This is a genomic window from Haloferax prahovense DSM 18310 (assembly GCF_000336815.1).
Classification (GTDB): Archaea; Halobacteriota; Halobacteria; order Halobacteriales; family Haloferacaceae; genus Haloferax; species Haloferax prahovense.
In genome coordinates this window covers 1-115,343 of record NZ_AOLG01000029.1, presented here as the reverse complement: position 1 = coordinate 115,343, position 115,343 = coordinate 1, and the positions used below count along the sequence as shown (strand labels likewise).

Annotated in this window: 101 protein-coding genes and 4 pseudogenes (1 of these 105 running past the window's edge); 63 read left to right on the top strand and 42 right to left on the bottom strand. The window is 65.6% G+C overall.

Translation table 11 applies throughout. The features are described 5' to 3' along the window. Positions 1–1,300: the 5' portion of an APC family permease gene (locus C457_RS09940; protein WP_008094215.1), read on the bottom strand. The gene continues 170 nt to the left of window position 1, outside the view; 1,300 of the gene's 1,470 nt are visible here — the first part of the coding sequence; it begins with the start codon at positions 1,298–1,300; its stop codon lies beyond the left edge, outside the window. Between the two features lie 202 nt (positions 1,301–1,502). On the opposite strand from C457_RS09940, the gene C457_RS09935 reads away from it, so the two are divergent. The 5 genes from C457_RS09935 to C457_RS09920 all read left to right on the top strand — a co-directional run bounded on the left by C457_RS09935 (position 1,503) and on the right by C457_RS09920 (position 6,737). Continuing rightward, positions 1,503–2,753 (top strand): tyrosine-type recombinase/integrase, encoded by a 1,251-nt coding sequence (locus C457_RS09935; RefSeq protein WP_008094213.1) that lies wholly within the window; start codon positions 1,503–1,505, stop codon positions 2,751–2,753. A gap of 1,127 nt (positions 2,754–3,880) precedes the next feature. Further along, on the top strand, positions 3,881–4,189 hold the full coding sequence (locus C457_RS20890; protein ID WP_239640740.1) for a hypothetical protein: 309 nt from the start codon (positions 3,881–3,883) through the stop codon (positions 4,187–4,189). A gap of 68 nt (positions 4,190–4,257) precedes the next feature. Further along, entirely contained in the window at positions 4,258–4,548 is a 291-nt protein-coding gene (locus C457_RS09930) for an ArsR/SmtB family transcription factor (protein ID WP_049913482.1), read from the top strand. Between the two features lie 184 nt (positions 4,549–4,732). Then, positions 4,733–4,963: a hypothetical protein gene (locus C457_RS09925; RefSeq protein ID WP_229722635.1), complete on the top strand. Its 231-nt coding sequence runs from the start codon at positions 4,733–4,735 to the stop codon at positions 4,961–4,963. Positions 4,964–5,060: 97 nt separating this feature from the next. Then, on the top strand, positions 5,061–6,737 hold the full coding sequence (locus C457_RS09920; protein ID WP_049913481.1) for a transposase: 1,677 nt from the start codon (positions 5,061–5,063) through the stop codon (positions 6,735–6,737). A gap of 286 nt (positions 6,738–7,023) precedes the next feature. Here the strand turns inward: C457_RS09920 and C457_RS19500 are convergent, their stop codons facing one another. Further along, positions 7,024–7,296, bottom strand: a complete 273-nt coding sequence (locus C457_RS19500) for a DUF1269 domain-containing protein (protein ID WP_008094201.1) — start codon at positions 7,294–7,296, stop codon at positions 7,024–7,026. Positions 7,297–7,674: 378 nt separating this feature from the next. Between C457_RS19500 and C457_RS09910 the strand changes: the two genes are divergently transcribed. Beyond that, positions 7,675–11,823 carry a PKD domain-containing protein gene (locus tag C457_RS09910; RefSeq protein WP_008094199.1) on the top strand — a complete coding sequence of 1,383 codons (4,149 nt, stop codon included), beginning with the start codon at positions 7,675–7,677 and terminating at the stop codon, positions 11,821–11,823. Between the two features lie 69 nt (positions 11,824–11,892). Then, entirely contained in the window at positions 11,893–12,336 is a 444-nt protein-coding gene (locus C457_RS09905; RefSeq protein ID WP_008094197.1) for a DUF5518 domain-containing protein, read from the top strand. A 72-nt stretch (positions 12,337–12,408) separates the two neighbouring features. On the opposite strand, the gene C457_RS09900 is transcribed toward C457_RS09905, so the two are convergent. The 7 genes and pseudogenes from C457_RS09900 to acs form a co-directional block, all read right to left on the bottom strand. Continuing rightward, positions 12,409–12,624 (bottom strand): hypothetical protein, encoded by a 216-nt coding sequence (locus tag C457_RS09900; RefSeq protein WP_008094195.1) that lies wholly within the window; start codon positions 12,622–12,624, stop codon positions 12,409–12,411. A gap of 68 nt (positions 12,625–12,692) precedes the next feature. Further along, entirely contained in the window at positions 12,693–13,169 is a 477-nt protein-coding gene (locus C457_RS09895; RefSeq protein WP_008094193.1) for a universal stress protein, read from the bottom strand. 3 nt (positions 13,170–13,172) lie between these two features. After that, the gene (locus tag C457_RS09890; protein ID WP_008094190.1) at positions 13,173–14,822 is read right to left on the bottom strand and encodes a VC_2705 family sodium/solute symporter; all 1,650 of its coding nucleotides are present in this window, start codon (positions 14,820–14,822) and stop codon (positions 13,173–13,175) included. Next, the gene (locus C457_RS09885; RefSeq protein WP_008094189.1) at positions 14,819–15,256 is read right to left on the bottom strand and encodes a DUF4212 domain-containing protein; all 438 of its coding nucleotides are present in this window, start codon (positions 15,254–15,256) and stop codon (positions 14,819–14,821) included. Before C457_RS09885 ends, C457_RS09890 begins: the two co-directional genes overlap by 4 nt. 55 nt (positions 15,257–15,311) lie before the next feature. Then, positions 15,312–17,498 (bottom strand): annotated as a pseudogene (locus C457_RS09880) (AMP-binding protein). 198 nt (positions 17,499–17,696) lie between these two features. Next, on the bottom strand, positions 17,697–19,463 hold the full coding sequence (locus C457_RS09875) for a bacterio-opsin activator domain-containing protein (RefSeq protein WP_008094185.1): 1,767 nt from the start codon (positions 19,461–19,463) through the stop codon (positions 17,697–17,699). A 143-nt stretch (positions 19,464–19,606) separates the two neighbouring features. Beyond that, entirely contained in the window at positions 19,607–21,523 is a 1,917-nt protein-coding gene (acs, locus tag C457_RS09870) for an acetate--CoA ligase (protein ID WP_008094184.1), read from the bottom strand. Between the two features lie 144 nt (positions 21,524–21,667). On the opposite strand from acs, the gene C457_RS09865 reads away from it, so the two are divergent. Beyond that, positions 21,668–22,831: a pyridoxal phosphate-dependent aminotransferase gene (locus tag C457_RS09865; protein WP_008094182.1), complete on the top strand. Its 1,164-nt coding sequence runs from the start codon at positions 21,668–21,670 to the stop codon at positions 22,829–22,831. A 36-nt stretch (positions 22,832–22,867) separates the two neighbouring features. Here the strand turns inward: C457_RS09865 and C457_RS09860 are convergent, their stop codons facing one another. After that, positions 22,868–24,880: a sensor histidine kinase gene (locus C457_RS09860; protein WP_008094180.1), complete on the bottom strand. Its 2,013-nt coding sequence runs from the start codon at positions 24,878–24,880 to the stop codon at positions 22,868–22,870. Between the two features lie 148 nt (positions 24,881–25,028). Here C457_RS09860 and C457_RS09855 point away from each other — a divergent pair, with 148 nt between their 5' ends. Both C457_RS09855 and C457_RS09850 read left to right on the top strand, forming a co-directional pair. Next, entirely contained in the window at positions 25,029–25,619 is a 591-nt protein-coding gene (locus C457_RS09855) for a TetR/AcrR family transcriptional regulator (RefSeq protein ID WP_008094178.1), read from the top strand. Then, a complete protein-coding gene (locus tag C457_RS09850; RefSeq protein ID WP_008094176.1) occupies positions 25,616–27,082 on the top strand; it encodes an MATE family efflux transporter in 1,467 nt (488 codons plus the stop codon). Before C457_RS09855 ends, C457_RS09850 begins: the two co-directional genes overlap by 4 nt. A gap of 27 nt (positions 27,083–27,109) precedes the next feature. On the opposite strand, the gene C457_RS09845 is transcribed toward C457_RS09850, so the two are convergent. The 3 genes from C457_RS09845 to C457_RS09835 are packed head-to-tail and all read right to left on the bottom strand — an operon-like array spanning position 27,110 to position 29,956. Next, on the bottom strand, positions 27,110–28,168 hold the full coding sequence (locus C457_RS09845) for a proline racemase family protein (protein WP_008094174.1): 1,059 nt from the start codon (positions 28,166–28,168) through the stop codon (positions 27,110–27,112). Then, positions 28,165–28,488: a hypothetical protein gene (locus C457_RS09840; RefSeq protein ID WP_008094173.1), complete on the bottom strand. Its 324-nt coding sequence runs from the start codon at positions 28,486–28,488 to the stop codon at positions 28,165–28,167. The genes C457_RS09845 and C457_RS09840 overlap by 4 nt, the downstream gene beginning before the upstream one ends. 1 nt (position 28,489) lies before the next feature. Then, the gene (locus tag C457_RS09835) at positions 28,490–29,956 is read right to left on the bottom strand and encodes a sodium-dependent transporter (RefSeq protein WP_081909262.1); all 1,467 of its coding nucleotides are present in this window, start codon (positions 29,954–29,956) and stop codon (positions 28,490–28,492) included. A gap of 362 nt (positions 29,957–30,318) precedes the next feature. Here C457_RS09835 and C457_RS09830 point away from each other — a divergent pair, with 362 nt between their 5' ends. After that, entirely contained in the window at positions 30,319–30,552 is a 234-nt protein-coding gene (locus C457_RS09830; protein ID WP_008094169.1) for a hypothetical protein, read from the top strand. Between the two features lie 399 nt (positions 30,553–30,951). On the opposite strand, the gene C457_RS09825 is transcribed toward C457_RS09830, so the two are convergent. From C457_RS09825 to C457_RS09815, 3 genes are all read right to left on the bottom strand, one after another. Beyond that, positions 30,952–31,692 carry a helix-turn-helix domain-containing protein gene (locus C457_RS09825; protein ID WP_008094167.1) on the bottom strand — a complete coding sequence of 247 codons (741 nt, stop codon included), beginning with the start codon at positions 31,690–31,692 and terminating at the stop codon, positions 30,952–30,954. Between the two features lie 171 nt (positions 31,693–31,863). Continuing rightward, positions 31,864–32,556 carry a hypothetical protein gene (locus tag C457_RS09820; RefSeq protein ID WP_008094165.1) on the bottom strand — a complete coding sequence of 231 codons (693 nt, stop codon included), beginning with the start codon at positions 32,554–32,556 and terminating at the stop codon, positions 31,864–31,866. Positions 32,557–32,614: 58 nt separating this feature from the next. Continuing rightward, the gene (locus C457_RS09815) at positions 32,615–33,226 is read right to left on the bottom strand and encodes a hypothetical protein (RefSeq protein ID WP_008094163.1); all 612 of its coding nucleotides are present in this window, start codon (positions 33,224–33,226) and stop codon (positions 32,615–32,617) included. A 191-nt stretch (positions 33,227–33,417) separates the two neighbouring features. Here C457_RS09815 and C457_RS09810 point away from each other — a divergent pair, with 191 nt between their 5' ends. Then, positions 33,418–33,657, top strand: coding sequence for a DUF7120 family protein (locus C457_RS09810; protein ID WP_004978002.1), 240 nt, complete (start codon positions 33,418–33,420; stop codon positions 33,655–33,657). 373 nt (positions 33,658–34,030) lie between these two features. Then, positions 34,031–35,329 (top strand): carboxylate--amine ligase, encoded by a 1,299-nt coding sequence (locus tag C457_RS09805; RefSeq protein WP_049913492.1) that lies wholly within the window; start codon positions 34,031–34,033, stop codon positions 35,327–35,329. A 78-nt stretch (positions 35,330–35,407) separates the two neighbouring features. Here C457_RS09805 and C457_RS09800 read toward each other — a convergent pair whose 3' ends face one another. The 4 genes and pseudogenes from C457_RS09800 to C457_RS09785 form a co-directional block, all read right to left on the bottom strand. Continuing rightward, on the bottom strand, positions 35,408–35,851 hold the full coding sequence (locus C457_RS09800; protein WP_008094157.1) for a hypothetical protein: 444 nt from the start codon (positions 35,849–35,851) through the stop codon (positions 35,408–35,410). 242 nt (positions 35,852–36,093) lie between these two features. Further along, the gene (locus C457_RS09795) at positions 36,094–36,525 is read right to left on the bottom strand and encodes a type II toxin-antitoxin system VapC family toxin (protein WP_008094155.1); all 432 of its coding nucleotides are present in this window, start codon (positions 36,523–36,525) and stop codon (positions 36,094–36,096) included. Beyond that, on the bottom strand, positions 36,522–36,797 hold the full coding sequence (locus C457_RS09790) for a hypothetical protein (RefSeq protein WP_008094153.1): 276 nt from the start codon (positions 36,795–36,797) through the stop codon (positions 36,522–36,524). Before C457_RS09790 ends, C457_RS09795 begins: the two co-directional genes overlap by 4 nt. Positions 36,798–36,940: 143 nt before the next feature. Beyond that, a pseudogene (locus C457_RS09785) lies at positions 36,941–38,267 on the bottom strand (hypothetical protein). A 560-nt stretch (positions 38,268–38,827) separates the two neighbouring features. Here C457_RS09785 and C457_RS09780 point away from each other — a divergent pair. The 3 genes from C457_RS09780 to C457_RS09770 all read left to right on the top strand — a co-directional run bounded on the left by C457_RS09780 (position 38,828) and on the right by C457_RS09770 (position 42,642). Further along, entirely contained in the window at positions 38,828–40,084 is a 1,257-nt protein-coding gene (locus tag C457_RS09780) for a polysaccharide deacetylase family protein (RefSeq protein WP_049913491.1), read from the top strand. A 322-nt stretch (positions 40,085–40,406) separates the two neighbouring features. Further along, positions 40,407–41,522: a glycosyltransferase family 2 protein gene (locus C457_RS09775; RefSeq protein WP_008094147.1), complete on the top strand. Its 1,116-nt coding sequence runs from the start codon at positions 40,407–40,409 to the stop codon at positions 41,520–41,522. Positions 41,523–41,595: 73 nt separating this feature from the next. Next, a complete protein-coding gene (locus C457_RS09770) occupies positions 41,596–42,642 on the top strand; it encodes a DUF1616 domain-containing protein (protein WP_049913478.1) in 1,047 nt (348 codons plus the stop codon). Between the two features lie 189 nt (positions 42,643–42,831). Here the strand turns inward: C457_RS09770 and C457_RS09765 are convergent. Then, a pseudogene (locus C457_RS09765) lies at positions 42,832–45,635 on the bottom strand (hypothetical protein). A 456-nt stretch (positions 45,636–46,091) separates the two neighbouring features. Then, positions 46,092–47,612, bottom strand: a complete 1,521-nt coding sequence (locus C457_RS09760; protein WP_008094141.1) for a lipopolysaccharide biosynthesis protein — start codon at positions 47,610–47,612, stop codon at positions 46,092–46,094. 452 nt (positions 47,613–48,064) lie between these two features. Here C457_RS09760 and C457_RS09755 point away from each other — a divergent pair, with 452 nt between their 5' ends. After that, on the top strand, positions 48,065–48,391 hold the full coding sequence (locus C457_RS09755; RefSeq protein WP_008094140.1) for a NifU family protein: 327 nt from the start codon (positions 48,065–48,067) through the stop codon (positions 48,389–48,391). Between the two features lie 207 nt (positions 48,392–48,598). Here the strand turns inward: C457_RS09755 and C457_RS09750 are convergent, their stop codons facing one another. Beyond that, on the bottom strand, positions 48,599–50,401 hold the full coding sequence (locus tag C457_RS09750; RefSeq protein ID WP_008094138.1) for a hypothetical protein: 1,803 nt from the start codon (positions 50,399–50,401) through the stop codon (positions 48,599–48,601). 303 nt (positions 50,402–50,704) lie between these two features. On the opposite strand from C457_RS09750, the gene C457_RS09745 reads away from it, so the two are divergent. Then, positions 50,705–52,555 (top strand): asparagine synthase-related protein, encoded by a 1,851-nt coding sequence (locus tag C457_RS09745; RefSeq protein ID WP_008094136.1) that lies wholly within the window; start codon positions 50,705–50,707, stop codon positions 52,553–52,555. A gap of 196 nt (positions 52,556–52,751) precedes the next feature. Here the strand turns inward: C457_RS09745 and C457_RS09740 are convergent, their stop codons facing one another. From C457_RS09740 to C457_RS09730, 3 genes are all read right to left on the bottom strand, one after another. Beyond that, complete coding sequence (locus C457_RS09740; RefSeq protein ID WP_008094134.1) at positions 52,752–53,666, bottom strand: DUF106 domain-containing protein; 915 nt, start codon at positions 53,664–53,666, stop codon at positions 52,752–52,754. 119 nt (positions 53,667–53,785) lie between these two features. Continuing rightward, positions 53,786–54,844 carry a glycosyltransferase family 4 protein gene (locus C457_RS09735; RefSeq protein WP_008094131.1) on the bottom strand — a complete coding sequence of 353 codons (1,059 nt, stop codon included), beginning with the start codon at positions 54,842–54,844 and terminating at the stop codon, positions 53,786–53,788. A gap of 198 nt (positions 54,845–55,042) precedes the next feature. Beyond that, the gene (locus C457_RS09730) at positions 55,043–56,122 is read right to left on the bottom strand and encodes a DUF354 domain-containing protein (RefSeq protein WP_008094129.1); all 1,080 of its coding nucleotides are present in this window, start codon (positions 56,120–56,122) and stop codon (positions 55,043–55,045) included. A 366-nt stretch (positions 56,123–56,488) separates the two neighbouring features. Here C457_RS09730 and C457_RS09725 point away from each other — a divergent pair, with 366 nt between their 5' ends. From C457_RS09725 to C457_RS09680, 10 genes are all read left to right on the top strand, one after another. After that, positions 56,489–57,076, top strand: coding sequence for a metal-dependent hydrolase (locus C457_RS09725; RefSeq protein ID WP_008094128.1), 588 nt, complete (start codon positions 56,489–56,491; stop codon positions 57,074–57,076). Between the two features lie 182 nt (positions 57,077–57,258). Further along, on the top strand, positions 57,259–57,834 hold the full coding sequence (locus C457_RS09720; protein ID WP_008094127.1) for an N-acetyltransferase: 576 nt from the start codon (positions 57,259–57,261) through the stop codon (positions 57,832–57,834). Beyond that, entirely contained in the window at positions 57,831–58,934 is a 1,104-nt protein-coding gene (locus tag C457_RS09715; RefSeq protein ID WP_008094126.1) for a DegT/DnrJ/EryC1/StrS family aminotransferase, read from the top strand. The genes C457_RS09720 and C457_RS09715 overlap by 4 nt, the downstream gene beginning before the upstream one ends. Continuing rightward, positions 58,931–59,971 carry a Gfo/Idh/MocA family protein gene (locus tag C457_RS09710; protein ID WP_233517301.1) on the top strand — a complete coding sequence of 347 codons (1,041 nt, stop codon included), beginning with the start codon at positions 58,931–58,933 and terminating at the stop codon, positions 59,969–59,971. Before C457_RS09715 ends, C457_RS09710 begins: the two co-directional genes overlap by 4 nt. Continuing rightward, a complete protein-coding gene (locus C457_RS09705) occupies positions 59,968–61,401 on the top strand; it encodes a nucleotide sugar dehydrogenase (RefSeq protein WP_008094124.1) in 1,434 nt (477 codons plus the stop codon). The genes C457_RS09710 and C457_RS09705 overlap by 4 nt, the downstream gene beginning before the upstream one ends. Then, positions 61,398–62,483, top strand: coding sequence for a non-hydrolyzing UDP-N-acetylglucosamine 2-epimerase (gene wecB, locus C457_RS09700; RefSeq protein WP_008094123.1), 1,086 nt, complete (start codon positions 61,398–61,400; stop codon positions 62,481–62,483). The genes C457_RS09705 and wecB overlap by 4 nt, the downstream gene beginning before the upstream one ends. Then, on the top strand, positions 62,476–63,486 hold the full coding sequence (locus C457_RS09695) for a polysaccharide deacetylase family protein (RefSeq protein WP_049913477.1): 1,011 nt from the start codon (positions 62,476–62,478) through the stop codon (positions 63,484–63,486). The genes wecB and C457_RS09695 overlap by 8 nt, the downstream gene beginning before the upstream one ends. Before the next feature lie 96 nt (positions 63,487–63,582). Next, positions 63,583–64,905, top strand: a complete 1,323-nt coding sequence (locus C457_RS09690) for a hypothetical protein (protein WP_008094121.1) — start codon at positions 63,583–63,585, stop codon at positions 64,903–64,905. A gap of 267 nt (positions 64,906–65,172) precedes the next feature. Continuing rightward, on the top strand, positions 65,173–66,261 hold the full coding sequence (locus C457_RS09685; RefSeq protein ID WP_008094120.1) for a lipid II:glycine glycyltransferase FemX: 1,089 nt from the start codon (positions 65,173–65,175) through the stop codon (positions 66,259–66,261). A gap of 52 nt (positions 66,262–66,313) precedes the next feature. After that, positions 66,314–67,351: a lipid II:glycine glycyltransferase FemX gene (locus C457_RS09680; RefSeq protein ID WP_008094119.1), complete on the top strand. Its 1,038-nt coding sequence runs from the start codon at positions 66,314–66,316 to the stop codon at positions 67,349–67,351. Between the two features lie 58 nt (positions 67,352–67,409). On the opposite strand, the gene C457_RS09675 is transcribed toward C457_RS09680, so the two are convergent. After that, positions 67,410–67,706 (bottom strand): winged helix-turn-helix domain-containing protein, encoded by a 297-nt coding sequence (locus tag C457_RS09675; RefSeq protein WP_049905314.1) that lies wholly within the window; start codon positions 67,704–67,706, stop codon positions 67,410–67,412. 467 nt (positions 67,707–68,173) lie between these two features. Here C457_RS09675 and C457_RS09670 point away from each other — a divergent pair, with 467 nt between their 5' ends. After that, on the top strand, positions 68,174–69,106 hold the full coding sequence (locus C457_RS09670) for a DUF6544 family protein (RefSeq protein ID WP_008094114.1): 933 nt from the start codon (positions 68,174–68,176) through the stop codon (positions 69,104–69,106). Between the two features lie 30 nt (positions 69,107–69,136). Beyond that, positions 69,137–70,012: a 5'/3'-nucleotidase SurE gene (gene surE, locus C457_RS09665; RefSeq protein ID WP_008094112.1), complete on the top strand. Its 876-nt coding sequence runs from the start codon at positions 69,137–69,139 to the stop codon at positions 70,010–70,012. A gap of 30 nt (positions 70,013–70,042) precedes the next feature. Here surE and C457_RS09660 read toward each other — a convergent pair whose 3' ends face one another. After that, positions 70,043–70,447 carry a CBS domain-containing protein gene (locus tag C457_RS09660; protein WP_042665409.1) on the bottom strand — a complete coding sequence of 135 codons (405 nt, stop codon included), beginning with the start codon at positions 70,445–70,447 and terminating at the stop codon, positions 70,043–70,045. 189 nt (positions 70,448–70,636) lie between these two features. Between C457_RS09660 and msrA the strand changes: the two genes are divergently transcribed. The 3 genes from msrA to C457_RS09645 all read left to right on the top strand — a co-directional run bounded on the left by msrA (position 70,637) and on the right by C457_RS09645 (position 73,309). Further along, a complete protein-coding gene (msrA, locus tag C457_RS09655) occupies positions 70,637–71,170 on the top strand; it encodes a peptide-methionine (S)-S-oxide reductase MsrA (protein ID WP_008094107.1) in 534 nt (177 codons plus the stop codon). Between the two features lie 737 nt (positions 71,171–71,907). Beyond that, positions 71,908–72,732 carry a ParA family protein gene (locus C457_RS09650; RefSeq protein WP_008094106.1) on the top strand — a complete coding sequence of 275 codons (825 nt, stop codon included), beginning with the start codon at positions 71,908–71,910 and terminating at the stop codon, positions 72,730–72,732. After that, positions 72,725–73,309: a hypothetical protein gene (locus C457_RS09645; protein ID WP_008094105.1), complete on the top strand. Its 585-nt coding sequence runs from the start codon at positions 72,725–72,727 to the stop codon at positions 73,307–73,309. The genes C457_RS09650 and C457_RS09645 overlap by 8 nt, the downstream gene beginning before the upstream one ends. A 533-nt stretch (positions 73,310–73,842) precedes the next feature. Here the strand turns inward: C457_RS09645 and C457_RS09640 are convergent. After that, complete coding sequence (locus tag C457_RS09640; protein ID WP_004978076.1) at positions 73,843–75,093, bottom strand: orc1/cdc6 family replication initiation protein; 1,251 nt, start codon at positions 75,091–75,093, stop codon at positions 73,843–73,845. 1,119 nt (positions 75,094–76,212) lie between these two features. Between C457_RS09640 and eif1A the strand changes: the two genes are divergently transcribed. Further along, positions 76,213–76,497, top strand: a complete 285-nt coding sequence (gene eif1A, locus C457_RS09635; RefSeq protein WP_081909257.1) for a translation initiation factor eIF-1A — start codon at positions 76,213–76,215, stop codon at positions 76,495–76,497. Between the two features lie 208 nt (positions 76,498–76,705). On the opposite strand, the gene C457_RS09630 is transcribed toward eif1A, so the two are convergent. From C457_RS09630 to C457_RS09605, 6 genes are all read right to left on the bottom strand, one after another. Next, entirely contained in the window at positions 76,706–77,182 is a 477-nt protein-coding gene (locus C457_RS09630; RefSeq protein ID WP_049913476.1) for a YbaK/EbsC family protein, read from the bottom strand. A gap of 112 nt (positions 77,183–77,294) precedes the next feature. After that, positions 77,295–78,410: an aminotransferase class V-fold PLP-dependent enzyme gene (locus C457_RS09625; protein WP_008094101.1), complete on the bottom strand. Its 1,116-nt coding sequence runs from the start codon at positions 78,408–78,410 to the stop codon at positions 77,295–77,297. A gap of 16 nt (positions 78,411–78,426) precedes the next feature. Continuing rightward, complete coding sequence (locus C457_RS09620) at positions 78,427–79,764, bottom strand: M20 family metallopeptidase (RefSeq protein ID WP_008094099.1); 1,338 nt, start codon at positions 79,762–79,764, stop codon at positions 78,427–78,429. A 154-nt stretch (positions 79,765–79,918) separates the two neighbouring features. Beyond that, positions 79,919–80,359: a type IV pilin gene (locus C457_RS09615; protein ID WP_008094096.1), complete on the bottom strand. Its 441-nt coding sequence runs from the start codon at positions 80,357–80,359 to the stop codon at positions 79,919–79,921. Between the two features lie 237 nt (positions 80,360–80,596). Then, the gene (locus C457_RS09610) at positions 80,597–81,034 is read right to left on the bottom strand and encodes a type IV pilin (protein ID WP_008094095.1); all 438 of its coding nucleotides are present in this window, start codon (positions 81,032–81,034) and stop codon (positions 80,597–80,599) included. 418 nt (positions 81,035–81,452) lie between these two features. Next, positions 81,453–81,821, bottom strand: coding sequence for a hypothetical protein (locus tag C457_RS09605; RefSeq protein ID WP_049913490.1), 369 nt, complete (start codon positions 81,819–81,821; stop codon positions 81,453–81,455). 255 nt (positions 81,822–82,076) lie between these two features. Here C457_RS09605 and C457_RS09600 point away from each other — a divergent pair, with 255 nt between their 5' ends. Beyond that, entirely contained in the window at positions 82,077–82,493 is a 417-nt protein-coding gene (locus tag C457_RS09600) for a VOC family protein (protein WP_008094091.1), read from the top strand. Positions 82,494–82,570: 77 nt separating this feature from the next. On the opposite strand, the gene C457_RS09595 is transcribed toward C457_RS09600, so the two are convergent. Further along, on the bottom strand, positions 82,571–84,217 hold the full coding sequence (locus tag C457_RS09595) for a PAS domain-containing protein (protein WP_008094090.1): 1,647 nt from the start codon (positions 84,215–84,217) through the stop codon (positions 82,571–82,573). A 198-nt stretch (positions 84,218–84,415) separates the two neighbouring features. Between C457_RS09595 and C457_RS09590 the strand changes: the two genes are divergently transcribed. From C457_RS09590 to C457_RS09570, 5 genes are all read left to right on the top strand, one after another. Then, the gene (locus C457_RS09590) at positions 84,416–85,480 is read left to right on the top strand and encodes a DUF7350 domain-containing protein (RefSeq protein WP_008094088.1); all 1,065 of its coding nucleotides are present in this window, start codon (positions 84,416–84,418) and stop codon (positions 85,478–85,480) included. Positions 85,481–85,623: 143 nt separating this feature from the next. Beyond that, the gene (locus C457_RS09585; RefSeq protein WP_008094085.1) at positions 85,624–85,881 is read left to right on the top strand and encodes a hypothetical protein; all 258 of its coding nucleotides are present in this window, start codon (positions 85,624–85,626) and stop codon (positions 85,879–85,881) included. Then, positions 85,878–87,287: a hypothetical protein gene (locus C457_RS09580; RefSeq protein WP_008094084.1), complete on the top strand. Its 1,410-nt coding sequence runs from the start codon at positions 85,878–85,880 to the stop codon at positions 87,285–87,287. Before C457_RS09585 ends, C457_RS09580 begins: the two co-directional genes overlap by 4 nt. Positions 87,288–87,382: 95 nt before the next feature. Then, entirely contained in the window at positions 87,383–90,043 is a 2,661-nt protein-coding gene (locus C457_RS09575) for a heavy metal translocating P-type ATPase (RefSeq protein WP_008094082.1), read from the top strand. A gap of 165 nt (positions 90,044–90,208) precedes the next feature. Then, complete coding sequence (locus C457_RS09570; protein WP_008094081.1) at positions 90,209–90,664, top strand: high-potential iron-sulfur protein; 456 nt, start codon at positions 90,209–90,211, stop codon at positions 90,662–90,664. Between the two features lie 21 nt (positions 90,665–90,685). On the opposite strand, the gene C457_RS09565 is transcribed toward C457_RS09570, so the two are convergent. Both C457_RS09565 and C457_RS09560 read right to left on the bottom strand, forming a co-directional pair. Next, positions 90,686–91,144: a hypothetical protein gene (locus C457_RS09565; protein WP_008094080.1), complete on the bottom strand. Its 459-nt coding sequence runs from the start codon at positions 91,142–91,144 to the stop codon at positions 90,686–90,688. A 38-nt stretch (positions 91,145–91,182) separates the two neighbouring features. After that, positions 91,183–91,755 carry a hypothetical protein gene (locus C457_RS09560; RefSeq protein WP_008094079.1) on the bottom strand — a complete coding sequence of 191 codons (573 nt, stop codon included), beginning with the start codon at positions 91,753–91,755 and terminating at the stop codon, positions 91,183–91,185. A 110-nt stretch (positions 91,756–91,865) separates the two neighbouring features. Here C457_RS09560 and C457_RS09555 point away from each other — a divergent pair, with 110 nt between their 5' ends. The 4 genes and pseudogenes from C457_RS09555 to C457_RS09540 all read left to right on the top strand — a co-directional run. After that, complete coding sequence (locus C457_RS09555; protein WP_008094078.1) at positions 91,866–92,474, top strand: hypothetical protein; 609 nt, start codon at positions 91,866–91,868, stop codon at positions 92,472–92,474. A gap of 1 nt (position 92,475) precedes the next feature. Beyond that, entirely contained in the window at positions 92,476–93,834 is a 1,359-nt protein-coding gene (locus C457_RS09550) for a hypothetical protein (protein WP_008094077.1), read from the top strand. Positions 93,835–94,186: 352 nt separating this feature from the next. Further along, positions 94,187–94,615: a CopG family ribbon-helix-helix protein gene (locus C457_RS09545; protein ID WP_004978112.1), complete on the top strand. Its 429-nt coding sequence runs from the start codon at positions 94,187–94,189 to the stop codon at positions 94,613–94,615. Between the two features lie 83 nt (positions 94,616–94,698). After that, positions 94,699–95,040 (top strand): annotated as a pseudogene (locus C457_RS09540) (nitrate ABC transporter ATP-binding protein); the annotation flags it as partial. A 79-nt stretch (positions 95,041–95,119) separates the two neighbouring features. On the opposite strand, the gene C457_RS09535 reads toward C457_RS09540, so the two are convergent. Then, complete coding sequence (locus C457_RS09535) at positions 95,120–95,662, bottom strand: hypothetical protein (RefSeq protein ID WP_239640739.1); 543 nt, start codon at positions 95,660–95,662, stop codon at positions 95,120–95,122. A 274-nt stretch (positions 95,663–95,936) separates the two neighbouring features. Here C457_RS09535 and C457_RS09530 point away from each other — a divergent pair, with 274 nt between their 5' ends. The 12 genes from C457_RS09530 (at position 95,937) to C457_RS09475 (ending at position 107,124) form a co-directional block, all read left to right on the top strand. Continuing rightward, complete coding sequence (locus tag C457_RS09530; protein ID WP_008094073.1) at positions 95,937–96,356, top strand: CopG family ribbon-helix-helix protein; 420 nt, start codon at positions 95,937–95,939, stop codon at positions 96,354–96,356. A 91-nt stretch (positions 96,357–96,447) separates the two neighbouring features. Continuing rightward, a complete protein-coding gene (locus C457_RS09525) occupies positions 96,448–97,875 on the top strand; it encodes an FAD-dependent oxidoreductase (RefSeq protein ID WP_008094071.1) in 1,428 nt (475 codons plus the stop codon). A 177-nt stretch (positions 97,876–98,052) separates the two neighbouring features. After that, on the top strand, positions 98,053–98,970 hold the full coding sequence (locus tag C457_RS09520; protein WP_049913488.1) for a DMT family transporter: 918 nt from the start codon (positions 98,053–98,055) through the stop codon (positions 98,968–98,970). Between the two features lie 73 nt (positions 98,971–99,043). Then, positions 99,044–99,637, top strand: coding sequence for a TetR/AcrR family transcriptional regulator (locus tag C457_RS09515; RefSeq protein ID WP_008094068.1), 594 nt, complete (start codon positions 99,044–99,046; stop codon positions 99,635–99,637). Positions 99,638–99,786: 149 nt separating this feature from the next. Next, positions 99,787–99,993 (top strand): cold-shock protein, encoded by a 207-nt coding sequence (locus C457_RS09510; protein ID WP_004978121.1) that lies wholly within the window; start codon positions 99,787–99,789, stop codon positions 99,991–99,993. A 255-nt stretch (positions 99,994–100,248) separates the two neighbouring features. Continuing rightward, entirely contained in the window at positions 100,249–100,923 is a 675-nt protein-coding gene (locus C457_RS09505) for a DUF2306 domain-containing protein (RefSeq protein WP_008094063.1), read from the top strand. Between the two features lie 166 nt (positions 100,924–101,089). After that, a complete protein-coding gene (locus C457_RS09500; RefSeq protein ID WP_008094062.1) occupies positions 101,090–102,208 on the top strand; it encodes a metal ABC transporter substrate-binding protein in 1,119 nt (372 codons plus the stop codon). After that, entirely contained in the window at positions 102,205–103,023 is an 819-nt protein-coding gene (locus tag C457_RS09495) for a metal ABC transporter ATP-binding protein (protein WP_008094060.1), read from the top strand. The genes C457_RS09500 and C457_RS09495 overlap by 4 nt, the downstream gene beginning before the upstream one ends. Continuing rightward, entirely contained in the window at positions 103,020–104,006 is a 987-nt protein-coding gene (locus C457_RS09490) for a metal ABC transporter permease (RefSeq protein WP_008094059.1), read from the top strand. Before C457_RS09495 ends, C457_RS09490 begins: the two co-directional genes overlap by 4 nt. A gap of 277 nt (positions 104,007–104,283) precedes the next feature. After that, positions 104,284–105,327 (top strand): methyl-accepting chemotaxis protein, encoded by a 1,044-nt coding sequence (locus C457_RS09485; RefSeq protein ID WP_008094058.1) that lies wholly within the window; start codon positions 104,284–104,286, stop codon positions 105,325–105,327. Beyond that, positions 105,328–105,765 (top strand): chemotaxis protein CheW, encoded by a 438-nt coding sequence (locus C457_RS09480; RefSeq protein ID WP_008094057.1) that lies wholly within the window; start codon positions 105,328–105,330, stop codon positions 105,763–105,765. A 48-nt stretch (positions 105,766–105,813) separates the two neighbouring features. Next, the gene (locus C457_RS09475) at positions 105,814–107,124 is read left to right on the top strand and encodes an MFS transporter (RefSeq protein ID WP_008094056.1); all 1,311 of its coding nucleotides are present in this window, start codon (positions 105,814–105,816) and stop codon (positions 107,122–107,124) included. 3 nt (positions 107,125–107,127) lie between these two features. Here the strand turns inward: C457_RS09475 and C457_RS09470 are convergent, their stop codons facing one another. Next, a complete protein-coding gene (locus C457_RS09470; RefSeq protein ID WP_008094055.1) occupies positions 107,128–107,733 on the bottom strand; it encodes a hypothetical protein in 606 nt (201 codons plus the stop codon). A 183-nt stretch (positions 107,734–107,916) separates the two neighbouring features. Here C457_RS09470 and C457_RS09465 point away from each other — a divergent pair, with 183 nt between their 5' ends. The 4 genes from C457_RS09465 to C457_RS09450 all read left to right on the top strand — a co-directional run bounded on the left by C457_RS09465 (position 107,917) and on the right by C457_RS09450 (position 111,284). After that, a complete protein-coding gene (locus C457_RS09465) occupies positions 107,917–108,558 on the top strand; it encodes an NADPH-dependent F420 reductase (RefSeq protein WP_008094054.1) in 642 nt (213 codons plus the stop codon). A gap of 176 nt (positions 108,559–108,734) precedes the next feature. After that, positions 108,735–109,049 (top strand): HalOD1 output domain-containing protein, encoded by a 315-nt coding sequence (locus tag C457_RS09460; RefSeq protein ID WP_008094052.1) that lies wholly within the window; start codon positions 108,735–108,737, stop codon positions 109,047–109,049. A gap of 181 nt (positions 109,050–109,230) precedes the next feature. Beyond that, positions 109,231–110,556 (top strand): phosphoglucosamine mutase, encoded by a 1,326-nt coding sequence (gene glmM, locus C457_RS09455; RefSeq protein ID WP_049913475.1) that lies wholly within the window; start codon positions 109,231–109,233, stop codon positions 110,554–110,556. Between the two features lie 116 nt (positions 110,557–110,672). Beyond that, on the top strand, positions 110,673–111,284 hold the full coding sequence (locus tag C457_RS09450; protein ID WP_008094048.1) for a nitrous oxide reductase accessory protein NosL: 612 nt from the start codon (positions 110,673–110,675) through the stop codon (positions 111,282–111,284). 47 nt (positions 111,285–111,331) lie between these two features. Here the strand turns inward: C457_RS09450 and C457_RS09445 are convergent, their stop codons facing one another. Both C457_RS09445 and C457_RS09440 read right to left on the bottom strand, forming a co-directional pair. Then, entirely contained in the window at positions 111,332–111,754 is a 423-nt protein-coding gene (locus C457_RS09445; RefSeq protein ID WP_008094046.1) for a hypothetical protein, read from the bottom strand. Positions 111,755–112,346: 592 nt separating this feature from the next. Further along, a complete protein-coding gene (locus C457_RS09440; RefSeq protein ID WP_008094044.1) occupies positions 112,347–112,625 on the bottom strand; it encodes a PadR family transcriptional regulator in 279 nt (92 codons plus the stop codon). Positions 112,626–112,974: 349 nt separating this feature from the next. Between C457_RS09440 and C457_RS09435 the strand changes: the two genes are divergently transcribed. The 3 genes from C457_RS09435 to C457_RS09425 all read left to right on the top strand — a co-directional run. Further along, positions 112,975–113,508, top strand: coding sequence for a DUF7344 domain-containing protein (locus C457_RS09435; RefSeq protein WP_008094042.1), 534 nt, complete (start codon positions 112,975–112,977; stop codon positions 113,506–113,508). Positions 113,509–113,980: 472 nt separating this feature from the next. Next, positions 113,981–114,631 carry a DUF7344 domain-containing protein gene (locus C457_RS09430; RefSeq protein WP_008094040.1) on the top strand — a complete coding sequence of 217 codons (651 nt, stop codon included), beginning with the start codon at positions 113,981–113,983 and terminating at the stop codon, positions 114,629–114,631. Positions 114,632–115,078: 447 nt separating this feature from the next. Further along, positions 115,079–115,343: sugar phosphate nucleotidyltransferase (locus C457_RS09425; protein ID WP_008094038.1), on the top strand; the 265-nt coding region annotated here is incomplete at its 3' end.

Sequence of the window (115,343 nt, the reverse complement as noted above, 5' to 3'; positions counted from 1 at the left end):
GGACGCGGAACGACGGGTTGTACCACGCGGGGTTCGAGCGACGGAGCCCGATGAGCGCCACGCAGATGAGCCCGTAGGTGACGAGGTGCAGGAACGACGCGACCTCGGCGAGTACCTCCGTCCGGCCGACGGCGACGAGGACGACCGTCGGTCCGCCGACCAGCGCGAGCGCGATGTGGGGCGTCCCGTACCGGAGGTTGATTCGCGCGAGTTGCGGCGGGACCAGCGCGTCGCGGCTGAGCGCGTAGAGGGCGCGCGACGAACTGAGAATCGAGGCGTTCGCGCTCGACACCGTCGCCAAGAGCCCGGCGATGAGGATGGCGACCGCGCCGGGGAAGCCGAGGTACGAGCGCGCGACCTCGACGATGGCCGTCTCGCCGAAGGCGGCGAGTTGGGCGCTCCCGAACGCGCCGGTCGAGACGAGGATGGTCACGACGTACAGCACCCCGACGACGACGACGGAGCCGACCATCGCCAGCGGGAGGTTCCGCCCGGGTTTCGTTATCTCGCCCGCGACCGTCGCCACCTGCGCGAATCCGAGGTACGAGGTGAACACGAGCGCCGCCGTGGTGAAGATGCTGAGCGTCCCGTAGGGCATGAACTCCTCGGGGACGGTCTGACGGCCGAACAGCCCGAGCGTGTCGAGCGAGCCGTAGACGAGAAACACGAGGAGGATGCCGAGGAGCAGACTCACGATACTGTTCTGGAGCTTCGTCGCGTTCTCGGTCCCGAACATGCTGAGAGCCGTCAAGACGACCCCGAAGCCGACCCCGAGGAGCGCCACGAGCGGCAGGTCCGAGACCATCGACGCCGCCCCCAACTCCGCCAGCACGGCGATGGCGTACTGCGCGAAGCCGACGAGGTAGAACGCCGAAGCGAAGACGAGCCCCAGCCAGAGCCCGATGCCGACGACCGCGCCGAACGCAGAGCCCATGGCGCGGGAGATGAAGTAGTACGCGCCGCCGCTTTTCGGCATCGCCGTGGCCAACTCCGAGGTCGGGAGCGCGACCAACAGCGCGATGACCGCCCCGAGCGCGAACGAGAGCGCGGCCGCGGGACCCGCCTGCCCCGCGGCGAGGCCGGGAAAGACGAAGATACCCGCGCCGACCATCGTCCCGATACCGATTGCCAACCCGCCGCGGAGGCCGATCGTCCGCTCCAACTCGGTCCCGCTTTCGAGGACCGTCACCTCGTTGGCCGCGGCACCGACGTCGACCGCCGGGTCCGCGTCGCCGACCCGTACCCCGTCGCCGGGCGGGTCCGCCCCGAGCACCGAACCGCCGTCGTTTCCATCGGACATTGTGATTTCCTGTTATCGCGTCTCCCCAATATATCTATTACCCGTCATATTGAGGGTCGACGGGTCGGCCGGCGGGCACGACTCGCCGACCGCCGTCGGTCCCAGCGAGAGAAAGTGTTAATCCGTCCGCGGCACGCCCTGCATGCAGAACGATGGCGCACGGAACGCGACGCGGCGGCCGGTTCGCGCGGGGTGAGCCGCGGTGAACTGGTCGCGGAAGTCGCTCGACGAACTCGAAGCGTTCTACTGGGAGACGATAGCGCCCGCGATGGATCGCGACGGGATGGACCCGACGCGAGACGTGCCGACCTACTCGTGGCTGACCGAACGCGGCTGGTCGGGCATCGCCTACGCGCTCCGCGAGAAACACGACCTCACGCCGCGGGAGTTCTTCGTCGGCGTCGTCGGCCTCGGCGACGAGGCGACCGACGAAGGCTACGATTGGGGTATCGACGACGACCGCACCGTCGAGGCGTTCGAGACGTACCTCGACATGCTCGAATCGCGGCGCGGCCTCGCGGACTCGACGCTACCGACCCGCCGGACCCACCTCGCGCGGTTCGCCCGGGTCTACCGCGACCGACACGGTTCGGCCGACCTGCTCTCACGACTGGACGACCGAGACGCCGAGCCAGACGAGATAGACCGCTGTCTCGCGGTCCTCGACGAGTTCGACGCCGAACTCGCCACCGACGGGACGAAGCTCAAGTACCTCCAAACGGTCCGGTCGTTCTACGAGTACCTCGTCGACTTCCGGCGCGCGCGGTACAACCCCGTCGGGAACGCCGCCAAACAGTTCCGCTGGGAACAGGGCCAGCCCGACAACCGCACGATGACCGCGGACCAAGTGAGTGAGGTGTACGCCGTCGCCGACGACCTCGAAGACCGCCTGCTCGTCCTCGGACTCGCCGGCTGGGGGCTCCGCCCGAACGAGCTCGCGTCGCTCCGCGCGTCGCAACTCGTCCTCTCCGGCGACGACCCCCACATCGCGTTCGAAGAGCGGAAGAACGGGCCGGGAACCGTCGCGCTCCTCTACGGCGTCGACGCCGTCGCCGCCCGCATCGACGCGCTCGCCGAGGACGACGACTGGAACGGCGCACTGTTTCCCTCCTCGCGGGCCGCCGCGGGCCACATCGCCCGCGAGACGGTCAACCGCCGGTTCAAGCGCCTCGCCGACGAGGCCGGCGTGACCGTCGATGGCGAGGTCCCGACGGCGAAGCTCTGTCGGCGCTTCTGGTACACGGCCTATCAGGCGGCGGTCGACGAGATGCTCGCGCAGTTAGAGGGCGTCGCCGCCGACCAGGGGTCGAAGAGCGCCGACGTCGTCATGTCGAACTACCTCTCCGAGGAGCGCCGGCGGTCGTTCCGCCGGCAGGCGATGCGCGAGACGCTGGCCGAGGTGTTCGAATCGGCGGACGAGTCTGTGTCCGTCGAAGAACAGATAGCGCAGTAGCTGTCGGTTGCGCCGCGGCGCGTGCTCTGCGACCGGCGACGATTTGGAGTGAACAACTGTATAAACCACATGTCGCGATACACAACTATCGTGCGATACGGTAGTTGAGACCGGCGCTCTCAATGCATATGCTCTGAGCGACACGGTAGTTACCCCAAATTACTATTATTTGTCAATACCAGGCGTTCTGCATGAACTGGAATGAATTTGTGCCTAACCTGTGGCCGATTTCGGCAATCGACTAAGTCAGTTCCCCGGCCAGTACGATCTGTATGTCATCGGGCATCTCTCGGAAAGCGTTTCTTCGCGCAACTGGAGTCGCACTTGCTGCGACTATCGCAGGGTGCAACAGCACAACAGACAACAGCGGACCGAACACCAATACACAGACCTCCCCTGAGACTTCTCCGCAATCCGAACAACAGAATGACGACTCTCCGACGTTCGGTAACTTCTACGTCGGCAACGCAGACACAAGCAGTAGTACGGTCATCGACGGACGTGCTGAAGTCGTATATACACGGCCCGATACGGCCACCGACAAGTCACCCGTCGTAATGGTGCCTGGCCTTGGGTTGTCACCGTACATTTACCGGACGACACCTGACGGTCGACGCGGCTGGGTGGAGTACTTTGCCGAAGCTGGCCACCCAGTGTATGTATTCAACCCGCCTCGAAACGCCGATTCAGGCGGCTTAGACACTGCTGCCCTCCAGAGCTCTGACTCTGCGTCACTCTCTCGGTGGTCTATCGATCGAGCATGGCCGACGTGGGGGTTCGGACCTGAAGTCGGTGACCCATACGAGGACGTTCGATACCCGGTTGAGTCGGTCGACCAACTCGTTGCGTCATTCCCCGCATACGTTAGCACTGGTGGCGGAGGTGGCGGTAGGCAAGGTGGAAGCCAGACCGGCAGACGTGGCGGCAACCAGAACTCTACATCTGCGGATTCCACTGAGACCACAGATGGAACCCAGACTGGGTCGACTACCGGAGGTGGCGGTGGGAGTCAGTTCGCATCACCCCAAGAGACTGCCGCTCTAGAGGCGCTTCTCAATCGTGTTGGTCCGGCAGTACTGCTCGTTCACTCAGCGGGCGGTAGTTCCGGATTCACGGTTGCACAAGCTGTGCCAGACCTCGTTGAACGGATCATCGCAGTTGAGCCGGTCGGTGCGCCGACTGACCCGCAAACTGTAGCGGAGATGGGTGGTGATGCACCGTTTATGGGTGTGTATGGCGATTATGTCGACGAGCGCGGACAGACTGGTCGCAAGGAAGCGACCCAGACAACTGCAGAGCTCGCAGGAGAGACAAGTCCCGCATCGACGCTGCTTAGCCTTCCGGACGAAGGGATATCCGGAAATACACATCTCATGATGCAAGACGACAATAACGGTGAAATTGCTGATCGGATTATCTCCTGGATTAGTGACTGATTTGAGGCCGTAGTATCGTTCGGACCGAGACAGAATGTATTTGCACCGACCAAATGAATACTCGATAGATGCGGCAGTTGCTCTGGTGGCTCATTGGTGGGTCTCGTGGAGGCCGAAATCGGCTTCGTATCCTCCGCGCACTCAACGACCAGCCACGAAACACCAATCAATTGTCGAATGATCTAGATTTGAACTACAAAACAGTGCAGCACCATCTCGAAGTCCTCGAGGAGAGCAATATCGTGACCACGGAGGGTGACAATTACGGGCAGATGTACTTCCTCTCAGACAGAATAATGAACAACCTCGACATCATGGAAGACGTGGCGGAACAGGCCGGAGTTGATGATGATTCGTAACTGGATCAAGAGTCCACTTGGAACGACAGTAGCGAGTGCGACCGCCGCGAGTGGTATCGCACTCTTAGTCGCACTATTCACATCAGTTCCCTCCCATGGCCCTCCGTCGAGGGCGCTGTCCTCCCAGATTGAACTGCTCATTCGGATGGAGGTTTTCTTTACAACCCTGAACCTCGTGTTACTGGTGGCACTCGCAGTCATCTACGTGCAGCTTTATCGCGATCTCCCGAACAAGTACACAGCAAGCCTGCTTGTGCTAAGCCTCGCGCTGCTCCTATACGCGGGTACGTCAAATCCAGTAGTACACAACGTCTTCGGCTTCCGCCCTCGCCCAAATATCGGCGCCTTCGTGTTTCTCCCGGACTTCTTCATCGGACTTGCCATCCTAGTTCTCCTCTATCAGAGCCAGACCTGAGTTCGCATCAATTTTTCAGAGGTCTGAGGTGGCTTTCATAGACTGATTTCGTTCACCGATTAGACGGACTCTTTAGCCTCTCCAGATATCTCCTGATATGGGTGTGACGCGTGAGTCACGCCGGACTGTCTTCCGTCGAATTGCTCGCCAACCGACTATCAAGTGGCCAGTCTATACTTCAAGCCCGCTGTATGACCGCGCTTCACTTGCCGGATTGGAGTCAGATATTCACGCCGTCGCAGGAGCTTGGTTCGATCACATCCACCACGAGTCAGTTGAGAAGTTCGTTTGCTCACTTCCGCTAGCGTATTTTCAGTTCAACGTACACGACCGCTACGTGGGACCAACTCGCTACGAGATTGACACACTATTTCGGTTATTCGTCCTGAAGGGACTCCACGGTTGGGAGCACGAGACCGCACTCTGCGAGTACCTCGAAAGCCATCTCGAACTCTGTGAATGTCTTGGGCTGGGTGCCGTTCCCGACCAATCGACACTCTGGCGTAGTTGGCACACGCGCTTCAACGATGAGCTTCGCGAGACGGTCCAGAAAGCGGCTCGAACGATTCTCATCAAAGCGCAGAACGCCGATGTCACCGTCCCCCGCGAACCGGAGCAGATCCTCCCGGCTCGTTGCGGTGACGTGGACGAATCGGTTCCAGACGACCGAGCCATTCTGGACAACGCCGATGAAGTCACCGAGCACGTCAGCCGTGTCGTGTTCCCTGCGTTCTCGCTCAATCGTGGCGAGGGCTGTGAGGTCCACGAGCACGCTTTCTGGGACCTACAGACGTATCTCGGACTGCGCGAGCGGCTGGCTGCAAACGAGGGTGCTCGCAGTTTTGTCCACGAGTCAACGCGGGAGCGGACACCACTCGGACACGCCCACCGCGACCACATTCGTGATCTCTCTATCGAGCAGATTCGAGCGATGTACCGGCAGGCGATTCGACGACTCATTGATGAAGTCGCAGAGACGGAGACGTTCTTCCGGGCAGGGATCGTCGCTATCGACATCACCGAGGCTGCTCCCTTCACCGGCGACCGGACCGGCCACGAGGACGAGATCATCGGGACGAAAGAACAGACCGACGAGTACGCCTATCAGTGGGCGACCGTCCAGCTGGTCGGGAACGCTGTCCCACTCGTCCTCGATGCCCGCCCGGTACGGAAAGGCGAGTCACGACTAGAAATCGTCGAGGACTTGCTGGATTCGGCTAAAGAGCTCGTTCACGTCGATAACGTACTGATGGACCGGGAGTTCGATAGTCAGCACGTTCTGGAGATGATCAGCCAGCGCGGACTCTCCTACGTCGTTCCGAAACGGATGCAGACGAGCGAGAAAGCCCAAGCCGAACGGTTGCTCCAGCGCGATCAAGACCGATACGAGACCGACCGGAAGCTCCACCTTGGCAAGAACGAGTGGCACGAGACGACGCTAATCTACCGTCGGAAAGAGAACTCCGAGCATGACGACCACCGACAGTACTCGGTGTTCATGTCCAACCGGGGCGGTGGATTCCTCCGCGAGTATGGCTATCGGTGGGAGATTGAGAGTGGCTACAGGTCGATCAAGCGGTTCATGGCCGCGACGACGTCGACGGATTTCGGATTACGGTTCTTCTACTTCGCGTTTGCCTGTTTGTTGTACTCGATTTGGCGAGCGGTCGATCTACTCGTCCAAGTCGAACTGACCGGTGAATACGAACGATCACCGATGGTGACTGCCGATAATACGCTCACGCTGTTGAAGAAGGAGACCGGAATCGGGTAGGGCGGTACTTTGTCCGGGGCCAGTATGGATTCCTGAGTGGCAACGCTGTCGGGATTCTTGGAAATTCACAGGTCTAGTTGGTAGTACAACACGAGAAGACCATCGAGAGAAGATCTGGAGTAGATTCGCCTCAAAAAATCGCCCGAAACCACGCATTACAGCCCCGCTAAACCCGGTGTAGTCTCAACTTCCAATCGTGCGATAAGCCAGAGAGGACCAACGTATTTCTGTACAAGAACGGCCCGATGAGGGTCCAGAACGGCCAAACTGTTCAACGGCGAACGCCTCACGGAGTCGGTCTTCGTCCTCGGGGAGAGGTTCGTCTCGATATCTCGAACTTGTCGTCGGACAATCCCGCTCTGATTCGCGCCATCTGTGCGCGGGACAGGAGGAACAACGCGGAGTCGCCGGGGTCGACCGTGTTCGCGACCTCTTCGATGAACGCGTCGTCGATACCGATATCGGTGAACTTCACGCCGAGCGCGCCCACGCCGACGAGGCTCTGGGCCTGTTTGACTTCGAGACGTCCGAACGGCCCGACTTCAGACGGAGGGACCATAGATAGTATATCCGGCTAGCTAAAATCTTCAATTTGATAATTTTAGTTTCGCCAGTAGTGTTGATTGTTCAAACTACTATATTAAATATGGTATTTTGTATTTCGAAAATACAAGTTTGGAGTGCTGTATTGGCATAGTAGAGCAAAGCCCGGTCTTCACTACAGATGATAGTGTTTCCTAGTAGCATTAGCTACAATGTCTCTCGTCCGTCTGCGATAATATTTACACGGTACACTCCGGTTTTATACGATATTATTATATCCGTACCCAGACAGTCTGAATCGCCTGATTATCGGTGGTGAAACCGAATTCGGCAGGGAAATGACATCGAAGGGAACCACAGGGAAGGTTGCGGCGGACAGGGAGGCGAACAGCAGGTGACGCAGAGACCACGGATAACGCGACAGCAGGCCAACACGCTCCTTCTGACGCTCGTGACGGTGATTTCGCTCGTCGCGTGGGTTCCGGTCGGCGCATCGGCGGTCGCGAATGGCGCGGATATCTCGTATACGAACCTCTCGGTGACGCCGACGACGCTCTACGAGGGAAGCGCCGTCACCGTGAACGTCACCGTCGAGAACGGCGGCGGGACACAACAGTCGTACAACACGACGCTCACCGTCGACGGCGACGTCGCGGCGTACCAAACCGGGACCCTCAGCGCGGGCGCGACCGAACAGGTCACGTTCACGAAGACGCTCTGGGGGGCGGGGACCTACGACGTCGCCGCCGGGGGACTCGCCGCGCAGACCGTGACCGTCGAGGAGGCCAACGCGAAGTTCCACGGCGGACCGGGCAACCTCGGCTACTACCCGAATCAGACGGGGCCGCTCACGGAACCCGTGGAGGCGTGGAACATCACCGACATGACTCCGCAGGTGATGCAGCCGACCATCGTGGGCGACACGCTTTACACCGCCTTTCACGACGGCGGCAGTCTTTACGCGTTAGACCCCGAAACGGGCGAGGAGAAGTGGAACGCGACGCCCGGCGGCGCTTCGGGGTCGACGTGGACCACGCCCGCGTACGCAAACGGCGTGCTCTACCTCGGAAGCAACGACTACAAGCTACACGCGATAAACGCAACTGACGGCACCGAAATCTGGAGCTACGAGACGCAGACGAACGTCCGGTCGGCCTCCGCGGTCGTCGACGGCGTCGTCTACTTCGGAAGCAACGACGGGAACCTGACCGCGGTGGACGCCGAGACCGGCGAAGAACTCTGGTACTACACGATGTACCAACCGGTGCTGGTGGAGTCGAACCCCGCGGTCGTCGACGGCACCGTCTACGTGTCGGGTAACGACGATAACTTGACCGCGCTGAACGCCACCACCGGGGCGAAAATCTGGAACTACACGCTCCTCGACGAGAGCCAGTCGGACCCGACGGTCGCGAACGACACGGTGTTCGTCGGGAGCGATAGCACGGCGGGCCCAACCGGCGGAACCGGGAGAGTGTACGCGATAAACGCGACCGACGGCACCGAGCGCTGGAACTACTCAATGCCGGGGGACGTGGATTCGAGTCAGGTGTACGCCGACGGCGTCGTCTACGCCGGGAGCCGCGGCGGCGAGCTCGTCGCGCTCGACGCCGACGACGGAAGCAGACTCTGGAACGCGTCGGGGAGCGGTTTCCGCGGCGCGCCGGTCGTCGCGGGCGACGTGCTCTACATCTCGGATTTCGGTAACGACACCGTCCACGCGTTCAACGCGACCGACGGCACCGAGCGCTGGTCGTACGACTCGCCGGTGAGCACCCTCTATCCGACGCCGCTCGCGTGGAACGGCTACCTCTACTACGGCAGCAGCAGCCAGTTCCACGCGCTCGCGGAACCGGCACCGGCCGTCTCGGCGGTCGCCGCGACGAACCCTTCGGGACAGAACCTCTCGGTGTCGTTCGACTCGTCGCAGCGCCTGACGAACATCTCCGTCTCTGTCTCGGGACCGAGTTCGACGACGTTCACCGAGGGCGACTTCTCGGAGTCGGGAACCGACCCGTACACGTACGCGCTCGCGTCGCCGTACGAGACCGGAACCGACGGCACGTACACCGCCACGGTCCGCACCGCCGAGAACGCTGACGAGCAAGACGGGGCCGGAAACGCGTCCGACAGCGTCACTATCGATACGGTCGCGCCCGCCGTCGACGCGGGCGAGGACGCGACCGTCGACGAGGACGTCGCGCTCGATTTCAACGCGACGGCGACCGACGCCGTCGGCGTCACGAGCACGTCGTGGGACTTCGGCGACGGCTCCGCGAACGAGACGGGCGAGAACGCGACTCACACCTTCGCCGACCCCGGAACGTACACGGCGACGTTCACCGCCGCCGACGCCGCGGGGAACGAGGAGACCGACTCGCTGGTCGTCACCGTCAACGACACGACCGCACCCGCCGCCGACGCCGGGGTGAATCAGACGGTCGACGAGGACACCGCCGTCAGTTTCGACGGCTCGGCCTCCACCGACAACGGAGCAATCGACGCCTACGAGTGGGACTTCGGCGATGGCTCCGCGAACGTCACGGGCGAGGACGTGACCCACGCGTTCGCCGACCCCGGAACGTACACCGTCAGCCTGACCGTGACCGACGGCGGCGACAACGCCGATTCCGACTCGCTCGTCGTCACGGTCGACGACACGACCGCACCCGCCGCCGACGCCGGGGTGAACCAGACGGTCGACGAGGACACCGCCGTCGAGTTCAACGCGAGCGGGTCGGTCGACGCTTCGGCAATCGACTCGTACGAGTGGGACTTCGGCGACGGCTCCGCGAACGCCACGGGCGAGAACGCGACCCACACCTTCGCCGACCCCGGGACCTACACCGTCGTCCTGAACGTGACCGACACCGTCGGGAACACCGCGTTCGACACGCTCACCGTGACGGTCGACGACACGACTTCGCCGACGGCCTCCGTCGGAACGAACCAGACGGCCGACGAGGACACCGCCGTCAGTTTCGACGGCTCGGCCTCGGCGGATAACGGGGCAATCGCCACCTACGAGTGGGACTTCGGCGACGGCTCCGCGAACGCGACGGGGGCGACTCCGAACCACACGTTCGCCGACCCCGGAACGTACGCCGTGGTGCTGACTGTGACCGACGGCGGCGACAACGCCGATTCCGATTCGCTGGTCGTCACCGTCAACGACACGACCGCACCCGCCGCCGACGCCGGCGGCAACAAGTCGGTCACGCGGGGCGACGCGGTCGAGTTCGACGCCAGCGGCTCCACCGACAAGGGAGCAATCGACGCCTACGAGTGGGACTTCGGCGACGGGTCGAACTCGACGAACGCCTCCGAGACGCACAGCTACGACTCGACCGGGACCTACACCGTCACGCTGACCGTGACCGACGCCGCCGGCAACGTCGGGTCGGACACGGCGACCGTGACCGTGAACGCCGAATCGTCGTCCTCGTCATCATCGTCGTCCTCGTCTTCGTCCTCGTCGTCGACATCGGAGTCCTCCGAGGCGACTGGCGGTGACTCAGAGGTCGTCGTCGACACGAAGGGCGAAGGCACGAGTAAGCGGTCGAACGTGTCGGTCAGAAACGTCGACACGAGCCGCGCCGTCGTCATCGCGCTGGAACCGGTCGCGAACGACACCGAGACCGGGGCGGTCGAGAACGGAACGACCGGGACCGACGCAACCAACGACTCCGCCGAAGCAGCGGACGGGTCGGCCTCGCCCGCCGCCGAAAACATCTCGGTCGCACAGCTCTCGATGAACGTGAACAGCGGCGAGGACTTCACGCTGAACGTCACGACGTACGAGGCGGCCGACGACGAGGCCACGGGCGAGCGCTTCCAGCGCGAGACGGGCGCGACCTCGGCGGGCTACGTCGTGGTCAACCACTCGATACACGATGACGACATCGAGGACGTGACGTTCACCTTCAGCGTGCGAAAGCGCTACTTCGAGACGACGGGTATCAGCCCGGATTCGGTCGCGCTCTACCGCGACGAGCACACGCAGTGGCGCAAGCTCGACGCAAGCCTCGTCGAGGAGTCCGAGACGCACTACGTCTTCGAGGCGACCTCGCCGGGCCTGTCGCTGTTTACCATCGGCTCGACCGTCCCCGTCTTCGAGACGACCGCCGCCGAAGTCACCGAGACGAGCGTGTCGGTCGGTCAAGCGGTCGAAATCGCGGTCGACGTGTCGAACATCGGCGGCGCGGGCGGAGTCCACGCGCTCGATTTACTGGCCGACGGCGAGCGCGTCGCCGGCGGGACCGTCGAACTCGGCGCGTTCCAGAACGGGACGGCCACGCTCAGCTACGCCTTCGACGAGCCCGGGACGTACGAACTCGCGGTCGGCGAACAGGTCGTCGGCAGCATCACCGTCGAAGAGCCGCAAGCGGCTCAGACGGCGGCGTCGGTCGACGGGGCGGACGACGACGCCGACGATAGGTCCGGAGACGGCGACAGCGCCAGGTGGGCGATTGCCGTCGTCGTCGCCGTCCTGTTGGCCGCCGGACTGGGCGTCGCCTACCGGCGGCGGGCGCGCGACGAGTAGCCGCGGAGCGGTCCACTCTTTTCGACGGGTCGTCCACAGAGTTATTAGATAGTATACATTATTGGGCGTATGGAAAACCATAGCCCTCCAGGCGAACTGTCGTGGCGACGGCGGTACACCCTCGCCGGCGGCCTCGTCGCGGCGGCGTTCGTCTCGTGGAGCTATCTCGACGGACGGTCGGCGATGTCCCTCACCGCGGTGTTCTTCGCCGGGCTCGTCGTCGGCGCGCTGGCGAAGCGGCGGCACGGGACGGCGACCGGCGTCGGTGTTCGGACGGGACTCGTCGGTGGCCTTCCCATCCTCTGGGTACTGTTCGACGTGCTTGCGTTCGCGACCGGACTGTCCGGTCCGACGTGGTTCGTCGTCGCCGGCTGGTTGATGGTGCTCGGCGGGGTCGTCGCCGTCGGCCTGCTCGGGTTCGGCCTGTCCGCGCTCCTCGGCGCAGCGGGCGCGAGGGTCGGCGCGGCGCTGACGACGTCCGACCCGCCGTCACCGACGGCGACGAACGAGTGACCGCGCCGGCGAGCGCGAACCCGTAACCGCCCCGAATCCGTACGAGAAGATAGTCCGGGAGTGAATCCGGCGTCAGCGCTGCCCGCGGACGGCTTCGACCGAGGCGAAAAAGCCGAAGTACGCGACGACGCCCGCACCCATACAGAGGTAGAACGCCCACTGTGGGCCGTCGAGCACGTCGAACAGGACCGAAACGACCGTCACCCACACGAGGGCGAACAGCAGGTCGGTCAGCATTCCCGAGCGGTGTTCGCGCACGTGGGTGCGAATCGTCTCCGCGAGGCTCATCGGCGGGTCACCCCGTCGGGAGCCCCGAGTGGCGTGGTCGTCCTCGCGTGGGTGGTGTCGTACATCGGTTACGCTTCTGCTTCCGCTTCCTTTTCGTGGACGTCGACGACGAGCACCGGAAGTCGGGTCCGCCGCAGGACGCGTTCGGTCACGCTTCCGAGGACGACCCGGGAGAGCCCGGAGCGGCCGTGAGAGCCCATCACGACGAGGTCGATGTCGTTGTCCTCGACGAACTTCCTGATGGCTCGCGCCGGTTCGCCCGCAACGACGTGTTCGCGGACGGCCAGTCCGTGCTCGGTTGCGGCGTCGGCGACGTACCCCGTCGCCTTGTCGGCCGCCTCCTTCACTTCGGGCATGTCGTCGAGGCGGCCCTGTCGGATGCGGTCGACCTGCTCCGTTCCCAGCGAATAGCTGGTGGCGTCCACGTCGACGACGTACAGCGCGTGGACTGTCGCCCCGTACTTCGACGCGATGTCGACCGCCTGTTCGACGGCGTACTCCGCCGCGTCGCTTCCGTCAGTCGGAATGAGGATATGTTCGTACATTGGTTAGTCGTCCGCGGGGGACTGCCCTCCGTCTGCGCTCATGACCACGTCTTCTGCGGACTGTTGCTGACCCATCGGTTCGGGGCTGTGACACTGCCGAACCATCTTCTTGATTCGCTCCGGCGGTTCGTCCGTCGCCATCGAGACGGCGATGGTGATGACGAACACCAGCGGCGTGCCGACGAGCGCCGCGCCGATGGCCGGCACGAACTCGGCGAAGGCGTCGCTGAAGTGGAAGATGAGGTCGTTGACCACCGCGGCGACCCAGAGCGCGAGGCCGACGCTCATACCGGCGAGGGCGCCCTGACGATTGGTGTTCTCCCACCAGAGGCCGAGGAAGAACATCGGGAACAGCACGATGGCCGCGAGCGAGAACGCGAGCGCGACCAGTTCGCCGACGAGCGCGGGCGGGTCGAACGCGGTTATCGTCACGATGATACCGAGCGCGACGATGGTCGCGCGACCGACGAACACCTGCTGGCGCTGGGTCGCGTCGGGGTTGATGATGTTCGTGTAGATGTCGTGGGAGACGGCGGACGAGGCGGTGATGAACAGCCCCGCCGTCGTCGCGATGGCGGCGGCGATACCCCCGGCCGCCACGAGGCCAACGAACCACGTCGGCAGGTTCGAAAGCTGCGCCGCGAGCACCACGATGAGGTCGCCCTCACCGCCGCTCATGCCGCCGTTGGCCGCGAACGTCGGGCCGTACTGGGAGGCGTCGTAGAGGTCGACACCGAAGGCCGCCAGCGCCGGGGCGCTCCAGTACAAAAGCAGGATGAAAAACAGCCCCCAAACGGTCGACTGACGCGCCGTCTTCTCGTTTTCGACGGTGTAGAACCGCACCAGCACGTGCGGGAGCCCGCAGGTCCCGAAGATGAGCGAGAACGCCGTGGCGATCCAGAGGTAGAACCCCGCGTTAGCGAACGGTTCGGAGAACTCGGCCGACAACTCGCCGATGAGCTGGCCGTATTCGATTTGCGGGAGGACGGTCGAGTAGCCGCCGGTGAACCCGACGACGTAGACGGCCGTCAGGAACGCGACGATGAGGATGACGTACTGGACGGCCATGTTCTTGGTCGCACCCATCATGCCGGAGATAGTCAGGTAGCCGACCGTAATCGCCATCATGACGACGACCATCGTGACGTAGTCGGTCCCGAAGACGTACAGTCCGACGAGGCCCATCCCGCGGGCCTGTCCGACCGAGTAGACGAACCCGATGAGGATGGTCGTCAGCGCGCCGATCGCCCGCGCCGTATCGGAGTTGAATCGGTCGCCGACGAAGTCGGGCGCCGTGTACTTCCCGAACCGACGCATCTGCGCGGCCAGGAAGATGAGGAGGACGAAGTACCCGGCCGTCCAGCCGATGATGAACGCGAGCCCGTAGAAGCCCGCGAGGGCGACCAATCCCGCTAATCCGAGGTACGACGCCGCCGACATCCAGTTCGCGCCGATTGCCATCCCGTTTTCGACGTTTCCGATGGACCGGCCGGCGACCCACATGCCCTCCGTGTCGGCGACCTTGAACACGTAGCCGATGGCGAGAAACAGGGCCAACATCCCGACGACCATGATGGCCGGCACGAGTTTGAACGAGATGTTGAGCGCCTCGGGGAGCAGGTCGCCCGACTGGAGGAACACGCTCGCAGTCATTCGACGCTCCCTCCGTCGGTGACGGCGGCCTCGCTCTCACTCTTCGAGCGCGACTTCGAGGCCGCGTGGTCGATGCCGTACCGCCTGTCGAGTTGGTCGCGCTTGCGGGAATAGACGAACGCGAGGACGAGTGAGCTGGTCGGCGACAACACGGCGACGAGGAAGTAGTGCGCCGGGAAGCCGATGACCGGAAGCTCCGCGGTCATCGTCGCCGGTGCGAAGTAGGTGAGCACCGGCGGTCCGAACGTGAGGAGCGCCCACGCGATGAATCCGGCCCAGATTATTTTCAGGTGGTCTCGCATGAACGGGGTGCTCGGTTTCAGCAGGTTCACCTCCCTCGACAGGTAGTCTACCTCGTCGTGTTCGGGAGCTGTGCTCCGGTCGGTGCTCGTGGTGTGTGAGTCAATTTCTGACTCGGTTGATTCGCGTGACATAGATCGGTTGGTCGTCTCGTAGTTACGCTCAATACGGGCGGCCGAAGGCGGCCGCTCAGTCGCTCTGTGCGCGGACTTTCGCTTCTATCTCCCCGACGATTTCGGGGTTCCGGAGCGTCGAGGTGTTACCCAGTTCCGCGCCGTTCGCCACGTCTTCGAGGAGGCGGCGCATGATTTTGCCCGAGCGCGTCTTCGGCAGTTCGGGCGTGAACACGACCTGTTCGGGTCTGGCGATGGGTCCGATGGCGTCCTCGACGCCCTCGATGATGCGCGCGCGGAGGTCTTCCCCCTCCTCGTACCCGTCTTCGGTGATGACGTAGGCGTAGACGGCCTCGCCTTTCACCTCGTGGTCGCCGCCGACGACCGCGGCCTCGGCGACACCTTCGACGCCGACGATGGCCGACTCGATTTCCATCGTCCCGAGGCGGTGGCCCGAGACGTTGATGACGTCGTCAACGCGCCCGAGTACGGTGATGTAGCCGTCGTCGTCCACTTTCGCGCCGTCTTCGGGGAAGTAGACCCAGTCGTCGGGGTCGTCGCTGTCGGTGTCGGAGTACTCCTCCCAGTATTCGGAGATGTAGCGCTCGTCGTTCTTGTAGAGCGTCCGGAGCATCCCCGGCCACGGCTTGTTCACCGTGAGATAGCCCGCCCGTCCGGGTTTCACTTCGTCGCCGTTGGTGTCGACGATTTGGGCGTCGATGCCCGGGAGCGGCGGCCCGGCGGACCCGGGTTTCATGTTTTTGACGCCCGGCAGGGTCGTTATCATCATGCCGCCGGTCTCGGTCTGCCACCACGTGTCCACGACCGGGCAGTCCTCGTTGCCGATGTGTTCGTAGTACCACTTCCACGCCCNAGGGTCGTTATCATCATGCCGCCGGTCTCGGTCTGCCACCACGTGTCCACGACCGGGCAGTCCTCGTTGCCGATGTGTTCGTAGTACCACTTCCACGCCCGCGGGTTGATGGGTTCGCCCACGGTGCCGAGCAAGCGGAGACTCGACAGGTCCCGCGACGCTGGGTACTTGCTGCCCCACTTCATGAACGCGCGAATCGCCGTCGGCGCGGTGTAGAAGATGTCGACGGCGTACTTCTCGACGATGTCCCACATCCGGTCGCGGTTGGGGAAGTCGGGCGTCCCCTCGTACATCACCGTCGTCGAACCGAGCGCGAGCGGCCCGTAGACGATGTAGGAGTGACCCGTAATCCAGCCGATGTCGGCCGAACACCAGTACGTGTCCTCCTTCTCGATGTCGAGCACGGCGTGGGAGGTCCACGCCGCGTAGGAGNCCCGTAATCCAGCCGATGTCGGCCGAACACCAGTACGTGTCCTCCTTCTCGATGTCGAGCACGGCGTGGGAGGTCCACGCCGCGTAGGAGAGATACCCGCCGGTGGTGTGTTTGACACCCTTCGGCTGTCCCGTCGTCCCCGAAGTGTACATCAGGAACAGCATGTCCTCGGCGTCGCGTTCGACGGGCTCGACGCGCTCGCCGCCCTGTTCGTCGAGGAGGTCGTCCCAGTCGTGCTGATTACCCTTCAGGTCGTGGCCGAAGCCGTCGTCGCCGAGGCGGTCGACGACGACCGTGGCGTCGACACCGTGGTCGACGCTGTCGAGTCCTTCGTTGGTTTTGTCGAGGTGGTCGAGCGGGTCGCCGCGGCGGTAGTAACCGTCGCAGGTGACGAGAAACCGAGAGTCCGCGGCGTTCATCCGCGTCGCCAGCGCCTCGGCGGAGAAGCCGGCGAAGACGACGTTGTGTGGTGCGCCGATGCGGGCGCACGCGAGCATTGCGATGGGCAGTTCGGGAACCATCGGCATGTAGAGCGTGACCACATCGTCTTCCTCGACGCCGAGGTCGCGGAGCGCCGCCGCGAACTCGTTCACCTCGCGGTAGAGGTCCTGGTACGTGTACGTTCGCGTCTCGCCGTGTTCGCCCTCCCACTTGATGGCGACGCGGTTCTTGGCCCCGTTTTCGACGTGGCGGTCCACGCAGTTGTGACAGGCGTTCAGTTCGCCGCCGGTGAACCACTCGTAGAACGGCGGGTTCGAATCGTCCAACACCTCGTCGTACGCTTCGTCCCAATCGAGCATCTCGGCGGCCCGCTCCCAGCACTCGGGCCAGTTCTCCTCGAACTCATCGTAGATGCCGGCGTCCGAGACGTTCGCTTGCGCGACGAACTCCTCGGAGGGTTCGAACTCGTCTTGTTCTTCCAGCCGTGCCTCCAGTTCGGTGTCACCCTGTGCCATATGTCGTGTTAACGAGTCTCCACAAGGGGCATAAGTAGGGTAACTAATTATCGAAAATTAACATCACGATTATGGATAACAGTCTAAATTCGGTACAATAGGCCTCGAAAAGGAATACAGACGGGATGAACTACTATCAAAATATATTAATAATTCGTCAATCAATAATGAACGTTCGTGTGCCAACTGGTCGCACGCCTAAGGGTTTAGGGTCGAAGCGTGTTCGTCGCTGTCGTCGTCGAAGAACGCAGTCATGAGTTTCTGCTGTGCGGTTCGGAGGTGCTGGTGGAGCGTCGGCGACGAGATGTCTATCGAATCGGCGAGGTCTTCGGCGGTACTACCGCGGGGCCACTCGAAGTACCCGGCGAGATAGGCCGCTCGCAGGACGGACTGTTGCTTGTCTGTGAGTCGCGCCACGAGCGACTCCCGAAAGTCGGCGGTGTTTCGCGTGGGCCGTTCGACCTCCTGTTTCGAGACGAGTTCGGTGGTGGGATACGCGTCGGTCAGGTCGGACATCACGTCTCGGAGCGGCGCTTCGTTCGAAAATTCGCCGACCAGACGGGCCACGCCGTCCTCCGCGACGAACCGCGAGACGGTTCCGTCGTAGGACGTGAGCGTCGTAATCGTCGACCCCGCGGAGAGCGCGACTTCGAGGAGTGACTCCGTTCCCCGGTCGCGGATCAGGCGGATGTGTTCGACTGCTGGCGTCGTTTGCAACTCGTCGAACACCGCGTCCGTCGTCGCCCCCCGAACGGTGAGAAAGCACAGCAGCGACCGCTCCTCGATAGGAACGACGCCGCGGAGCCGAACCGAACAACCGAGGTCCGCGGAGAGTCCGACGAGCACGTCCTGTTCGTCCGATGATTCGAACTCCAGTTGAACGACCGTGTCGGCGAGGAGTAGCTTCCGACGCTCCGCGGCGGCGATAGCCTGCCCGATGTGGCGGCCCAGCGTCACCAGTACGTCCGTCTCGGCGTCGGAGGCCGCTTCCTCAGCGAGCGCGACGTAGAGCGCGCCGTAGGCGGTTTCGCCGTGTACCAGCGGAACGACAGCGAGGTGGCCGCTCTCGGAGTTCGGCGGCAGGTCGATGCGCACGGTCTGCACGGCACCGGTATCGCACGCGCGTCGAGCGAAGTCCGCGTCTCGACTGGCGAGTGACCGCCGGACCGCTTCGAGCGATTCCTCGTCGAATCCGGCGACGGTGAGTTCCGCTCGCGCATCGGTTTCGTCCGACGTTATCCAAGCGAAACGGTAGTGGCTCGAATCCGCGAGTCCGTCACAGACGGCCTGTTCGACCTCGCCTCGCGTGTTCACCCCCGAGAGTGCCGACCCGACGCTTCGGACGGTCTCGACGACCTGACGCACTCGGTCGGAGTCGCCGCCCGCGGGACGCCCGCCGCTGTCGACGGCGTCCGGCGAGAGCGCATCGAGCACCTCGTCTTCGCTCGGTTCGTCGAGGAGCGGCGCGAGACTCTCGATTCGGTCCCACCCGCCGATTCGCATGACGACGCTCGGCGGGACGCCGTCACCGAGCATCGTTCGGGCGAAGTGCCGACGCAGGTCGCGAGTCGAAACGTCCGCCAACCCATCGCGGCCGGTTCGTTCGGCGGCCCGCGTTCCGACCGACGCCACGAGCATCTGCAGACGCCGCGGCGTGACCGGAAGCACCCGTTCAGTCTCGCCGATGTCTGTCGTCGTGACGTACTTGCGGACGTCGTGTTCGACCTCGTTCGGCAGGTACGCCTCCCGACCGTCGGTCGGAACGACGAGGAAGTAGTGCTCCGTTCCCCGGTGTCGCCGCTGGGTCACGTGTGCGGGTTCGAACTGACTCATCTCGGCCGGTGTGAGCCCGACTTCCGCACCGAGTCGAAGCACGAGGTCCTCGCGGTACGTCTCGGTCGACCGTCGCAGTTGCTCGTACCCACCCGCGGACAACGGCGTCGGCTCGGGGTCTCCGCCCGGCATTCGTTTCGGAATAATATCGAAGAGCGAACTAAATCTTCCGGTGAAAGGAAGACAGCTACGCAGAGAAGTCAGGGAGCAGGAAAGACCACCGCTCATCAGGGCAGAAACAAAATTTCGCGGAGACAATATTATCCGAAACGTCGTCAGCTGTCTCGGACGATGGATTCGAGCTCGCCGACGATTTCCGGGTTCTGAAGCGCGGACGTGTCGCCGAACTCCTCGCCGTTGGTGATATTCTCGAGAAACCGGCGCATGATCTTCCCGGACCGCGTCTTCGGGAGGTCGGGCGTGAAGACGACGGCGTCCGGAGTGGCAATCGGACCGATGCGCTCGCGGACGTGGGAGCCGATTCGCTCGCGGAGGTCGTCGCCCCCGGAGACGCCCGTCTCCAGCGTGACGTACGCGTGGATACCGCCCGTGTCGGCGTCGTCGACGCTGACGACCGCGGCCTCGACGACGCCCTCGACGTCGACGATGGCCGACTCGATTTCCATCGTCCCGAGGCGGTGACCCGAGACGTTGATAACGTCGTCAACGCGCCCGAGCACGGTGACGTAGCCGTCGTCGTCCACTTTCGCGCCGTCCCCGGTGAAGTAGTGCCACCCGTCCACGTCGAACATCGCCGCCTCCTCACCCCACCGCTGGCCGTGTCGCAGCGCGAGCGGCATGCCGGGCCACGGGCGTGTGAGAACGAGATACCCGGCCTCGTTCGCAGGGACTTCCTCGCCGCGGCCGTCGACGACCCGAGCGCCGACGCCCGGGAGCGGCGGCCCGGCGGTGCCGGGCTTCATGTTCTTGACGCCCGGGAGGGTCGTTATCATCATGCCGCCGGTCTCGGTCTGCCACCACGTGTCGACGATGGGGCAGTTCTCGTTGCCGATGTGTTCGTAGTACCACTTCCACGCCCGCGGGTTGATGGGTTCGCCGACGGTTCCGAGCAGGCGCAAACTCGACAGGTCCCGCGACTGGGGGAGCGACGTATCCCACTTCATGAACGACCGAATCGCCGTCGGAGCCGTGTAGAACACGTCGACGGCGTTCTCTTCGATGAGGTCCCAGATGCGGTCCTTCTCCGGGTAGTTCGGCGTTCCCTCGTACATGACTGTCGTCGTCCCGAGCGCCAGCGGCCCGTAGACGACGTACGAGTGGCCGCTAATCCAGCCGATGTTCGCCGTACAGAGATACGTGTCCTCCGGCTTGAGGTCCAACACCGCCTGCGACGTCCACGCGACGTGGGCGAGGTAGCCGCCGGTGACGTGTTCGACTCGTTTCGGTTCGCCTGTGGTCCCCGACGTGTGGATGAGAAACAGCACGTCGTCGGCCGCCCGCTGGACCGGGTCGACCTCCGCGCCGGCGTGGGCGTCGACCAGTTCGTCGTAGGTGTGCTGTCCCGCTCCGAGGTGTGCGGTCTCGCCGAGGTGCTCGACGACGACCATCTCCTCGAGGTCGTGGGCGGCCTTGAGACGGGCGTCGTCGGCCTTGCTCTTCAGGAAGATGGCGCTCCCTCTCCGGTAGTAGCCGTCGCAGGTGACGAGGAACGCCGAGTCCGCGCTCTCCAGTCGCGTCGCCAACGCGTCCGCCGACAGTCCCGCGAAGACGACGTTGTGGGGTGCGCCGATGCGGGCACAGGCTAGCATGGCGATGGGCAGTTCGGGAATCATCGGCATGTACAGCGTGACCACGTCGTCCTCCTCGACGCCTTGCGCGCGGAGCGCCGCCGCGAACTCGTTGACTTCGCGGTAGAGGTCCTGATACGTGTACGTTCGCGTCTCGCCGAGGTGACTCTCCCATTTGATGGCGACGCGGTTCTTGGCCCCGGCTTCGACGTGCCGGTCGAGACAGTTGTAGCAGGCGTTCAACGTCCCCCCGGCGAACCACTCGAACGGGGGTTCGTCGGCCGGAAGGACCGACTCGTAGGGGTCGAACCAGTCGATCGTCGCCGCCGCTCGCTCCCAGCAGTCGGGCCAGTTCTCCTCGAACTCGTCGTAGACGGAGTCGTCGGTAACGGTGGCCTGTTCGACGAACGACGCCGGAGGCGGTATCTCCTCGTCTTCGGCCATCCTCGTTTCGAAGTCCGGCCCACGACGGTTCGACATACAGGAGTTACGTCGGCCTCATCGCATTAAAACGTTCGTCGGGGTGTGCGACTCGGGCGACCGATGGCGTCCGCCAAGCTTCTTGTGTCAGCCAGTCCCAGCCCACGTATGCCACATCCGACCGCGTTCTCCCGGCCCATCGGGAGCGAGCGCGTCGCGGGAACCCGCGAGTCCGTCATCCGGGAGATGACCCGCGAGGCGCACGAACACGACGCCATCAACCTCTCACAGGGCATTCCCGACGAGGACGAGACGCCGGCGAGGGTGAAGGAGGCCGCCAAAGACGCGATCGACACGTCGAGCCAGTACACCATCACGTGGGGGCTCCCGGAACTCCGCGAGGCGGTCTCGGAGCGCTACGCCGACTGGAAGGGCGTCCGCTACGACCCGGAGACGGAGGTCACAATCACCACCGGGACGAGCGAGGCGGTGGTCTCGACGCTTCTCGCGCTCTGCGACCCCGGCGACGGCGTCATCTACTTCGAGCCGACCTACGAGAGCTACATCCCGGCCGTCCAGTTCGCCGAGGGAGAGCCGATGCCGCTCGACATCACCGACGGCCTCGAACTCGACGCCGACGCGCTGTGGGACGCCGCCGAGAACGCGTCTATGCTGATTCTCAACCACCCGCACAATCCGACGGGGAACGTCTTTTCGCCCGCCGAGCTCGAACTCGTCGCGGAGGTCGCCGACGCGGAGGACCTCGTCGTCGTCACCGACGAGATATACGAGCACATCGTCTACGCCGACGACTACGTCAGCCCCGTCGAAATCGACGGGCTCGCGGGCCGGACCGTCGTCTGCACGGGCCTGTCGAAGACGTACTCCGTGACGGGCTGGCGCGTCGGGTTCGCGCTCGCGCCCGAGCCGCTGTCGGCCGAACTCCGGAAGGTCCACGACTACACGAGCATCTGCGCGCCGACGCCGTTCCAGCGGGCGGGGGTGGAGGCGCTGTCGCTCCCGGCGGACTACTACGACGACCTCTCGGACTCGTACGAACGCCGCGGCGAACTGCTGTACGACGGCCTCCGGGAGGTCGGCCTCGATCCCGTGAAACCGGACGGCGCGTACTACATGCTGACGCGCTACCCGGGCGACGCCGACGACACCGAGTTCGCGCACCGACTCGTCCGCGAGGCCGGCGTCGCGGTCGTCCCCGGGAGCAGTTTCTACACCGAGGGGTCCGCTGACTGGGTCCGGTTTACCTTCTCCCGCAACGAGGCGACCATCGAGGAGGCGCTGCGACGGCTCGACGAGAACCGCTTCTGGTAATCCGGTCGTCCCGGCTCGCGGTCCGCAGGGCAGCGGTTAGACGTCATCAGACGACGCCGAACTCGACTCCAGAACCGAGTCCTCCGCGCGTTCGACGCCCCGAATCACGAACCGCGCGCCGGCGTCCGCGGCGTCCTCGTATCCGACCGACCAGTCGTGGGCGTCGGCGATGGTTCGGACGATTGCGAGGCCGAAGCCGGTGCCGTCGACTGCGGTCGTGAACCCCGACTCGAAGAGCTTCGGGCGGTCCTCCGGCGGGACGCCGGGGCCGTCGTCTTCGACGTAGAAGCCGTCCCGAGTCGCGCCGACGGTGACGGTCACGCCGTCGCCGGCGTGCTCGACGGAATTTCGAAACAGGTTCTCGAAAAGCTGGAGGAGCCGAGTCCGGTCCGCCGCGAACGATGCGCTTTCGGCCACCTCGAGCGCGGCCGATTTAGTGTCGACGTTCGCCCACGCCTCGGTCGCGACGGCGTCGAGCGAGACCGTCTCGCGCTCGTCGACCGTGCCGCCGCGGGCGAGCGCGAGCACGTCGGTGATAATCTCGCCCATGCGCTCGTGGGCCGCCTCGATTCGCTCGACGTGGTCCGGGTCGGGACGCTCCGCCTCCTTCACCAGTTCGAGGTAGCCCTCCGCCACGTTCAGCGGGTTTCGCAGGTCGTGCGAGACGACGTTCGCGAACGTTTCGAGCTGCTGTTCGTGCTTGCGCCGGTCAGTTACGTCGTGGGCGTTGACGACGACGCCGCTGACAACGGGATCGTCGAGGAGGTTCCGACACCGGACGCTGAAGACGCGCCACCCGCGGGTCGAACTACGGAACCGGAGTTCGGCGGTGGCGTCCTCGTCGGGGCGCGCCAGCGCCTCCCGGAACGTCTCGATGGCGGCATCCTCGTCGTCGGGGTGGAGGAACCGGGCCAGCGACCGAACCTCACTCGGGTCCTCGTCGGTGCCGAGCGTCTGGGCGGCCGAGTCGCTCAGATAGCTGACCGAGCCGTCGGCGTCAAGGACGAAGATGAGGTCGGAGGCGTTCTCCGTGAGCGCGCGGAACCACCGCTCGCGGACGCGGCGCTCGGTGATGTCGTGGAGGATGTGCAGATGGCCGCGAACCGCGTCCCGGCCGTCGGTCACGGCCGACCTGTCGACCTCGAAGTAGCGCGCCTCGTCGTTGTCGTCGACGACCCGGAGCTCCCCGCCGGTTTCGAGGGCCTCGGCGGCCACCGCGTCGAACACGTCGGCCACGGGGGCCCCCAGCGACGAGGGCTCCACGTCGAAAAGCGCCCTCGCCGACGGGTTGGTGTCGGCCAGCCGGCCCTTTCGGTCGACGACGATGACGGGGTCGGCCATCCGCTCGATGACGAGGTCCCGCGCGATGGGGCTGATGTCGAGGATTCGGTACCGCGAGAGCCCGATGGCGAGCAGCGACGACGTGGCAGCGAACGAGATGGCGATGGGGTTCGCGGGCGAAAACGGCGTCCAGAGATACACCGCCCCGACGATGGGGGGAACGAGAACCGCGACGAACAGGAGGAGCGCTTGTTTTCGGTATATCTGTCGGCTCCGCAGGCAGTGGATGCCGAGGACGACGAGCGCGGCCCCGACCGCGGCGAAGTTGTAGACCGTGTCCACCCAGAACACCGGTCCGTGAACGGTCTCGGCCGTCGTGATTCCGCCGGTGGTCGAAAACGACAGCGACTCCCACAGCAGCGTGTGGACCCCGAGCGCGTTCGTCGCCGCACCCACGACGGCCAGCGTGGGCCACACGGCGAACAGCGCGGCGGTCCGACGGGAGACCCACCGCTCGTAGCCCGCGATTTCGAGGGCGAAAAACAGGGTGAAAAAGACCGCCGCCTCCGCGGGTATCAAGACGAGAACGTACCACAGGAGGCGGACGGACACCGAGTCGGCGAGGAGGTAAAACGCCTCGAACAGCGACCAGCCGCCGGCGCTCAGAGCGAGGGCGATGAACCACCGCCCGCTCGGCTCGTCTCGGTACCGCCAGCCGTAGCTCGCGACCCCGGCGGAAATTGCGGTCGCGAGGAGAAGCGCACCCACGTACGGTGACAGCGAGAGAGGCACTACACTCGAGTACCCGGGTCGGCCACTTAGAAACTCTGGCAGACGGCCGGCCGTGAGTCGCCCTAACGAAGGGTTTGACGGTCCAAAGTCTCTTAACTGACCGGTCAGTAAGCCGGGACAGAAGATGGACGCAGAGACCAGGGCCGAGATACTCGAAGCGACCAACCGGGCGCTCTGCGAACACGGGTACGCCGGCCTGACGGTGCAGCGAATCGCGGAGGAATCGTCGGTGACGAGCGCCGCGATTCACTACCACTTCGACACGAAAGAGGAGCTCCTCAACGCCTTCCTCGACGACCGAATCGAGCGATTCGAGTCGAAGTTGTCGTGCGGCGCGTCCGACCCGCGGAAGCGGCTCGACGCGGTTCTCGACGCGGTGTTCAACCCCGAGGACCCCGACGTCGACGGCTTCCCCGTGGCGCTCATGGAACTGAAGGCGCAAGCGCCCTACCACGAGCTGTTCCGCGAGCGCTTCCTCGACCTCGACGACGTGATGCGCGGAACCGTCGCCGACATCGTCCGCGACGGCGTCGAAACAGGAGCGTTCGACGAGGCCGACCCGGCGGAAATCGCGCGGCTCGTCACGACCATGAGCAACGGCGCGCACGCCCGCGCCGTCGCGCTCGACGAACACCCCGCTGAGACCCGGCGGGTCGTCGAAGACGCCCTCGAACTCCACCTCGGCTGGACGCCGGGTGCGGAGGTGGAGCGATGAGTCTGTTCAAGGGACAAGAGGAACTCAACCTCACCGAGGGCGGCATCGTCAAGCCGCTTCTCTACCTGTCGCTCCCCATCGTCGTCACGAACCTGCTCCAGACGGCGTACAACCTCGCGGACACGTTCTGGCTCGGCCAGTACTCGACGGAGGCGCTCGCGGCCATCTCGTTCGCCTTCCCGATGGTGTTCCTCCTCATCTCGCTCGGGATGGGGCTGTCCGTCGCCGGGAGCGTCCTCGTCGCCCAGCACACCGGGGCCGAGGAGACGGACAAAGCCGAGTACGCGGCCTCCCAGACCGTCACGTTCGCGTTCCTCGGGTCCGCGATGCTCGGCGCGCTCGGCTACCCGCTCGTCCGCCCGTTCCTCGATTTCCTCGGGGCCTCGCCGGACGTGCTGCCGGGCGCGACGGCCTACATGCAGGTCATCGCGCTCGGTCTGCCGTTCATGTTCGGCTTCTTCGTGTTCATCTCGCTGATGCGCGGGGCGGGCGACACCATCACGCCGATGCTCGTGATGTTCGGGACTGTCGTCCTCAACGTCGTCCTCGACCCGTTTTTCATCAACGGGTGGGCGCTGGGGCCGGTTCAGTTCCCCGAACTCGGGATTCAGGGCGCGGCCATCGCCACCGTCATCTCGCGGGTCCTCGCGATGGTCGTCGGCATCGCCATCATGGTGTCGGGCACCAGAGGCATCCAGATTCACCTCACGGACATGCGACCGGACTTCCGGTACCTGCGGAAGATTCTCCGCATCGGCATCCCCGCCAGCATCGAGGGGACGGGTCGCGCGCTCTCCATCAACGCGCTTCTCATCGTCGTCGGCCTGTTTTCGACCTCCGTCGTCGCGGCGTTCGGTATCGGCACCCGCGTGTTCTCGGTCATCTTCCTCCCGGCTATCGCCGTCGCCCGCGGCGTCGAGACGATGTCCGGTCAGAACATCGGCGCGGGGAAGTACGACCGAGCGGAGCAGGCGAACTACGTCGCGGCCAAGGGATTGTTCTTCGTCCTCGGCCTGCTCGGACTGGCCATCTTCCTCGTTCCTGAGCCCATCGTCTCGGTGTTCACCACCGACGCGGCGGTCCTCGACGTGGGCGCACAGTTCCTGCGGTACGTCTCGCTGTCGTTCGGCTTCATCGGTATCATGCGGGCGTTCACCGGCGGCTTCCGTGGTGCGGGCAAGACGCTCATCGCCGCGGTGATATCGGTCGTCACGCTCGCCGGCATCCGCCTTCCGGTCGCCTTCGTCGCGTCGCAGGGACTCCTGCCGACGGACTTCTGGTTCCTCGGAAGCACCGACGTTCGGGGCATCTGGATCGCGTTCTTCGTCTCGAACGTCGCGGGCGCGTTCATCGCGTGGCTCTGGTTCCGCCAGGGGACGTGGCGCGAGGGCGACGTGCGCGGGACACCGGCCGGCGGCGAGTTGGAGACCGACGACGTGGAGCTATCGAGCGGGATGGACTGATTCGGAAAAAGAGGCGGTCCGAACCCGCTACTTCGCCGAGATGCTGAACCCGGAAAGCGAGTCCTTCGCGTCTTTGACGAACGTGTGTTTCCCCGTGATTCGGGCCGACCCGGTGATGAGCGGCGTCGTCAGCGTCACGCCGCCGCGTTCGTCGGCCGCGACGAGTCTACCTTCGAAGCGCGTGCCGACGATGCTCTCGTGGAGGTACGACTCGCCGATGTCGAGGGCGCCGGCCTCGTGGAGGAGTGCCATCTTCGCGCACGTCCCGGTCCCGCACGGCGAGCGGTCGACCTGCCCCTCGCCGAAGACGACGATACTTCGATCCACCTCGTCGGGCGTGCCGTATATCTCGGTGATCGAGACCGAGCCCGCCTCGCCGGTGAGCGGGTGGACGATATCGAGGCGCTCGTTGACGGCGTCGCGGATTTCGAGGCCCCAATCGACGAAGGTCGATGCGTGCCGCGGTTCGACGGGTAGGTCGAGTTGGTCGCTGTCGACCAGCGCGAAGAAGTTGCCCGCGTAGACGACGTCGACGCGGAGCGGCGAGTCGAGAAACGAGACCGGGACGGTCGCCTCGTCGTAGACGAACGACCGGACGTTCTCTATCGTGACGCGCTCGACGCCGCCGTCGGACGCGTATTCGGGCGTCGCCTCGACGAGTCCGGCCGGCGTCTCGACGCGGACGGTCTCGCATCGGTCGAGTCGCCCCAGTTCGAGGAGCGCGGAGACGACGCCGATGGTCCCGTGGCCGCACATGTCGAGATAGCCCCGACTGTCCATGAAGAAGACGCCCACGTCCGCGTCGGGACGGGTGGAGGCGACGACGACCGCTCCGAACATGTCGTCGTGGCCGCGGGGCTCCCGCATCAGCAGGTCGCGCACCCAGTCGTGGGTTTCGGCGAACGAGTCGCGGCGCTCCCGGACGGAGTCGCCCGCGAGCGCGGCGCGGTCGATACCGTCGACGACGATGCGGGTCGGCTCGCCCTCGGTGTGCGTGTCGATGGTCGTAAACGACGCGTCCGTGGCGAGGTCGTCGAACTCGAACTCACTCTCGTCCGCGAGTTCGTCGGCGTCGTTTCCGTTCATTCGTCCACCAGTTCGAGCCGGGCGATTTGCTCGTCGGACCAGTCGTAATGCGGCTCGTCAATCGCTCGGAGCGACCGCACGCACTCGTTGTAGCGGCGGCGGGCAATCGGCGCGTAGGGGTCGTCGGGGTTCGCGCGAATCCACCCGCGGAGGTCGGAAAACGCCCGGGGCGAGTAGCTATCGATGTCGTCCTGTTCCCGTAAGAGCGCGAGTTTGCGCTCCTCGGTGCGGAGCGACCGGACGAGGACCGCGGCCGCGACGCCGGGCAACAGGAGGAGCGAGACGAGCATCGAGACCCACGTGAGCGTCGACAGCGCCATCTCAGTCGTCACCTCCCGGGACGGCCGCGGAACCGGACGGCGGCTCGTCGCCGACGACGCTCATCACGAGCGTGCTCACGACGACGAGTCCGGCCATGAACGCGACGCCGAGCAACATCAACCGCTGGTTCGCGGTTCCGATGCTGGAGTAGACGCCGTAGCCGAGGATGAACACCATCACGACGGGGATGACGTACTTCACGACCGAATTCCACCACGCGCCGACGTAGATGCCGGCGTTACGGTTGAGGTCGAGGACGCGGGCGCGTTCGGGGCCGAACTTCCACGCGACGAGCGCGATGATGGAAAGCGTCGCGAGCGGGAGGCCGAAGCTCCCGAACATGAAGTCCATCTGCCCGAGGAACGCCGACGAGTAGGCGCTCGGGAGGCCGAACACCCAAATGGCGCCGCAGGACGCGAGCACGGCACCCGTCCGAGAGAGCCGCGTCTCCTCCGAGACGGTGGTGACGGCGACCTCGGTGATACCGAGGCCGGAGGTGAACGTCGCGAAGAAGAAGGAGACGAAGAACACGATAGCCCACAGACTCCCGCCGGGGAGTTCGGGGAACACCTGCGCCATCGAGATGAAAAGCAGGTTCGACCCGGCGCTCGGTTCGAGTCCGAACGCGAAGACGACGGGGAACGTGGCGAACACCGCGAGCAGACCGATGCTCGTGTTCCCGATGGCGGTGAACAGGCCGCCGCCGAGCGGCACGTCGTCGTACCGGCTGAGGTAGCTCCCGTAGGTCAGCGCGATGCCCCACCCGAGGCCCGTCGAGAACAGCGCCTGACTGAGCGCCGCGACCCACGTACTGCCGCGGGTGAGGTACCCCCAATCGGGCGTGAAGACGAATGCGACGCCCTCCATGCCGCCGGGGAGGGTGATGCCGCGAATCGAGACCGCCACGAGGGCGACGACGAGCAGCGGAATCATCCACTTCACGACGCGCTCGATGCCGCGGCGGATACCGAACACGAGGACGCCGGCCAAGCCGGCCATCGTCACCGTGTGCATCCCGACGACGAGCGTCGGATTGTTGATGAAGCCCTCCCAGAATGCTTGCGGCTGGAACCCCGGCTGGGTGAACGTCATGAGCACCGAGTGGCCGGCGTAGTAGAGCGCCCAGCCGATGATGGGCGCGTAGTACGACATCAGCGCCACGTTGACGATGAGGACCACGAGGCCGAGACCCTGCGCCCGCTTGCTCCCGAGGACCGTTCTGAACGCTCCGATGACTCCGTGGTTCGTGTACCGGCCGATCATCGTCTCGGCCATCAGCCCGGGGACCGCGATGAGATACAACAAGAGAATGTAGGCCACGAGGAAGGCACCGCCGCCGTTTTCGCCCGTCGTAAACGGCATGCGCCAGATGTTGCCCGCGCCCACCATCGCGCCGAGCATCGCCATGAGGAAACCGAACCGGCTTCCCCACTCTTCTCGCGCCGTTCTCGCCTCTGAGTCTGACATGATACTGCTACCCAAACCCTTGAACAGAAGGTAGTTATACGGATGTGCTACTATGGTCGGGGTTGTCAACGAAAGATGTATAGAAACGCTGTTGAGACGATTCGGTAGTTATCGGTATATACCTCGGATTCGAGTGCTACAGACGTTATAAACCGCGATTAATATCTCTTCCACAAGTGTCAACAAGTGGGAAGGTTTCGGCCGGGACAGCCGGTCGGACCGTATCATAGTCGGGGATGGGTATATAATCGCGAAGCGAACACCACCGGTATGGTCACGACCAGCGACGAGCGAGCCGAAGACGACCGGACGCCGCGAGACGAACGCCGGACGAAACGCGACTCGGAAGCGCGTCGGTGTGCGTGAGAGACGAGCGGGCGGACGAGGTCGAGCGGGCGGTGCTCGCGCTTCTCGACCGCCGTGGACCGACGCCGATAGACGAGATACTCGCCGGAGTGGACGGACATCCTATCGAGATAGAACACGCCTGTAGCCGACTTCAGCGCGCGGGCGAACTCCGAAGCCGGAGTTGCGGCGTGTACGCTCGCCCGACCGACGACGGCGGGAGCCGGCGCGTCGCGCCGCACGACGAGTAGGCAGTCCTCGACCGCGTTTTTTCGCCTGTCTAGCCCAGAACCGACAGCGACTCGGCCACCCCGACGGCGACGGAGTCGGTGGTCGACCGGCCTCTCACGAGGGCCACCCTCCCATGGACAGACACTAGTATAACTCGCCCTCCGCCGAGGACTCAGCCATGACGAACTCAGTCACGGGGCGACTGTCGGCCCAACGGTGCCCGGAGTGCGGTTCGGAGACGCAGACGCGACACGGAATCGAACGCTGTACGGACTGTACGTGGCGCGCGCCACAGGGGGCCGACTGAACGGAAAGACGCTGTCGGTACCGCGGGCGCGACCCGTCGAACTGACACCACCGTGTCCGGAGTAAACCGGAGAGAAAGTTATCGAATCGAATAACGAGCGGCGTCGACGGCGTTACGGAGTTGACTCCGCGTACTGGTTGAGGAGTTTCGCCTCGGCCTTCCGGAGATGTTCGAGCAGCGTGGTCTTCGAGATGTCGAGTTCGTCGGCCAGTTCCCGCGTCGTCGTCTCCCGCGGCCACGTGTAGTAGTCGCGCCGGCAGGCCAGTTCGAACACCTCTCGCTGGCGGTTCGAGAGCTTGTCCAGTTGGTGTGAGACGTGGTTTTTCGCGCCGGCGACGGAAGTGACCTTGGTGACGATGATTTCGGCCTGATTCGCCGCCTCCAGCGAGTCGAGGCGTTCGCGGAGGTCGGCCCGGTCGTCGGTGTCGATGACCGGCCAGTACTCCCATCCGTCGTCGACGCGGACGGGCGCGTCGTGGACGAAGCCGTGCGACAGAAGCGAGTCGGTCATGCTGTTTTCGGGGTCGTACTCGACCATCATCTCCCGCGTCGTGTTGCCGACGTTCGACGCGCCGTTGTCGAACTCGTGGCGGGGGCTCAACTCGGAGACGGAGTCGGTGAGCCGCGACCGCTCGGTCGCGCGGACGAAGTCGTCGATGTCCTCGACCCGGTCGGCGTAGACCGTGAAGTGTCCCTTGACCGTGTCCTCGGGCGTGTTGTACACGGTGTGAGCGGTGACCCCGGCGTCGACGTTCTCCGTCACTTCCAGCGTCCAGCAGTCCGGGTGCCAGACCTTGAGCGTGAGTCTGGTCGGGCCCGTGAGTTCGGAATTCGGTGCGCTAGCGTTCGACATACGAGACGGTTACACTCCCGTGTGGTATATATCCAACCGACCATGGGAGGGCGGGGCGGAGTCGGACGTCTCGGATCGACGTCGGCGCTTGCAGCCGACGTGAAGCCGCCGTCGGCGTACCCGATTGCTACTTCGCCTCCATGGCGAAAATCGGGACCGCCCGGCCGAGAACTACTCCAGCGTGAGCGAGAAGCCCCACGTCGCCTCCCGTCTGTCGTCGTCAGCGGACCCCGAGAGCCCGCCGACGGCGAAGTCCGCCTCGAAGCGGAACTCGCCGACCGGGAGACAGCTCGCTTCTTCCTTCTCGGACTGGGCGACGCCGTAGAGGTTCAGCAGCTCCGACCGCGACTCGCCGGGTTCGAGCGAGAGAATCCGGTACTCCTCGGTCACGGCGATGTGGTCTTCGAGCCGCCAACAGCCCGCCTCGGCGGGATACTCGCCGTCCGCGGGGAGGAAGATGAGGTCGTTCGTCGTGTCCGAGACGTACTGGAAGAAGACGGTTCTCCCCTCGCCGACCTCGACGACCTCGTCGCCGGTGTTCGTCAGCGTGATGCGGACCTGCGGCGGGTGGTCGTCGTTCGCGAGGTCCTCCGTTATCTCGACTTCGTGTTCGACGGGCACGTCGGGAGCGTCGTCGACGCCGACGAGCGAGATGCCGGGACCGCCGGACGGGCGGGTGCCGCCGGTTCCGTCGTCAGTGCCGTTTCCATCCGGGAGGTCGTCCGTCGTGTCCGTCGGCTCGTCGGTCGTCTCGTCGTCAGTCGTCGCGCCGTCGTCCGACCCGCCGTCGCCGACGCAGCCGGCGAGGAGACCGAACGAGAGGAGGGCGGTCGAACCGAGGAAGGTGCGTCGTGTCAGGGACATACCCGTTAATCGTCGCGGACGGGAATAACCCTACGCGAGAGTCAAATCACGATTTGAGTCACGGGGCGGCGTCGCGGTGGCTGCGGTAGTACTCCCACTCCGCGTCGGTGCCGTAGTGGACGACCAAGTCGGTCGCGGTCTGCTCGGCGACCCCCGACGCGCGCCTGAGTGCGGCGGTGTTCCGTTCGAGCACCGCGGCCGCGACGGCGTCCGCGCTCCCGAAGTGCTCGAAGAGCGCCCGCGAGGCGCGGTCGCCGGCGTTGGGAACCGGCGCGCAAGCCGCCCGAATGCGCGCCCGTTCGGCCCGGTCGTCCACGCGGTCGACCCACGTCGGAACCCACGCGGCGACCGCCTCGCGGTCCTCGTCCGACGCCGGCGGCTCGAACTCGCGGACCGAGTCGTCGACGACGCCGCCGAACCGCGCCGAGACGGAGAGGCCACCCGGATGCGGGAGGACGTGGACGCCCAGCGAGTCGCCGGGGTCGATACCGACGAGCACCGCGGGGACGGCCTTCTCGAAGCGGAGCGCGAAGTTCGCCGGCCGCGGCTCGCCGGGCGGGTAGATGACCCACTCGTCGCTCGGCAGTTCGACGCGCTCCGGAAGCCAGCCGAGCTCGTCGCTCTCGGCGGGGGCGGCGTCCTCGGTCGCCGGGTCTGTGTCGCGTGTCACGTCGGTCCCTCGCTCAGGGGCGTCGGAAATCGACGCCGTTCGTCGCGTGGACGGACTGACCGGGCGCTGATAAGACACGCGGTTACGACTGTCGGGCGACGCGGACTGTCACGCGGAGCGACCGAGTACCACGCTCGGCACGAACTACTCACACCCGGCCGCTCAAGTACATCGAGCACGAACGCGTCTCTATGCCCGTCGTAGAAGTCAATCTCCCGGACGAACTGCTCGTCGAGTTCGAACAGCTCGTCGACGAAGAGTTCATCAGCGAAGAACAGGCCGTCGAGGAGCTCCTCTCGATGGGAATGGACGCCTACGGTGCCCCCGTCGACGACGAGGACGGCGTCCAGTCCGACTTCGTCCAGAGCGCCCAGAACAACCTCTTCGACACCGCGGGCGACCCCGGCGGCCTCGACGACGACGTGCTCTGAGGCGGCGACGCTCCGCCAGAACCGTCGACATCTTGGCACCGCGCCGAACTATTTCTCGTCGAGAGCGCTCGTTTCGCCGACTCGGCAGACCCGCTGACCGTGGAGACCGTCTCTCTCGCCCCGGTATGCTGTGGATAACCGAGCCGAAACCGTCGGTTTTCTCGACTCTCACGAATCGAATCCGGTCCGACGCGTTCGAATCCGCAGTTCGGTCGCCGACGCGACGCTCGCGCGACGGCGCGCACCGGCCCTGTCGCGGACGGCAGACCGCACACCGACCGCCGAGTCAGGTCGGGAGGAACCGACTCCCGGCACCGACCTCGAACCCGTTAGCGGACCCATACTAATTCCGTCACCGCGCGACGGTTCAGGCATGTCCAAACGCGCGCACGCCCGGAACTCGGTGCTCGTTCCATCGGGCAACTACACTTGCATCCGGTCGCTCGGCGAGCGGGGAATCCACACGGTGATGGCCTCCGAACACGACGACACGCCGGCGGCCTCGTCCCGATTCTGCGACGAACTCGTCCGCATTCCCGCCCCGAAAGACGACCTCGTGGCCTACAAGGACGCCCTCGTCGGCATCGCCGCCCGACCGGACGTGAAGACAATCATCCCGACGCGGCCCGAAGACGGCTACATCTTCTCGAAGTACCTCGACGAGTTCGAGCAGTACGTCGACCTCGTCGTCCCCGACTTCGAGACGCTCCGCCGGGTCCACGACCGAAAGCTCCTCTACGAGGCCGCCGTCGACGCCGGCGTCCCCATGCCGCGGACCCGCCTGTTCAGCGAGGTCGAAGCGTTCCACGAGCCCTCGATTATCAAGCCGCGGTACAACGTCGTCGCCGGCGAGTACGTCGACAGCTACGACCCCCACGAGTACGACATCGTCAAGAGCGTCCGCCACGTCCGCCCCGGCGACCGTCCGGACCCCGACGAGATATACGCCGAGATGAAACACGACCCCATCGTGCAGGACTACGTTCCGACCGAGGACAAGTACATGTTCGCGGCGCTGTACGACCACGGCGAGCCCCTCGCGACGTTCCAGCACCTCCAGATTCGCGGAAACTCCTACACCGGCGGCGGCGGCGTCTACCGGACTTCGGTGTACGACCCCGAACTCGAATCCGTCGCGCGGAAGCTCCTCGGTCACATCAACTGGCACGGCCTCGCGTGCATCGAGTACCTCAAGGACGCCGAGACGGGCGAGTTCAAACTCATCGAAATCAACCCCCGGATGTGGCAGTCACTCCCCTCGACTGTCCGCGCGGGCGCCGACTTCCCGTACTACTACTGGCTGCAGGCGACCGGGCAGAAACACCGCATCGAACCGGGGTACGAACTCGGCGTCGGCACTCACTACCTCTGGGGCGAACTCGGCTACGTGATGAGCGTCCGCCGCGACGACTCGCCGCTTGTCGAGCGCCCGTCGTTCGTCAAGACCGTCTGGGAGGTCGCCTCTTCTATCTACCACGAGCCGAGATTCGACCTCGCGCGCCTCGACGACCCGGTTCCCTTCGCCCGCTACGTGCACCACGCGCTGTTCAACCGTGGAGACGACGAGAACGACGAGGAATCGACCGCCGGCCGCGACGGTGACGGAGACGACGTGAAAGAGCGAGGAACCGGCATCACGCTGACGCCGGGACTCAACTTCAGAGGTCGCTGAGCAGACTGGGTGTCCGTGCGCCGCCGCTCACCGTGGCGTTGTGGAACGCCGCGGAGCGCGGTTAGCAGTCGGTCCTCGTCAGGAGCGCGCCTTCGCGCGCTCGTGATACCATCCGCCGAACGCGCCGAGTGGAACGACCAACCAACCGGCAGCGATAACGGCGAAAACCACGCTCACTGGCAGCAGTAGCGCGGTGAAGACGACCGCCTCCAGTAGAACCATCTCACCGCGGGTGAAGTTCGAGACGCCGACGAGGAAAGCGGGCCCGAATCCGCCCGTGACAAGACTTCCGAGTGCAGTCAGCCCGCCGAAAAGCGTACCGTATCGTTGGCGGTCGTCGTCGGGTCGCAGCCGTCGCCAGAGCAGCGTGCCCACGATAAACGAGGTCGGTATCGCTATCGGAACGGCCACCAGTCCGAGACCGAAGACGAACCCGAGTGTCCCGTTCATCGCGCCGACGAGAGTCAGCAGCCCCGCAGCACCGAACCAGAGGGTGATTGCCAACAACCCGGTTGCAGCCATCGCTATCCCGCCGCCGACGTCGTTTCGCTCGGCGTACGGGAGCCGTCCGGGACCGTACCGACGACAGAGCCGAACCATAGGTCGAACTGCGGCGCACGTCCCGATAAATGTTATTTCGAATACATTTGTCGGTTTGCAGCGGGACCGAGGGACTGGTATCACGCTGACGCCGGGACTCAACTTCAGGGGTCACTGAGCGGACCGCTCGTTTCTCTGTCGGCGCTCCCGTGGCGCTGTTAAACCTACCGGAGCCCCGGTTCGATGCGGTCGACGAGTCCATCGAAATCCGTGTCGAAACTCAACACGGCGTCGATGCCACGCGACTCGCACAGCGAGACGATGGTCGCATCGGTGAAGCTGAGGTCGTGGTCCTCGTATCGGCGGAGCGTCTCCAGCGACGCCCGGACGTCGTCCGGTTCGACGTGAATCGTCTCGAACACGTTCGGAAACGGTTCCTCGCCGAGAATGCGACTGGCAACGGTATCCGCAGCCTCGAACGAACCCGTTCGAGCGCGCGTGAGCGTTACCGTCTCGTCGAGAACGTAGTCGTTCGTGTACGGCTGTCCGAACTCCCCGTCGAACAGTTCGTCGAACGCGCTGACGGCTTGGTCGTGCCTGTCGGCATCCGTATCGTGGTGCGCGAAGAACACGCCGGTATCGACGAGGACGCTCATCCGTACAGCACGTCGTCGATGTCTTCTTCCGTCGTCGTGACGCCGGACGAAACCATCCCGTCGTGGAACTGCTCGCGCTCGGACTCCGAAAGCGGGACACGTTTCTCGCGGAACGAGTCGATGAGGTCCGCCTTGGACTCGACGGCGTTCTCGACGAGCCGCGCCAAGACTTCCTGCTGCGTCACTCGCGTCCCGGTCTTCAGCCGAATCTCTGCCTGTAACCGTTCGAGGCGTGATTTCGTGTCGTCGTCCATCTTCACCGACGTGACCATGTTCGGCGGTAGAACATACTACTGGGTAAGGTTTGCTACTATCTTGACTGGCGTAACGCTGACCGGACTGGGTGCGATATTCAGCGCGGTCACGGCGATTGCCGACGACTGGGGGTTCCGATAGCGCCTTGGCCGACGCCCGTTCACTCGTCGCGGAACGCGCAGGTCGCGGTGTAGGACACGTTATCGAGCAGGAGTTCGACACCGCGGGTCCGGGTCGGCGGACCGCTGACGTTGATGCTGGAGTTCTCGATAGCGCAGTCCGACGCGCGGTTGACGAGCACGCCGCCGACCCGGCCGTTCGGCAGGTGGATACAGCTATCGACGATGCGGGAGCCGTTTCGATTCTCGTCGACGACGACCGCCGAACCGTAGGGCTGACTCTCGCACGCCCCCGAGATGGTGACGTTCTCCAGGACCATCCCCCATGGCTCCCGCGCGATGGCGGTGTCCACGGGACCCGCGTAGATGGTCTGGACGCCGGTGTCGTTGACGATGCGGCAGTTGCGCATCGTGAAGCCGCCGTGGCTCCCGTAGGTCGGGACGGTGATGATGCCCGGCGAGGACGGACTCGACCGGAAGATGAAGTCGCAGTCCTCGATGAGAACCCCCGTGTAGCCGTGGCCCGTCGAGTCGATGCGGAGGCCCTCGGGACTGTCGAGTCTGTCGCCCTCCCGCGCGTGTTCGTTGAGGTTGTCCGCGTCGACGATGACGGTCGCACCCTTGATCCACGAGGTCTTGGTCGGATGGTCGCCCGCGGAGATGCGCATGTTGGTGTTGTCGTTGTTCTTGAACAGGCCGCCCTCGACGCGGAGGACCCCGCGGGTGTGGGTCGCGCGGAACGACGACNTTCTTGAACAGGCCGCCCTCGACGCGGAGGACCCCGCGGGTGTGGGTCGCGCGGAACGACGACGACCCGCGCTGTTCGATGTGGCAGTCTATCATCCTCACTTCGCCGACCGACCGCTCGGTGATGCGAATCCCGGCGACGCCGTTCGGGTAGCCGGGGAGCGCCGCGCCCTCGCGCATGTAGACGCGACGGGCGACGTTGACGCCCTCCACCGAAGTGCAGTCGAAGAGGAGCAGTTGGTCGCGCGCGTGGCTGTCCGTGGGGGTGCGGCCGAGCCACTCGACGTCCTCGACGAGCGCGCCGTCGTCGTTGGCGAGCCAGATATCGGCGCTCGTGGTGTCGTCGTCGGTCTGCTGGACGGAGAAGTTCTTCAGGACGTGGTGGTCCCCGCTCGTGATTCGGAGCATCCGGAACCGCTCGCCGGGGTCTGCCGGCGGGAAGACGAACTGCACGTCCTTGTGGGAGTCGCCGAGGCCGACGAGTTGGAAGTTCGAGACGCCGCGGTCCCAGTCGTGCTCGCGGGTGATGAGGTAGTCACCCGGCGGGAACTCGACGGCCGTGTCGTCGCCGTACACCCCGTCGAGGATGTCGTCGACCGGCTCTTGGCCCGTCGGGTCCATCCCGAGGTCGTCGACCGCGTGGAAGACGGTGAGGTCCGGTTCGGGCGTCGGCGTCTCCTCGGTCGTCGGCGTCTCGGTCGGCGTCTCCTCGTCCGGCGTGTTACAGCCGGCGAGCGCGGCACCGATACCGACCGCGCCGAGCGTCTTCAGGTAGGTTCTGCGATTCACTGGCAACCACCCGCGTGCTCGGAGCGTTCCCGGTGACTGTCGGGCGTCCGTCGAGCGTCGGGGGCGGGTCGCCTCGAAGGGCGAGACGAGAGTTGGAGAGAGAGGGACCGACGTCGGTTACACATGTTTCCCGTCAGTTGGACCGGGGAGGTGATTGGTAAACGGTGTGTAACCGGGGGTGGCGGGGCGAAAGCCCCTGAATCCGGACGGGTCTGCGGCGACGAAACGGGCGAGAGACTGTGCGAAAAACAGGTCAAAATCGGCGACATTCGCGGTTTCCGACGCCGTCAGTCCGTGGCTACGGAAATTACGAGTGGCATTACTATCGACTCGTGACGACAGTTGTCCGTATGAAACTATCACGGCGTTCGTATCTCGGACTGAGCGCCGCCGTGCTCAGCGGCTGCGTCGCGAGGGGCGGTGAATCAGCCGGTACTCCCGAAGCGACCGCGACGAGCGAGCCGCCGGTACCGACGCCGCGGTTCAGCTACGACGACCCGAGCGTCGACGCGGCGGGCGACCCGTTGGCGGTCGCGTTCAACAGCCGAGAGCGGTTCAGAGACGTTGGATGGCTCGTCGACGACTTCGAGGACGAACGGCTCTGGGGGACGTTTGCGGGGCGGTACGCCGTCGAAGAGGACGTCGTCTACTGCGGGGCGCAGTCGCTCCGGCTCGAAGCGACGCCGGACGACGAGCGGGTGTGGATTTACCGGACGTTCGAGGACGGTATCGACCTCTCGGAGGCCGACCTCTCGCTGGCCGTCAACCTCGAAACGCCCGACACCGAGGGCATCACGGTTCGCCTCGCCGCGCCCGACTACGACAACACGCTGCTTCTCGGTCGGCACATCTGGAAGGCAGGCTGGCAGCGCCTCGACCTCGGGCCACAGCGCGTCACCGGGTCGCCGGACCTGACGAACGTCACCGAGATAAGCATCCAGATGTACACCGGCGGCGGTACCGCGGCGCGGTTCTACGTCGACTCGCTCCGGGCCAAACCGCGGGCCGGCGCGGGCGCGGTGATGATAACGTTCGACGACAACACCCGGAGCCAGTACGACACGGCGTATCCGATACTGGAGTCCCACGGCTTCCCCGGCGTCGTCGGCGTCATCCCGTGGACCGTCGGGTCGAGCCACCGCATCCCGCGGTCGGGGATGGACGAGATGGTCGAATCGGGGTGGGACATGGTGAGCCACCCCCAGCAGTCGGACTCGTTCCGCGTCCTCTCGCCGGCCGACCAGCGCGCGAGCATCAGGGAGTCGAAGGCGTGGCTCGTCGAAAACGGGTTCGAACGCGGGGCCGACTTCATCATCTGGCCGTACGGCCGGTACAACGAGTCAGCGCTCGACGTCGCGAGCGACTACCACTACCTCGGGTTCGTGACCGTCGGGGGACCGACCGGCGCGATATCCGACCCGCAAATCGTCGGCCGGACCGACGGTGACGACGTACAGAAGGCGAAGAAGGCGCTCGACTTCGCCGCCCAGTACAACCAGCTCGCGGTGCTCATGTACCACGACGTGACCGGAGAGGGACGCTCCGTCAGCCCGGCGGCGTTCGCCGAGACGATAGACTACATCGACGAACTCGGGCTAGACGTGGTCACCGCGTCGAGCTACTGGGACTCGATCCGAAACACCATCTGACGCGGCGGTTCGCCCGGCACGCCGGCCCGAGTACGGCGACATGCTGCTTTTCAAGACAGTCTCGACGGACGTGATACGGATTCGATTAGTCGCGGTTTCGTGAACGTTAGACAACCGTTCTAACCGTCCTAAACGCCTGAAATTCGGCTTTGCATACGTGTTGCTGACGACTAACAAAGACCCGAACGGCCCAATCACCGGGTCGAAGTATCGATGTTCCTACGCACTCTCCAACTCGATTCGCGGCCGCGGGACGACACGCCCGACGGCGGCGGACCGGTCGACACGCCGCGTTCAACACAGGGGTCGCACGCGAGGGGCGATGTACCGCGGTAACGCCGTCGGCGTCGTCGTGCCCGCGTACAACGAGGCGCGGTTCGTCGGCGGCGTCGTCGACACGCTCCCCGCGTTCGTCGACCGCGCGTACGTCGTCGACGACCGCTCGACCGACGGGACGTGGGAGGAGATTCGGCGGCACGCGGCGCGCGCGAACGAGCGAGCGGCCGAACCGGTCGTCGCCGCGGCCGACGGCGGCGCGTCGCTCGACGGGCGCGTCGTCCCGATTCGACACCCGGTCAACCGCGGGCGCGGCGCGGCCGTCAAGACCGGCTACGAACGCGCCCTCGCCGACGGGATGGACATCGTCGTCGTGATGGACGGCGACGGACAGATGGACCCGGATATCATGCCCGCCATCATCGACCCCGTCGTCGACGGAGACGCCGACTACGCCGTTGGCGACCGACTCGCCGCGCGGGACACCCGCCGGGGGATGCCGCCGTGGCGGCTGTTCGGCAACCTCCTGTTGTCCGGGCTGACGCGCATCGCCAGCGGCTACTGGCACATCCGCGACCCGCAGAACGGCTACACGGCTATCTCGGCGGAGGCGCTCTCGGAGCTGGATTTCGACCGGCTGTACGACCAGTACGGCTTCCTGAACGACCTGCTCGTGAACCTGAACGTCGCCGAAAAGCGCGTCGCCACCGTGCCGATGCGCGCGCGCTACGGCGACGAAGAAAGCGGTATCAGGTACTCGACGTTCGTCCCCGGGCTGTCGTTCCTCCTGCTCAGGGACTTCGTCTGGCGACTCCGCGTTCGATACCTCGACGGCGGCGTTCACCCGGTGGCCGTCCTCTACGCGCTCGGCGTCGTGAGCGTCCTCGCCGGCGCGCTCCGACTGGTCGGCGGGGTCGCGTCGAAGGACCGACCGGGTCGGCAGTCCCTCACCGGACTCCTCGTCGGCCTCGGGTCACTCGGCGGCGCGATGGTCCTCGACAGCCGCGAGAACGAACGGTTGCGAGTCGCGGCGGAGCCGTCCGCGTCGTTCGAGCGGGGCGCGTCGAACGGGGCACAGCCGTCGTCCCGCGTCGGCGGTGCCGACGAGAGCGACGAGAGAGCTGAGAAGGAACCAGACGGTCGCGAGATAGTCGGGAGTTAGTCACCTCGTACCGCCGAAATCAGGGGTGTGAGGTGCTCAATAACAACAGCCTAGTCGCGTCATATAACCGGTAATGGAGTCTACATCACACAGAAAAGGACGGTTGAACCAGGCACTCGACGAACTCTCGTTGGACGTGCCCACTGCGCTCCTCGTCGTCGTCTCGAGTAGCCTCGTTGCGGTTCTCGACGTCGTGCCGACCGTCCAAGCCCTCGTCGGACTCCCCGTGCTGCTATTTCTTCCCGGTTACGCGCTGTTGCTCGCGCTGTTTCCCGCCGGGTCGTCGGGCAATCCGGGCGAGGGACCGTCGTTCGGCCGGTTCGAGTGGCAGCCGGACCTCGGCCTCACGGAGCGATTTGCGCTCGCTTTCGGGATGAGCGTCGCGCTCTTGCCGGTGGTCGGCCTGGCGCTCCTCTGGGCTGGCGTCGGACTGAACGCCGCGCCCGTCCTGCTCGCGCTGTCGGCAATCATCGTCGGCGGCCTCGCCGTCGGCGAGGTACGGCGGCGGCGACTCCCCGAGGGAGAGCGCTTTCACGTCCCGATTCGGCGCTGGTACGCCGACGTGGTCCGGTCGTTCGACCAGTCCTCTCGGGTCGACTCGCTCCTGAACGTCGCGCTCGCGTTCGCCGTCCTCCTTGCCGTCGCGAGCCTGAGCTACGCGCTCGTCGCACCGGGGACGGGCGAGTCGTATTCGAGCCTGTCGCTTCTCACGCGGGACGCCGACGGCGAGTTCGTCGCCGCCGACTACCCCGAGGAACTAACGGTGGGCGAGCAGACCGAACTGTTCGTCTCCGTCGAGAACGCCGAGGGGGAGGCGACGAGCTACACGCTCGTGGCCGAACTCCAGCGCGTCGAGCGGGTGAACGGCGAGACGACGGTCGTCGAGCGGCAGGTCCTCGGGTCGCGGACGGAGACCGTCGGAGACGGCGAGACGTGGCAGGCCCGCCATATCTTCGCCCCGGAGCTGACCGGCGAGGATCTCCGGCTCACCTACTTCCTGTACGAGGGCGACGCGCCGGCGGAGCCGAGTACCGACACGGCGTACCGCTCGGCGTACGTCTGGCTGACCGTGACCGAGGAACCGACTGAAGACACGGCCGCCAGCGACGACGCGGCGTAACCGCGTCGTACTGACGTCCGAACTCAGTTCTCGGCGTACTGCGTCGCCGGACGCGGCGGTCGCTCGGACGCGCGGGGAAAACGGAGAAAACCGCGTCGAAACGCGAAAACTGGGTGCCTCTGCTGCCTGCGGCGTCACCGTGCGAGCGACGCGCCGTCTACTGGTTCGCTATTCTGCCGTGCTGTCGTCTCAGCCGTCGTTGTCTTCGAAGGTCAGCGCCGCGTCGCCGGTCAGGTTCATCTTCTTGATGTCACCCGAGAACCGGAAGGCGTCGACGTTGTCCGTGACGGAGCCCGTCACCTTGCCGTTGGTGACGCTGTCGTCGCTCTCGGTCGGCCCGACGAGCGGGTCGTTCAGGATGTCGCCGGAGACCATGAAGTCGTACGTCGTCTCCGTGCCGTCGCCCTCGACCACGAGGGTGTTCGGCAGCGAGAACACGCTGGGGTCGACCCGCGTGCCGTTGACGTAGACCTCGGCCTCGCCCTGGAGGAACGACAGCGACGTAATCGTGCCCGTGAAGGTGAACGTGTCGTCGACGCCCTCGGTGGTCACCCACCCCGTCGCGGAGCTTTCGGACACGTCGTCCCACTCTTCGACGGTGTCGCCCGAGGCCTCGAGCGTGCCGCTGACACTGACTTCGTACTGCGTCTCGACGCCGGTGCCGACGAGGCGCAGTTCGTTCTGGCTGTCGGTGGAGTCGTCCGTCGAATCCGTCGAGCCGTCCGTGCTCGAATCGGTCGAGGAATCGGTCGTGGCGTCGGTGACCGTGCTCTCGGTCACCTGCTCGCCGTCGACGTAAATCTCGGCCTCGCCTTCGACGAAGCCGAAGGAGGTGACGCTCCCCGCGAAGTTGAACGTGTCCTCGACGCCCTCGGTCGTAATCCAGCCGCTGGCGGAGGTGCCGTCGATGGTGTCCCACGTCTCGACGGTGTCGCCCGAGGCTTCGAGCGCGTCGCTGACGGTGAACTCGTACTGGGTCTGGGTACCCGTGCCGACGAGGCGCAGTTCGTGCGAGAGGTCGGTCGTCGAGTCCGTCGTGGAACCGTCCGTCGAGTCGTCCGTGCTCGAATCGGTCGTCGAGTCCGTCGTGGCGTCCGTGACGGTACTCTCGGTCACCTGCTCGCCGTTGACGTAAATCTCACACTCGCCTTCGAGGAACGAGAACGAGTCGACGTCGCCGGAGAACGTGTAGGTGTCCTCGACGCCCTCGGTCGTAATCCAGCCGGTCGCGGTGCCGCTGGAGATGTCGTCCCACTCCTCGATGGTGTCGCCCGACGCCTGCAGCGAGTCCGTCACGGTGAACTCGTACTGGGTCGTCGTGCCCGTGCCGACGAGGCGAATCTCGTTCGGGAGGGGTTCGGTCGTCGAGTCGTCCGTCGAGTCAGTCGTCGAATCGTCGGTCGTCGAATCGGTCGAGTCGTCCGTGGTCGACGAGTCGCCGCCGGTGCTCCCGTCGGCGCTCGGGAGCGGACAGGAGTCGCTGCTCGTGATGTTGCTCGTGTCCACGTCGGCCCCGCTGAACACCGTCGCCTGCCCGGAGACGTTGATGTTCGAGTCCAGAATCTCGCAGCTCGTGGCGTCGTTGACGAGGACGCCGTCCACGTCGCCGTTCGGGAAGTGGATACAGCTGTTCTGGACGGTCGAGCCGTTGCGGTCGTTGTCGATGCAGACCGCCGCGCCGGCGGGCTGGGACCGCGTACTCCCCGTGATGGAGACGTTCTCGAGGTTCACGCCCCACGGCTTGTCCGCGGTGTCGGTGTCGACGGAGTCGGCGTGAATCGTCTGGACCGACGTGTCGTTCTGGATGCGGCAGTTACGCAGGGTGAAGCCGCCGTGGCCGGCCCACGTCGGCGACGAGACGATGCCGCGCGAGGTGGGACAGGACTTGAAGATGAAGTCACAGTCCTCGATGAGGACGCCGGCGTAGCCGTTGCCGGTGGAGTCGATGCGGAGGCCCTCGGGACTGTCGAGGCTGTCGCCGTCGCGGGCGTGCTCGTTGAGGTTGTCCGCGTCCATGATGACGGTCGCGCCCTTGATCCACGAGGTCTTGTCGGGGTGGTCGCCCGCGGAGATGCGCATGTTGGTGTTGTCGTTGTTCTTGAACAGGCCGCCCTCGACGCGGAGGACCCCGCGGGTGTGGGTCGCGCGGAACGACGACNGTTCTTGAACAGGCCGCCCTCGACGCGGAGGACCCCGCGGGTGTGGGTCGCGCGGAACGACGACGACCCGCGCTGTTCGATGTGGCAGTCGACGAGGCGAATCTCGCCGACGGAACCGCCCTGCACGCGGATACCCGCGACGCCGTCGGGGTAGCCGGGAAGTTCGGCACCCTCGCGCATGTAGACGCGGCGGGCGACGTTGACGCCGTCGACGGAGGAACAGTCGTACGCGAGGAGCTGGCGGCGGGCGTTGTTGTCGGTGGGGGTGCGGCCGAGCCACTCGACGTCCTCGATGAGGCCGCCGTCGTCGTTTATCATCCAGATGTCCGCCGTGGTGGTGTCGTCGTCGGTCTGCTGGATGGAGAAGTTCTTCAGGACGTGGTGGTCCCCGCTCGTGATTTCGAGGAACCGGTACTTCTCGCCGTTGTTGCCCGACGGGAAGACGAACTGCACGTCCTTGTGGGAACTGCCGGTGCCGACCATCCCGAAGCGGGAGACGTCGTCGTTCCAGTACTGCGTCTCGGTGGCGAGATACTCACCCGGAGGGAATTCGATGAGCGTCCCGCTCCCGTACGCGGCGTCGAGTTGGTCGTCTATCGGTTCGTTTCCGTTGGGGTCCATTCCAAGGTCGTCCACCGCGTTGACGACGCGGTCCCATTGGATACCGAAGCGCTCCTCTGGTCCAGACGCAGCCGACGCGACGCCGGCAGAGAGGGCAGTCGATGCGGCCGCCGCACCGAGTTTGAGGTAGTTCCGCCTGTTGAGTTGCGATTCGAGGATGGAGTCTGAATCCGCCGCAGATTCGTCGTCATCTCCATCGGTTAGTCGTACCATACCCGAGGAAAGCCCTCGTTAAGGTGATAATCATTATTGCGAGGTATAATCAGGTTAGCTACGATTACTTACGGAATTGATTCGGATGGAGGCCAGTTAGTTACCAGTTGCATTCCAGAGACACACCTTATATTCTCTCAAAAAGATATCAATTATAGATGTATATACGACCAAATTGGCAGTCAAAAACGACCACTTAATCGGTACTATACGGGTCAAATCGACATCCGGTGTCGAATTAGAATCGGTCCGTGAAACGTCTCTCCTCGTCAGATAATCAATCTATGAACTGGTAATTACGCTCCCACCGAATCTTGCGAGGGCGTTCGTTTCACCGTACCCACATATTCTGACGGAGTTCTGATAGGTTTGATTCACGGCCGAGGTTCAGCTAGCAATGAGAGTCAGTCGAATCGACCACTCGCCGGGTTCCGGTGGGGCGGCCGAACGCCCGCCTCACTTCGACATCACCGAGACGAGTTCGCGGAGGTTCTGTTTGACCCGCCAGTCGAAGAGCGTCATGAGCGACGCCGCGCTGACGGCGTAGGCGACGACGCCGATGGCGACGAGGAGCGCGAACTCGACGAGGGGCGACCCGACGCGGTTCTGCGCCGCGAGGACCGCCAGCGCCATCGCGCCGCTGGCAGCGACGGGGTACGAGAGCTCCCGGAGGAACCGGCGGTAAGTCGTGCCGAGCGTTCGTTTCATCTCGCGCGCGTAGAGCGGGACCATCGGGAACGCGAGGATGCCCGTGACCGCGAGGGCGGTCCCTTCGATGCCGTAGGCGCTCGTCGCGGGGACGATGGCTATCGCGAGCAGGGCAACCCTGAGGAAGCCGAGTTTGGTCTGGACGTCGGGACGGCCGACGGCGCGCCAGACGGGGTTGAACGTCGCGAAGAGCGTCCGAAAGAGCCCGTAGGCGACGAGAATCTGCATGGCGAGCACCATCGGAAGCCAGTCCTCGCCGAGGAACGCCCCGACGAAGGCGGGCGCGACGAGGTAGATGCCGACCGACATCGGCAGCGCGACGAAGGCGGTGAGCCGGAAGGTGCTGAAGAACGCCTCGCGGAGGGCGCGTTGGTCCTCCTGAAGCTTCGAGTAGGTCGAGAACATCACGCTGGAGACGACGACGGCGATTTCGGTCGCCGGCGCGTTGGAGATGCGGTAGGCGAGCTGGTAGTAGCCGAGCGAGGTCGCCGTCAGGAGCCAGCCGACGACCGCGTCGTCGCCCTGTCCGTAGAGGAACTCGACGATGGACGACCCCGTGACCCACTTCCCGTAGCCGATGAGTTCGGCGGCGTACGCGCGGTTTAGCGCGGGGCGGGGGCGATACGGGTGCAGGAAGTAGGTCACGACCGACCGGACGCTGGCGTCGGCGAGGTAGCCGAAGATGAGCGCCCAGACCGTCGGGCTGACCGCGGCGTAGCCGAGCGCGACAACGACGTAGGCCGTCGTGCCGCTGACCCGGTAGGCGAACTCCTTGTGGAACGCGAGGTCCTTCTTGAAGTAGACCATCGCGGGGTTCCGCAGCGCGAGGAAAATCGGGACCAACGCGATGGTACGGATGAGGTCCCGCGCGGCGGGTTCGCCGAACAGCGAGGCGAGCGACGGGGCGGCGAGGTAGAGAATCGAACTCATCAGCAGGCCGCGGAGGAGTTCGAGCGTGAACGTCGTGTTCAGGTACTCGTCCACGTCGTCGTCGACGCGCTGGATGAGCGCGGCGTCGATGCCGAGGTTCGTCAGGCTCAGAAGCGCCGAGATGGTGAGGAGCGCGATCCCCATCAGCCCGATTGCCTCGGGGCCGAGCAACCGCGCGAGGACGATGAACATGACGACCTTCAGCACCCGGTCGAGGACGTTCATCGCCGAGACCCACATCCCGCTTTTCACCGTCCGCTCCGTGAGGTCGCTGTCGTCGTCGCCGGGGACGAACCGGCGGCGAATCGTCCGGACGACCGAGCGAATCTTATCTCTCATCGAACGCACCTCGCGGGTCGCCGCTTCGGCGAGGACCCGGCGTATTCACGAACGGTAACACTCGGCTACACATCGGCTCAGGAGCCGATTAATTATTGACTCGCTACTGGATTCCGGCGGGGTCGCGGGTCCCGCGGCCGCGAGAATTAGGCGCTGTTTGACCGGGGATGAAACGAGAACGGTCGGGCGGTGGGAGGCGACGAGCGGCGAGACCGGGTCGGCGGCCCGAAGCCGTGCGGTGACATTCAGCACGCACCGATGAGCGCGAGGAATATCCGTGCCGGCTCGGAAGTTGAAAATCGCGGTGTTTTAGGGTGCTCGAAAAGTGATAATAAACCGAGTTCAGAAAGTTCGTATGACCTAAAATAGCCACACGAGCCCTGAATCGCTCGTATTTAGGCACCCCTAATAACCCAGATTTATTACAAATGAGGCCGTATCGACGAACGCCTATGAGCGCGCAATCACTCGAACGGCAGACCCGAAACTACCTGAGCAACAACGTCCCGCAGATTCAGGAACACGGCGGGCACTTCGAAATCGAGGACGTGAACGACGAGACCGGCGAGGTCACCATCGCCATCGGCGGCGCGTGCTCCGGATGCGGCATCGCGCCGATGACGATGAAGGCCATCAAGAGACGCATCGCCGACGAAGTCGACGACGTGTCCTCGGTGACCGTGCGGCGGGCGGGCGGCCCGCGGGCCGCCGTGATGCCGTCGAAGACGGACGAGATGGAACAGATGGAAGAGTACGAGGACTACAGCCCGCCGTTCTGAGCCGGTGGGCCGTCGACTTCCCTCACCGTTTTTCTGACCCGCGGCTCGGAAGTGGCCGCGACGCGGCCGCGACGCACTCGAATCCGAGAGATGCGTCTCCGGTTCGAAGTGGACGAGGAAGCAAGGGAGAGAAACAGCGGCAGCACCGGCAAACCGACGGTCCCGCCACCGGTGTCGTCGTGAAACGAAAAATCAGACTCCGTGTCGCTACCCGGACACGTAGTAGAGGTCGGCCGCGCCGTTCGACATGACGCGGTTCACGTTCGGTTGGTTCTGGACGGCCGTGAGGTTCGCCCCGGAGTAGCGGAGTTCGCGGTACGCGACCACCTCGCGGTCGTAGTCGGTCTTCGAGACCATCAGATACCGCGGGCCGTCGTAGTAGCTCGGCAGGTCGGAAAGCGCCTCGTCGGGCGTCGTGAAACCGAGCGCCGGCGTGGTTCGCTCGGGCAGCGCCTCGGCGAAGCGGTCGGGATTCCCGCGGATGCCCACGTAGCGGATGTCTTCGTCGGACATCTCGAAGGCGGTGTCGTACGCGCTCATCTGCTGGGCGGGGACGTGGTTCGAGGGGAGGTAGATGTACGGCGACGGGAACATCACCATGAGCGTGAGCCCGATGACGAGTGCCGTCACGACGGGCGTACCCGCCTTGACCGCCGACCCGTACTTCGACCAGTAGCTCGTCCGTGCGAGCCACTCGAACGCGTAGAACAGCCCGACGCTCCCGACGATGGTCGCGAGAATCATCGCGAAGCCGACGTGGCGGAAGAAGAAATTCGTCTCCGAAATGACGCCGAGGAGGTGCGCGAAGAAGTACGGCACCAACACGACGAGACTGAACGTCAGCGTCCGCAGGACCGACCGGCCCTGACCCGACAGCTTCGGGAGCCGCCCGAACAGGACGCCGAGGAAGACGCCGAATGTAATCAGGGCGTACACCGCGTTCACGAGGAACAGCTTCACGAACACGTCGAAGATGCCGCCGCCGACGGCGGTCACGGAACCGGTGCGCTGGGAGATTGCCGTTCCGGCCTCGGAGCTTCCCGAGAGAATCCCGAGCACGCCCTCGACGAACAGGCCGCCCGTCGAGAAGCCGACGGTGTACTGCGTCAGCCAGTAGACGAACGCCGCGGCGAAGACGAGCGTCAGGCCGTAGACCGGTCGCTGCTCGGCCACGGCGTCCGGGGTCCGCCAGCGCTGGACGAGTTGGATGGCCGCGGCGACGGCGAACAACACGAGGTAGTTGACGGCGACCTGCAGGTGGTACGACACCAGCGCGACCGTCCCGATGGCGAACAGGACGGAGACGGGCGTGACGTGGCCGCGCCACCGGCTCTCGGCGGCGTCGGTGCCGGAGAACTGGTGTTTGAAGAAGAGGTACAGAAGCACCAGTCCGAGGAACGACGCCAGCGAGTAGGGGAAGAACATGAGCTTGAACCCGTTGAGGTTCACCGGCAGGAACAACAGCGCCGAGAACATCGCGATGAGGACCGCCCGGCGGTCGGGGACGACGAGCGAGACGATGAGCGGGACGAACACGAGGTAGACGACCGAGACGAAAAACACCACGAGCATCATCGCGGTAGTGATTTCGACGCCGAGGGCGGCGCTGAACATCCCAGCGGAGACGTGGCCGCTCGGGTAGACGATTTCGAGCGGCGTCAGCGTCTCCGAGACGAGCGACTTCGCCCAGCCGAGGTGCGTCAACGAGTCGTTGAACCCGTAGAAGTAGTACTCCCGGACGAGCGGAAGCGCTGAGACCGCGGCTATCGCGAGGGCCGCCAGCCCCACCCCACCGGCCGCGAACCGACTGTTCGGGGCGCGAACGACCACGACCAACGCGGTCAGCACCGCCACCGCCACGCCGACCCAGAAGACCACCGGGGTCGACTGGTAAATCGAGACCTCGTACGCGCGCGCTGGCGACGCGCGAGCGACGAGGATACCGACGGCTATCGCGAGAAATCCGACGAGGAGGAGTGTTCTCGTGAGCCGCGAATCACGTTGCTTCATCCCGTGAGAGAAGGCGAGTAGCGTAGTTTGTTATTGAGAACGTAATCGGTATCTCCGGGCGGTACGGACGTTCTTCTCCCCGTTTCGGACTGCCAGCCGTCGAAGAGCCGAGCACCGAGGGGTCTCCCCGGCACAGAGACCCGTTCGAGCCTCGGTTCCGGTCGGTTCGACGGCGCTCGACGCCGCCGCGCGGCCGTATAGGCGCGTGATAACAAAACCCGACGCACGCGGATATCGGGCAACGATGTCACTCACAGTAGTCACGCCACAGACCGCCGAGCGAACCGGACGCGAGGGTCTTCGATGACCGGCTTCGTCGGCGGCGCGCTCGACGCGGCGACGCTCGACGCCTGCGCGGCCGAACTCCACCACGAAGACTGGTACGAGTCGGCGACGCGGTCGACCGGCCGCTTCGGCGTCTCGGTCCTCCACCACGGCGCGAGAGACCCCAAGGGTTGCACCGTCTGGGAGGACGGCTCGCGCGTGGGAGCCATATACGGCGCGGTGACGAACCTCGACGAACTCGCCCTCGACGCCGACGGACTGTTCGACCGGCTGTTCGAGGACCCGCACGCGCTCCTCCCCGAACTCGACGGCTCGTTCCTCGTCGTCGGCGTCGACGGCGACGCAGAGCGCGTCGTACTCGCCAGCGACAAACTCGGGACGCGACAGTGCTTCTACGTCGCGGGCGAGCCGTTCGCCTTCGGGACGGAAGTCGGCGCGCTGACGACCCTCTTGGACGACCCGCAGGTCGACGAGCGCGCCATCAGCGACCTCCTCATGATCGGGCACGTCTGGGGCGACAAGACGCTCGTGCAGGGCGTGAAGTTCCTCCCCTCGGGGTCCGTCCTCGACTACCGGGCCGATACGGGCCCCGAAATCGAGTCGTACTGGCACCACACGTTCGAACAGAGCCCCGACGACTCCTACCTCGACGACCTCACCGCGGCCTATCAGGAGGTCATCGCCGACATGGCCGACACGATAGACGGCGACATCGGCCTGTGGCTCTCCGGCGGCCTCGACAGTCGCTCGATGGCCGGAGAACTCAGCCGCTACCACGACCTCACGACCTACACCTACGACTCGAACCCCGCGAACGGGAGCAACCTCGAACTCGCCGCGAAGGTCTCCGAGGTGCTCGGCCTCGAAAACAGGCGTGTGCCCGTCGAGTCGAACGCGCTCGTCGACTCGCTCGACAAATCGGTCCAACTGACGAGCGGGATGGTCGGCCTCTCGACGTTCGTCAACCTCGCGAACGTGTTCAACATCCAAGACATGCCCGACGTGCTCATCGAGGGCTGCGGACAGGGCGGGATGATGGGCGACGGCATCGGCCGGGCCGCCGTCGAGGGAAGCAAATCCCCCGAGGCGGCGCTCTACCGCGCGAAACACCGAATCGACGTGGACGACGCCCGCCGGCTCCTGCGGACCGAGTTCGACCCGATGACGACCTACCGCGAGGAGGTGCGCAAGAGCGACCAGCCGGACCTCTACAGCACCGCGATGGACTGCTACTACCGCAACTACTTCCCGCGGTGCGACTTCGCCAGCAACCCCATCGCCGAGAGCCAAGCCGGAACCCGGGTCCCCTTCAGCGACACCGAGTTCCTCGAAGCCGTGACGCGGATGCCGCTGTCGCACCGCGTCGGCTCGATTCCCCTCACCAACGGGAAGATACCCGCCGGGACGGCCTACCCGAAGGTCGAACTGGTCCGCCGCCTCGACAGCCGACTCGCGGACATCCCCTACGAGCGGACGAAAGTCCCGCCGGCGCGCCCGATGTGGCAACACGCCGCCGGCTTCGTCGTCGGCACCTCGGTGGACCGCATCCGCGAGCGCCTCATCGGCGACGTGCACACCTACGGCGGTCGCTCGACCATCGGCGACTGGTACCGGACGAACCGCGCGCTCCGCGAGCGCATCGACGACCTGCTCAACTCCGCCTGCGAGCGCCCGTACTTCGACGCCGACGAGATTCGACGCCTCCAGCGCGAGGAACTCACGGGCGAGGCCGAACACATGAGCGCCATCTCCGGCATCATCACCGGCGAACTCTGGGTTCGCAAGTACATCGACCGCGAGGACCGTGCGACCGAGCAGGGTGCCGCCGGTACGACGGAAGCCGAAGACACGCCGCAACCGGCCGACTGAGGCCGGAAGAGACACTCAGCACGCTTTTTTCGGTCGGACCGTCGGTCGCGTGGAGCGCGTCAGAACTACAGGAGGCGGACGGCGCGGCGGCAGCGGCTACCGAAGCAACGAGTAGCTACCGAAGCAGAGAGTACAGCCACAGGAGCCACAGCCGGCGGTGACAACGGCGCGTGCTGGAGACCACCGACTGCGCTCCTCACGCGGGGTTCTGGGCGGGGTTCTGGTCGAACAGCCGGCTAGCTGTTCGCTTGACGAACAGGTTGGAGACGAGTGAACTCACGAAGTACCACACCATCCAAACTTGCATCGGTCCGACTAACCGCGCGCTCCAGATGATGCGGTCGGCTATCGGAATCACCGGCGCGGCCGTGACGATGGCGCCTGCGGGGTTCATCACGAACCACGACAGCCAGAGGAAGACGGGCACCGTGATGAGCATCGACCACGCGATCGGCCGGAGGTTGTTTTTCATCGTCCCGAGTTGGTCTCGCATCAGCTCCTGCTGACGCTCGGTGAGACGTTCCACGGCGGCATCGTCCCCGCGCTGCTTCGCGGTGCTGAGTTTCTCTCGAACCCGTTGCATCTGCTCTCTCTGTGCGTCCATTCCGTCCTCGTCGAGGAACCGGCGACGGAAGCCCGTCGAGACGAGCGCAACCGCCGTCGCGAGAACGACGACGAGCAGCGGGAACGGGAGCACCCCGGCGAGCGGCCCGAGGACGAGGTCCATCGGACCGACAATCGCCGCTTTGATGGCTGGCACCTGATAGCCGGCCACGAGGGTGATTGCGCCCGCTCCGGCGAGTTTGTCGACCGGTCTCCACGCCGATTCGTCAGTCGTCGGAGCGGGCTGAGCGGTCGCAGCACCGACCTCGATACCCGCGTCGGCGAGTGCGTCCCGAACGGCCGGTGGGTCGTCGACGACGAACACGCCGTCAGCGGCCACGAGCACGCCGGTACTGAGCAGCCGACCCCACGTCTCAGCGTCGACAGCATCGCTCACAGCGTCGTACGTGAGAGTTCCATCGCCGCGCTCCGCGTGCGCGAGGACGCTCGCGAGCGCCCGACCACCGATGTCGTCCCGCACCAGCGATTCGAGTGCAGTATCGTCCATCCAGTAATTGTAGATGAGTTAACATTAAAAAGCTGACCCGTTGACGACCTCCGAAGCGCATATCGAGAAGAGCGCCGTCTCCGCAGGGATTTCGGAGGAAAGAGAGACTGGCCCCGACGCTACGCCGCTTCGGCGTACATCGCAACCAGCTCGTCCGCGTTCGACTGCCACGAGTAGCGTTCTTCGATGGCCACCCGGTTCGTCTGCCCCATGCGGACGGCTTCCTCGGGGTTGGAGACGAGTCGCGCGAGCGCCCGGGCCAACTCCTCGGCGTCGCCCGGCGCGACGAGAATCCCGCGGTCGTCGGTGATGACTTCGGGGATGCTCCCGACGGGCGTGGTCACGATGGCGTTGCCGCCGGCCATCCCTTCGAGCATGGCGATGGGAAGCCCCTCCGCGTAGGTCGGGAGGACGAACACCGTCCCGCGGCTGATGAGGTTGCGCTTGTCTTCCTCGGAGAGGAAACCGAGGTACGAGACGTTGTCGTGGGCGGCGGCGACCGCCTCGGCGCGGTCCGCGTGGGGGCCGCGGCCGCCGATGCTCACCTCGAAATCGAGGCCGGGCGTCGATTCGAGTATCTCGATGGCGTCGAGGAACTCGCGGATACCCTTGCGCTCGATGAGGTTCGAGACGAAGACGAGGTGGACGGGGTCGGTCGGGTACGTCGGGTCGTACTCCGCGGGTTCGACGGCGTTTGCCATGACGTGGACTTTCTCCTCGCCGGCGAGCCGGGAGACGAGGCCGCGCCAGTACTCCGAGAGGACGACCACGTCGTCGACGGCGTCGAAGACGAGCGATTGGAGTCGGCGGACGACCCGCGAGTCCGTTGCGAGGAAGTCGTCGAACGACGAGCCGTGGATGTGGAGGACGACGGGAACCCGCCAGACGTACTTCGAAAACAGCGTGAAGAACGCCGCGCGGTAGAACGAGTAGGTGTGCGACGAGTGGACGTGGACGATGTCCGGGCGTCGCTGGAAGGGAAAGAGAACGACGGCAATGAGCGACGAGAGGAGCATCCGTGCCGCGAGTTCGAGCCCCTCGCCCTTCGGCGCGGTGTAGCGCGTGTAGACGCGAACGTCCATCCGGTCTTCGAGGTAGCGACGCTGTTCGGTGATGTATCGGTCGATGCCACCGGTTCCTTTCGGGCCGACGATGAGGAGTGTTTGCTTGGGCTTCATGGGTTAGTTCTGGTTGGTTCTTCGGGTCGTGGTCGGGGAATCCCGAATCCGAGTCACGAGACGCGTCGAGGCGGGCGCGGGCGCGCGCCGGTCGATGCGCGAAAATTGGGCGGTTCGGCGGTTAGTTATGGGTCGATTGACCGCCTCCGAGGGCGGACAGCGGCCCCGCGGTTAGTTTCGACGACGGCGGAGCACCGGCTACGCCGGGACGGTGTGTCGCGTCAGCGAGTCGACCGTCTCGACGGAGCCGTAGTTCAGCGCCACTTGGACGATGACGTCGGTGAGGTTGACCTTGTCCGCGAGGAACGCGTCGCGCTTTTCGGCCCAGCGGGCCTTCGCGCCGTCGTCGTCGAGGAGTTCTTCGGCGCGGGCCATCACGTCGTCGAACGACTTGAGGTTGGAGATGAGCCCCTGTCGTTCGAGTTCGACGAAGTTGCCCATGTCGTCGTCGCCGACGAAGGAGTTCGACCGGATTGCTGGCGTCCCGAGCAGCGCCGCCTCGGTGACCATGGTCTGGGTGTCGGCGACGAGCAGGTTCGCCTCGGCGAGCACGTCGTGGACGAGCGCGGGGTGGAAGTCGAACGGCCGGGTGTCGAGGTCGCCGTCGCGGCGCTCCTCGCTCTCGTCGAGGACGAAGACGGTCGCGCGCTCGCCCAGCATCTCGATGAGTTCGCGGCGGCGCTCGGGGGTGAACCCGCCGTGGCCCACGTCGTGGTGCGAGCCGAACGCGTTGAACCGGACGACGACGAACTTCTCGTCGGGGTCGAGGCCGAGTTCGGCCCGGATGTCGACCGAGGGCTCGTACACGTCGGGGTGGAGGTAGGCCGTCTCTTTGAACCCGCGGAACTGGTAGTGGTTGTCCGCGAGGTCCTTCCCGAAGGTGTGGGGCGTCAGAATCGCCTTGGCGAACGGCCGGGAGACGACGTGGTCCAACGAGGTCGGTTCGGAGTCGAGAAGGAGGATCACGGGCGTCCGCGAGACGGCCCCGGCGTGGGCCGCGTAGCCGCCCATCCCGAAGATGAGGTCCGGCTTGAACCGCCGCACGGCGCGGAAGATGTTGACGTAGTGGAACGGGAGCGATTTGAAAAGCGAGTACTTCGTCGTCCCGCAGGAGCCGTAAATCTCGTGCGGGAGGTCGTAGTACTCGAGCAAGTCCTTGGTACAGCCGTAGTCGCGGCCGAGGACGAGCACGTCGTGACCCATCGCCTGAAGCTCTCTGACGGCGTATTTGTAGAGGTGGACGTGCGCGGGCGTGTTGGTGAAGAACAGGTATCGCATACTCTCTGGAGATGCCACGCGCCCCGCGGGAGTAGTTATACGGCGTCTACCCGCCGCCGCCGCTCGAATCGACGCCGGCTTCCGGCCGCGAAAATCGCCCCGAGGCAGTTACAGTCGCCATAACAAAACCCGGACGAGCACACGAGTTCCCTGACCGGGCGCTCGCGCGCCGTTTCGCCCAACTCCGCGTCCGACGCGGGCGGAAACCACGATCCTCCACAGCCGACCCGACGCGCCCGACACACACCAGATGTTTCAGACACGTATCCCCACTACCACCCCGCGACGACGAACCGCCGACAGAGAACCGACGATGCGGACGCAACCGACCGAGACCACGGGCCAACCGACCGGGAGCGACCGCTGATGTTCCCGTGGGAGCACGCCGCTGTCGGCTACATCCTCGTCTCGCTGTGGGCTCGAGCGACCGGCCGAAAGCTCGACGGCTGGGCCGCGCTGGCGGTGCTCGTCGGGACGCAGTTCCCCGACCTCGTCGACAAACCGCTGGCGTGGTCGTTCGGCATCCTCCCGAGCGGTATCTCGGTGGCGCACTCGATTCTCGTCTCGGTGCCGGTCTCGATACTCGTCGTGGCCGTCGCGCGGCGCTACGGGGCGGCCACGGTCGGCGTCGCCTTCGCCCTCGGCTACCTCTCGCACATCCCCGCGGACCTGCTGTACAACGGCTTTTTCTTCGGGAACTACGACGTGATTCGGGCGTTCCTCTGGCCGCTGTCCCACGGCAGCGAGTCGTCGATGGGCGGCTTCTTCGCCCAGACGTGGTTCTACCTGCGCCGCTTCGTCGTCTTCCTCGGCCGACCCGAAGCGTGGGTGCTGGTCGCGTTCGAACTCGCGTTGCTCGGCAGCGCCGTCTGGCTCTGGCTCGGCGACGGAGCGCCCGGCGTAGAACTTCTCAAGCGCTCTGTGACCGGAATCCGACGCGGCGTTACGAAGTGACTGCGAGCGGATTTCGGGCGGCAATCACTCCATAACAAAGCCCTCACCGAGACTGAATTTCGCTAAGGCAGGCAGACTCCCCGCCGACATGATATGAAATTCCAGATTTTCCAGTCGATTCGGCCGTTCGCCGAGTCGACACAGACAGTCGATGGAGCGCGACCGACGCGAGGTGGACGACGATGAGCGCCGAGATGGGCGTCGAATCCCACGTCGACGACGGCGTCACCATCGGCTACGGCGACGGCGACGACCCGGTCATCGGCGACCGGGCGCGAATCCGCGCCGGCACCATCGTCTACCACGACGTGACTATCGGCGACGACTTCGTCACCGGCCACAACGTCCTCGTCCGCGAGCACACGACCATCGGCGACCAGGTGCTCCTCGGGACCGAGACGGTCGTCGACGGCACCACGACCATCGGGTCGCGCGTGAGCATCCAGACGAACGTCTACATCCCCACCAACACCCGCATCGGCGACGACGTGTTCGTCGGCCCGGGCGTGGTGATGACGAACGACCCCTATCCGGTCCGCACCGACGCGGAACTGGTCGGCCCGACAATCGAGAACCACGCCTCTATCGGCGCGAACGCGACGCTCCTCCCCGGCGTGACCGTCGGCGAGGGCGCGTTCGTCGCCGCCGGCGCGCTCGTCGTGAACGACGTGCCGCCGCGAACCCTCGCCGTGGGCGTCCCCGCCGTCCACCGCGAACTGCCGGAGCAACTGCGGGGAGCAAACAGGATACGACGATGAGTTCAGACCACATTGCCATCGCCGCGCCCCAGCTCGGGGCGGCGGAACGAGACCGAATCGCGGCCGTCCTCGACAGCGGCATGATAGCCGACGGCCCCGAGGTTCGGGGCTTCGAGCGGGAGTTCGCAGACTACTGCGGCGCCGACCACGGCGTCGCCACCTCGAACGGGACGACGGCGCTCCACGCCGCGCTCCACGCGCTCGGCGTCGGCCCCGGCGACCGCGTCCTGACGACGCCCTTCACGTTCATCGCGACGGCCAACGCCGTCGCGTTCACGGGGGCCGAGGTGGGCTTCGTCGACATCGACCCGCGGACGTACAACATCGACCCCGACGCGCTCGAAGCGCGGCTCAGGGCCGGCGAACAGGTGGACGCGGTCATCGCGGTCCACCTCTACGGTCTCCCGGCGGACATGACGCGGCTCACGGAACTCGCCGAGGAGTACGACTTCCTGCTCGTCGAGGACGCCGCGCAGGCCCACGGCGCGGAAGTCGAGGGACGGCGCGTCGGCTCCTTCGGCGACGCCGCGTGCTTCTCGTTCTACCCGACGAAGAACATGACCACGAGCGAGGGTGGGATGATTACGACCAACCACGCGGACGTCGCCGAGCGCGCCGCCCGGTTCGTGGACCACGGCCGCGTCTCCGGCTACGAGCACGCCGAGGTCGGCCACAACTTCCGCATGACGAGCATCGCCGCGGCCATCGGCCGGGTCCAGCTCGAACGGCTCCCCGAGTTCACCCGCGCGCGACAGGCCAACGCCGCCGCGCTCACGGAGTACCTCGAAGACTCGCCGGTCACGACGCCCCACACGCCGTCGGACCGGACCCACGTCTTCCACCAGTACACCGTCGCCTGCGACGGCGTCGAGCGCGACGCCCTCAAGTCGTACCTCGACGCGAAGGGAATCGCCACGGGCGTCTACTACCCAAAGCCTGTCCACAAGCAGCCCGCGTACGAACACCTCGCGGTGTCGGCCCCCGTCGCGGAGGAGGCCGCGGCACGGGTGCTCTCGCTGCCGGTCCACCCCGGACTCAGCGAGGCCGACGTAGAGCGCGTCGGGACTGCGGTCGCCAACTACGTGGAGGTGGCGAGGTGAGCCGAGAAACCACCGGATTGCGAACAGACGGCGGCCGAGAGCGCCCGGTCCGCGCGGGCGTCGTCGGCGTCGGGTCGATGGGAACCAACCACGCGCGGGTCTACGCGGAGCTTCGCGGCGTCGAACTGGTCGGCGTCGCCGACGCGGACACAGAGCGCGCCGCCGAGGTCGCCGCCGACTTCGGCACCGACGCGTACGGAATCGAGGAACTCCTCGACCGCGTCGACGTGGTGACGGTCGCGGTGCCGACGCCCTACCACGAATCGGTCGCCCGGCAGTGCATCGGCGCCGGCGTCCACGCGCTCGTCGAGAAGCCCTTCGTCGACGACCTCGACGCGGGCGCGGAGTTAGCCGCGCTCGCCGAGGAACGCGGCGTCGTGCTGCAGGTCGGCCACATCGAGCGGTTCAACCCGGCCGTTCGCGCCCTTCCCGACCTCCTCGACGGCGTCGAACCCATCGCCATCACCGCGAACCGGCTCGGCCCGCCGCTGAACCGCGAGATGGGCGACGGCGTCGTCATGGATCTCATGATTCACGACATCGACGTGGTGCTCTCGCTTGTCGATGCCGGGGTCGACCGCGTGGCCGCGACCGCCACGCCCGACGAGCAGTACGCGACGGCACAGGTGACCTTCGAGAACGGCGTCATCGCCTCGCTCACCGCGAGTCGGCTCACCCAGCAGAAGACGCGGACCCTCGATATCACCGCGCGCGACCGGCTCATCCGGGTCGATTACCTGAACCAGTCGGTCCAGATTTTCCGCCAGTCGCGGCCGGACTATCTCCGGGACAACGGGGGCGTCCGCTACCGCCACGAGGTGGTCATGGAACAGCCGATGATTAACACTGGCGAGCCGCTGAAACGCGAGCTACAGGCGTTCGTGGACGCCGCGACCGACGGCGGTCCGGTCCTCGTCTCGCCGGCTGACGGCCTGCGCGCCATCGAACTCGCCCGGCGCATCGAGGCCGACGCCGAAGCGACGATTCGGAGCGTCGAAACCGCGGAGACCACGGAAACTCCGGAGGGTCGGCAATGAGCCGCGAACGGCCCGGACTGTACGGCTCCGACCGCTCGCCCGAAGAACAGAAGCGGGCTCTGCGCGCCGGCGAGGTCCCCGTCGCGGTGTACGGCCTCGGGAAGATGGGCCTCCCGCTGGCGGCGGTCTACGCCCGCGCGACGGGCAACGTCACCGGCGTCGACATCAGCGAGGACGTGGTCCGCGGCGTCAACGACGGCGAATGCCACGTGGCGAAAGAGCCTGGACTGCCCGAATTAGTCGCCGAGCAGGCCGAACGCGGCGCGCTCCGGGCGACCGCCGACGGCGTCGCCGCGGCCGAGGGAGCCGCGATTCACGTCATCATCGTCCCGACCCCGCTGACCGACGACCGCGAACCCGACCTCGCGGCGTTCGAGGCCGTCCTCGACAGCATCGCACGGGGCCTCGCGCCCGGCGACCTCGTCGTCGTCGAGTGCACCGTCCCGCCGGGGACGAGCAAAGACCTCGTCGTCCCGTACCTCGCGGAGCGAAGCGGCCTCTCGGCCGGCGAGTTCGGCGTGGCGTTCTGCCCCGAGCGGACCTCGTCGGGCCGGGCGCTCCGCGACATCACCGAGTCGCACCCGAAAATCGTCGGCGGCGTCGACGCCGAGAGCACCCGCGTCGCGGCACTCGTCTACGGCGAACTGACCTCGAACGAGGTGATTCCCGTGCGCGACGCGACGACCGCGGAGGCCGTGAAGCTGTTCGAGGGCGTCTACCGCGACGTGAACATCGCGCTCGCGAACGAACTCGCGCGGCTCCGCGACGACCTCGGCATCGACGTGACCGAGGCCATCGACGCGGCCAACACCCAGCCGTACTGCGACATCCACGCGCCCGGCCCGGGCGTCGGCGGCCACTGCATCCCGTGGTACCCGTACTTCATCACGAGCCGAGTGGAGACCGAGACGCCGCTGCTCCTGACCGCCCGCGAGGTCAACGACAGCATGCCGGCGTTCACCGCCGACAAACTCCGCGACGAGTTGGCCGCGACTGGACGCGGCGTCGAAGGCGCGACCGTCGCCGTCCTCGGCGTCACCTACCGCCCCGGCGTCGCCGAAACCCGCGCGACGCCCGCCGCGGGCGTCATCGACCGACTGAACGAACTCGGCGCGACCGTCCTCGCGGTCGACCCGATGCTCTCTGACGAGGTCGTCGCGTCCTTCGGCGCGACCCCCGTCTCGCTCGCCGACCTGCCGGCCCGCGCTATCGACGCGGCCGTGGTCGTCACGCCGCACGAGGAGTTCGACGAAATCGACTGGGCCGCCTTCGACGACCTCGTCGTCGTCGATGGCCGAGGCACCCTCGGCGACATCGGCCACCGCGTGTACGAAATCGGCGGTGGGCCGCGGGGCGAGTCGTCCAAGGCCGACGCCGACACCGACCCCGAGATTGCGGCCGACGCACCGCACGGAGGTTCGGGCCGATGAGCCGTCTCAAGGTGCTCTCGGTCGTCGGCGCGCGCCCGCAGTTCATCAAGGCGTTCCCCGTCTCCGACGCGCTCAGACGCGACCACGACGAGGTGCTCGTCCACACCGGCCAGCACTACGACGAGTCGATGTCGGGCGTGTTCTTCGACGAACTCGACATCCCGGAACCCGACTACAACCTCGGGGTCGGCTCGGGCGGCCACGCCGCCCAGACCGCCGAGATGATGACCCGTCTGGACGCCGTCGTCGCCGACGAGGAGCCCGACGTGGTGCTCGTCTACGGCGACACCAACTCGACGCTCGCGGCGGCGCTCGTGGCTTCGAAGCGCGAGCCCGCGCTGGCGCACGTCGAAGCCGGCCTGCGGAGCCACAACTGGGAGATGCCCGAGGAGGTCAACCGCGTGCTCACCGACCACTGCTCTGACCTGCTGTTCGCGCCCTCCGAGTCGGCCGCCGAGACGCTGGCGGCCGAGGGCATTCGCGACGGCGTCTCCGTGACCGGCGACGTGCAGTACGACGCGGTCCTCCGGGTCCGCGAGGCCGCCCGCGAGCGGTCGTCGATACTCGCCGACCTCGACCTCCGAGACGGCGAGTACGTCCTCGCGACGGTCCACCGCGCCGCCAACACCGACGACTACGACCGCCTCGAAGGCATCGTGGAGGGACTCGCGTCGTCGGAACTCCCGGTCGTCTTCCCGGTCCACCCGCGGACCGAGGGGGCGCTCGAAGCCAGCGGCCTCTGGTCGCGGCTCGCCGACGCCGAGAACGTCGTCCTCGTGGAACCGGTCGGCTACCTCGACTTCGTCCGCCTGCTCGACGGCGCGGAGCGCGTCGCCACCGACTCCGGCGGCGTCCAGAAGGAGGCGTTCTACCTCGACACCCGGTGTCTCACGCTCCGCGACGAGACCGAGTGGACGGAAACCGTCGACGCCGGCTGGAACACCCTCGTCGGCGCGGACGCCACGGCGATTCGGGCGGCGCTGGCCGACGACGACCCGCTTCCCGAAAAGCCCTCGCTGTACGGCGACGGGAGCGCCGCCGAGCGAATCGTCGCCGCGCTCTCGGAGTACGAGTATGCGTGAGAGGAAGGGAGATGCGGATGCGCGAGATGACCACCGCGTGACCGCCACGGAACCGAGCGAACCGGGGTTCGCCGTCTGTCTGACCCACGACGTGGACCGCCCGTACAAGACGTATCAGGGGCTGTACTACGCGGCGAAGTCGAACCCCGGCTACCACCTCCGGACGCTCCTGCGGCGGGAGAACCCCTACTGGCAGTTCGAGGAGGTCATGGCGCTCGAACGCGACCTCGGCGTCCGCTCGTCGTTCTACTTCCTCAACGAGCCGAGCCTCCTCGAGACGGGGTCGCTTTCGGACTGGCTCGAACCGAAGAACTGGGTCGAACACCTCGGCCGGTACGACCTCGACTCGGAGTCGGTCGCTGCCGCCGTCCGCGCCCTCGACGACGGCGGCTGGGAGGTCGGCATCCACGGCTCGTTCCGGTCGTGCGACGACTTCGACCGCCTCCGGACCGAAAAGCGCGAACTCGAAGCGGTCCTCGGCCACGAAATCGTCGGCGGCCGCCAGCACCACCTCAAACTCGGGCGGAACACGTGGCGCTACCACCGCGAACTCGGGTTAAAGTACGACGCCAGTCCCGGTTCGAGTTCGGAAAACGGCTTCCAGCACGGCTACCAGCCGTTCCACCCCTTCGACGACGACTTCGTCGTCTTCCCGCTGACGCTGATGGAGGTGTCGCTTCCCGACCCCGGGTCGGCGTTCGACGAGGCGTGGGCCGAGTGCGAGCGCCTCCTCGACGAGGCCGAGGCGAACGACGCCGTGATGACGGTACTGTGGCACCCGCGGTACTTCAACGAGGACGAGTTCCCCGGCTACCGCCGGCTCTACCGCCGCATTATCGAACGGGCGCTCGACCGCGGCGCGTGGGTCGGCCCCCTCGGCGACTACTATCGCGAGTTCCTCGCCGAGCGCGATTCCGGCGACGACTCGGACGGGAGGACGACCGACAGCGCGACCACCGACGGCGCGACCGCCGCCGGGGCGAATCACTCGCTCTCCCGGTAGAATACGGCGGCGTCGGCCGGTATCGGCCCCATAACAAAGCCGCCAGCGGGCTACCTCTCGGACAGCCAATACCCCTCAGAGAGGCTATTCTATATCATGAATCCACCATCGAAGACACAGTATCGCCGCGACGGCGACACCGACGCCGACACGGAGCGACTCCAGCGGTACGTCGACGTGCTCGACGACGTGCTCGACTACGCTCGCGAACGCGACTACAAGGGCTGGGACTACGGCGACGGCATGAGCAGCAGGCTCCTGCTGTCGGTCCCCATCGACAACCGCTGGTTCAACCTCGCGGTCCAGGAGTTCATCAAGCGCTCGCCCGTCAACGTCCGCCCGCTGTTCCTCGTCGAACAGCGCCGGAACTTCAAGGGCATCACGCTGTTTGCCATGGCGAACCGGACCCGCGCCCAGTTGGCCGAGTGGTTCGACGGCGACCGCCCGGCGGAGACGTACCGCGACGACGCGGAATCGTTGACCGAGTGGCTCGTCGAAAACCAGGCCAAGGGCTACAGCGGTTTCGCCGGCAGCCACCGTCACGTCATCCAGCACATCTCCGGTCGCAACGGCCCGCGGTCGGGGATTCCCCACTCGCCGAACATCGTCTCCACGTCCTACGGCGTCAAGGCGCTCCTCGCGGGCCGGGAGTTCGACCCGGACTACCCGGACATCGCCAAGACCGCCGTCGACGTGATGCTCAACGACCTCAACTATCGGCCGAAGGACGACGGCGCGGTCATGGACTACTACCTCTCGCACCCGAAGGACAGCTACACCCTCAACGCGCTTGCCATCGGGGCGCGACTGTTCGTCGAGCTGTACGACCACTTCGGCGACGAGGAACTGCTCGAACGCGCCGAGAAGGTGTACGACTTCGTCGCGTCGAAGCAGACCGACCGCGGTGGATGGTACTACCGCGAGCCCGCGAGCGCCTCGCACCTCTCGATGGACAACCACCACAACGGCTTCATCATCGAGTGCTTCCAGCGCTACGAGCAGCTCGTCGGCAGCGGGCGGTACGACGAGACGCTCGAACGCGGCCTCGACTTCTACGCCCGCGAGCTGTTCGACGAGGACGGCGCGCCCAACTTCGACGAGGAGCACCCCTACCCGCGCGACATCCACGCGACGGCGCAGGGCATCCTCGTGTTCACCTACGCCGGGCAGTACGACCGCGCCGAACGCGCCATCGACTGGGCGCTCGCGAACATGTACGTCCCGACGGAAGGTCGGTTCTACTTCCGCAAACACCGCTTTTACACCAAGCGCATGACGCTCATGCGGTGGTGTCAGGCGTGGATGGCCTACGCCATCGCCGAGTACGTCGCCACCAGAATCTCCGGCGAACCGACGCACGGCTACGGCATCGACGCCGACGGTATCGAGCGCCTACGAGCGGCGGCAGAGCGCCCCTGACGGGAGGCAGGCCGGCGCGAACGCCGGCTAGTCGCTTCATAACAAATCCCCATCCTCCCGTCACAGTAGTTCGAGAATGTCTTTTCGAATGATACACGCTGACGCGGCCCGACCGAATCGCGGGTCGATTTACGGGGCCGCAGAGTCGGCGGGTGAGTCGGCTGATTTCGGTCGGTACGGTCGGGCCGGCCGGACCGGACGCGTCGACCACAGCCGGCGTTGTCGGTGGCAACGGATGCAGTACGAACTCCCTTCACCCCTCAGCCCATGACCATCGAGATTACCGAGTTCGACCACCGCGACCGCGACGAGTGGGACACGTACGTCGAGCGGTCGAGTCAGGCGAGCCTCTTTCACCAGTACGAGGCGCTGCGGCTCCAGGCGAAGTACTCGAACTCGAAGCTCCACCTGCTCGTCGGCTTCAAGACCGAAGAGCCGGTCGGCCTGTTCCCCGTCTTCGAGATTCGGAAGGGACTGGTCAAGACGGCGTTCTCGCCGCCGCCGCACATCGGCGTCCCCTATCTCGGGCCCGTGATGCTCGACGCCGGCAACATCAAGAGCCGGAAGTTCGAGCGCCGCCGCAACCAGTTCATCGACGGCTGTACCGAGTGGCTGGACGAACACATCGGCCCGAACTACACGCACGTCCGCGTCGGCGACTACTACACCGACATGCGGACGTTCCTGTGGAGCGGCTGCGACGTGTCGCCGAAGTACACCTACAACGTCGACCTGACCCGGGGCGAAGAGGACCTCCTCATGTCGTTCAGCCGGAGCGCCCGACGGAACATCCGCGACGGTCGAAAGCTCGTCTCGGGTATCGAGGAGGGCGACCGCGACGACATCTGTTCGATTATCACGCTGGTCAAAGACCGCTACGAGGAACAGGACCTGTCGTTCGACGTGCCGCCGCAGTTCGTCATGGACCTGTACGACTCGCTCCCGGCAGGGCAGGTCCGGCCCTACGTCTTCCGGTACGACGGGACGTTTGTGAGCGGGATTCTCGTCCTCCAGTACGGGGACACGCTCTACCGCTGGCTCGGCGGCGTCCGGCCCCAGCGGGACTTCGGCATCGACGTGAACGACCTGCTGGACTGGCGCATCATGCGCGACGGCATGGCCGCCGGGATGCGCCGCTACGACCTCGTCGGCGCGAACAACCGCCGGCTCAACCGCTACAAGAGCAAGTACAACCCCGAACTCGTCACGTTCTACCAAATCGAGCACGGCGCGCTCCCGGTCAGAACCATCGCGCACCTGTACAAGAGCCGTCTCGGACCCGGCATCGAGATGTTGTCCCGGGGAAACGGGACGAGCCTCCCGTCGCGACTCGTCTCGGGGTTCCTCCACCGGTGACGACCCGCCCGACGTACCGCCCGACGACCATCCAATTACACGACTACGACACATGTCACAACTCCGTATCGAACCCCTGAGCCTCGACGAGTGGGGAGCCGCGCTCCCCTCGTCTGGCACCGAAGTCTTCCACACCCCCGCGGTGCTCGCCGCTATCGACGAGCACTTCGACGGCGAAATGCACCTGTTCGGCGTCTTCAAGGGCCAAGAACCGGTCGCGCTGTTCCCGACGTTCGTCCGCCGAAACCCGCTCGGACGGGTCGTCGTCTCACCGCCGCCGGCGATGGCGATTCCGTACATCGGCCCGGTGATGATGCCGAACAGCCCGAAACAGAGCGCCTACGAGTCGGTGAACCGCGAGTTCGCCGACCTCGTGGTCGAGGAACTCGGCATCCGCTCGAACCGGACGTTCGTCCGCCTGCTGTGTTCGCCGGCGTACCTCGACCCTCGCCCGTTCGAATGGACCGGCTTCGCGGTCAAGCCCGCTTTCACCTACCGGCTCGACCTCGGCGGGCGCTCGCTCGACGAGATACAGGCCCAGTTCAGCAGCAGCCTCCGCCGCGAGATTCGACAGGCGCGCGAACTCGACATCACCATCGCGGACGAGGGGCTCGACGGCGCTCGCGTCGTCTACGACGACGTGGTCTCACGGTACGACGAACAGGACGAACCGTTCGGGATGCCGTGGGAGTTCGTCGAGTCGCTGGTCGAGAACCTCGGCGACCGGTGTCGCGTGTACGTCGCCCGCGACCCAGACGGCAAGTACCTCAGCGGGATGATCGTCCCCTTCTCGGACGAGGTGGGCTACTTCTGGCTCGGCGGCGCGCGCGGCGAGTACGACGGGGTCAGCATCAACAGCCTGCTCCACTGGACCATCATCGAGGACATCGTCGAGGACGAGGCGCTCGCGTCGGTCACGAAGTACGACCTCGTCGGCGCGAACACGGAGCGGCTCTGCAACTACAAGTCGAAGTTCGGCGGCGAACTCGTCCCGTACTACGTCGTCGAGTCGACCGGCGTCGGGATGAACCTCGCCAAGCGGACCTACCAGCTCCTGAACAAGGGGACGGAGCGAATCGCGACGAAGTGAATCACCGGGTCGCACGACGCGCCGCACCGTCCGTGAGAAAACTGCGAGACGGCCGCAGTCACGTCATCTGCTGTGTCTGGATGACGTCCCAGATGTTCTCGGCGTCGTCGGTGATGCCGTACACCCGCCCTTTTCGACGCTGTTCCGGAACGAGGAGTTCCACGAGCGAGCGGTCTCTGAGTTCCTGCAGCGCCCGCGAGACGTGAGCGACCGCGCTCTCGGAGTCGGTGGCGATTTGCGTCGGCGTCGCCGGCCCCTCGGAGAGCCTATCGAGGACCGAGACCCGGTAGCGAGAGCTGATGACGAAGCCCACGTCGTCCCACGGCACGTCGTCGGTCTCACCGACGTGGCTCACGCAACGCCCACCTCGCTTGGGGAGACAGGTCGGTCGGCGTGACAGTCGGGGCGCGCTCTCGAGGAAGTACGACGGCGAGTAGAGAAGGCGGACCGGGGGAGGCGACGACCCGCATCGCTCGCGGCCGTCGTGGCGGTCGAAGACCGAGGAGCCGTCGACCACGACGGAGTCGAATCTGCCGAAAACAGACGAATTAACGGGAGATTAACCGCGATGGCGGCGGGTGCCCGGCGTGCCGGCCGCATCGGTTCGGTGCGCATTCGTTCGTTAGTACGAACTTAATTACATAAAGTCATCGTTTGAATTATATTCACGCGTTCGTGAGTATCTCGATTTTGTGGACGAACCGTTGACAGAAATCCGGGGAGGCGTCGTTAGCGACGGTTCGCCCGCGGCCCGAAGGCGGCCAGTGTCAGTCCGCGAGAGTCACGACGAGACTCATATTCGTCTCTCGCGTATCGTCCGGTATGTCACGGACGCGAACCCCCGGACGACTCGGCATCGCGATTGTCGTCGGTGTTCTTGCTGTCGGCGCTCTCCTCGCCGCGGTTCGGGCGCGAACCGACGGTACGGCCGCGCGACTGCTCGACGTACTCCAGCGAGAACACGCCGAAACGACCACGGGCGACACTGAGAACGGAGAGACGCTCGACGAGGCCGACCTCAGCGGCCTGCCCGCCCCAGTTCGCCGGTATCTCGAACGCGTGCTACCGGGCGAGCCCCGCCGGGTTCAGTCGGTCCGGCTCCGCCAGACGGGGGCGTTCAGACTCGGCGACGCGGACTCGCCGTGGAAGCCGATGACCGCGACCCAACACTACACGGTCGACCCGCCGGGGTTCGTCTGGGACGCCCGAATCGACCTCGCGCCGTTCCTTCCGATTCGAGTCGTGGACGCCTTCGTCGGCGGTGCGGGGTCGCTAGAGGCGAAGCTACTTTCGGTGGTCACCGTCGCGGACGCCCCGCCGTCGCCGGAGTTGGACGAGGGTGAACTCGCCCGCTACCTCGCCGAGATGGTCTGGTTCCCGACCGCGTTCCTCCCCGGCCACGGCGTCAGGTGGGAACCGAGAGACGACCGCTCGGCCCGCGCGACGCTCGAGTATCGCGGGTCGACCGCGACCGTCGTGTTCCACTTCGACGAGAACGACGAGGTAGTGCGCGTCACCGCGGACCGGTGGCGCGACACGGGGGACGGCGAGTACGAGCGGTGCCCGTGGACGGGATACTTCAGCGACTACCGCGAAGTGGACGGGATGCGCGTGCCCACGGCGGCCGAGGTGGCGTGGAACCTCCCGCCGGGCGACCTGCCGTACTGGCGGGCGACCATCGACGACGCGGAGTACGACCCGCTGCCGACGGCGACGCGGCGGTCGAATACCTCTCTGAGTCCGAATCCGGAATAGCTACGACGACCGACAGAAACCCACGACTAGATGACCGACTCCTCGTCTCCGCTTCGAATCCTCCTCACCAACGACGACGGCATCGACGCGCCCGGCATCGCCGCCATGCGCGAGGAACTCACCGCCGTCGGCGACGTGACCGTCGTCGCGCCCGCCGAGAATCAAAGCGGCGTCGGCCGCGCCCGCAACGAACACGCGGTCCGCCGCGACCACCCGTGGGGGTACGCCCTCGAAGGGACCCCCGCCGACTGCGTCGCCTACGGGCTCCGCGGCCTCGACGCCGACTTCGATATCGTCGTCTCCGGTATCAACGACGGTCCGAATGCGGGCAACTACGTGGTCGGCCGGTCGGGGACCGTCGGCGCGGGCGTCGAGGCCGCGTTCCTCGGGACGCCCGCCATCGCCGTCTCCAGCTACCACGCGCGGGATTTCTTCTGCCACCCGCCCGAGGAGTACGACTTCTCCCGCCCCGCCCGGGTCGCCCGTGCGCTGACCGAGCGCGTCTTCGGGACCGACGTGTTCGACGAGGTCGACCTCCTGAACGTCAACGCCCCCGCCGACGTGCCGAGTCCCCGGATGCGCGTGACCCGCCCCTTCGCGGACTACGACCAGCAGGTCGACCACCACGCCGACGCCGGCGCACTCCCGGACGGCGACCGCGAAGGTGGCCTCGACGACGACGAGGTCTACGTCCGGCTCCAAGACGTTTCGTGGCCCGACGCCGTCGGCTTCGAGAACCCATTCCCGCTCGGCGACGAACACCGCGACCGCTATCCGGTCGGGAGCGACCGCCGCGCGATGGTCGACGGCGAGGTGAGCGTCTCGCCCCTGGCGGTCCACCACGGCCACGCGACGGACCCGCGGCTGGCGAGTGTCGTCGAGAGCCTCTCCGAACAGGTAGAGTAACGCGGAGTTGCCGGCAGGGGGAAGACCGCGTTACGACCGCGCCAGCTGTCCGGTCTGCGAGAGGTAGGCCGCGAGGTCCGAGGTGGTAATCATCCCGATGACGCCCTCCTCGTCGTCGACGACGGGCATGTGGTGAAAGCCGTGTTCGGTCATCGACTCCGCGACGGTGACGATGGAGTCCTGCGCTCCCGCGGTAATCACGTCGGTGGTCATGTAGCGCTCGACGGTCGTCTGCGCTTTCGGCTGGCTCTTCGCGACGATGTCGACGAAGTCGGTCGTCGTCAGGATACCTTCGAGCCGGTTGTCCTCGTCGACGACGATGACCGAGCTGATGTTGTTGTCCAGTATCAACTGCGCCGCGTCTTCGACGAGCGTGTCTGGGGTGACCGTGTGGAGGGTCGTGGACATGAGCCTCGCGACGAATACATCTTCCATAGTAATTGCTGACAGACAGGCCGGTTAAATGTTGGCTTCGGGTACACTCCGGTCGGGAAAACCCACGGACGCGTCCGGGGCTCGCTCGTCGGAGCGCCGGCGTGGGTCGGCGGTCGTCGGCGAGCACCAGACCTCGGCCGCGACTGCCCCCGCCGCGGGGCTTAATTCCTCGGCGACGTAACCGGGCCTATGGGAAGCACACAGACTGCGACGTTCGGCGGCGGCTGTTTCTGGTGCGTCGAAGCCGCGTTCAAGGAACTCGACGGAATCAGCGAAGTCACGTCGGGTTACGCCGGCGGGAAGACGGAGAATCCGAGCTACGAGCAGGTCTGTTCGGGGAACACCGGCCACGCCGAGGTCGTGCAGGTGGAGTACGACCCCGTGGCCGTCGGCTACGACGAACTGCTCGAGGTGTTCTTTGCGGTCCACGACCCGACACAGCTCAACCGACAGGGCCCCGACGTGGGAACGCAATACCGCTCTATCGTCCTCTATCACGACGACGAACAGGAGCGACAGGCGTCGGCCTACGTCGAAGCCCTCGACGAGGAGTACGACGACAAGGTCGTCACGGAGTTGGCCCCGTTAGAGACGTTCTACGAGGCCGAGGAGTACCATCAGGACTACTTCGAAAAGAACCCCGACGACGCGTACTGCCAGTTCCACGCGAGCCCGAAAATCGAGAAGGTCCGCGAGAAGTTCGCCGACAAACTCGCCAACTGAGCCGAGACGGCGGACAACACCACTGTGTCCGCAGTATCTGCGGGCGAGAGGCGCTGAATATCGCTTTCTTCGGTTCAGTTTGAATCGCGCGACGGTCGGAACGAAGTTCGCACAGTCGACACCGGGCGGACTGCGAGGAAGGTGTAAACCGCGGTGACAGTGCAGACTGCGAGGAGAGCGTGAACTTCGAGCGCAGTGGAGACAGCGAAGAGAGTGCGAACTGGCGAAGCAGTCCAAACGGTTCGAACGGCGGGCGAATCTGAAGCCGTCTGGGAAGTTTGCACCGCTTGCGGGTCTCGAGCTGTGTACAATTTGTACAAATTGTGAAATTTGTATGAATTGTAGAGGTTGTAGAGTGTTGAGGTAGTCTACACCGCGAACGATTCGCACAGTGTGAAAGCTTCGCAGAACGCGAACGGCGTTCGGAAACCGAACGCCTCGGACGAAGCTGAAACGGTCCACAAACCGAGAGCGCGGGCGAATCACCGGATACCGGCAGGCGACAGTTTACAATTTTTAAAATTTGTAGACATTGTAGAAATTATAGAATGTAGAAGCAGTCCCAACGGTTCAAAAGTCGTGGATAAAATTATGTGGTACGCCGCGGAAGGTCCGTTCAAGTCCCTCAAATGTCCGCACAGTCCACAGTTCAGACGGAGTTTGCACCGCTCAAACAGCAGACACAGCGTAGACTGTGTACAATTTGTGAACATCGCGCTCCGCAGGAGGCTCGATAGATGTCGCGAGCCGTGAGCGTCTCTCTCCAGAAAGGCGGCGTCGGAAAGACGACGATTGCCATCAACCTCGCCGACGCGCTCGCCGCGCGGGGGAGCGACGTGCTCTTAGTCGACCTCGACCAGCAGGGGAACGCGACCGAGGGCGTCGGGATGAAAGACGCCTACGAGTCGTCGGAGCCGAACGTCGGCGACGTGCTGACCGACGACGAGCCCGTGGACGTGCGCGAAGTGATACGCGACCGCGAGGCCTTCGACGTGCTTCCCGCCCACGTCGACCTCGACGACATCGAAGACCGAGTCCGGAACTCGACGTTCGGCGTGCTCTGGGTCCGCCGCCGAATCGTCGACCCGCTGTTGGACGACGACTACGACTACATCGTCATCGACTCGCCGCCGAGCCTCGGCCCGCTGTCCGACGCGGCGCTCATCGGAACCGGGAACGTCGTCGTTCCGCTCCTCATGAGCGAGCCGAGCGTGAGCGGCTTCGAGCGGATGTTCGAACAGCAAATCGGGCCGATTCGCCGCGAGGTCGACCTCGACATCCTCGCTATCGTCCCCAACGACCTCACCGGAAACAACGAAGAAAAGCGCATCATCCGCGACCTCGAAGACTCCCCCTTCGAGCAGTTCATCCCGCCGTTCGCCCGCTCGGACCTGTTCGACGACCCCGACTCCAAGGGGCCGGGAATCAGACACCGAATCGCGTTCAGTCGCGCCTGGCGCGACGGGAAAACCCTCCGGGAGTACGACCCGTCGAACGACATGCTCGACCGACTCGACCAACTCGCGGAAATCGTCGAGCGCGGAGGGACCGACGATGCCTAAGGAAAACCGGTTCGCCGGCCTCGGCGAGGCGATGGAATCGGAATCGGAATCGGAACCAGACACAGAACTCGACGACGAGCAGACCCCGGACGAAGACGCCCCCGACGGGTCCGAGAAGTCAGCCCCCGAACCAGCGGTCGAAGCCGAGTCCGAGGGCGACCCTGCGCCCGACTCGAACCCCGAAACCGACTCGGAGTCAGATGAAGCGAGCGAGAGCGACGACGCGAGCGAAAGCAGCGAGGACCCCGAGAGCAGCGAACGCGACGAACCCGGAGAGCCGGTCGAGTCGACCGCGGAAAAAGACGGCGTGGAAAGCGCCGGCGAGACGGAGCAGGCGACGGAGACAGCGGGTGGTCCGGCGTTCGAGTTCGAGGCGACGACCGCGAAGAGCATCTACGTCCGGACTGCGACGCTCGATCGACTGGACGACGCCGAGTTCGAAGTCGAATCGTACCTCCGCCGAGAATACGACGTGCGCGACCTGACCGGCCGCGAGTTCCACGACGCTCTCGTCCGCGTCGCCGCCGAGTACCCCGAGAAAATCGCCGACGCCGTCCTCGAAACTCGCGAGGAGTGAGAAGCCGAAGAGTCGAACAAAACCGGCTCGAACGTCCGGAGAACAGCGGACAGTGTGGTGTTCGAGACCGACAGCCTGCCGCCCGGTTATCGAAACGCCCGATGACAATCGACAGCGGAGCGGAGAAAACGACGGCTGCGCACCGCGGCGTCCGCTGTTGTCGTAGACGCGGAGTGAACGTCGCGTTCGAACGTGGAAAGGCGCGACACCGAACACCGGTATGTCCGCTGTTGTACCGCCGGCGAGCCGCGGAGATGGCCGCTACCTGGTGAACAGCCGGTCGCGTAAGTTGGGAACACCACACTGTCCGCTGTTCGAATAAGCGGCGAAAATAGCCGATTTACTGCGGACATCGTGGTGTTCCGAGCAGTCGGAAACCGGTAACGAAAACGGCCGGCGAATCCGAACGAACGCATGCTTTTGAGGAACGAGTCGAAGTAGCAACCGCCTCCAAAACACGGCAGAGAGCCGTTCCGGCGGAGGTGGGTTCGAGACAAACACCATCATGTCCGCAGTAACTTCAGTCGGGTCACCTACTGCTGGATGAAATCGTCGAGCGTGCTCGTCTTCTCGCCGTCGAGGAAGGGTTCGACCGTCTCGTGGACGCCCACGAGTTCGATAGTGTCGCGCATGGCCGAGACGATGAGCCCGACGTCCATATCGAGGGCGTATTCGCGGTACGTCCCGCCGCGTCGACCCTCGTTTCGCTCGGTGACGGAGACGATTCCGAGCATCGCGAGCTCGCTGAGGTGGTCGCGCATCCGTCGCGGGACGAGCGGGTCGCGGTTGGCGAGTTCGGTAAAGCGGGTGTAGCGGGGGCGGACGTCGCGGGAGCGAATCGGCGTTTCGTCTTCCAGTTCGAGCGTCAGAAGCGAGTAGAGGACGAGGTGACCGTGTTCGGTCAGCCCGTTGATTCCCTCTTTGATGCGGCCGCGCTCGAGGGCGCGCCGACCGCGTTTCACGTGTTCTTCCTCGATGCGGTCGGTGTCGTCGTCGCGGGCCAAATCGCCGGCTTTCATCAACAGGTCGATCGACTGGCGGGCGTCGCCGGCGTCTTTCGCGCCGTAGGCGGCACAGAGCGGAATCACCTCGTCGGCGAGGACGCCCTCGCGGAACGCAACCTTGGCGCGCTGCTCGAGGATGGCGCGGAGGTTCTTCGCGTTGTACGCGGGGAAGTGAATCTCCTGTTCGCACAGGGAGCTTTTGACCTTCGGCGAGAGGTCGTCGCGGAACGAGAAGTCGTTGGAGATGCCGATGAGACCGACTTTGGCCGCGTCGAGGTTCCCGTTGGCCCGCGCTCGCGGGAGTTGATAGAGGATGCTGTCGTCGTTGACGTGGTCGATCTCGTCGAGAACGATGATTATCGTCCCGCCGCAGTCGTCGAGCTCCTGCCAGAGCATCTCGTAGACGGATCCGAGCGGGTAACCCGTCGTGCTAATCTGGTTCGACTCCGACCGGAACTCGTTGACGAGTCGGGTCGCGATCTGATACGAACTCGTGAGTCCGTCGCAGTTCAGGAAGACGACCCTGAGGTCGATGTCGTCGTAGTGACTCGCGTCCTCGCGGAGGTGCCCGAGTAAGTACCGCGACGCGGCGGTCTTGCCGACGCCGGTCTTCCCGTAGAGGAAGATATTGTTGGGCTGCTCGCCGTTGATAACCGGTTGCAGCGCAGCCTGGAAGGTACGGAGTTCCTCGTCGCGCCCCACGAGTTCCTCGGGTTGGTAATCCTCGCGGAGGGCGTCCCGGTCCCGATAGATCTCGGTGTCCCGCTCGAATAGGGGCATACTATCACGGTTCGACCACTTCGTTGATAAAACCACCGCGTCCGGAGTGTCCGCTGTTCTCGTGTTTTATATACTCGGGCGGGGACACACCCCCTCCACTTTGTCCGCTGTTCTGGGAAACGAAGGTAACCGGTGGAACAACTGGACGGAGCCGCGTGTTCTGATATAGAGAAAGATTTAATATACAATAGCTTAAACTAACTCCGTAATACAGACAATAATTATAGTTGTATGGGAGCTGTGTGAGGACGGCCACTTTCATTCGTATTCTAACGTTCCTGAACTAAGTTGGTTGATAGGGACCCGACAGTAGGGGACCGGCTCACGGCAATGGGGGGTACCGTCTCACACCGAGAACAGCGGACAAAGTGGTGTGAGTGTTCCCCGTTTTCGCACCGCCTCGTCCCTACGTTCACACGCACCGAGAACAGCGGACAAAGTGGTGTCCGTGTCAACCACTAACCGACGAACGGCAATCCAATTCCAATCAACCACTCTCAGGTAATACCCACGGAACGCGTACTGAAGCGATTACCACACAAACGCGTCGTTAGTTCTCACACGACGGGGTCGACCCGACTGCTTCGCTCGCCTGCTCACCCGAACACCCGTTCTCTCGACTCTCGTTCCTCGCTCCGCTTGACTCCTATGAACGCTCTGAGAGAGAACACGTGACCGAGAAGGACGTGGACAACCGCGGCGGTGATAGCGGTGATACTGTGGCGGTGACTCAGTCTACCGATACCTCGTCTACCGACGATATCTGTCCTCCGTGGCTCGGTGGAACCTCGCGACTCGGAGAAAGCGTCTTTGCAGGGGCCGAGACGACGAACAACTGCGGACATAGTGGTGTTACTGGGGAATCCTCGAACCCCCGCGACGTGTCCGAACGCTTCAGCGACGACTCGGCGATGACCGACCGCGACCGGTATCCCAAAATGAAGCCTCGAGCGAATCTATGTGGTGTGTAACCGCGAACCACTCCCTACTGACGGTCGGTCTGTCGAAAAACAGCGGACAACGTGGTGTTCGAAACCGCCGCCACCGCGGTTTCAACGTCATGACATTTGGTATCACGAGTATCCGATAAGTTATCCGTCTCCGGGTCCGAGCAAAAACGTGAGTGAAAATCAAGGGCGTCGAAACCTTCGAATGCCCAACGACAACGAGCTGTTCGCAGTCGTCACAGAGCACAACGGTGGCAATCACGTCCGAGTCCGCTGTGAAGACGGAAAGAACCGCATGGGCCGCATCCCCGGCCGCATGAAGTACCGCACGTGGATCAACGAGGGCGACGTCGTGCTCGTTGAACCGTGGGACTGGCAGGACGAGAAAGCCAACATCGAATGGCGATACACCGGCGAGGACGCGGACCAGCTCCGGCGCGAAGGTCACATCCAGTAATCATTTTCTCCGAAAGGAGAGTTTATCTCGCCTGACGAACCAGCCGTGGCTCTCCGATAGCCCCGCGTTTTCTCTCCAGCGATTCTCCGTTAGTACCGATGGAACAGAACAGCGGACATAGTGGTGTTGCTCTCGTCGCGCCCGGCAAAATAGAACGAAGGCGCGAGCGCGAACCGCCTGCCGGAGGTCCGCTCGTTTCGCCCCCGCCTCACTCGAACACGTCGACGAATCGCGGCGCCGAAAGTGTCTGAAGGTCCTCCGGCGTGAGTCGGAACACCGCCTCGGGCGTTCCCGCGGCGGCCCAAATCCGGTCGAACGACTCGAACGTCGGGTCCGCGAGGACGGGACAGTCGGTTGCGTGGCAGGTCGGCGGCACGCCGCCGATGCTCCAGCCGGTCGCCTCCTTCACCTCGCCGGGGTTGGCGCTTCGAACCGAGCCTTGTTCGACGCCGAACTCGGAGGCGAGCGTGGCTTCGTCGACGCGGTTCGCGCCGCTCGTGAGGACGACAACCGTCTCGTCGCCGACGCGCATCACGATGCTCTTGACGATTTGGGCGACGTCGCAGCCGACGGCCGCGGCCGCGTCGTCGGCCGTCTTGGTTCCCTCCGGAAACTCCTCGATAGTCACTTCGAACCCGTGAGAATCGTGTACTTGGTCGGCGAAATTGCGTGCCGTGGGATGCATACTCAGGGGTACCCCCTCGCCGGATATGAACGTTCGCTGACGAGGCAGATTCTGCGAGGGAGTCAACGACCGCACGCGAATCGCGTTCTCGACACCCCCGCGAGCTACGGAGCTACCACTCCCCGTCGAGTCCGTCGCGAAGCGCCGCCACGTCCGACTCGTCGTTGAAGTTGTGGAACGACGCGCGGACCGCGTTCGGCTCGGGGAGCGTCCGGACGACCACGCCCGCCGACTTGAGACGCTCGACCGTCCCCTCCGGGTCGGAGACTTCGAACGAGACGAGTCCCGATTCCGGGTCGTGAGGGCTCAACAGCCGTCCTTCTGGGACGTCCTCGATGAATCGGCTCGCGAGATTGCGAATGTGCGCTTCGGTCCGGTCGAGACCGATGCGCTCGGCGATGCCGATAGCCTCTCGGAGCGCGACGTGCGGGGCGGGGTTGGTGGTTCCGACCTCGAAGCGCTTGGCTCCCGGCGCGAAGTCGAGCCCGTCGGCGTTCGGCTCCGTGACGCCGCGGTAGCCGACGGCGTGTGGCTCGATTTCCTCCGCGATTTCGCGCCGGACGTAGAGGAACCCCGCGCCCCACGGCCCGAGCAGCCACTTGTGGCCCGCGCCGGCGACGATATCTGCTCCCCAGTCTTCCACGTCGACGGGATACTGGCCGAACGACTGGACCGCGTCGACGACCGACAGCGCGTCGGCGTCACGGGCGATGTCGGCGAGTTCGCGCACGCGGAGCCGCGTCCCGTAGTTCCACGTCAGGGCGCTGAAACAGACGAGTTTGGCGTCGCGGACGGCGTCGACGTACTGATCCATATCGAGCCGCCCCGCGTCGCTCTCGACGACGCGGACCTCCACGCCCTCGCGTTCGAGCCGCCGCCACGGGAGGATGCCCGCCGGGTGTTCGAGGTCGGTACGGACGACGACGTCGCCCGGTTCCCAGTCGAGTGCGGTGGCGATTCGGTTGATACCGTCGGTAGTGCTCTGGGTCAGCGCCACCTCCTCGGTCTCGGCACCGATAAACGCGGCCACGTCCTCGCGGACGGCCTCGTAGGCGTCGAACGCGGTCGGGTAGGGGCCGTCGTCGCCCGGCGAGTCGTACTCGTGGTATTCGAGGAACTCGGTTGCCCGCTCCACGATGGGGCGCGGGCTCGGGCCGTGCGCGCCGGTGTTGAGATACGTGACGTCGTCGAGGGCCGGAATCGTCGTTCGGAGTTCGTCGGGTGTCATAGTGCGTTATCGGGTGTCATCGCGAGGTATTCTCTCGTCGTCCGCGTCGCGAAGGAGTCGTGCCTGCTGGTGACACGCCCGTCGAATCAAACGTTCTGGTACCACTATCGAATTGCCGCAACAGCTCGTCGGGGAGTCGGGCGTACACCTCGGCGTTGCCGGCGAGCGCCCCGACCGTGGTGAACTCGTCGGCCGCGTGAGCCGTCTCGGTTCCCAGACCGAACTCGATGGTCGGGATGCCCGCGTTCCGCATCCGTTTCGCGTCGCCGCCGCCGGTCGCGCTCCGGCGGTACACGCGCCCGCCGGTGACGCCCTCGGCGACCGAGCCCACGGCGTTCGCCAGCGGGCCGTCGGGGTCCTCGAACGTCCCGACCGACCAGTCCGCGTCGACAATCTCGACACCGTCGTGACTGGCGACGATCTCCCGAACGCCGTCGAGTACCGTTTCCGTGTCGACGCCCGCGGTCACGCGAATATCGAGTCTCGCCCGCGCCGCGGCGGGGACGACGTTCACTCGGTCGCCGCCCGACAGGACGCCCAGATTGACCGACGGTCGTTCGAACAGTTCTCGCGCCGCGTCCGCGCCGAACCGCGGCGCGTAGTACTCCGCGGACTCCTCGACGAGCGCCCGGACCGCGGGGTCGAACTCGAACCGCCTGTCCCCGAGTACGGATTCGATGTCGCTTACTGCGCGGTAGAGGCGGTGAATCGCGTTCTCACCGAGCATCGGTCGGGAGCCGTGGGCGGCGGTCCCCGTCGCTTCGAGCTCCATCCAGATGCTCCCGCGGTCGGCGACGGTCACCGAGTGTCGGTCGCCTTCGCAGGTCGTCTCGCCGATGACGCAGGCGTCGGCCGAAAGCCCGCGCCGGTCCAGCAGCGTCGGCAACCCCGCCTCGCCGGCGACTTCCTCGTCGCTGACGAACGCGAACACGAGGTTCGTCGCCGGCACCACCTCGGTTTCGACGTACGCTCTCGCCACCGCGAGCATCGCGGCGACTGCGCCTTTCATGTCGGTCGCGCCGCGCCCGTAGAGCCGGTTTCCCTCCCGCTCGCCGAGCGGGTCGCGCGTCCACTCGTCAGCCTCGAACGGGACCGTATCGAGGTGCCCCAACAGGACGAGCGTCCGGTCTGTCGCACCCGGGAGCGTCGCCACGACGTTCGGCTTCGTCGGGTCCGAGGCGACGCGCTCGGTCTCGATACCGAGTTCGGAAAAGAACGATTCGACCCACGACGCGAGCTCCCGCGTGTCTCCCGGCGGATTTTGCGTGTCGTGGCCGACGAGCGTCGCCGCGAGGTCGACGATGTCCTCGCGGTGCTCGCGGAGGTAGACGACGGCGGGCGGGTCGTTGGGCATGGGGTCTCTGCCCGAGCGTACGCTCCGCGGACGGGTAAATTTGTGCTATAAATACAATACTATCGGTGCGAGGTGGATGTCTCTCCGTGGGATGGTTCCGAAAGAAATCGTTGTTCCGAATCAGAGGCGGTGGGGCTCGTCGCCGATTCTACCATCAGGCGTTGTAGGTCCACTTCTGCAGGGTTGCAGAGTTAGAGCCGGATTCAGAGGTCCAGACGACGCGGACGACATCACCGCTGGCAAACCCGTCCTCGCCAGAGTCCTTGACGACTACGGACTCACCCGCGCTGATGGTGTCAGAGCCGAGGGTGGACCACTTGTTTGCGTCAGCAGTAGCGGTGACGTTGACATCGCCAGCGATGGTGACTAAATCGCCGTCAATCTGTGACCCACTCTCGTGCGTGATGGTCAGTTCCGTCCCGTCGTAGTTGAAACTGAAACTCGCCTGCGGGGCGGTGTCGCCGACTTGGTCGCCCAGGCCGAGGACGAAGGTCCCGATGACGGCCGCGAGGATGACGGTAATCGCGACCATGAGGATGACGCCGATGACCGGCGAGACTGCACGGGACTCAGTAAACATTGTCTTGATTTGCATAGTTGTTTCTCCTAGGTGTGCCGGACGAGAGGCGACCGTTGAGAAAAATGTGAGTCAGTCCTCGAACGCTTGCCTGCTAACCTAACAGATTCCCTGACGTTCTCTGAGGATATAAACTAGTATTGAGAAGACGTTTCACGTATCATGCGTGATCCGTACCAGAATCGGAGATCGCTGTCGCTCTCGGGGTAACATCCGAAAAAATTGAGGTTCGTTGGCTGTGACGCTGCGGACCGTTCAGGCGTTGTAGGTGTACTTCTGCAGGGTCGCAGAGTTGGAGCCCGATTCGGAGGTCCAGACGAGGCGCACTTCGTCGCCGTTGTCAAGGGTCTCGGAGCCATCGAGTTCGATGACGATGGTTTCGCCGGCGTTCATGTTGTCGTCAGCACCGTCGTTCTTCGTCACGGTTGGTGCGGTCAGGTCCGACGGGACGACGACACTCAGGTCGTCGCTGGCGATGGCGTCACCGCTTTCGTGCGTGATAGTGATTTCCTGCGCACCGTCGTAGTCGAAGCTGAAGCTCGCCTGCGGGGCGGTGTCGCCGACCTGGTCGCCGAGACCGAGGACGAAGGTTCCGATGACGGCCGCGAGGATGACTGTAATCGCGACCATGAGGATGACGCCGATGACCGGCGAGACTGCGCGTGATTCGCTAAGGAATTTCTTGATATCCATTGTTCTACCCAGGACCGGCCTCAGACCCACCTCGTGCCCACCACACGGGACTTCGAGCGGCCACATGTTCCGGCTCCTGTTGGCCTTTCGTATGTTCCGGATATATTTAATTTCGCAGCGACTTACCGGTCTATTCGAGCGGTTAGGACGCTCCTAACGCCTGAATTCTGGATTTAAGCCGTTCAATCCCACCTGCATACCATCGGCGGGTACCTCCGGTGGTGAACCGCTGCTCTGACGCTCTCCCCCTCGGATTCGCTCCGCGACCGCACGGCGCGTCCGTCCGAACCGTGTCACACCCGAGTTTCTGCGGACACGGTGGTGTGGGTTCGGCCGGTCGTCGCCGCGGCGCGCGCGTTCGCACGCACCGGTGACGGTCGTGAGAACGCTGAAACGCAGAAAAAACTCGCTGAACGACCTACTGCGTGGCGTTCCAGAATCGCGGCGTCGACTCGAAGTCTATCTCAGCGTCGGAAGGCGCGCGCTCGTAGAGCGCGTCGTGGACGGCCTCGTAGGCCGCGCGCGGGCCCTCCTGTGCGAGTTTCGGGTGGTCGCGGGTGTCGAAGACGACGCGCCACGTCCCGTTCGTGAGATGAAGCCCGAGGATGTACTTCCCGCGGACGTTCACGACCAGTTGGTAGGCGTGCTGAACCGTCTCGCCGTCGCGTTCGAGGTTGTAACCGCGGACGGCGACGGCCTGCTGAATCGCCTCTTTCGTCTCGAGTTCGGCGACGAACGACTTGGGGACGGCCCGTCCGGGGAGCGATTCGACGAACGGTTCGCTCACGGCCGCACCACCTCGCATCGCGTGCCTGTCGGTTCCATCGTACCCTATCTGGGCGGCCCAGCGGGTATATGCGATACGGTCTCTGCTGGGCGACGGGGCCCCGACCCGCGTCGCGCCTCGCGAGCGCGCACGAGAAGCACTACCCAGTGGACCGAGACGGCGGCGCGGCGAACCCGGGTCGGTGTCGGCCGGTCGCCGTCTGCCGACCGTGGTTCGAACGAAGCGCCTTTGACGCTCTGCGCGCGCAGACGAACCGTGAACACCAACGCGCACCACGTCGGTATCACCGTTCGTGACCTCGATTCGACGCTCGAATTCTATCGCGATGCGCTCGACCTCCCGGTCGTCTCCCGCTTCGAAGTCGGCGGCGAGGAGTTCGCCACCGCCGTCTCCGTCGACGGCGCATCGGCGCGGTTCGCCCACCTCGACGGCGGCGACGTACGCATCGAACTCGTCGAGTACGACCCGGTCGGAGCCGACACCGACGAACCGACGCTCAACCGCCCCGGGGCGACCCACCTCGGCCTCTCGGTGGACGACGTCGACGCCGCGGTGGCGGAACTCCCGTCCGACGCCGAGACGCTCAGCGAACCGCAGACGACCGAAAGCGGCACGCGAATCGCGTTCGTCCGCGACCCCGAGGGAAACCTCGTCGAACTTCTCGAAACCTGAATCGGACGCTCGACCCGACGGGCGTCACCTCTCGGCTAGTCGGGCTTGTGGTATCTGATCAATCGCGGGGTGCGCGGTCACTCCTCGCTCGGGAACCACGTTCGCGGTCGCTCCGCTCCGACCGGCAGTTTCAGCGTCACGGCCGTCCCCCCGAGGGGAGACGGTTCTAACTCCATGCTTCCGCCCGCCTTCTTGACGACCCAGTGGACCAGCCACAGCCCCATCCCGGTCCCGTGTTCGAGCGGCGTCTCCTCGCCGCGCTTGATGACTCGCCACTCCTCGTCGGGGATGCCGGGCCCGTCGTCGGCGACCCGGACGACGAGCTTCGAGTCGTCGTCTTCCGTTTGGTACACGTCGATGTGGACCGTCTCGCCGCCGTGTTTGAGCGCGTTCGCGATCAACTCGTCGAGCGCCGCGCCGACGCGGCTGTCGACCCGTGCGAAGAGCTCCGTTTCGATGTCCGTTCGTATCGTCGCCTCGGGATACGTCGATTCGGCTCGCGACACGGCGGACTCGACGAGCGCCGAGACGCGCCGCGGCGTCGCCTCGGATTCGAGGGCGTCCGAGACGGTCTGGGCCTTCTCCGAGAGCGCCACGAGTTCGCTCGCCGCTTCGACGATGGTCTCGGCGGCGTCGGTGAGGTCCTCGTCGGTGACGCCGGCCGCGTTCCGGCGAATCAGCTCCGCGTAGCCCTCGATGACGTTCATCCGGTTTCGGAGGTTGTGCCGGAACATCCGGTTGAGGACGCCGAGCCGTTGTCTGGTCAGCTCCGACTCGGTGATGTCCGACTGGATGGCGACGTAGCCGTGGATGTCGTCGTCGCTCGCGATGGGTGCGATAGTCTGTATCGCGGTGTAGAGCTCACCGCTCTTCCGACGGTCGATAATCCGCTCCCGCCACGTCTCGCCGGACTGGATGGTCCGCCACAGCCGGTCGTAGTACGCGTCCGGCATCTCGCCCGAACTGAGAATCGACGCGGGCTCGCCGACCGCCTCCGCGGCGTCGTAGCCGGTCGTCTCCTCGAACGCCGGGTTGACGTACGTAATCTCCCCGTCGGGCGTAGTGAGGTAAATCGCGTGCCCCGCCCGTTCGACGGCCTGCTCGAACTCGCGGAGGCGTCGCTCCCGTCGCCGTTGGTCGGTCACGTCGACGAAGACGCCGACGATTTCGACGGGCTCGTCGTCGGCGTCGCGGACGACCGCCGTCGAGAGCCGAAACCCCCGGAGGTCGCCGTTCGAGCGCCGTCGCTCGACCGAAACGTCCGACAGGCCGTCTTCGTCGATGGTCCGCCGGATAATCTCCTCGCTGTTTTCGCTGTTCTCGCCCGCGCTGTAGGGGAGCGGCTCGCCGAGCACCTCGTCGCGCTCCCAGCCGAACGCCTCCGTGGCGGCGTCGTTCCACCTCGTTACGCGCCCCTCGGGCGTGACCGCGATAATCGGAACCGGGGACGCGGCGACCACGGTTCGAAGCTGGTCCAGCGACGAACGAATCGACGCCTGTTGGCGCTCGATTCGCCGGTCTTTCCGGGAGGCGAGCGCCCAGACGAACGCGGTTGAGACGGCGACGAAAACCAACCCCTTGACGAGTTCGGCTTCGGGGGCCGGGGGCGCACCCAGCGTGGCCGACAGGAGTAACTCGCCGCCGAGGATGCCTGCGGTCCCGAAGCCGAGGTACGCCAGCGCCATCGTGCGGGCGTCGAGACCGTCGAACGGCGAGTCGTTCATCGTCCGAACGGAGCGCGAGCGGAGATATAAACGTGGTGCGGGAAACCGGCAGTTGATAACGACGGCACCACCCCTCGAAACCCGACGCGGAAGCGCAACCGACATTGGCACCGGGCCGCTAGCTGCGGTAACTCGACCGCTTCGCGGAGACGCGCGGCGGTCTCTCACCATGAGCCGACGAGACGCTATCGAGACACCATGAAACGACGCGACGCCATCAAGACGCTCGGAATCGGTGCTATCGCCGCCACCGCGGGGTGTCTCGGCGGGTTCGAACGGCAGTCGGCGTGGCGCGACCCGCCGCTCGTCGAGGACCGTCCGGCCGCGGTCTACCTGCCCGCCATCACCGAGGGGATGAAGATGTACGGGAAGACGACGGCCGGTCCCTACGGCGTCGCGCTCACCTACTCGTACCCCCACCGCTTCTGGACCGCCGCCGGTTCGGAACTCGGGAAGACCGTCGTCGAGGCCGACGACTCGATTCACCTCATGGCGTCGCTGTGGGACGCTGAGACGGGGACCGTCCTCCCGCTGGACGCCGGCGTCTCCATCGAAATTCTCCGCGACGGCGACCTCGTGAGCGAGGAGGTCGCCTACCCGATGCTCTCCCAGCAGATGGGGATGCACTACGGCTCGAACTACGTTCTCGACGGCGAGGGCGACTACGAGGCCCGCGTGCACATCGGCGGCACCTCGCTTTCCCGAACCGGCTCGTTCGTCGGGCGGTTCGACGCGGCCGAGACGGCGACGTTCGAGTTCGCCTTCGAGACGGACGACCTCTACGACGTGGAACTGCGTCGGCTCGGCGACGATGCCGGGTCGCGCGGCGCGGTCTCCGCGATGGAGATGATGGGTGTCCCGACCGGGAAAGCGCCCGCCGTCGACGACCTCCCCGGTCGCCACCTCGGCCGACGGACGAGCGCCGACGCCCTGTTCGACGCCCTCGTCGTCGACGACGGTTCCCGGTTCGGCGTCGACGGCTCGTACCTCTACGTCTCGGCGCGGACCCCGTACAACGAGTTCGTCCTGCCGATGATGGGCGTCAGAGCCACGCTCGAACGCGGCGGAACCGCGGTGCTCGATGGGGCGCGACTCGACCGGACGCTCGACCCCGACCTCAGTTATCACTACGGCGTGGGGGTCGACGGCGTCGAATCCGGCGACTCGCTGACGCTCTCGGTGGACGTGCCACCACAGGTTGCGCGCCACGACGGCTACGAGACGGCGTTCATGGAGTTCGAATCGATGCGGTTCGACGTCTGAGGCGTCGCCCCGCCGCTGTCGCGCGTCTCGCTGCTCGCACTCGCGGCCCGCCGCCGGCCCCGGCCCGTTCGATGTCAACGGCGCGAACACCCGCGATAGAAACGTTCAGAAGCCACCCTCCCCGAACTTCGAGTGACTATCGGATGACCACGGACACCGACGCGACGCGCGACCGCCACACCTGCACAGCGTGCGGCGAGGCGTATCCGACCGAGCGACTGCTGGTCCTCCACCGGGGCGCGAGACACCCCGACGACCTCGACGCCGGGGAGGTCGAGGCGTACCGCGAGGCGTACTACGAGGAGGAAGACGAACTCAAGTCGTTCCGCATCCGCGCGCTCGGCGTCCTCGTCCTGCTGTACTTCGGCTTCCTCATGCTGTTTATCGTCTTCGCATCATGACCCGACTCCGACCCCTCTCCCTCAGACGATTCGGTCTCGGTCTCCTACTGGCGAGCCTCCTGTCGCTTCTCGCCGACCCGGCGGCCGCGAGCAACGCCGCGGTCGGCCTCGCGGGCGCGTCGGAGGACAACCTCGCGGTCCCGCAGTGGCTCTATCTCGCCACCGGCGGCGCGACCGTCGGGGCCTCCGCACTCCTCGCCAGTTTCGTCACCGACCGCCGGTTCATCGAGCGCGTCCACCTGTGGCAGACCGGGTCCGAAGCGGGTATCTCAGACAGCGTCCTGCGCGCCCTGCGGGTCACGGGTGGCGTCCTCGGCCTCGCGCTCCTCGCACTCGTGGTCTATCTCGGCTATACCGGCCCGCAGGTCCCGACCGTCAGCTTCGCCGTTATCGTCGTCTTCGCGGGACTCCGCGCCGGATACACGATGTTCTCGTACCTCGTAGCCGACACGTGGCGCGCGCTGAACCCGTGGCGAACCGTCGTCTCGGCGGTTCCGAACGGTTTCGTCTCGTATCCCGAGCGACTCGGTCGCTGGCCGGCGGTGGCTGGGATTCTCGCGCTCGTCTGGGTCGAGACCGCGACCGACGTCACGACCCGGCCGTCGGTTCTCGCGACCGCGCTCGTCGCCTACTCGGTCGTCACGCTCGCCGGTGCGGTCGCCGTCGGCGCGGACACGTGGTTCGACAAGGTCGACCCCGTCTCCGCCTTCCTGCACTTCTACGGCCGCGTCGCACCGGTTCGGCTCGACGACGACGGCCTCTCGTTCCGCCTCCCGGGGATGCGACTCGTCACCGACGACGACCTGACGGACCTCGGCGACGTGGCCGTCGCGGTCGTCCTCGTCTGGGAACTCACCTTCAGCGGCTTCGTCACGACCGAGCAGGGCGCGGCGGCCATCCGGTCGCTCGCGGGCGTCGGGCTTCCGCCGCTTCTCGTCTACGGACTGCTCTACCTCGGCGGCTTCGCGGTCTTCCTCGGCCTGTACGTCCTCGCGGCGCGGGTGACCGCCCGCCGCATCGACACCTTCGAGACGCCGCTCGACCTCGCGGTCAAATTCGCGCCCTCGCTGCTCGCGATCGCCGCCGGCTATCACCTCGCGCACTACGTCGGCTTCTTCGTCTCGCTGTCGCCGATGCTGGTGGGGGCGTTGTCGTCGCCGCTGTCGTCGCCGGCGAACCCGGTCGTCCTCACGCTCCCCGCGTGGTTCGGCGGGTTGAACGTCGCGTTCGTCCTCGTCGGCCACCTGCTCGCGGTGTGGGTGGCGCACTCGCAGGCCTACCGGACGTTTCCCAGCCGACTGCAGGCCGTCCGGAGCCAGTTCCCCTTCGTCGCCGTGATGATTCTCTACACGGTTCTCAGCCTGTGGCTCATCTCGCTGCCGACGGCGAGCCCGCCGTTCCTCTAATTATTAACTCAGTTCGATTGAGTTGTGAAATTGCAACAGTAACACCCCGATTACTAACAGGTGAATTATTAAACTGTCCCTGACTACTGCCGAGTATGAGCGAACACGACGGACGCAAGCCCGCCCCCGACGACGAGGCGGACGCGTCCACTAACCCGCCAGATGACGACGGATGCGGGTGCGACGACGCCTGCGGGGTCGAGGGTGCGTCGGAGTCGGGGGCGGCCGGCGAGACCGGGGGCGACGACTCCGCCGGTGGGCCCGCCGATTCGACCCGCGCGGAGTTCTCCGTGCCGGATATGGACTGCGCCTCCTGTGCGAACAAGGTCGAGTCCAGCGTCCGGAAACTCGACGGCGTCGGCGACATCGACCCGCGGGCGACGACCGGCCGACTCGTCGTCGAGTACGACGCCGACCGGACCACGCCCGACGACATCCGGGGCAACATCGAGGGCGCGGGCTACGCCGTCGAAGACGGCCCCTCGACCCGCGAGGTCTCGTTCACCGTTCCGGACATGGACTGCGCCTCCTGCGCCGGAAAGGTCGAAAACGCGCTCAACGGTGCGCCGGGCGTGCTGTCGTACGAGACGCGCCCGACGACCGGAACCGCTGTCGTCACGCTCGCGGCCGACGCGGACCTCGATTCGGTCGTCTCGGCCATCGAAGCCGCCGGCTACGAGGTCACCGGAACCGACGCCGACGAGGCGGACACCGACGCCGACGCTGACGCCGGCGGGGACCGCGAGAGCGTCTGGCGCAGCACGCGCGCGGTGAAAACGTGGATAAGCGGCGGCTTCCTCGCGGCGGGCATCGCCGCGGAGTACCTACTCGGGCTAGAACTCGTCGTCGCGAGCGTCCTCGGCGTCTCGTTCACGGTCGTCGAACTGCTCTACATTCTCGGGGCGGCGCTCGGTGGACAGGCCATTCTCCGCAACGGCTACTACTCGGCGAAGAACCGCAGTCTCGACATCGACTTCCTGATGTCGGCGGCGATTCTCAGCGCCGTGACCGCGAGTCTCATCTCCGGGCCGACGAGCCTCTACTTCGAGGCCGCGACGCTCGCGTTCCTCTTCAGCGTCTCCGAACTGCTCGAACGCTACTCGATGGACCGCACGCGCGACTCCCTCCGAGAGCTGATGGACCTCTCGCCCGACGAGGCGACGGTCCTCCGCGACGGCGTGGAGACGGTCGTTCCTGTCGAAGAACTCGACATCGGCGACGTGGTCGCCGTCAAGCCCGGCGAAAAGATTCCCGTCGACGGGACGGTCGTCGCGGGCGACAGCGCGGTCAACCAGGCCCCCATCACCGGCGAGTCCGTCCCGGTCGACAAGGCCGAGGGCGACGAGGTGTTCGCGGGCACCGTCAACGAGGCGGGCTACCTCGAAGTCCGCGTCGAGTCCGCCGCGGGCGACGACACCCTCTCGCGCATCGTCTCGATGGTCGAGGACGCACAGGCCAACAAGACCGAACGCGAGCAGTTCGTGGAGCGCTTCTCGTCGTACTACACTCCCGTCATGGTCGTCGTCGCGGTCGCGGTCGCGGCGATACCGCCCCTCGCGTTCGGCCTCGACTGGGTGACGTGGTTCGTCTACGGCATCACGATGCTCGTGCTCGCCTGCCCCTGCGCGTTCGTCATCTCGACGCCCGTCTCGGTCGTCTCGGGCATCACGTCGGCCGCGAAAAACGGCGTGCTCATCAAGGGCGGCACGCACCTCGAAGCGATGGGTTCGATCGAGGCCATCGCCGTGGACAAGACGGGCACGCTCACGAAGGGCGAACTCACCGTCACCGACGTGGTCCCGCTCAACGGGAACTCCGAAGAGGACGTGCTTCGGTGCGCGCGCGGCCTCGAATCCCGGAGCGAACACCCTATCGGCGAGGCCATCGTCTCCCACGCCGAGGGCACGGGCGTCGCCGCCCGCGAGGTCGACGACTTCGAGAGCGTCACCGGCAAGGGCGTCCGCGCCGACCTCGACGGCGTCCCGCACTTCGCCGGTAAGCCCGGCTTCTTCGAGGAGCTCGGCTTCGACCTCGAACACGTCCACGTCACCGGCCCCGGCGAGGAGCTTTCGGCGGAGGTCCGACAGCTCTGTGACCGCCACGGCTGTCTCAACCTCGTCGAGGACACGATTCCGCGACTCCAGTCCGAGGGCAAGACGGTCGTCCTCGTCGGGACCGAAGACGACCTCGAAGGCGTCGTCGCCGTCGCCGACGAGGTCCGCCCGGACGCCCGCGAGACGGTCGCGAAACTCCGCGAGGCCGGCCTCTCGGTCGTCATGCTCACCGGCGACAACGAGGGGACCGCCCGCGCCATCGCCGAGCAGGTCGGCGTCGACGACTTCCGCGCGGGTCTCCTCCCGGAGGACAAGGTCGCCGCCGTCGAGGGCCTCCTCGACGAGTACGGCTCGGTCGCCATGGTCGGCGACGGCATCAACGACGCCCCGGCGCTCGCCACGGCCACCGTCGGCGTCGCCATGGGCGCGGCCGGCACCGACACCGCCCTCGAAACGGCCGACATCGCCCTCATGGCCGACGACCTCTCCAAGCTCCCGTACCTCTACGAACTCTCCCACCGCGCGAACGGCGTCATCCGGCAGAACATCTGGGCGTCGCTCGCCATCAAGGCCGTCCTCGCGGTCGGCGTGCCCTTCGGCTACGTCTCGGTCGCGCTCGCGGTCCTCGCGGGCGACGCCGGGATGACCATGGGCGTGACGGGCAACGCGATGCGACTCGCCCGGATTCGACCGGACGACTGAGGTTCACGGGACTCGTCGCCCCTCACTTCCCGATCTTCGCTCTCTCGCGGCCCGATTCGCGTATCCGTGTTACTTAGCAGCGTGACATCATCAACGCGTCCGCAATTCTTGCCGCATGAGAACCGGCTGGCTCGGTTTTACCGACGCCGCGCGTCAGAGACTGGCATGGAAGACGACGAGCGGACGCCACGCCGAGACGCGACCGACCGACCGACGCGGAGTCGGGATACCCGCGACACCGGCCGCACACGGAGACGGTTCATCTGGCTCACCGGGACCGCCGCGATGGCCGGATTGGCCGGCTGTTCCGGCGGCGGTGGCGGCGCGACCGAGACGACGACGGCGACAGCGACCACGACGCAGTCGTCGGGGTCGACCGGGGGCGTTCCCGAGGCGTACGCGACCGCCACGTCCCTCGACGGCACCCAGCGCAACCCCGACAGCCTCTCGTCGCAGGAGGCCGTCTCGTACCAAGACGAGCCGAAAGACGGCAAGCAGTGTTCGACCTGCCGGTACTACATCGAGGACAAAAACGGGGACGGCGTGGGCGCGTGCGCCATCGTCGCGGGCGAAGTCGATCCCGAGGGGTACTGCGTCTCTTACGTCGAATACGAGGGATAACGCTCCGAACCGCAGTCGCGGTCAGGAGTCGTCACCCGTCGGCCCGACGGCGCTCTGAATCCGACAGCGGATGGACTCTTCGACCCCGTCGCGCTCGACCGGGATCACCCACTTCTCGCCGCAGCCGAGGACGGTCACCATCTCGCCGTCCTGTCGGTGTTTCACCGAGACGAACACCTCGCCGCGCTCGGGGTCGTAGTCAACGAGTTCGACGAGCACGTCCTCGCCGGCGATGAGGAGGTTCTTCGCGCCGTCCAACTCGGTGACGTAGGACTCGGTGTTCCCGGTCGGGTCGGTGACGAACAGTTCGACGACCGGCACGTCCTCCCCGTCGGGGTAGCTCGCGTCGACTTCGAGCGCCCCGTCTTCGAGCCGGATGCCGTGTATCTCGACGAGCGACGCCGCGACGCCGAAGGTGTCAGCGACCTGCTGACGGAGGTCCCCCAACGGGATTCGAACCGACTCTCGAATCGTTCCCATGCACGCCCCTACGAACGGGGGGTGTATGAGCGTGTCCGCTAGTCGTCGCCCCAGAGGGCGTCCGCGAGGCGGGACCCCGACGGGACGGCCTCGCGGAAGGGGACCGAGTCGAACGCGAGCGGCCCGTTGAGCGAGAGAAAGCCGAGTTCGCCCTCGGGCGCGCGGTCGAGGTTGGTCAGGAAGGCCACCTTTCGGACCGCCTCGACGCCCTCGACGGTCGCGTCGGGGTCGACCGACTCGTACAGGGCGGCGTGTTCCCGGACGTGCTCGACGCAGCGTCTCGTCGGCGCGAACAGCAACAGCGCGTGGACGCCCGGCCCCTCGCGGCCGAGTTTCGTCCGGATGGCGTGCTCGTCGTCCTTGTAGAAGTAGCGCTCCATGCGGCGGTACTGGCGGAGCACCTCGTTCGCGCCGGTGGCGTGGCGGACGGCGGCGTCGGCCTTGAGTTCGATGAGGTAATCGACCGGTTCGGGCGTCCGCACCCTGACGTACACGTCGGCGACGCCGCGGTTCCCGTAGTGGTCGTACGGCTCTTCGAGGTGAATCTCCACGTCGTCGAAGGCCGCCCGGAAGTGCTCGACCACCCGCGTCGCCAACTCGTCCTCGCGCATCTATCGGTCGAGACGAGGCGGCCGTCGGGGAAATGTCCCGCGGTTCGGCCGGCGGCGACCCGGCGCATCAGAAGGCACATACCGCTGGCGTTCGGTTGGGAAACCGACACATGTCCCTGCCGACCCGCAGACAGGTCCTCCAGGCTGGCGGCGCGTCCCTTGTCGCCGCGCTCGCCGGGTGTTCCGGCGAGGGGTCCAGTTCCAGTTTAGACGAGCCACACGGCCCCTCCCCGGACGCGCTCGTCACCGACTACGACGCCCTGACAGTTCGCAACGACGCCGAGACCGCCATCTTCCGGGACGCCGCCCGGGAAGACGAGGACACGGGGTCGTCGTATCTCGACGATTTCCTCGTCGCCACCGACGAGGAGCGCGAGAACGTCGCGGTCGCAGCCGAACCCGACGGCATCGACGAGGCCCGAGCGTTCATCGACGAGACGGACCTCGACGAGCAGACGCTCGTCATCACCCAGCACCGGACGGACGCCTGCCACCGGGTGAAACTGCTGTACGTCACGAACCCGCCGGACAGCGTCGTCCACCTCGACTTCTGTCACCCGCTCCGCGCCGCCTCGGTCGAGTGCTCCGTGGACGACCGCCACGTCGTCGCCTCGCTGATTCGACTTCCGTACTCGACGGACGAGTCGAGTTGGGGACACGGCGGCGGAAGCAGTTGTCGCCTCCCGCCGTCGCTCCGAACCGAGACGGAGGACGCCTGAGATGCCCCGGACGCGACGCGACGTGCTCGCCTCGCTCGCCGGGGTCGGCGTCGCCGGGCTCGCGGGGTGTACCGCGCTCGACGCGGGCGAATCCGAATCGGACGACCCGGCCCTCGACGCTGCGGGGCTCCGGCAGGTCAGGCAACTCGGGTCGCCGGCGTTCCCGGCCCGCGTTCCGGCCCCGATTGCCGATTCGTTCCTCGAACAGGGCCGCGCTCGCGCCCGCGAACTCCTCGATTCCTGTCCCGAGACGATGTCCCCGGAAGAGGTCCCGAACGAGGCGGTCCGGGACATCTACGCCGAGGCGTACGCGGACGCCGCCGAGGACCTCGCCCCCGCAGACGCCGACGAATCGCCCTTCGAGGCGCTTCGGGGACTGCGCTACGCTCGCGGGGCAGCGGCGATGGCGAAGGGGACCTACGACGCCGCCGTCGGCGACCTCACCGAATCGGACGTGCGTGACGAGGCTGAGGCGGTCCGCGCCGACATCGAGTCGTTCAGGCTCGGTACGCGGTATCTCGGCGACGAACCGGACCGGGCGCTCGTGGTGTACGAGGCCGTCGAGAACCTCGTCGCGGCCGCGGTCCGGTATCTCGACAACGCCGACGAGTACGGCCGCTACACCGACAGCGCCCCGCAGGTCGGCGAACTGCTCGACGCGGTCGAGTCCGCGCGGGCGTCGCTCGGCGGCGCGCGCCACGTCCGCGACCGCTATCTCGCGACGATTGCCGACCCGCTGGACTTCACCGACGCGTTCGAGTCGACCGCGTCCTCGCTCGTCGAGGTCGTCGCGGACCGCTTGGCCGAGTATCCCGAGGAGGGAGAGCTCGAGGCCGTCGTCGAGGCCGAAGGGTTCGACCCCGAGGAACTCGAATCCACGCCGGCCAAAGACCTGCTGATGGAGACCTTCATCGATTTCGGTTCGAACGTCCACACCGTCCCCGAAGCCCTCCGAAGCGGGCGATTCGCCACCGCGCTCGTGGGTGCACACACCGCCGAGACGCACCGCCGGGCGTTCGAGGACGCCGTCACGGCGGTCAAGCGAGGCCGGTACGAGTCGGTCGAGTCCGCGGCCGCGGTCAGAGACGCGAAACTCGGTGCGCTCGAAGCCCTCGAAGCCGCTCGGTCGGACGGGTCGAACCCGCACCTGACGCGGCGCGCGTTGGTCGATGTCGCCCACATGGTCGGCCGCGGCGACGACTACTTCCGCGACGACTACTATTCGGACGACGACCCCCGAGCGGCGCGAAACGCGCTCGCGCAGTACGCGACCACCGAGTTCGCCGCGCGCGAGACGCCTGATGTGAGCGCGTGGGTGCTCGGAACGCTCGCGGCCGAGCGCGGCGGCGTCCACCGCTGACGGGCCGTCTTCTTCGTTTTGGGCGCGTCCCCGCGAACTGTTTGGACGGTATGCTACGGTCCGACTGCCGCGTCTCTGCATCGACTCTCGGAAACTCTCGAGACGACCGCTTCGATAACTCGTGGATGGCGAGTCATGGGGGCGCTCACAACTGGTTCATGCAACCCGCGCACTACTATCGCACTCGACCGAATCGAGCGCTCGATGGACGAACTTCGGGTGAGGTGCTACTTAGATAGCACCTCCTCCCCTCGGTGAAACGCGGGAGATTGGCAACGGTTGGGTGTCCTCCGTCGCAATGCTACCCAATCCGATAATAAGGCTTAATATTTGATGGCGGTTTGATTGTTATATGGCCGTCGTTAGCGTCTCGATGCCGGAGGAACTACTCGAGCGAATCGACCAGTTTTCCGAGGACCACGGATATACTGGTCGGAGCGAAGTACTCCGAGAGGCGAGTCGGAACCTCCTCGGTGAGTTCGAGGACAAGAAACTCGAAGACCGCGAACTGATGGGCGTCGTAACCGTCGTCTTCGATTACGAGACGACGAGCGTCGAAGAGAAGATGATGCGACTCCGCCACGAGTACGAGGACATCGTTGCGTCGAACTTCCACAGCCACGTCGGGGGGCACCACTGTATGGAACTGTTCGTTCTCGAGGGGTCGCTCGAAGACATCTCGACGTTCGTCGGAAAAATCAGAGCGACGAAAGACACGCTTACGATCGATTATTCGGTGCTTCCGGTCGACGACTTCGGTCCGCTCGCGGATATGAGCTAATTTCGATTTTCACGGTTCGGATATTCTCCGGCTGGCATCTTCGCCCGCCTGCAGGCGGGGGAATTGCCACCGCAGTTGCTGGTCTCGTCGGCATCGCTCGTGCCCTCGCTGTCGACCCGGAGATTCTACTTATGGATGAACCGTTCGGGAGCGTCGACGCGCGGACGCGAGACCGCCTCCACGCTGAACTGCTCGAGATTTGGGCGCAGACCGAACAGACCGTCGTGTTCGTCACCCACGACATCGACGAGGCGGTGACGCTGGCCGACCGCGTCGTCGTGGTGGACGCCGACCCGGGGACCGTCCGTTCGAGCATCTCTATCGATTTAGAACGCCCGCGTCAACGAACAGCCCACGAGTTTGTCGAGTACGTCGCGAGAATCAGAGACGAACTCGGCAGTCCGGTAGACAGCAGCCACGAATAGCTCGGTGGTTGCTGCTGCGTCGTTACAACGCCGGTGAGCGTCCCGTCGCATGCTGTCGATGCGTGCGTTCCTCCCGTCGCTATTCGACGAGCTCGAACGGCGCGGCGAGTGCGATGCCCGCGCCGTGTTCGGAGAACCCCCAGTAGACGAATCGGTACGTGGCTGGAGTGTGTGTCGTACACCGTTCGAACGGGCCTGAAAATTCGTTCGCGCGGAGTCGCATTTCCCACCGGAGTTCTTCGCCGGGGTCCAGTACCCGCTGAGACGGCGACCACTCGTGTCCTTCAGGCACGCCGATGGAGTTCCGCCACGTGCCGTCAGACCCTAATCGCTGAATCATGTATCGCGGTTTGCCCAGCGTGGTGAGCGGGTCGCCGGACTCGTTTGTGAGTTTCGCCACCAGTTTCCCGCCAGTCGGGATCGACTGCGGCACGGTCAACGACGCATACCGAAGATAGTTCACTATCGACCGCTTCGCGAACGCGTCTCCGACGTCACGATACCCCGACGTACAGACCTGCTGTTCGCTTCCCGTAACGGCATCAAGGCACCCGGCGAGGACGGCTGTTCCGGTTGAACCGCCGAGTGTGAGAACCCGTCGACGCGAGAGGGGAGGGCTCATGACAGAACCATCCACACCTCGTGATGTATGTTTTTTGCCATTACTCTCGCAGTGGGTCAGCCGTTAGACCCGCAGTTACAGTGCGTGAGGAACTCCCAAGCCGACCAAAGCGTCGAGTCCTTGACGCTCCCGGATTCCGCGAGGGAGCGGTGTCGTCCGCAGGTCCTCTATGACAACACCTGAAACGAACGCGATATTAATACATTGTTCTATTATCCACTATCTCTATTATTCTAGAATAGAAATTTAACACATGACGATTGTAAGCACCTCGATGGCCGAGTGGCTCCGTGACGACCTCGATGCGTTCGCGGAAGAACACGGCTACAGCGGCCGAAGCGCGGTTATTCGTGAAGCGTGCCAGTCGCTCCTTGCGGAGTACGAACAGACTGACTACGAGGGTCAACAGGTCTTAGCGACGGTGACCGTCGTCTTTGGGTACGATAAACCGAAGATAGAGGGCCGAATGATGGAACTCCGCCACAAGTTCGAAGCGTCGATTCGGTCGAACTCGCACAACTGCCTCGGCGACAACGCGGGCTGCGTTGAGACGTTCGTCGTCGAAGCCGCTTACGACGATGTCTTGCGGTTCATTGCGACTGTCCGGGGGGCGGGCGAGTCAGTCTCCGTCGAATACACCCTCGTCCCGGTCGACGTGATGAGTGCCGAAGTCAGTGACTCGGACTCGTTTTGACTCGAAAGGGTTGGCGTCCTCTTCGAACTCGCGTAAGCACTCGTCGTTGGCCAAGGAAGTTAGGTGTCGGCGGGCGTACCACTCTCTCACAATGTCTGACGAACCATTCGTCGTCGTCGGCGGCGACGCCGCCGGACTCTCCGCCGCGAGCAAGCTCGCCCGCGCCAACGCCGACCGCGAGGTCGTCGTCTTCGAGAAGGGCCGCTGGGTCTCCTACGCCCACTGCGGCACGCCCTACTTCGTCAAAGGCGAGGTCGACAAGCTCACCGACATGCTCTCGCTGTCGCCCGAGGCGGCCGCCGACCGCGGTATCGACCTCCGGCGCGAACACGAGGTCGTCGCCGTCGACACCGACGAGCGGGTCGTCACGGTCGACGGCCCCGACGGGACGTTCGAACAGCCCTACGGCGACCTCCTCGTCGCCACCGGCGCGCGGGCGCTCCGCGAACCGATAGACGGCATCGACCTCGACGGCGCGTTCACGCTCCACGGGCTGGACGACGCGGCTGCGATTCGGTCGTTCCTCACCGACCCGAACGAGGCCTCGGTCGCCGACCTCGGCGGCGGCGGGTTCGTCGACGAGGCGCGAGCGGCCCGTTTCGGCGCGATGGAACCGCCCGAGTCGGTCGCCATCGTCGGCGGCGGGTTCGTCGGGGTCGAGATGGCTGAGGCCTTCACCGCCCACGATCTCGACGTCCATCTGTTCCAGCGCTCCGGACACGTCCTCAGCTCCTTCGGCGACGCCGTCGGCGAGCGGGTCGAAGACCACCTCGAAGACAATGGCGTCACGCTTCACCTCGGCGCGTCGGTGGAGCGACTCCGCGGCGACGACGCGGACCGGGTCGAGGCCGTCGTCTGCGAGGGCGACGAACTCGCGGTCGACGCGGCGATGGTCGGTATCGGTCTCCGCCCCAACTCGGACCTCGTCGCCGACGCGGTCGACCTCGGCGAAACGGGCGCTATCGCGGTCGACGACTACGGGCGGACGAGCGCGGAGCGCGTCTACGCCGCGGGCGACTGCGCCGAAATCGACCACGTCGTCACCGGCGAGCCGACGTGGAACACGCTCGGCCTGCCCGCGAACCGCGCCGGGCGCGCCATCGGCCAGACCGTCGCCGGCGACCCCGAACCCATCGGGACCGTCGCGAACACCTCGGTCGTGAAGGCGTTCGACCTCGAGTGCGGTCGCGCCGGCGTGACGGACCTCGACGAGGCGCGCGACGCGGGCTTCGACCCCGTCTCGGAGACCATCACCGCCGGCTCGCGGTCTGGCTACTACCCCGGGTCAGTCGAGACGACCGTCACGCTCGTCGCCGACCGCGACACAGGGCGACTGCTCGGCGGCACCATCGTCGGAGCCGACCGCGCCGCCGTCAGAATCGACACCGTGGCGACCGCGCTCGCCTCCGAGTTGACCGTCGCCGAAGTGGAGCGTCTCGACCTCGGCTACGCGCCGCCGTTCAGCCCCGTCTGGGACCCGATTTTGACCGCGGCGAAGGTCCTCCGCGGCTCGCTGTAAGCCGCGAGCGGTTCGAGATTCGAACCGAACAAAACGACTATTATCGATTGTGTGGTAACGATACGCTCACGTGCTGGATATACCTCCAACAGAGCGCGGGAGTGTCGAAACGAAACCGACGCGGCCGACGAGTCCGGCGGAGTCGCATCGCCGACCGCCGAGCGGGGCGTGGTGTCGGTGAACGGCCGGGTCGCCACCGGACTGTTCGTCCTTCTGGGACTCCTCTGGGGGAGTTCGTTCGTCGCTATCGAAGTCGGTCTCGCGTACTTCCCGCCGCTGCACTTCGCGGCGCTTCGGTTCTTCCTCGCGGGGGTCATCGTCCTCGGCTACGCCGCCGCCTCGACCGACTACTGGCGGCCGCACAGCCGGACCGACTGGACGCTCGTCGGCGTCTCCGGCGGCCTCCTCATCGGCGCGCACCACGCGTTTCTCTACCTCGGACAGGAGCACGTCCCCGGCGCGGTGGCGGCCATCGTCATCAGCCTCGGACCGGTCCTGACCGCGCTGTTCGCGACAGGCATCCTCGGCGACCGCATCTCGCCGCTCGGCGTCCTCGGATTCGGCTTCGGCTTTCTGGGCGTCGGCCTCGTCGCCCAACCGGACCCGACCGCGCTCCTCTCCAGCGACGTGGTCGGCGTCGCCATCGTCTTCGTCGCCTCGGCGTGCTTCGCCCTCGGTGCCGTCCTGACGCGCCCCTTCTCGTCGGACATCCCGGCGCGAACGCTCCAGGCGTGGGCGATGCTGTTCGGGGCCGCGCTCCTGTCCGTCGCGGGCGTCGCCACCGGCGAGTCGCTCGCGGCTATCGAGTGGTCCGGCGTCGCCGTCGGATCGCTGCTTTATCTCGCCGTCGTCAGCGGCGCGGGCGCGTTCCTCATCTACTTCGAACTGCTCGGCCGGTTCGGCCCGACGCAGATAAACCTCATCGGCTACGTCGAACCCGTCTCCGCGACGCTCCTCAGTTGGGCCTTTCTCGGTCAACTCATCGACTCCGTGACCGCGCTCGGGTTCCTCTCCATCTTCGTCGGCTTCGCGCTCATCAAGCGCCGGGCGCTCGGCGAGTTGGTCGGGGGAGCGCGCGGTCGGTCTGCGGAGTGACGGTCGTCGCGTCCCGCGCTTCGCCCGCGGAACAACGGACACAAGTAGGCGAGCGAGCGAACACTCACTCACCATGCCCGCCGACTCCGTGCCGCCCGAGCAGAAAGCACAGATTGCGAACGCGGTCCGCGCGGCGCTCGCCACGCACGGCTACGCTCGACTGACGACGAAGAAGGTGGCCGCGGAGAGCGAAAAGAGCGAGGCGGGGCTGTACTACTACTACGACTCGAAAGACGAGATGATCGTCGCGTTCCTCGAAACGTCGGAGGACTACCTCGCGCGGACCCTCGACGAAATCGACGCGGAGGGGCCCGAAGAGCGCCTTCGAGCGGTCTGCGACATCCTCCTCGTCGACGAGGACGACCCGGCCGCCGCCGGCGTCAACATCGCCGTCATGGAACTCCTCTCGCACGCGCCGCACAACGAGACGCTCCGCGAACCGCTGCTCCGGATGGAGCGCCACACCCTCGACGTCATCGCCGACATCGTCCGCGACGGCGTCGAACAGGGCGTCTTCCGCGAGGTCGACCCCGAGGGAACGGCCGCGTTCGTCCTCTCGGCGACCGACGGCTACACCGGCTTTGCCCTCGCGCTCGGGATGGAGGGCGTCGGCGACGATCTCCGGGAGTCGCTGTCGGCGTACATCGACTCGTTGTTGGTCGAGTGAGACCCGCCCGTCTGTTTCTGTCGTCCCCGCTCAGTCTGGCACTTATCTACCGAAACGGCCGTGAGTGGGTGGACGAATGTCTTTCGAAGGGTCGTGGTACCTTGACCCTCGGAAGGGTTATCCGTCGCCCGACCTTCGATTTGTTCGTAATGGCACACGGCAAAGTTGATTTCTTCAACGACACTGGCGGCTACGGTTTCATCTCTACTGACGACGGCGACCTCGACGACGACGAAGACGTGTTCTTCCACATGGAAGACGTCGGCGGCGAAGACCTCACGGAAGGTACCGAAGTCGAGTTCGACATCGAGTCCTCGCCCAAGGGCCCCCGCGCGGCGAACGTCGTTCGGCAGTAACACCGAGACGCGACTGCTGTTTGTAGCGGCAGACGACACCTCGACTTTTCAGACGATTACACGGCGAGCCGAGGCTCTCGACGGAGCCGACTGTCTCGGTCGTGGTTCGCCCTCGCCTCTGAGTAAGTACTCACTCAGTAGATTTATATCGCTCCTCGAACGACTCGGTTCTATGCCGAGCCTACACAGCCCCCACGCCCCGCCAAATCGCACCGAGCGTCCGCACCCGTCAACCGCCTCCATCGAGGTTTCGCGATGATACTCGTCGAGGACGCGACGCTCGGCGTCCACATCCTCGCCGGATTCGCGGCACTGTTCGCCGGCTTCGGCGCGATAGTCACGAAGAAAGGCGGCCGTCGCCACCGTCGGGCGGGCCGGGTCTACGTCGCGGGGATGACCGTCGTCGCGGTCACGTCGCTCGTGCTGTTCGCCCTCGCGCCGACCCGCGGGCGGACGTTCCTCGCGCTCGTCGCGGTGTTCAGCTACTACTTCGTCTTCTCGGGCGACCGCGTCCTCTCGCGGAAGCGCCCGACCGACAGGCCGGAACTCGTCGACTGGGTCGCGGTCGGTCTGCTCACCACCGCCGGGGTCGGTCTCCTCGCCATGGGCGCGCTCCGGTTCCTCGCCGGCGACAGTTTCGCCACCGTGATGCTCGTCTTCGGCGCGGCCGGTGCCGGCTTCGGCGTCCGCGACATCGCCGCCTTCCGCCGGGAGCGCGCGGAGTCACGCGAGTGGTTCTTCGAACACATCGGCCGCATGGGCGGCGGCTACATCGCCACCGTGACCGCCTTCTCGTCTGTCAACTTCGACTTCCTCCCGACCGTCGCCGCGTGGCTCTGGCCCACCGTCGTCGGCACGCCGCTCATCTTCGTGGCCATCCGGAAGTACAAACGCGGGTCGCCCGGCGCGGCCGCCTCGACCGCCGACTGACTGCGAACCGCGGGCGACCGCTCTTCTCTCCACCTTCCGACCGCTATCCCGACGGCCTCTCGCCGCGAAGTGTGACGGCGCTCGACGAATTCTGGGCTGACATTGAATAACAACAATGGACGATAGAATAACAGCACTTATTATCTCAAAGCAGCTTTCTAATAACATGCGAACGAAGACCCGACGCAGGTTCCTCGCGACAGTCGCCGGAAGCGCCGCCGTCGGCCTCGCGGGCTGTCTCGGCGGTGACGGCTCGTCCGATTCGACCGACTCGTCAGCCGAATCGGAGACGACGGCCACGGCCTCGTTCTTCGTCTTCGGCGACGTGGCCCGACACGTCGCTGGCGACGCCGCGTCCGTCGACACGCTCGTTCCCATCGGTCAGCACGGCCACGGCTGGGAGCCCGGCCCGGACGTGCAGGGCCGGGTACTCGAATCCGACCTGTTCGTCCACGGAATGCCCGGATTTCAGCCGTGGGCCGACGACATTCGGTCGTCGCTCGAAGCCGACGGGTCGGACGTCGCCGCGGTGGACGCCTCCGCGGACGCGGAACTCCACGAAATCGGACCCGACGGCCACGTCCACGACGACGAGTCCCACGACGAGGCGGAACAGCACGACGAAGAGGCGCACGCGAACGAGACACACAGCGAAGAGACCGAACACCACGACGAGACCGAACACCACGACGAGACCGAACACCACGACGACGAGCACGCCGAGGAGTCGGAGAGCTACGACCACGGCGAGCTCGACCCGCACTTCTGGCTGGACCCGACGCGGGTCGCCACCGCGACCGAGACGCTCCGCGACGCCTTCCAGTCGGTCGATTCCGAGAACGCCGACGCCTACGCCGCGAACGCCGAGTCCTACCGCGAGACGCTCTCGGAACTCGACGCGGCGTTCGAGGACGGCCTCGCCGCCCGCGACCGCGACGTGATTCTCGTCGCCGGCCACGACGCCTACGGCTACCTCTCCGACCGCTACGACCTCGAAATCGTCGCGCTCACCGGTATCTCGCCGGACGAGGAGCCGTCGCCGCGGGACATCGAGCGGGCGCAGGCGACCATCGAGGAACACGGCATCCGACACGTCCTCGCGGACCCGCTGGAGTCCGACCGCGCCGCACAGCAACTCGTCTCCGAGACGGACGCCGAGGACGTGCTCCCGCTCACGCCGCTTCCCGGCGTAATGACTGAGTGGGAGGAAAACGACTGGGGGTACGTGGACATCATGCGCGAGGTGAACCTCCCGTCGCTCCGGACGGCGCTCGGCGCGCAATGACGGCCGTCTCGCTCAGCGACGTGGCCTTCTCGTACGGCGATGTACCCGTCGTCGACGGGGTTTCGCTCGACGTGCCCGAAGGTGAGTTCCTCGGACTCGTCGGCCCGAACGGGTCGGGAAAGAGCACGCTCCTGACGCTGATGCTCGGCCTCCAGCGACCGACCCACGGTGAGGTGCGACTGTTCGACCGGCCCGCCCACGACTTCTCGGACGGCGAGCGCGTCGCCTACGTTGCACAGGACGTGACGGACGCGGCCCGCGATATGCCCGTCACCGTCCGCGAGGTCGTCCGGATGGGTCGCTACCCGCGGAACCTGTTCGGTCGCTTCTCTGCTGACGACCGCGAGGCGGTCGCCTCGGCGCTCGACCGCGTGGACATCGCGGACCTCGCCGACCGCCGGGTCGGGTCGCTCTCGGGCGGCCAGCGCCAGCGGGTCTTCGTCGCCCGCGCGCTCGCCGCGGAGGCCGACCTGCTCGCGCTCGACGAACCGACCGTCGCGCTCGACGCCGAGTCCCGCGAGGCGTTCTACGACCTCCTCGGCGAACTGAACGAACAGGGGATGACGGTCGTCCTCGTCGAACACGACATCGGCGTCGTCACGGCCCGCGCGTCCCGAATCGCCTGTCTCAACAAGCGGCTGTACTTCCACGGCGACCCCGACGACTTCGCCGACAGCGACGCGCTCGCCGCGGCCTACGGCGCGAACCAGCGCGTGCTCGACCACGACCACAGCCATCACCACGGCAACTCTCACGACTACCCGCACGACCACTCTCACGGTGACGCCCGCGACGAACCGGAGGACGAGTCGTGACCGGCCCCGTCGCGCTCGCGGCGACCGACCTCCTCGCGGTTGAGTTCTCCGCGGCCGGTTCACTCGCGCCGCTCCTCGTGGCCGACGCGTTCGCGGGACTCTTCGACTGGTTCTTGACGGCGGTCGTCGGCGGGGTGTTCTCGTGGCTCGCCGGCGTCACCGGTCTCGACTTCCTCGGCTATCCCTACATGCAGCGGGCGTACCTCTCGGTGCTGTGTATCGGTGTTGTCGGCCCGCTCGTCGGGTCGTTCCTCGTCTACCGCGACCTCTCGATGGTCGGGGACACGCTCGCCCACACCGCCTTCGCCGGGGTCGCGCTCGCGCTCTTCCTCGAGGCGACGCTCGGACTCGCGGTCCCGCCGCTCCTCGGCGCGCTCGTCGTCGCGGTCGTCGCGGCGCTCGTCGTGCAGGCGCTCATCGAGTACACCGACGCCCGGAGCGACGCCGCGCTGGCGATGGTCCTGACCGGCGGCTTCGCCCTCGGGAGCGTGCTCATCTCGCTCACCGGCGGCGGCATCTCGGTCGGTATCAACCAGTACCTGTTCGGCTCGCTGGCGACCGTCTCGCGGGCCGACGTGGGACTTCTCGTCTCGATGGGACTCGTCGTCGTCGGCTCGGTCGCGGTCGCCTACCGGCCGCTCGTGTACGTCACGTTTGACGAGACCGCCGCCCGCGCGTCGCGGCTCCACGTCCGCGCCGTCAACACGCTCCTGTCGATTCTCACCGCGTTCGTCGTCGTCAGCGCGATGCGAATCATGGGCGTCATCCTCGTCGCGGCGCTGCTCGTCATCCCCGTCGTCACCGCCTCGCGGCTCGGGCGGAGCTTCAAGCAGTCGCTCCTGTACGGCGTTCTCGCGGGCGAACTCGCGGGCGTCGCCGGCGTCACGGTCGCGTACCTCTACGGGCTCGCCGCCGGCGGCTCCATCGTCCTCGTCGCGCTCGCGGGCTTCGTCGCCGTCGCCGCCGGGCACCGACTGGCCTGAACACCCCCCGTTTCGGCCCTCCCACCGAATCGCGGTCACGAGCGACTCCGGAGCGACTCTGGAGAGCCCCCGCCGAGTCCGGCCTTGACCGGACAAGTGATTTTAAACCGACAGACGATTCCTGGTTCTGTCAGCGTCGGTAGTGTGGTATCCATCCTGCAATATCAACTCCGAATCCGTTATTTTTGGCCGTTTTGAGGCGATTAGCGGCAATCCTCGATTATCTCTATTGATACTGTTCGCGAATACTTATCAGTTTACTCCCACACTCGTTCGTATGGCAATCGAGCGAAACGAACGGGAACCGGCCGCCGGAGACGGGGCTCCCTCCCGACAGCACGACGCGTATTCCGGTCCCGGTGCCGCCGGCGCGGCGACCGACGAGGTTCTCGACGACGTGGACGACGTGGACGACGCGACCGACGAAATCGGCACGGCCGTCGCCGAACTCTCCCGCGCCTCCGAGAGCGTGGCCGTCAGCGCACAGGAGATAAGCGACCTCGCGGGCGACCAGTCGACCAACATGCGTGAGGTCGCCGGCGAGGTGTCGAACCTGAGCGCTAGCGTCGAGCAGATAGCCTCCAGTGCCGACCAGACGAAGGCGATGAGTGACCAGGCGCGCGACCTCGCCGCCGAGGGCCGAAGCTCTGCGGACAACGCCGCGGACGCGATGGAAACCGTCGACGACGTGACCACCGACGTGTACGACGAAATCACCGACCTCCGCGCGAAAGTCGACCAGATAGACAGCGTCGTCGAAGTCATCAACGACATCGCCGACCAGACGAACCTGCTCGCGCTCAACGCCTCCATCGAGGCCGCGCGGGCCGGCGAGGCGGGGGCCGGCTTCGCCGTCGTCGCCGACGAGGTCAAGAGCCTCGCGGAGCAGTCCCGCGACAGCGTCTCCGAAATCGAGGCGGTCGTCGGCGACATCCAGGAGACGACGGAGACGACCGTCGACAACATCGAGGAGGCGAACGAGGAGGTCAACGACGGCATCTCGGAGGTCGACGCGGCCGTCTCCGCGCTCCGGAACATCGACGCCGCGGTCGGCGAGGCCGCCGCCGGCGCGGAGGAGGTCGCCCGCGCGACCGACCAGCAGGCCGCGAGCACCGAGGAGGTGGCGAGCCTCGTCGACCAGACCGCTCGGGGCGCAGAAGAGGTCGCCGGCGAGATAGACCAGGTCGCCGCGGCCACCGAAGAGCAGACGGCGAATATTTCCGAGGTCGCGCTCCTCGCCGGCCACATCGACGACGAGGTGGACGACCTCGAAGACGAACTCGACGCGGCCGAAGACGGGCTCTCCGCCCGGAGCGCGTAGATGTCGCTCACGGACGCGCCCGACGCGGCGCTCGACGAGCCGACGCAGGTTCTCGAATTCGAAATCGGCGAGGAGCGCTACTGCGTGGCCCTCGACGTCGTCACCGAGATTATCGACCGCAAGCCGGCCCGCTCGCTCCCGGACTCGCCGCCGCACGTCGTCGGCGCGATGGACTACCGGGGCGCGACGACGATGCTCGTCGACACGGCCTCGCTCCTCGGCGTGGGTTCGAACCCCGACGCCTCCCGCGTCGTCGTCTTCGACGCCGCCGACGAGGACGCGACCGTGTTCGGCTGGCTGGTCGACGAGGTCGACCGCGTGACGACGGTCGACCCCGAGACCGTCGACGACGCGCCGTTCGGCGACGACCTGACCCGCGGCGTCGTCAGGGGCGACGACGGTCTCGTCGTCTGGGTCGACCCGCCGGTCGACGAATAGGCCGACCGCACCGTACTTTCTTGAGCGCTCCCGCGAACCACTCGGACGATGAAAACACGTCGGGACGCCGTCGATAGCTTCGATTCCTTCCGGCAGTTCATCGGGCTCGAACGCGACGTGTTCGTCCTCTCGGTGGCGATGTTCGCGTTCAGTCTCTCGTTTCAGATGACCGGCCGGTACGTCCCGGAGTACCTCCGGGTGCTCGGGGCCGGCGCGACCGTCGTCGGCCTCTACGGGAGCGTCGGCAACCTCATCGGGGCACTGTACCCGTATCCGGGCGGCGCGCTCTCCGACCGCCTCGGGTCGCGCCTCTCGCTCACGCTGTTCGGGACCGTCTCGTCGGCGGGCTTTCTCTTCTGGTTCGTCGCCCCGCAGGTCCCCGAGGTGACGCTCGCGGGCGTCTCGCTCGAACCGTGGCTCTGGATTTTCGTCGGGCTCTTTCTCACGCAGGCGTGGAAGTCGTTCGGCCTCGGCGCGACGTTCGCCATCGTCAAACAGAGCGTCCCACCGGAGCGACTGGCGATGGGCTTCGCCAGCACCGAGATTTTCCGCCGCGTCGGCTTCCTCCTCGGACCGCTCATCGCGGCCGCGCTGTTGGCGGCGACGGCGACGTTCGTCGAGGGCTTCCGGTACGTCCTCGTCGTCGCCGCGGCCTTCGGCGTCGTCGCCACCGTCGCCCAGCACGTCCTCTACGACGCGGGCGAAGACTCGCTGGGCAAGTCGTTCGAGGGGCTCGCACAGCTCCGCGACGACCTCCGGTCGCTCCCGGAGACGCTCCGCCCGCTCCTCGTCGCGGACACGCTCATCCGGTTCGCCAACGGGATGGTGTACGTCTTTTTCGTCATCGTCGTCACGGAGTTCCTCGAAGTCGGCTTCACCGGGTTCGGCGTCTCGCTTCGACCGGCCGCCTTCTTCGGCGTCCTCCTCGGCGTCGAGATGGTCGTCGCGCTCCTGACGAAGCTCCCCGTCTCGAAACTCGCCGAGCGGACCGGGCTCAAGCCGGTCGTCGGACTCGGGTTCGCGGTGTACGCCGTCTTTCCGGTCCTCCTCATCTTCGCGCCGGCGGACCAGTGGGTTGTCGTCGCCCTGTTCGCCTTCTCGGGGCTTCGGTTCGCCGGCCTCCCTGCGCACAAGGCGCTCATCGTCGGCCCGGCGGAGCGAAACGCCGGCGGACGGGTGACGGGCGCGTACTACCTCGTGCGGAACACCATCGTCATCCCGAGTGCGGCGCTCGGCGGCTGGCTCTACGCGAGCGACCCCACGCTCGCCTTCTCGGTCGCGTCGCTCGTCGGCGTGGTCGGCGTGGTTTACTTCGCACTGCGCGGAAAAGAGTTCGAGGCGTACGCCGGCGGGGCCTGACGCTCAGTTCGGGACGACGAGGTCGACCTCGAAGTAGTACATCGCCTCGAGGTCGCCCTCGAAGACGAGGTGGATAAGCGCGTTCTTGTCCGCCGGGACGTTGTTGCTCACGTCGGTGTCCTCGGCCACGAGGTCGCCCTCGGCGTCGTACACCCGACCGACGACGCTCAGTCGCCCGATGCGCGAGGAGGTGTTCACGGAGAGACCGACGCGGTAGGTTCCCGCCTCCTCGTCGGTCTCGGCGTAGTTCTGCCACGCCTTCGCGTACGGGAGGTCCGAGGAGACGACGACGCCCGGCACGGGTCCCTTCGTCAGGAGCGTGCCCACGACGTCCGGGTCGTCGTCCTCGCGCTCGAAGTCGATGCGGTCCTCGGGAGCGTCGGTCGTCGGCTCCGGCGTGGGTTCGGGTGTCGGTTCGGCGGGCTGTTCGGTCGTCGGTTCGGGAGTCGACTCGGGCGAGTCGGTCGCCGGTTTCGCGGGCTGTTCGTCGCCCGCGGGGTCGTCGTTCTGGTCGGCCGCCGGGTCGAGCGCGTTACCCTCCGCACCGAGGCAGCCGGAGAGGAGCACCACGCCCGCTCCGACGCCGCCGAGGAATGTTCGTCTGTTCATGTCGCTTCCAACGACACATATATACTAAATTATGATTGTACTGAATAGCTGAAAATTCCGGGATAGAGACGGTCTGATGCGGTTATGTGGTACATTACGATGTAGATAATCCGAGTTAGCGGGGCCGCTCGCGGTCCCGCTGACCACACAAAGATTCAACTTTGTTAACATACATCTTTGTTCATGGATATTGGGATACTCGGCGCTGGCCGACTCGGCGGGACGTTGGCCCAACTCCTCGTGGAGTCGGACCACGAGGTTGCGATAGCCAACGAAAGCGGGGTCGAGTCGCTCGCGGACCTCTCCGAGACGCTCGGCCCGCAACTTCGCGCGGTGGAACCGACGCGGGCGATTCGGTTCGGCGACGTGGTCTTCCTCGCCGTTCCGTTCCGAGAGCGCGAATCGCTGCCCGACGCGGACCACTTCGCAGAGAAGATAGTCGTCGACGCGATGAACCCCTACACCGAGAACTTCCACGTCATCGACCTCGGCGACGACACCTCCTCGGAACTCGTCGCGGCTCAGCTCCCGGACGCGAAACTAGTCAAGTCGTTCAACACCATCCACTGGGAGACGCTCCGCGACCTCGGGCATCCCGACCTCCCCGAATCGGAACGCCTCGCGGTCTTCCTCGCCGGCGACGACTCGGACGCCAAGGCGCACGTCGCCGACCTCGTCCGCGACATCGGCTTCGGCCCGGTCGACGTCGGCGAGCTCGTCCCGGGCGGCGAACTACTGGAACCCGGTTCAGCGCTCTACAAGCGAGAAATCACGGTCGAAGAGGCGCGTGAGACCGTCCGAACGCTTCGTGCCCGGCAGGGTTGACCGTCGTACTCGCGAAATTGTCACCATTTTTGATTTTGTATTGTGGCCACCAGATTGCGCTCGCGGAGTACCACAGCCATACCCGTCCGTTTTCGTGACGTTCACGAATTACAACTGTTCACAAATAGCATGGATTTAAGGGCCACCATCGCACACAGACGCCTGTTAAGGCACCCATGATGGCACAGACGAACGACTGGAAGGACGCGCGCGTGACGTACGACGAGGCGACCGGGTCGTACCGCGTCGACCGCGATTCTTCCGAGCTGCTAAGTACGAACGTTGTATTGAGTATTGCGGCAATCGAGGGCGTCCGACCGACGCAGCTCCCGCCGCTCGCACAGACTATCGACCCCGACGCCCTCGAAACGGTCTTCGGCCGTTCTGAGGACGCGCTCCTCTCGTTTTCCTACGCGGGCTACCGCGTGACGCTCGACGCGCTCGGTTCTATCGAAGTGGTCCCCATCGGCGACGCCCAGCCCCTCCAGTGAGGCGACTCACCACCTAATCGCCGACCACTTACCGCTCATCTCCTCCGGCGAGTGGCGACACGGTCCCGCGATTCGTTACGCCGGCCTCGCGGTTCGCCGCCTTCCAGTAGGTACCGCCTGACCGCCCGTTCGTGACAGTAGGCGAAACATACCAAAACGTCCTGTCATCGTCTCCCACGGTATGTTCGGAACGAGTGGAATCAGAGGTCCGGTTGGCCGAACCGTGACCGCCGAACTCGCCCTTCGAATCGGCCGCGCGGTCGGCTGCGACGCCTGTACCGTCGTCGTCGGACAGGACGCCCGCCTCAGCGGGGACGTCCTTGCCGACGCCGTGAGCGCAGGCGTCCGCGAGTGCGGCGCGAACGTGGTCCGACTCGGCGTCGCCTCGACCCCCACGGTCGCCCGCGCAGTCGGCTGGGCCGGCGCGGACGCCGGTATCGGTATCACGGCGTCTCACAACCCCGCGTCGGACAACGGGCTGAAGCTCTGGACGCCGAGCGGCCGCGCCTTCGACAAGGCCCAGACGCGCGATATCGTCCACCGACTCAACCGCGACGAGGTGTCGCTCGCTCCGTGGGACGAACTCGGCGAGGAGCGCGAGTGGCCCGACGCCGCGGCCCGCCACGTGAACCACCTCGTCTCGTCGTTCGACGACCTCGACGACGTGTCCGTCGCGTTCGACCTCGGCAACGGCACGGGTCGCGTCTCCGTCGACGCGCTCTACGAACTCGGCGCGACGGTCAACACCATCGACGGCCAGCAGGACGGCCGGTTCCCCGCCCGAAAGAGCGAGCCGAACGCGGAGACGCTCACGGCGCTTCGGCGGACCGTCCCCGCGCTCGACGTGGACGTGGGACTCGCCCACGACGGCGACGCGGACCGACTCGTCGCGGTCGACGAGACCGGCGCGTACGTCGCCGGCGACGCGCTCCTCGCGCTGTTCGCGCGGGACGCCGTCTCCCCGGGCGACGCCGTCGCCGTCCCCGTCGACACGAGCCTCCTCGTACAGGACGTGGTCGAATCCGCCGGCGGGCGCGTCACCTACACGCCGGTCGGCGACGTCCACGTCGCCGAGACGGTCGCCGAACCCGGCTACGTCTTCGGCGGCGAGCCCTCCGGCGCGTGGATTTGGCCCGACGAGACGCTCGCGCCCGACGGCCACTACGCGGCGCTCAAACTCACCGACCTCGTGGCCCGCGATGGCCCGCTGTCCGAACAGGTCGCCGGCCTCGGCGGGGCGGCGTACGCCACCCGCCGCGCGAGCCTCTCGTTCGACGACAAACACCAGGCGATGGACCGAATCGCCCGGAACATCCACGCGACGTACGACGAGGTCGACACCATCGACGGCATCCGCGTCGACACCGACGACGGCTGGTTCCTCGTCCGCGCCAGCGGGACCGAACCGCTGGTCCGCATCACCGCCGAGGCCCGCGACGAGGCCGACGCCGACCGCCTGTTCGAGGACGTTCGTTCGCTCGTCGAGGGCGCGCGCGTCGTCGCCTGAAGCACTCGCTTTTGTGACCCGTCCGCCTCCTCCGCGGGGGTAGTTCAGTTCGCGCACGCGAGCGACCGTTCTCACGGTTTATGTACCATGGCGCCCGACCTCCGCACAGAGCGACGATGCACGACGACTCTCCGCCGCGCGACCGCTCGAACGGTCCGATCACGCGCCGAGCTGCGACGAAAGCCGTTTCACTCGGCGCGCTCGCGGCCCTCGCGGGCTGTCTCGGCGGCGGTTCGACCCCGGAACAGCGGCCCGACCCCGTCGACCTCTCGGGCGGGAAGGAAGACGACCAAGGCGGGATGGTCATCGGCCTCCACGCCGGCCCGAACGGACAGATCTTCTACCGCGAGAACGCGCCCGAGGGCCACGACAACCCGGCGTGGTTCCACACCCTCAGCATGGGGCTGTTCCCGTACTACTTCGAACACCGAGAGCAGGGTTGGGAGGCGACGGCGGTGTACGTCACGGACTACTCGACGGTCGACTACGAGCTCTCGACAGAGGGCGGCGACACGTTCATCTCGACCCATACCGGCGCTGAGACCTTCGGCGACGCCACCGAGATGACGTACGTCGTCGAAAGCGACGTGCTCGGAGGCATGGGTAAAGACCTGATTCCCTTTTCGTCGGATTCCGACGCCGACGGGTTCGTCGCCGAACACGGCGGGGAAACCGTATCGTTCGACGACGTGACGCCCGAGTGGCTCAGCGGCTACATGCGCTCGTAGCGCCGCCGCTGTCGGTCGCTTCGAAAACAACGGAGTTTCCGACGGCCTCAGAACGAGTCGTTGGGGATGCGGACGCCGTCGACGTAGACCGACACCGCGTCGGTCGACTGGAAGTTGGTGATGTCGCCCGCGAACTGGTAGCGTCGCGAGTCGTCGTCGACGGTTCCCTCGGCGGCGGGACCGACCGTCCCGGTCGTGCTGAGCGCGCCGTTCGATTGGAGCGGTGAGATAGAGCCGCTGACCGTCACTTCGAACGAAGAGACGGGACCGGTGCCTGCGACGACGAGCGTGTGCCCGTCGTCGCCGACCGGTTCGTCGGCCTGTTCCGTCGCCGAGCCGAGCCCAGAGAATCCCGCGAGTGCACCGGCGGCCGATACCGACCCGCACAGCGCGAGATACTTGCGTCTACCGACGTCGTCGTCAGTCGTCGTCGTTTCTGGGTCCTGCCCGGTGGACCGTTCACTTACCATGTCTCAGGGGTTGCGGATTACACCCATAAATGTTGCGATAATTACATTAGTAGGAATACATGAATATCTACAGACGATACTATTGAGACCGTTACTGTTCGAATCGCCGACGAATTTCGACGATTCGTTTCGCCCGAAAAAACGACCGACAGTGGCCACTTATTCTCGAATTAATCCGTTTCTTATGGCTGCATTAATGGCTGATTTGCGGTGTCGATTTGAATGTCCTTTTTGTGATATTTTTGACGGCGACCGAATATACTAACTTCTGATAAATATCTCTGTGGCGTGCGCTGCGGCCGCTCCCTCGCCGTCCGAGCCTCTATGAACCTCGAAACCGCGTCGGCGAGTCGGGAGTCGGGGCGACGGTGGGCGTCGAGCCTCGTCGAACGCGGTCGGCTCAGCGCCGCTGCGGTCGCTCGACTCGAATCGGCGTCGAAAAGGGGAGAGGACCGGACGAGACCGCGGGGACCGATGCGGCCACCAGCGACGAGCTGTTCTCGTCTTCGTTTCTTCCGGGGCGGGCGTCCCACTCGCGCCCTCGGGTGTTCGAACGGACGGTTCGTCGCTCCGCTGTGGGGACGGCGGCGTGCTATCCGAGGAACCCGACGTGGCGGTCTTCCCAGTCTCGGCGCTCGACGATGGACTCGTGGCCTTTCTCGGACATCTCGTAGAAGTTCGTTCGGCGGTCGTGCTGTCCCTTGTTCACGTACCCCTGTTCGACGAGGGCGTCGAGGTTCGGGTAGAGCCGACCGTGGTTCACCTCCCCGACGTCCTTGCTGATCATCTCTTTAATCTCCTGCCCGGACGGGCGCTCTGCGCCGGCAATCACGTACAGCAGGTCGCGCTGGAAGCCAGTCAATTCGAACATTGTAGTCTCGAATCTAAGTATCGCCGCCATCGGGTATTGTTAGCCACCTCTATACTGGACAATTGGGTTCCTTACCGCCGCTGTCGCGAGTTTGCTCCCATTCCGGCGCGAGGACTTTTCTCGAAACCGACGAGATACGTAATCATCTCTGAGACCGAGATAACTCCCTCCCGCTGACGGTCCGTCTCCGAGTAAATATCGCGTGAAGATGAGCTTAATCTCCGTTAGAAACCGGTCCGGTGCCTCCCGGAAACGTCACGATAACAAAGGTCGGTTGTGGTGTACTACGACTCAACCGGGTCGGCTCCCTCTTTCGCATCGCGTGCGAGGACCGCCCCCGAACACGACGATGACAACCCTATCAAAAGACGAGCTCTTTCGCATCCTCAGTAACTCGCGCCGGAGGCAGATTCTCTACTTCCTCCACCGCGCGGGCGAAGCAATCTCGTTGAAGCAACTCGCGGCGATGGTCGCGGCTCGAGAGAACGGCACGGCGGTCGAGGACGTGACCGACGAAGAGCGACAGCGCGTGTATATCTCGCTGTACCAGACGCACCTCCCGAAACTCGAGAGCGCCGGACTGGTCGATTACGACGACGAGGAGCGCTCCGTCGAACTCGTCCCGAACGTCGCCAAGCGGGGGTTCTTCTGGATGCAACCCGACGCGCGCGAATCGTGGAGTCGGTACTACGCGCTTCTCGGCGCGCTCAGTTGGGTGCTCATCCTCGGGGTGTGGGGAGGGCTCCCGGGATTCGCGCTCGTCTCGTGGAGCGCAATCGCGGTGTTCGTCTCCGCGGCGCTCCTCGCGCTGGTGTTCGCGCAGTACCTCTCCGAGCGACGCGAGGGCACCTCGGCCGACGCCTTCGAAGCGCTCGTGGAATAACCGCCGGATAAACCGTCATCTCGCGACCGCCGTGGGCACCCGCTCCGGAGCGCTCGCGTATTCTCAGTCGATGCTACTGCCGAATCGGTGTATCCGTGAGTTTAACTACCAGTCGAATTTGATGTCCCTCTCGATAACGGTTTCCTTAGACGGAAAACCGTGGTACTCTGCTACTTCGCGGTAGGACTATGTTACTATCGGATACATTGAAAGTCTGAGTTAGTATAGATTGTTACAACCAGTTTACTCGCAGATTTTGCACCCCTAACAGTCGGACAAATCAGAGTGTGGGATTCTCAGACAAGTATATATCCTCGTTTAACCTATTAGTTGATTGACCCTCTGAATCTGGGGCGCGCTTGGTGGGGCGCATCCAAAGGTTGTGGTCTGTGCTAAACGTCACGTGGTCTCCCCTCTCGACTGACCACGTCACTCGGTAGCACCCGACTACACAGTGGGGGAGGAAGGAACAATGGTTACCGATTCATTACAAGCTGACACCGACGTTGTTGATCAGACGACGAACGAACAACTCGCGGAGACGACTGGTGGGTCTCACGCGGTTTCCGAACAGCAACAACAACCCGAAATCGAAGCGCTCTCGAAGGACGTCGTCTTCGAGATTCTGAAGAACCAGCGCCGGCGCGACGCGCTCCGGTTCCTCAAGGAGAACGACGGAGAAGCGAAGCTCGGCGACATGGCCGAGTTCATCGCCGCGAAGGAAAACGGCATCGAGATAAAGGCGCTGTCGTCGAGTCAGCGAAAGCGGGTGTACATCGGTCTGTACCAGTGTCACCTCCCGAAGATGGACTCGGCGGGAATCGTCGACTTCGAGAAGAACCGCGGTGACATCACGCTTCTCGACACCGCGAAGCAGCTCGACCAGTACCTCGACGGCGACGTCGTCAGCACCGAGACCGACGACGAGCAGTCGGCGCCGCTCGCCGCGTCGCCGAAACGGAACCTCGCTATCGCTGCCGGCGTGGCGGCGACCGTCTCCGGCGGCCTGCTCGGCGTCCCCGGTCTCGAACAGATTCCGGCCGCCGGCTGGGCCGTGCTGAGCACCGCGACGCTCATGGCTATCACCGCGATGGAGTCGTACAAGGGCCGCCTCAACCTCTGAGCCGGTCTCGCGCGCCCGCGTCGCGAACGATACAACGAACAACTTGGATTTTACTTCGGTCTGCTTCGGACAGCGGCGGCCTTGCTCGCCGCTCGCACGTCGATGTCTGTTCTCTCAGACTCTCTCGCTCCCAGTCCGCTTCTGACTCTCTCGCTCCCGTTCTCGACTCGCGGGTGTGATTCGCAGACCGTGCAACCGACGTGGCGACTTCGACCGCGCGGCGACACCATCGGATGAACGCCCCACCGATTAGGAGCGACCGAACCCGCCTGCCTCCCGATTTAGGCCGGCTTTCGCCGTTTGCAACAGTCTCACACGCGACCCTAACGCGCGACCGGTTCGGGGAACCCTCTGTATAACAATCCCCGTCGCCGTCCCTGTTCCCTCTATGACTCACTCACCGTCACGGTCACGTTCCGAACGTCCGTCGCTCGCGGGAGGGCGCGAATGAACGACCGCATCACCGAGGCGGTCGTCCTCGCGGCCGGCGAGGGGCGACGGCTCCGCCCGCTCACCACCTTCCAACCGAAGCCGATGCTCCCGGTCGCCAACCGGCCGGTCGTCGAGTACGTCCTCGACGCGCTGTTCGAATCGGGTATCGAGCGCGTCGTCGTCGTCGTCGGCCACCGCGCCGACCGCATCCAGTCGCACCTCTCTGCGACCTACTCCGACGCGGACATCGAGTTCGTCCACCAGGACTCGCGTCTCGGCA

Excerpts from the sequence above, each read along its gene's own strand:
- C457_RS09930 (WP_049913482.1), top strand. The coding sequence starts at position 4,258 with ATGCGGCAGTTGCTCTGGTGGCTCATTGGTGGGTCTCGTGGAGGCCGA.
- C457_RS09920 (WP_049913481.1), top strand. The coding sequence starts at position 5,061 with ATGGGTGTGACGCGTGAGTCACGCCGGACTGTCTTCCGTCGAATTGCT.
- C457_RS19500 (WP_008094201.1), bottom strand. The coding sequence starts at position 7,296 with ATGGTCCCTCCGTCTGAAGTCGGGCCGTTCGGACGTCTCGAAGTCAAA.
- C457_RS09905 (WP_008094197.1), top strand. The coding sequence starts at position 11,893 with ATGGAAAACCATAGCCCTCCAGGCGAACTGTCGTGGCGACGGCGGTAC.
- C457_RS09900 (WP_008094195.1), bottom strand. The coding sequence starts at position 12,624 with ATGAGCCTCGCGGAGACGATTCGCACCCACGTGCGCGAACACCGCTCG.
- C457_RS09895 (WP_008094193.1), bottom strand. The coding sequence starts at position 13,169 with ATGTACGAACATATCCTCATTCCGACTGACGGAAGCGACGCGGCGGAG.
- C457_RS09890 (WP_008094190.1), bottom strand. The coding sequence starts at position 14,822 with ATGACTGCGAGCGTGTTCCTCCAGTCGGGCGACCTGCTCCCCGAGGCG.
- C457_RS09885 (WP_008094189.1), bottom strand. The coding sequence starts at position 15,256 with ATGTCACGCGAATCAACCGAGTCAGAAATTGACTCACACACCACGAGC.
- C457_RS09875 (WP_008094185.1), bottom strand. The coding sequence starts at position 19,463 with ATGCCGGGCGGAGACCCCGAGCCGACGCCGTTGTCCGCGGGTGGGTAC.
- acs (WP_008094184.1), bottom strand. The coding sequence starts at position 21,523 with ATGGCCGAAGACGAGGAGATACCGCCTCCGGCGTCGTTCGTCGAACAG.
- C457_RS09865 (WP_008094182.1), top strand. The coding sequence starts at position 21,668 with ATGCCACATCCGACCGCGTTCTCCCGGCCCATCGGGAGCGAGCGCGTC.
- C457_RS09855 (WP_008094178.1), top strand. The coding sequence starts at position 25,029 with ATGGACGCAGAGACCAGGGCCGAGATACTCGAAGCGACCAACCGGGCG.
- C457_RS09850 (WP_008094176.1), top strand. The coding sequence starts at position 25,616 with ATGAGTCTGTTCAAGGGACAAGAGGAACTCAACCTCACCGAGGGCGGC.
- C457_RS09845 (WP_008094174.1), bottom strand. The coding sequence starts at position 28,168 with ATGAACGGAAACGACGCCGACGAACTCGCGGACGAGAGTGAGTTCGAG.
- C457_RS09840 (WP_008094173.1), bottom strand. The coding sequence starts at position 28,488 with ATGGCGCTGTCGACGCTCACGTGGGTCTCGATGCTCGTCTCGCTCCTC.
- C457_RS09835 (WP_081909262.1), bottom strand. The coding sequence starts at position 29,956 with ATGTCAGACTCAGAGGCGAGAACGGCGCGAGAAGAGTGGGGAAGCCGG.
- C457_RS09825 (WP_008094167.1), bottom strand. The coding sequence starts at position 31,692 with ATGTCGAACGCTAGCGCACCGAATTCCGAACTCACGGGCCCGACCAGA.
- C457_RS09820 (WP_008094165.1), bottom strand. The coding sequence starts at position 32,556 with ATGTCCCTGACACGACGCACCTTCCTCGGTTCGACCGCCCTCCTCTCG.
- C457_RS09810 (WP_004978002.1), top strand. The coding sequence starts at position 33,418 with ATGCCCGTCGTAGAAGTCAATCTCCCGGACGAACTGCTCGTCGAGTTC.
- C457_RS09805 (WP_049913492.1), top strand. The coding sequence starts at position 34,031 with ATGTCCAAACGCGCGCACGCCCGGAACTCGGTGCTCGTTCCATCGGGC.
- C457_RS09800 (WP_008094157.1), bottom strand. The coding sequence starts at position 35,851 with ATGGCTGCAACCGGGTTGTTGGCAATCACCCTCTGGTTCGGTGCTGCG.
- C457_RS09795 (WP_008094155.1), bottom strand. The coding sequence starts at position 36,525 with ATGAGCGTCCTCGTCGATACCGGCGTGTTCTTCGCGCACCACGATACG.
- C457_RS09790 (WP_008094153.1), bottom strand. The coding sequence starts at position 36,797 with ATGGTCACGTCGGTGAAGATGGACGACGACACGAAATCACGCCTCGAA.
- C457_RS09775 (WP_008094147.1), top strand. The coding sequence starts at position 40,407 with ATGTACCGCGGTAACGCCGTCGGCGTCGTCGTGCCCGCGTACAACGAG.
- C457_RS09770 (WP_049913478.1), top strand. The coding sequence starts at position 41,596 with ATGGAGTCTACATCACACAGAAAAGGACGGTTGAACCAGGCACTCGAC.
- C457_RS09760 (WP_008094141.1), bottom strand. The coding sequence starts at position 47,612 with ATGAGAGATAAGATTCGCTCGGTCGTCCGGACGATTCGCCGCCGGTTC.
- C457_RS09755 (WP_008094140.1), top strand. The coding sequence starts at position 48,065 with ATGAGCGCGCAATCACTCGAACGGCAGACCCGAAACTACCTGAGCAAC.
- C457_RS09750 (WP_008094138.1), bottom strand. The coding sequence starts at position 50,401 with ATGAAGCAACGTGATTCGCGGCTCACGAGAACACTCCTCCTCGTCGGA.
- C457_RS09745 (WP_008094136.1), top strand. The coding sequence starts at position 50,705 with ATGACCGGCTTCGTCGGCGGCGCGCTCGACGCGGCGACGCTCGACGCC.
- C457_RS09740 (WP_008094134.1), bottom strand. The coding sequence starts at position 53,666 with ATGGACGATACTGCACTCGAATCGCTGGTGCGGGACGACATCGGTGGT.
- C457_RS09735 (WP_008094131.1), bottom strand. The coding sequence starts at position 54,844 with ATGAAGCCCAAGCAAACACTCCTCATCGTCGGCCCGAAAGGAACCGGT.
- C457_RS09730 (WP_008094129.1), bottom strand. The coding sequence starts at position 56,122 with ATGCGATACCTGTTCTTCACCAACACGCCCGCGCACGTCCACCTCTAC.
- C457_RS09725 (WP_008094128.1), top strand. The coding sequence starts at position 56,489 with ATGTTCCCGTGGGAGCACGCCGCTGTCGGCTACATCCTCGTCTCGCTG.
- C457_RS09720 (WP_008094127.1), top strand. The coding sequence starts at position 57,259 with ATGAGCGCCGAGATGGGCGTCGAATCCCACGTCGACGACGGCGTCACC.
- C457_RS09715 (WP_008094126.1), top strand. The coding sequence starts at position 57,831 with ATGAGTTCAGACCACATTGCCATCGCCGCGCCCCAGCTCGGGGCGGCG.
- C457_RS09705 (WP_008094124.1), top strand. The coding sequence starts at position 59,968 with ATGAGCCGCGAACGGCCCGGACTGTACGGCTCCGACCGCTCGCCCGAA.
- wecB (WP_008094123.1), top strand. The coding sequence starts at position 61,398 with ATGAGCCGTCTCAAGGTGCTCTCGGTCGTCGGCGCGCGCCCGCAGTTC.
- C457_RS09695 (WP_049913477.1), top strand. The coding sequence starts at position 62,476 with ATGCGTGAGAGGAAGGGAGATGCGGATGCGCGAGATGACCACCGCGTG.
- C457_RS09690 (WP_008094121.1), top strand. The coding sequence starts at position 63,583 with ATGAATCCACCATCGAAGACACAGTATCGCCGCGACGGCGACACCGAC.
- C457_RS09685 (WP_008094120.1), top strand. The coding sequence starts at position 65,173 with ATGACCATCGAGATTACCGAGTTCGACCACCGCGACCGCGACGAGTGG.
- C457_RS09680 (WP_008094119.1), top strand. The coding sequence starts at position 66,314 with ATGTCACAACTCCGTATCGAACCCCTGAGCCTCGACGAGTGGGGAGCC.
- C457_RS09670 (WP_008094114.1), top strand. The coding sequence starts at position 68,174 with ATGTCACGGACGCGAACCCCCGGACGACTCGGCATCGCGATTGTCGTC.
- surE (WP_008094112.1), top strand. The coding sequence starts at position 69,137 with ATGACCGACTCCTCGTCTCCGCTTCGAATCCTCCTCACCAACGACGAC.
- C457_RS09660 (WP_042665409.1), bottom strand. The coding sequence starts at position 70,447 with ATGGAAGATGTATTCGTCGCGAGGCTCATGTCCACGACCCTCCACACG.
- msrA (WP_008094107.1), top strand. The coding sequence starts at position 70,637 with ATGGGAAGCACACAGACTGCGACGTTCGGCGGCGGCTGTTTCTGGTGC.
- C457_RS09650 (WP_008094106.1), top strand. The coding sequence starts at position 71,908 with ATGTCGCGAGCCGTGAGCGTCTCTCTCCAGAAAGGCGGCGTCGGAAAG.
- C457_RS09645 (WP_008094105.1), top strand. The coding sequence starts at position 72,725 with ATGCCTAAGGAAAACCGGTTCGCCGGCCTCGGCGAGGCGATGGAATCG.
- C457_RS09640 (WP_004978076.1), bottom strand. The coding sequence starts at position 75,093 with ATGCCCCTATTCGAGCGGGACACCGAGATCTATCGGGACCGGGACGCC.
- C457_RS09630 (WP_049913476.1), bottom strand. The coding sequence starts at position 77,182 with ATGCATCCCACGGCACGCAATTTCGCCGACCAAGTACACGATTCTCAC.
- C457_RS09625 (WP_008094101.1), bottom strand. The coding sequence starts at position 78,410 with ATGACACCCGACGAACTCCGAACGACGATTCCGGCCCTCGACGACGTC.
- C457_RS09620 (WP_008094099.1), bottom strand. The coding sequence starts at position 79,764 with ATGCCCAACGACCCGCCCGCCGTCGTCTACCTCCGCGAGCACCGCGAG.
- C457_RS09615 (WP_008094096.1), bottom strand. The coding sequence starts at position 80,359 with ATGCAAATCAAGACAATGTTTACTGAGTCCCGTGCAGTCTCGCCGGTC.
- C457_RS09610 (WP_008094095.1), bottom strand. The coding sequence starts at position 81,034 with ATGGATATCAAGAAATTCCTTAGCGAATCACGCGCAGTCTCGCCGGTC.
- C457_RS09595 (WP_008094090.1), bottom strand. The coding sequence starts at position 84,217 with ATGAACGACTCGCCGTTCGACGGTCTCGACGCCCGCACGATGGCGCTG.
- C457_RS09590 (WP_008094088.1), top strand. The coding sequence starts at position 84,416 with ATGAAACGACGCGACGCCATCAAGACGCTCGGAATCGGTGCTATCGCC.
- C457_RS09585 (WP_008094085.1), top strand. The coding sequence starts at position 85,624 with ATGACCACGGACACCGACGCGACGCGCGACCGCCACACCTGCACAGCG.
- C457_RS09580 (WP_008094084.1), top strand. The coding sequence starts at position 85,878 with ATGACCCGACTCCGACCCCTCTCCCTCAGACGATTCGGTCTCGGTCTC.
- C457_RS09575 (WP_008094082.1), top strand. The coding sequence starts at position 87,383 with ATGAGCGAACACGACGGACGCAAGCCCGCCCCCGACGACGAGGCGGAC.
- C457_RS09570 (WP_008094081.1), top strand. The coding sequence starts at position 90,209 with ATGGAAGACGACGAGCGGACGCCACGCCGAGACGCGACCGACCGACCG.
- C457_RS09565 (WP_008094080.1), bottom strand. The coding sequence starts at position 91,144 with ATGGGAACGATTCGAGAGTCGGTTCGAATCCCGTTGGGGGACCTCCGT.
- C457_RS09560 (WP_008094079.1), bottom strand. The coding sequence starts at position 91,755 with ATGCGCGAGGACGAGTTGGCGACGCGGGTGGTCGAGCACTTCCGGGCG.
- C457_RS09555 (WP_008094078.1), top strand. The coding sequence starts at position 91,866 with ATGTCCCTGCCGACCCGCAGACAGGTCCTCCAGGCTGGCGGCGCGTCC.
- C457_RS09550 (WP_008094077.1), top strand. The coding sequence starts at position 92,476 with ATGCCCCGGACGCGACGCGACGTGCTCGCCTCGCTCGCCGGGGTCGGC.
- C457_RS09545 (WP_004978112.1), top strand. The coding sequence starts at position 94,187 with ATGGCCGTCGTTAGCGTCTCGATGCCGGAGGAACTACTCGAGCGAATC.
- C457_RS09535 (WP_239640739.1), bottom strand. The coding sequence starts at position 95,662 with ATGAGCCCTCCCCTCTCGCGTCGACGGGTTCTCACACTCGGCGGTTCA.
- C457_RS09530 (WP_008094073.1), top strand. The coding sequence starts at position 95,937 with ATGGCCGAGTGGCTCCGTGACGACCTCGATGCGTTCGCGGAAGAACAC.
- C457_RS09525 (WP_008094071.1), top strand. The coding sequence starts at position 96,448 with ATGTCTGACGAACCATTCGTCGTCGTCGGCGGCGACGCCGCCGGACTC.
- C457_RS09515 (WP_008094068.1), top strand. The coding sequence starts at position 99,044 with ATGCCCGCCGACTCCGTGCCGCCCGAGCAGAAAGCACAGATTGCGAAC.
- C457_RS09510 (WP_004978121.1), top strand. The coding sequence starts at position 99,787 with ATGGCACACGGCAAAGTTGATTTCTTCAACGACACTGGCGGCTACGGT.
- C457_RS09505 (WP_008094063.1), top strand. The coding sequence starts at position 100,249 with ATGATACTCGTCGAGGACGCGACGCTCGGCGTCCACATCCTCGCCGGA.
- C457_RS09500 (WP_008094062.1), top strand. The coding sequence starts at position 101,090 with ATGCGAACGAAGACCCGACGCAGGTTCCTCGCGACAGTCGCCGGAAGC.
- C457_RS09495 (WP_008094060.1), top strand. The coding sequence starts at position 102,205 with ATGACGGCCGTCTCGCTCAGCGACGTGGCCTTCTCGTACGGCGATGTA.
- C457_RS09485 (WP_008094058.1), top strand. The coding sequence starts at position 104,284 with ATGGCAATCGAGCGAAACGAACGGGAACCGGCCGCCGGAGACGGGGCT.
- C457_RS09480 (WP_008094057.1), top strand. The coding sequence starts at position 105,328 with ATGTCGCTCACGGACGCGCCCGACGCGGCGCTCGACGAGCCGACGCAG.
- C457_RS09475 (WP_008094056.1), top strand. The coding sequence starts at position 105,814 with ATGAAAACACGTCGGGACGCCGTCGATAGCTTCGATTCCTTCCGGCAG.
- C457_RS09470 (WP_008094055.1), bottom strand. The coding sequence starts at position 107,733 with ATGAACAGACGAACATTCCTCGGCGGCGTCGGAGCGGGCGTGGTGCTC.
- C457_RS09465 (WP_008094054.1), top strand. The coding sequence starts at position 107,917 with ATGGATATTGGGATACTCGGCGCTGGCCGACTCGGCGGGACGTTGGCC.
- C457_RS09460 (WP_008094052.1), top strand. The coding sequence starts at position 108,735 with ATGATGGCACAGACGAACGACTGGAAGGACGCGCGCGTGACGTACGAC.
- glmM (WP_049913475.1), top strand. The coding sequence starts at position 109,231 with ATGTTCGGAACGAGTGGAATCAGAGGTCCGGTTGGCCGAACCGTGACC.
- C457_RS09450 (WP_008094048.1), top strand. The coding sequence starts at position 110,673 with ATGCACGACGACTCTCCGCCGCGCGACCGCTCGAACGGTCCGATCACG.
- C457_RS09445 (WP_008094046.1), bottom strand. The coding sequence starts at position 111,754 with ATGGTAAGTGAACGGTCCACCGGGCAGGACCCAGAAACGACGACGACT.
- C457_RS09440 (WP_008094044.1), bottom strand. The coding sequence starts at position 112,625 with ATGTTCGAATTGACTGGCTTCCAGCGCGACCTGCTGTACGTGATTGCC.
- C457_RS09435 (WP_008094042.1), top strand. The coding sequence starts at position 112,975 with ATGACAACCCTATCAAAAGACGAGCTCTTTCGCATCCTCAGTAACTCG.
- C457_RS09430 (WP_008094040.1), top strand. The coding sequence starts at position 113,981 with ATGGTTACCGATTCATTACAAGCTGACACCGACGTTGTTGATCAGACG.